General features: G+C 70.9%; 102 protein-coding genes and 2 pseudogenes (1 of these 104 only partly in view). 41 read left to right on the top strand and 63 right to left on the bottom strand.

All coding sequences use genetic code 11. From position 1 onward, the window contains the following. The 5 genes from AERO9AM_RS00515 to AERO9AM_RS00495 form a co-directional block, all read right to left on the bottom strand. Window positions 1-1,117: the 5' portion of a YibE/F family protein gene (locus tag AERO9AM_RS00515; protein ID WP_159574399.1), read on the bottom strand. Its footprint begins 320 nt before the window's first position; the window shows 1,117 of its 1,437 coding nt (coding positions 1-1,117); its start codon is at window positions 1,115-1,117; the stop codon falls past the left edge of the window. 88 nt (window positions 1,118-1,205) lie between these two features. Continuing rightward, entirely contained in the window at window positions 1,206-2,078 is an 873-nt protein-coding gene (locus AERO9AM_RS00510; protein ID WP_159574398.1) for a metal ABC transporter permease, read from the bottom strand. Continuing rightward, on the bottom strand, window positions 2,075-2,920 hold the full coding sequence (locus tag AERO9AM_RS00505; protein WP_159574397.1) for a metal ABC transporter ATP-binding protein: 846 nt from the start codon (window positions 2,918-2,920) through the stop codon (window positions 2,075-2,077). The genes AERO9AM_RS00510 and AERO9AM_RS00505 overlap by 4 nt, the downstream gene beginning before the upstream one ends. Beyond that, on the bottom strand, window positions 2,917-3,843 hold the full coding sequence (locus AERO9AM_RS00500; RefSeq protein ID WP_159574396.1) for a metal ABC transporter solute-binding protein, Zn/Mn family: 927 nt from the start codon (window positions 3,841-3,843) through the stop codon (window positions 2,917-2,919). Before AERO9AM_RS00500 ends, AERO9AM_RS00505 begins: the two co-directional genes overlap by 4 nt. A 56-nt stretch (window positions 3,844-3,899) precedes the next feature. Further along, complete coding sequence (locus AERO9AM_RS00495) at window positions 3,900-5,840, bottom strand: heavy metal translocating P-type ATPase (protein ID WP_442923243.1); 1,941 nt, start codon at window positions 5,838-5,840, stop codon at window positions 3,900-3,902. 48 nt (window positions 5,841-5,888) lie between these two features. Here AERO9AM_RS00495 and AERO9AM_RS17655 point away from each other — a divergent pair, with 48 nt between their 5' ends. The 3 genes from AERO9AM_RS17655 (at window position 5,889) to AERO9AM_RS00485 (ending at window position 7,401) form a co-directional block, all read left to right on the top strand. After that, complete coding sequence (locus AERO9AM_RS17655; RefSeq protein ID WP_442923242.1) at window positions 5,889-6,143, top strand: hypothetical protein; 255 nt, start codon at window positions 5,889-5,891, stop codon at window positions 6,141-6,143. 113 nt (window positions 6,144-6,256) lie between these two features. Next, window positions 6,257-6,709: a DUF6153 family protein gene (locus tag AERO9AM_RS00490; RefSeq protein ID WP_159574395.1), complete on the top strand. Its 453-nt coding sequence runs from the start codon at window positions 6,257-6,259 to the stop codon at window positions 6,707-6,709. Window positions 6,710-6,807: 98 nt separating this feature from the next. Beyond that, complete coding sequence (locus AERO9AM_RS00485) at window positions 6,808-7,401, top strand: DUF305 domain-containing protein (protein ID WP_159574394.1); 594 nt, start codon at window positions 6,808-6,810, stop codon at window positions 7,399-7,401. 147 nt (window positions 7,402-7,548) lie between these two features. Here AERO9AM_RS00485 and AERO9AM_RS00480 read toward each other — a convergent pair whose 3' ends face one another. From AERO9AM_RS00480 to AERO9AM_RS00465, 4 genes are all read right to left on the bottom strand, one after another. Further along, window positions 7,549-9,225 (bottom strand): glycoside hydrolase family 13 protein, encoded by a 1,677-nt coding sequence (locus AERO9AM_RS00480; RefSeq protein ID WP_159574393.1) that lies wholly within the window; start codon window positions 9,223-9,225, stop codon window positions 7,549-7,551. Between the two features lie 85 nt (window positions 9,226-9,310). Continuing rightward, entirely contained in the window at window positions 9,311-10,198 is an 888-nt protein-coding gene (locus AERO9AM_RS00475) for a carbohydrate ABC transporter permease (protein WP_159574392.1), read from the bottom strand. Next, a complete protein-coding gene (locus tag AERO9AM_RS00470; protein ID WP_159574391.1) occupies window positions 10,198-11,109 on the bottom strand; it encodes a carbohydrate ABC transporter permease in 912 nt (303 codons plus the stop codon). Before AERO9AM_RS00470 ends, AERO9AM_RS00475 begins: the two co-directional genes overlap by 1 nt. Beyond that, window positions 11,106-12,416 (bottom strand): ABC transporter substrate-binding protein, encoded by a 1,311-nt coding sequence (locus AERO9AM_RS00465; protein ID WP_236602432.1) that lies wholly within the window; start codon window positions 12,414-12,416, stop codon window positions 11,106-11,108. The genes AERO9AM_RS00470 and AERO9AM_RS00465 overlap by 4 nt, the downstream gene beginning before the upstream one ends. 147 nt (window positions 12,417-12,563) lie before the next feature. Between AERO9AM_RS00465 and AERO9AM_RS00460 the strand changes: the two genes are divergently transcribed. Beyond that, on the top strand, window positions 12,564-13,853 hold the full coding sequence (locus AERO9AM_RS00460) for an ROK family protein (protein WP_159574390.1): 1,290 nt from the start codon (window positions 12,564-12,566) through the stop codon (window positions 13,851-13,853). 144 nt (window positions 13,854-13,997) lie between these two features. Here AERO9AM_RS00460 and AERO9AM_RS00455 read toward each other — a convergent pair whose 3' ends face one another. From AERO9AM_RS00455 to AERO9AM_RS00435, 5 genes are all read right to left on the bottom strand, one after another. Then, a complete protein-coding gene (locus AERO9AM_RS00455) occupies window positions 13,998-15,344 on the bottom strand; it encodes a dihydrolipoamide acetyltransferase family protein (protein WP_159574389.1) in 1,347 nt (448 codons plus the stop codon). 126 nt (window positions 15,345-15,470) lie between these two features. After that, on the bottom strand, window positions 15,471-16,478 hold the full coding sequence (locus AERO9AM_RS00450; protein WP_159574388.1) for an alpha-ketoacid dehydrogenase subunit beta: 1,008 nt from the start codon (window positions 16,476-16,478) through the stop codon (window positions 15,471-15,473). Next, on the bottom strand, window positions 16,475-17,626 hold the full coding sequence (locus AERO9AM_RS00445) for a thiamine pyrophosphate-dependent dehydrogenase E1 component subunit alpha (protein WP_159574387.1): 1,152 nt from the start codon (window positions 17,624-17,626) through the stop codon (window positions 16,475-16,477). The genes AERO9AM_RS00450 and AERO9AM_RS00445 overlap by 4 nt, the downstream gene beginning before the upstream one ends. A gap of 230 nt (window positions 17,627-17,856) precedes the next feature. Then, window positions 17,857-19,713, bottom strand: a complete 1,857-nt coding sequence (ggt, locus tag AERO9AM_RS00440) for a gamma-glutamyltransferase (protein ID WP_159574386.1) — start codon at window positions 19,711-19,713, stop codon at window positions 17,857-17,859. Between the two features lie 319 nt (window positions 19,714-20,032). Continuing rightward, the gene (locus AERO9AM_RS00435) at window positions 20,033-21,103 is read right to left on the bottom strand and encodes a histidinol-phosphate transaminase (protein WP_159574385.1); all 1,071 of its coding nucleotides are present in this window, start codon (window positions 21,101-21,103) and stop codon (window positions 20,033-20,035) included. 208 nt (window positions 21,104-21,311) lie between these two features. Here AERO9AM_RS00435 and AERO9AM_RS00430 point away from each other — a divergent pair, with 208 nt between their 5' ends. Next, window positions 21,312-21,716 (top strand): phage holin family protein, encoded by a 405-nt coding sequence (locus AERO9AM_RS00430; RefSeq protein WP_159574384.1) that lies wholly within the window; start codon window positions 21,312-21,314, stop codon window positions 21,714-21,716. Between the two features lie 29 nt (window positions 21,717-21,745). Here the strand turns inward: AERO9AM_RS00430 and AERO9AM_RS00425 are convergent, their stop codons facing one another. Both AERO9AM_RS00425 and AERO9AM_RS00420 read right to left on the bottom strand, forming a co-directional pair. Further along, window positions 21,746-23,233, bottom strand: a complete 1,488-nt coding sequence (locus tag AERO9AM_RS00425; RefSeq protein ID WP_159574383.1) for a hypothetical protein — start codon at window positions 23,231-23,233, stop codon at window positions 21,746-21,748. A 4-nt stretch (window positions 23,234-23,237) separates the two neighbouring features. Beyond that, entirely contained in the window at window positions 23,238-23,483 is a 246-nt protein-coding gene (locus AERO9AM_RS00420; RefSeq protein WP_159574382.1) for a hypothetical protein, read from the bottom strand. Between the two features lie 167 nt (window positions 23,484-23,650). Here AERO9AM_RS00420 and AERO9AM_RS00415 point away from each other — a divergent pair, with 167 nt between their 5' ends. Continuing rightward, entirely contained in the window at window positions 23,651-24,172 is a 522-nt protein-coding gene (locus tag AERO9AM_RS00415) for a low molecular weight protein-tyrosine-phosphatase (protein WP_201298539.1), read from the top strand. A gap of 11 nt (window positions 24,173-24,183) precedes the next feature. Next, complete coding sequence (gene purB / locus AERO9AM_RS00410) at window positions 24,184-25,605, top strand: adenylosuccinate lyase (RefSeq protein ID WP_159574381.1); 1,422 nt, start codon at window positions 24,184-24,186, stop codon at window positions 25,603-25,605. A gap of 373 nt (window positions 25,606-25,978) precedes the next feature. Here purB and AERO9AM_RS00405 read toward each other — a convergent pair whose 3' ends face one another. From AERO9AM_RS00405 to manA, 5 genes are all read right to left on the bottom strand, one after another. Next, window positions 25,979-27,421, bottom strand: coding sequence for an MFS transporter (locus tag AERO9AM_RS00405; RefSeq protein WP_159574380.1), 1,443 nt, complete (start codon window positions 27,419-27,421; stop codon window positions 25,979-25,981). A 47-nt stretch (window positions 27,422-27,468) separates the two neighbouring features. Further along, window positions 27,469-27,891, bottom strand: a complete 423-nt coding sequence (locus AERO9AM_RS00400) for a hypothetical protein (RefSeq protein ID WP_201298538.1) — start codon at window positions 27,889-27,891, stop codon at window positions 27,469-27,471. Next, window positions 27,888-28,565 carry an acyl-CoA synthetase gene (locus tag AERO9AM_RS00395; RefSeq protein WP_159574379.1) on the bottom strand — a complete coding sequence of 226 codons (678 nt, stop codon included), beginning with the start codon at window positions 28,563-28,565 and terminating at the stop codon, window positions 27,888-27,890. Before AERO9AM_RS00395 ends, AERO9AM_RS00400 begins: the two co-directional genes overlap by 4 nt. An 89-nt stretch (window positions 28,566-28,654) precedes the next feature. Beyond that, window positions 28,655-29,632, bottom strand: a complete 978-nt coding sequence (locus AERO9AM_RS00390) for a DMT family transporter (RefSeq protein WP_236602430.1) — start codon at window positions 29,630-29,632, stop codon at window positions 28,655-28,657. Then, on the bottom strand, window positions 29,629-30,795 hold the full coding sequence (gene manA, locus AERO9AM_RS00385) for a mannose-6-phosphate isomerase, class I (RefSeq protein WP_236602429.1): 1,167 nt from the start codon (window positions 30,793-30,795) through the stop codon (window positions 29,629-29,631). Before manA ends, AERO9AM_RS00390 begins: the two co-directional genes overlap by 4 nt. A 179-nt stretch (window positions 30,796-30,974) precedes the next feature. Between manA and AERO9AM_RS00380 the strand changes: the two genes are divergently transcribed. Then, window positions 30,975-32,720 carry an AMP-binding protein gene (locus AERO9AM_RS00380; RefSeq protein WP_159574378.1) on the top strand — a complete coding sequence of 582 codons (1,746 nt, stop codon included), beginning with the start codon at window positions 30,975-30,977 and terminating at the stop codon, window positions 32,718-32,720. Between the two features lie 177 nt (window positions 32,721-32,897). Here AERO9AM_RS00380 and AERO9AM_RS00375 read toward each other — a convergent pair whose 3' ends face one another. After that, entirely contained in the window at window positions 32,898-33,308 is a 411-nt protein-coding gene (locus tag AERO9AM_RS00375) for a winged helix-turn-helix transcriptional regulator (RefSeq protein WP_159574377.1), read from the bottom strand. Between the two features lie 88 nt (window positions 33,309-33,396). On the opposite strand from AERO9AM_RS00375, the gene AERO9AM_RS00370 reads away from it, so the two are divergent. Continuing rightward, complete coding sequence (locus tag AERO9AM_RS00370; protein ID WP_328821137.1) at window positions 33,397-33,789, top strand: DoxX family protein; 393 nt, start codon at window positions 33,397-33,399, stop codon at window positions 33,787-33,789. Window positions 33,790-33,955: 166 nt separating this feature from the next. On the opposite strand, the gene AERO9AM_RS00365 is transcribed toward AERO9AM_RS00370, so the two are convergent. The 10 genes and pseudogenes from AERO9AM_RS00365 to AERO9AM_RS00320 all read right to left on the bottom strand — a co-directional run bounded on the left by AERO9AM_RS00365 (window position 33,956) and on the right by AERO9AM_RS00320 (window position 45,404). Then, entirely contained in the window at window positions 33,956-34,858 is a 903-nt protein-coding gene (locus tag AERO9AM_RS00365) for a VOC family protein (protein WP_159574376.1), read from the bottom strand. A gap of 129 nt (window positions 34,859-34,987) precedes the next feature. Next, a complete protein-coding gene (locus AERO9AM_RS00360; RefSeq protein WP_159574375.1) occupies window positions 34,988-36,460 on the bottom strand; it encodes an MATE family efflux transporter in 1,473 nt (490 codons plus the stop codon). A gap of 156 nt (window positions 36,461-36,616) precedes the next feature. Then, window positions 36,617-38,998, bottom strand: coding sequence for a heavy metal translocating P-type ATPase (locus AERO9AM_RS00355; RefSeq protein WP_201298537.1), 2,382 nt, complete (start codon window positions 38,996-38,998; stop codon window positions 36,617-36,619). 58 nt (window positions 38,999-39,056) lie between these two features. Continuing rightward, window positions 39,057-40,001, bottom strand: coding sequence for a heavy-metal-associated domain-containing protein (locus AERO9AM_RS00350; RefSeq protein WP_159574374.1), 945 nt, complete (start codon window positions 39,999-40,001; stop codon window positions 39,057-39,059). Next, on the bottom strand, window positions 40,001-40,210 hold the full coding sequence (locus tag AERO9AM_RS00345) for a heavy-metal-associated domain-containing protein (RefSeq protein WP_159574373.1): 210 nt from the start codon (window positions 40,208-40,210) through the stop codon (window positions 40,001-40,003). Before AERO9AM_RS00345 ends, AERO9AM_RS00350 begins: the two co-directional genes overlap by 1 nt. A gap of 182 nt (window positions 40,211-40,392) precedes the next feature. Then, entirely contained in the window at window positions 40,393-40,971 is a 579-nt protein-coding gene (locus tag AERO9AM_RS00340) for a DUF1349 domain-containing protein (protein WP_159574372.1), read from the bottom strand. A gap of 176 nt (window positions 40,972-41,147) precedes the next feature. After that, window positions 41,148-42,299: a cystathionine gamma-synthase gene (locus tag AERO9AM_RS00335; RefSeq protein ID WP_159577274.1), complete on the bottom strand. Its 1,152-nt coding sequence runs from the start codon at window positions 42,297-42,299 to the stop codon at window positions 41,148-41,150. A gap of 195 nt (window positions 42,300-42,494) precedes the next feature. Continuing rightward, window positions 42,495-43,388 (bottom strand): annotated as a pseudogene (locus AERO9AM_RS00330) (PLP-dependent cysteine synthase family protein); the annotation flags it as partial. 247 nt (window positions 43,389-43,635) lie between these two features. Further along, window positions 43,636-44,103: a Fe-S cluster assembly sulfur transfer protein SufU gene (gene sufU, locus AERO9AM_RS00325; protein ID WP_159574371.1), complete on the bottom strand. Its 468-nt coding sequence runs from the start codon at window positions 44,101-44,103 to the stop codon at window positions 43,636-43,638. Beyond that, window positions 44,100-45,404: a SufS family cysteine desulfurase gene (locus tag AERO9AM_RS00320; RefSeq protein WP_159574370.1), complete on the bottom strand. Its 1,305-nt coding sequence runs from the start codon at window positions 45,402-45,404 to the stop codon at window positions 44,100-44,102. The genes sufU and AERO9AM_RS00320 overlap by 4 nt, the downstream gene beginning before the upstream one ends. A 143-nt stretch (window positions 45,405-45,547) precedes the next feature. On the opposite strand from AERO9AM_RS00320, the gene AERO9AM_RS00315 reads away from it, so the two are divergent. The 7 genes from AERO9AM_RS00315 (at window position 45,548) to AERO9AM_RS00285 (ending at window position 55,611) form a co-directional block, all read left to right on the top strand. Then, window positions 45,548-46,588, top strand: coding sequence for a hypothetical protein (locus AERO9AM_RS00315; protein ID WP_159574369.1), 1,041 nt, complete (start codon window positions 45,548-45,550; stop codon window positions 46,586-46,588). Between the two features lie 77 nt (window positions 46,589-46,665). Further along, window positions 46,666-49,845: a beta strand repeat-containing protein gene (locus tag AERO9AM_RS00310; RefSeq protein ID WP_159574368.1), complete on the top strand. Its 3,180-nt coding sequence runs from the start codon at window positions 46,666-46,668 to the stop codon at window positions 49,843-49,845. 162 nt (window positions 49,846-50,007) lie between these two features. Continuing rightward, window positions 50,008-51,714, top strand: coding sequence for a radical SAM protein (locus AERO9AM_RS00305; RefSeq protein WP_159574367.1), 1,707 nt, complete (start codon window positions 50,008-50,010; stop codon window positions 51,712-51,714). A 4-nt stretch (window positions 51,715-51,718) separates the two neighbouring features. Continuing rightward, a complete protein-coding gene (locus AERO9AM_RS17420) occupies window positions 51,719-52,183 on the top strand; it encodes a hypothetical protein (RefSeq protein WP_236602428.1) in 465 nt (154 codons plus the stop codon). Continuing rightward, window positions 52,183-52,989: a prolipoprotein diacylglyceryl transferase gene (locus AERO9AM_RS00295; protein ID WP_159574366.1), complete on the top strand. Its 807-nt coding sequence runs from the start codon at window positions 52,183-52,185 to the stop codon at window positions 52,987-52,989. Before AERO9AM_RS17420 ends, AERO9AM_RS00295 begins: the two co-directional genes overlap by 1 nt. Window positions 52,990-53,206: 217 nt before the next feature. Next, entirely contained in the window at window positions 53,207-54,955 is a 1,749-nt protein-coding gene (locus AERO9AM_RS00290; protein WP_159574365.1) for a sensor histidine kinase, read from the top strand. Beyond that, window positions 54,946-55,611 carry a response regulator transcription factor gene (locus AERO9AM_RS00285; RefSeq protein WP_159574364.1) on the top strand — a complete coding sequence of 222 codons (666 nt, stop codon included), beginning with the start codon at window positions 54,946-54,948 and terminating at the stop codon, window positions 55,609-55,611. The genes AERO9AM_RS00290 and AERO9AM_RS00285 overlap by 10 nt, the downstream gene beginning before the upstream one ends. 51 nt (window positions 55,612-55,662) lie before the next feature. Here the strand turns inward: AERO9AM_RS00285 and AERO9AM_RS00280 are convergent, their stop codons facing one another. Beyond that, window positions 55,663-56,880, bottom strand: a complete 1,218-nt coding sequence (locus tag AERO9AM_RS00280) for a serine hydrolase domain-containing protein (protein WP_159574363.1) — start codon at window positions 56,878-56,880, stop codon at window positions 55,663-55,665. 188 nt (window positions 56,881-57,068) lie between these two features. On the opposite strand from AERO9AM_RS00280, the gene AERO9AM_RS00275 reads away from it, so the two are divergent. Continuing rightward, entirely contained in the window at window positions 57,069-58,382 is a 1,314-nt protein-coding gene (locus tag AERO9AM_RS00275; RefSeq protein ID WP_159574362.1) for a serine hydrolase domain-containing protein, read from the top strand. 123 nt (window positions 58,383-58,505) lie between these two features. On the opposite strand, the gene AERO9AM_RS00270 is transcribed toward AERO9AM_RS00275, so the two are convergent. The 9 genes from AERO9AM_RS00270 to AERO9AM_RS00230 all read right to left on the bottom strand — a co-directional run bounded on the left by AERO9AM_RS00270 (window position 58,506) and on the right by AERO9AM_RS00230 (window position 66,558). After that, window positions 58,506-59,087: a carboxymuconolactone decarboxylase family protein gene (locus AERO9AM_RS00270; RefSeq protein WP_201298536.1), complete on the bottom strand. Its 582-nt coding sequence runs from the start codon at window positions 59,085-59,087 to the stop codon at window positions 58,506-58,508. Beyond that, window positions 59,074-59,400, bottom strand: coding sequence for a hypothetical protein (locus AERO9AM_RS00265; RefSeq protein WP_159574361.1), 327 nt, complete (start codon window positions 59,398-59,400; stop codon window positions 59,074-59,076). The genes AERO9AM_RS00270 and AERO9AM_RS00265 overlap by 14 nt, the downstream gene beginning before the upstream one ends. Before the next feature lie 175 nt (window positions 59,401-59,575). Next, on the bottom strand, window positions 59,576-60,190 hold the full coding sequence (locus AERO9AM_RS00260; protein WP_159574360.1) for an alkylhydroperoxidase domain protein: 615 nt from the start codon (window positions 60,188-60,190) through the stop codon (window positions 59,576-59,578). 1 nt (window position 60,191) lies between these two features. Beyond that, entirely contained in the window at window positions 60,192-60,797 is a 606-nt protein-coding gene (locus AERO9AM_RS00255) for a CMD domain protein (protein WP_159574359.1), read from the bottom strand. Beyond that, a complete protein-coding gene (locus AERO9AM_RS00250; protein WP_159574358.1) occupies window positions 60,790-61,941 on the bottom strand; it encodes a putative FMN-dependent luciferase-like monooxygenase in 1,152 nt (383 codons plus the stop codon). Before AERO9AM_RS00250 ends, AERO9AM_RS00255 begins: the two co-directional genes overlap by 8 nt. Next, window positions 61,938-62,663, bottom strand: coding sequence for an ABC transporter ATP-binding protein (locus AERO9AM_RS00245; protein WP_201298535.1), 726 nt, complete (start codon window positions 62,661-62,663; stop codon window positions 61,938-61,940). Before AERO9AM_RS00245 ends, AERO9AM_RS00250 begins: the two co-directional genes overlap by 4 nt. Further along, a complete protein-coding gene (locus AERO9AM_RS00240; protein WP_201298534.1) occupies window positions 62,660-63,580 on the bottom strand; it encodes an ABC transporter ATP-binding protein in 921 nt (306 codons plus the stop codon). Before AERO9AM_RS00240 ends, AERO9AM_RS00245 begins: the two co-directional genes overlap by 4 nt. Next, window positions 63,577-65,379, bottom strand: coding sequence for an ABC transporter permease (locus AERO9AM_RS00235; protein WP_159574357.1), 1,803 nt, complete (start codon window positions 65,377-65,379; stop codon window positions 63,577-63,579). The genes AERO9AM_RS00240 and AERO9AM_RS00235 overlap by 4 nt, the downstream gene beginning before the upstream one ends. A gap of 9 nt (window positions 65,380-65,388) precedes the next feature. Next, window positions 65,389-66,558 (bottom strand): ABC transporter substrate-binding protein, encoded by a 1,170-nt coding sequence (locus AERO9AM_RS00230; protein WP_159574356.1) that lies wholly within the window; start codon window positions 66,556-66,558, stop codon window positions 65,389-65,391. A 295-nt stretch (window positions 66,559-66,853) separates the two neighbouring features. Between AERO9AM_RS00230 and AERO9AM_RS00225 the strand changes: the two genes are divergently transcribed. From AERO9AM_RS00225 to AERO9AM_RS00205, 5 genes and pseudogenes are all read left to right on the top strand, one after another. Continuing rightward, window positions 66,854-67,066, top strand: coding sequence for an RNA-binding S4 domain-containing protein (locus AERO9AM_RS00225; RefSeq protein ID WP_159574355.1), 213 nt, complete (start codon window positions 66,854-66,856; stop codon window positions 67,064-67,066). Window positions 67,067-67,303: 237 nt separating this feature from the next. Further along, window positions 67,304-67,741 (top strand): hypothetical protein, encoded by a 438-nt coding sequence (locus tag AERO9AM_RS00220; RefSeq protein WP_159574354.1) that lies wholly within the window; start codon window positions 67,304-67,306, stop codon window positions 67,739-67,741. 12 nt (window positions 67,742-67,753) lie between these two features. Continuing rightward, the gene (locus tag AERO9AM_RS00215; RefSeq protein ID WP_159577271.1) at window positions 67,754-68,863 is read left to right on the top strand and encodes a sensor histidine kinase; all 1,110 of its coding nucleotides are present in this window, start codon (window positions 67,754-67,756) and stop codon (window positions 68,861-68,863) included. Beyond that, window positions 68,860-69,495, top strand: a complete 636-nt coding sequence (locus AERO9AM_RS00210) for a response regulator (RefSeq protein ID WP_159574353.1) — start codon at window positions 68,860-68,862, stop codon at window positions 69,493-69,495. Before AERO9AM_RS00215 ends, AERO9AM_RS00210 begins: the two co-directional genes overlap by 4 nt. A 274-nt stretch (window positions 69,496-69,769) precedes the next feature. Beyond that, window positions 69,770-70,512: pseudogene (locus AERO9AM_RS00205) on the top strand (sulfite exporter TauE/SafE family protein). Window positions 70,513-70,639: 127 nt separating this feature from the next. Here AERO9AM_RS00205 and AERO9AM_RS00200 read toward each other — a convergent pair. The 3 genes from AERO9AM_RS00200 to AERO9AM_RS00190 form a co-directional block, all read right to left on the bottom strand. Further along, window positions 70,640-71,713 carry an RNA polymerase sigma factor gene (locus tag AERO9AM_RS00200; protein ID WP_159574352.1) on the bottom strand — a complete coding sequence of 358 codons (1,074 nt, stop codon included), beginning with the start codon at window positions 71,711-71,713 and terminating at the stop codon, window positions 70,640-70,642. Beyond that, window positions 71,713-72,105 carry a YciI family protein gene (locus AERO9AM_RS00195; RefSeq protein ID WP_159574351.1) on the bottom strand — a complete coding sequence of 131 codons (393 nt, stop codon included), beginning with the start codon at window positions 72,103-72,105 and terminating at the stop codon, window positions 71,713-71,715. Before AERO9AM_RS00195 ends, AERO9AM_RS00200 begins: the two co-directional genes overlap by 1 nt. 152 nt (window positions 72,106-72,257) lie before the next feature. Next, the gene (locus AERO9AM_RS00190) at window positions 72,258-72,725 is read right to left on the bottom strand and encodes a hemerythrin domain-containing protein (protein WP_159574350.1); all 468 of its coding nucleotides are present in this window, start codon (window positions 72,723-72,725) and stop codon (window positions 72,258-72,260) included. Between the two features lie 165 nt (window positions 72,726-72,890). Between AERO9AM_RS00190 and AERO9AM_RS00185 the strand changes: the two genes are divergently transcribed. Together AERO9AM_RS00185 and AERO9AM_RS00180 are read left to right on the top strand one after the other, a co-directional pair. Then, on the top strand, window positions 72,891-73,058 hold the full coding sequence (locus AERO9AM_RS00185) for a hypothetical protein (protein WP_201298532.1): 168 nt from the start codon (window positions 72,891-72,893) through the stop codon (window positions 73,056-73,058). Window positions 73,059-73,558: 500 nt separating this feature from the next. Further along, window positions 73,559-75,118 (top strand): HNH endonuclease, encoded by a 1,560-nt coding sequence (locus AERO9AM_RS00180; protein ID WP_159574349.1) that lies wholly within the window; start codon window positions 73,559-73,561, stop codon window positions 75,116-75,118. Between the two features lie 243 nt (window positions 75,119-75,361). On the opposite strand, the gene AERO9AM_RS00175 is transcribed toward AERO9AM_RS00180, so the two are convergent. Next, a complete protein-coding gene (locus AERO9AM_RS00175; protein ID WP_159574348.1) occupies window positions 75,362-76,162 on the bottom strand; it encodes a family 1 encapsulin nanocompartment shell protein in 801 nt (266 codons plus the stop codon). Between the two features lie 42 nt (window positions 76,163-76,204). Next, window positions 76,205-77,233 carry a Dyp-type peroxidase gene (locus AERO9AM_RS00170; protein WP_236602427.1) on the bottom strand — a complete coding sequence of 343 codons (1,029 nt, stop codon included), beginning with the start codon at window positions 77,231-77,233 and terminating at the stop codon, window positions 76,205-76,207. Between the two features lie 165 nt (window positions 77,234-77,398). Here AERO9AM_RS00170 and AERO9AM_RS00165 point away from each other — a divergent pair, with 165 nt between their 5' ends. Together AERO9AM_RS00165 and AERO9AM_RS00160 are read left to right on the top strand one after the other, a co-directional pair. Further along, window positions 77,399-78,307, top strand: coding sequence for a helix-turn-helix transcriptional regulator (locus tag AERO9AM_RS00165; RefSeq protein ID WP_159574347.1), 909 nt, complete (start codon window positions 77,399-77,401; stop codon window positions 78,305-78,307). Window positions 78,308-78,420: 113 nt separating this feature from the next. Then, on the top strand, window positions 78,421-79,242 hold the full coding sequence (locus tag AERO9AM_RS00160) for an alpha/beta fold hydrolase (protein WP_159574346.1): 822 nt from the start codon (window positions 78,421-78,423) through the stop codon (window positions 79,240-79,242). Window positions 79,243-79,294: 52 nt separating this feature from the next. On the opposite strand, the gene AERO9AM_RS00155 is transcribed toward AERO9AM_RS00160, so the two are convergent. Together AERO9AM_RS00155 and AERO9AM_RS00150 are read right to left on the bottom strand one after the other, a co-directional pair. Beyond that, window positions 79,295-80,335: an NADP-dependent oxidoreductase gene (locus AERO9AM_RS00155; protein ID WP_159574345.1), complete on the bottom strand. Its 1,041-nt coding sequence runs from the start codon at window positions 80,333-80,335 to the stop codon at window positions 79,295-79,297. Between the two features lie 61 nt (window positions 80,336-80,396). Continuing rightward, the gene (locus tag AERO9AM_RS00150; protein ID WP_159574344.1) at window positions 80,397-80,783 is read right to left on the bottom strand and encodes a DUF1304 domain-containing protein; all 387 of its coding nucleotides are present in this window, start codon (window positions 80,781-80,783) and stop codon (window positions 80,397-80,399) included. An 82-nt stretch (window positions 80,784-80,865) separates the two neighbouring features. Here AERO9AM_RS00150 and AERO9AM_RS00145 point away from each other — a divergent pair, with 82 nt between their 5' ends. Continuing rightward, on the top strand, window positions 80,866-81,477 hold the full coding sequence (locus AERO9AM_RS00145; RefSeq protein WP_159574343.1) for a TetR/AcrR family transcriptional regulator: 612 nt from the start codon (window positions 80,866-80,868) through the stop codon (window positions 81,475-81,477). 214 nt (window positions 81,478-81,691) lie between these two features. Then, window positions 81,692-82,132 (top strand): hypothetical protein, encoded by a 441-nt coding sequence (locus tag AERO9AM_RS00140; protein WP_159574342.1) that lies wholly within the window; start codon window positions 81,692-81,694, stop codon window positions 82,130-82,132. Between the two features lie 52 nt (window positions 82,133-82,184). Here the strand turns inward: AERO9AM_RS00140 and AERO9AM_RS00135 are convergent, their stop codons facing one another. Beyond that, window positions 82,185-82,751, bottom strand: a complete 567-nt coding sequence (locus AERO9AM_RS00135; RefSeq protein WP_159574341.1) for a dihydrofolate reductase family protein — start codon at window positions 82,749-82,751, stop codon at window positions 82,185-82,187. Window positions 82,752-82,891: 140 nt separating this feature from the next. After that, window positions 82,892-83,662, bottom strand: a complete 771-nt coding sequence (locus tag AERO9AM_RS00130) for an SDR family NAD(P)-dependent oxidoreductase (protein WP_159574340.1) — start codon at window positions 83,660-83,662, stop codon at window positions 82,892-82,894. 171 nt (window positions 83,663-83,833) lie between these two features. Between AERO9AM_RS00130 and AERO9AM_RS00125 the strand changes: the two genes are divergently transcribed. The 8 genes from AERO9AM_RS00125 to AERO9AM_RS00090 all read left to right on the top strand — a co-directional run bounded on the left by AERO9AM_RS00125 (window position 83,834) and on the right by AERO9AM_RS00090 (window position 93,308). After that, the gene (locus AERO9AM_RS00125; protein ID WP_159574339.1) at window positions 83,834-85,156 is read left to right on the top strand and encodes an ABC transporter substrate-binding protein; all 1,323 of its coding nucleotides are present in this window, start codon (window positions 83,834-83,836) and stop codon (window positions 85,154-85,156) included. Continuing rightward, window positions 85,153-86,067, top strand: a complete 915-nt coding sequence (locus AERO9AM_RS00120; protein ID WP_159574338.1) for a carbohydrate ABC transporter permease — start codon at window positions 85,153-85,155, stop codon at window positions 86,065-86,067. The genes AERO9AM_RS00125 and AERO9AM_RS00120 overlap by 4 nt, the downstream gene beginning before the upstream one ends. After that, window positions 86,064-86,930: a carbohydrate ABC transporter permease gene (locus AERO9AM_RS00115; protein WP_159574337.1), complete on the top strand. Its 867-nt coding sequence runs from the start codon at window positions 86,064-86,066 to the stop codon at window positions 86,928-86,930. The genes AERO9AM_RS00120 and AERO9AM_RS00115 overlap by 4 nt, the downstream gene beginning before the upstream one ends. A 315-nt stretch (window positions 86,931-87,245) precedes the next feature. Then, entirely contained in the window at window positions 87,246-89,939 is a 2,694-nt protein-coding gene (locus tag AERO9AM_RS00110) for a hypothetical protein (RefSeq protein ID WP_159574336.1), read from the top strand. Then, on the top strand, window positions 89,939-91,021 hold the full coding sequence (locus AERO9AM_RS00105) for a glycoside hydrolase family 88 protein (protein ID WP_159574335.1): 1,083 nt from the start codon (window positions 89,939-89,941) through the stop codon (window positions 91,019-91,021). Before AERO9AM_RS00110 ends, AERO9AM_RS00105 begins: the two co-directional genes overlap by 1 nt. Next, a complete protein-coding gene (kduI, locus tag AERO9AM_RS00100) occupies window positions 91,018-91,854 on the top strand; it encodes a 5-dehydro-4-deoxy-D-glucuronate isomerase (protein WP_159574334.1) in 837 nt (278 codons plus the stop codon). The genes AERO9AM_RS00105 and kduI overlap by 4 nt, the downstream gene beginning before the upstream one ends. Window positions 91,855-91,867: 13 nt before the next feature. Beyond that, the gene (locus tag AERO9AM_RS00095) at window positions 91,868-92,638 is read left to right on the top strand and encodes an IclR family transcriptional regulator (protein WP_159574333.1); all 771 of its coding nucleotides are present in this window, start codon (window positions 91,868-91,870) and stop codon (window positions 92,636-92,638) included. Between the two features lie 127 nt (window positions 92,639-92,765). Next, window positions 92,766-93,308: a Dps family protein gene (locus AERO9AM_RS00090; protein ID WP_159574332.1), complete on the top strand. Its 543-nt coding sequence runs from the start codon at window positions 92,766-92,768 to the stop codon at window positions 93,306-93,308. A gap of 44 nt (window positions 93,309-93,352) precedes the next feature. Here the strand turns inward: AERO9AM_RS00090 and AERO9AM_RS00085 are convergent, their stop codons facing one another. After that, window positions 93,353-94,564, bottom strand: coding sequence for an MFS transporter (locus tag AERO9AM_RS00085; protein ID WP_236602426.1), 1,212 nt, complete (start codon window positions 94,562-94,564; stop codon window positions 93,353-93,355). A gap of 88 nt (window positions 94,565-94,652) precedes the next feature. On the opposite strand from AERO9AM_RS00085, the gene AERO9AM_RS00080 reads away from it, so the two are divergent. After that, complete coding sequence (locus AERO9AM_RS00080; RefSeq protein ID WP_159574331.1) at window positions 94,653-95,525, top strand: LysR family transcriptional regulator; 873 nt, start codon at window positions 94,653-94,655, stop codon at window positions 95,523-95,525. A gap of 250 nt (window positions 95,526-95,775) precedes the next feature. Here the strand turns inward: AERO9AM_RS00080 and AERO9AM_RS00075 are convergent, their stop codons facing one another. The 5 genes from AERO9AM_RS00075 to AERO9AM_RS00055 form a co-directional block, all read right to left on the bottom strand. Next, entirely contained in the window at window positions 95,776-96,975 is a 1,200-nt protein-coding gene (locus AERO9AM_RS00075) for an ADP-dependent glucokinase/phosphofructokinase (protein WP_159574330.1), read from the bottom strand. 44 nt (window positions 96,976-97,019) lie between these two features. Next, window positions 97,020-97,883, bottom strand: coding sequence for a ketose-bisphosphate aldolase (locus AERO9AM_RS00070; RefSeq protein ID WP_159574329.1), 864 nt, complete (start codon window positions 97,881-97,883; stop codon window positions 97,020-97,022). Window positions 97,884-97,945: 62 nt separating this feature from the next. Further along, window positions 97,946-98,800: a carbohydrate ABC transporter permease gene (locus AERO9AM_RS00065; RefSeq protein WP_159574328.1), complete on the bottom strand. Its 855-nt coding sequence runs from the start codon at window positions 98,798-98,800 to the stop codon at window positions 97,946-97,948. 1 nt (window position 98,801) lies between these two features. Further along, a complete protein-coding gene (locus tag AERO9AM_RS00060; RefSeq protein ID WP_159574327.1) occupies window positions 98,802-99,734 on the bottom strand; it encodes a carbohydrate ABC transporter permease in 933 nt (310 codons plus the stop codon). A gap of 79 nt (window positions 99,735-99,813) precedes the next feature. After that, window positions 99,814-101,106, bottom strand: coding sequence for an ABC transporter substrate-binding protein (locus AERO9AM_RS00055; RefSeq protein ID WP_159574326.1), 1,293 nt, complete (start codon window positions 101,104-101,106; stop codon window positions 99,814-99,816). A 143-nt stretch (window positions 101,107-101,249) separates the two neighbouring features. Here AERO9AM_RS00055 and AERO9AM_RS00050 point away from each other — a divergent pair, with 143 nt between their 5' ends. Further along, on the top strand, window positions 101,250-102,056 hold the full coding sequence (locus tag AERO9AM_RS00050; RefSeq protein WP_159574325.1) for a DeoR/GlpR family DNA-binding transcription regulator: 807 nt from the start codon (window positions 101,250-101,252) through the stop codon (window positions 102,054-102,056). A gap of 137 nt (window positions 102,057-102,193) precedes the next feature. Here the strand turns inward: AERO9AM_RS00050 and AERO9AM_RS00045 are convergent, their stop codons facing one another. The 5 genes from AERO9AM_RS00045 to AERO9AM_RS00025 are packed head-to-tail and all read right to left on the bottom strand — an operon-like array spanning window position 102,194 to window position 107,525. Further along, a complete protein-coding gene (locus tag AERO9AM_RS00045; protein ID WP_159574324.1) occupies window positions 102,194-103,348 on the bottom strand; it encodes a serine hydrolase domain-containing protein in 1,155 nt (384 codons plus the stop codon). Beyond that, on the bottom strand, window positions 103,345-104,343 hold the full coding sequence (locus tag AERO9AM_RS00040) for a family 43 glycosylhydrolase (RefSeq protein ID WP_159574323.1): 999 nt from the start codon (window positions 104,341-104,343) through the stop codon (window positions 103,345-103,347). Before AERO9AM_RS00040 ends, AERO9AM_RS00045 begins: the two co-directional genes overlap by 4 nt. A gap of 4 nt (window positions 104,344-104,347) precedes the next feature. After that, window positions 104,348-105,172, bottom strand: a complete 825-nt coding sequence (locus AERO9AM_RS00035) for a carbohydrate ABC transporter permease (protein ID WP_159574322.1) — start codon at window positions 105,170-105,172, stop codon at window positions 104,348-104,350. Next, a complete protein-coding gene (locus AERO9AM_RS00030) occupies window positions 105,169-106,170 on the bottom strand; it encodes a carbohydrate ABC transporter permease (RefSeq protein ID WP_236602425.1) in 1,002 nt (333 codons plus the stop codon). Before AERO9AM_RS00030 ends, AERO9AM_RS00035 begins: the two co-directional genes overlap by 4 nt. A 2-nt stretch (window positions 106,171-106,172) precedes the next feature. Next, on the bottom strand, window positions 106,173-107,525 hold the full coding sequence (locus AERO9AM_RS00025; RefSeq protein WP_236602424.1) for an ABC transporter substrate-binding protein: 1,353 nt from the start codon (window positions 107,523-107,525) through the stop codon (window positions 106,173-106,175). Between the two features lie 157 nt (window positions 107,526-107,682). On the opposite strand from AERO9AM_RS00025, the gene AERO9AM_RS00020 reads away from it, so the two are divergent. Then, on the top strand, window positions 107,683-108,696 hold the full coding sequence (locus tag AERO9AM_RS00020) for a LacI family DNA-binding transcriptional regulator (RefSeq protein WP_159574321.1): 1,014 nt from the start codon (window positions 107,683-107,685) through the stop codon (window positions 108,694-108,696). 72 nt (window positions 108,697-108,768) lie between these two features. Here AERO9AM_RS00020 and dnaB read toward each other — a convergent pair whose 3' ends face one another. Beyond that, on the bottom strand, window positions 108,769-110,154 hold the full coding sequence (gene dnaB, locus AERO9AM_RS00015; protein WP_159574320.1) for a replicative DNA helicase: 1,386 nt from the start codon (window positions 110,152-110,154) through the stop codon (window positions 108,769-108,771). Between the two features lie 589 nt (window positions 110,155-110,743). On the opposite strand from dnaB, the gene AERO9AM_RS00010 reads away from it, so the two are divergent. Both AERO9AM_RS00010 and AERO9AM_RS00005 read left to right on the top strand, forming a co-directional pair. Next, window positions 110,744-111,760, top strand: a complete 1,017-nt coding sequence (locus tag AERO9AM_RS00010) for a hypothetical protein (protein ID WP_159574319.1) — start codon at window positions 110,744-110,746, stop codon at window positions 111,758-111,760. Between the two features lie 90 nt (window positions 111,761-111,850). Further along, the coding region (locus AERO9AM_RS00005; RefSeq protein WP_159574318.1) for a chaplin family protein at window positions 111,851-112,914 on the top strand (1,064 nt) is incomplete at its 3' end.

Below are 112,914 nucleotides of genomic sequence, written 5' to 3'. Positions count from 1 at the left end.
TGTAGATCGTGGAGGCGATGTGGTCCCGCCCGATGCGCATCGCGCGGCCGAACAGCTGCCGCCGCGAGAGCTCGGGGGCGAGCGCGCGCAGCTCCCACACGGCCGAGCTCTGCGTGATCGTCACGTCGTTGAGCACGCCCAGGCCGGCGATGATGATCGCGCAGGTGAGCAGACCCTGGAAATCGACCTGCGGCACCATCGGCGCCAGGAAGCCGGCGCTCTCGTCGAGGCCGCTGAGCCGGGTCGTGCCGACCGCCACCTGGGCCAGGATCGCCGTGATCGCGACCCCCGCCAGCGTTCCCGCCAGGGCGGCGCTCGTGCGCATCGAGAGCCCGTGCGCGAGGTAGAGCACGACGTAGAGGATCGCGGACGCGCCGACGAGGGCTATCCCCATGGCCGGACCCGCCTGCAGCAGGGCGGGCAGCATGAACAGGACGATCATCGCCCCGCTGAACACCAGCCCGACGAGGGCGAGCAGACCGCGGAGCAGCCCGACGACGATCACGACCAGCGCGAACAGACCCGCCCACACGGCGAGCGGGACGGTCCTGACCACGCCGAACGCCGAGATCCCCGGGTCCACGCCGCCCGGCTGTGCGACGTTGGACCGTCCGGGCAGCGCGGTCACCATCAGCTCGAGACGGTCGCCGGGGCGCAGGCCCGCGCGGGCGAAAGGGCCGTTCAGCATGATCGTGGCCTTGTCACCCGCACGCTCGCCGCTCTCGATCCTGACCTGCGCGATCGAGCAGGGCGCGGGGGATGCGCCGCCCGCGGCAGGGCCCGCCGCTCCGTCGGAGCCCGATGTCCCGCCGGAGCCGCCACTGCCGCCGGTCCCGCCGGAGCCGCCACTGCCGCCGGTCCCGCCTCCGGCGGACGGTCGCATGTCCGCGCAGTCGGTCAGCTTCAGGATCTCGCCGGTCGGATAGGTCGTGCCCCGGCTCGACGAGGGTGCCGACGCCGGACCGCCCAGGCGCCCCGCCACAGGCCAGAGCAGCATCAGCCCGACGATCGTCGCCACGGCGACGACGATCAGCGCGATCAGCAGGATCCGCCGCGGCGTCCGCGCGACCCGCACGCGCCGGATCGCCGCCGCGTCATGCCCGTGCCCATGCCCCATACCGGCCTCCTCCGCTGGATTCAGGGTGATTCTCTCCCCGCTCGTGCCGTTCGCCCGGTACGCCGCGAAGCGTGGCGGCGCGCAGCGATCAGGCGCCGCGGGGCGCCGCGCGCACGACGCGGTCGCGGCGGGATCCGATCGCGCGGCACACGAGGTAGATCGCGAACGACACGGTCGTGATGTACGGGCTCACCGGAAGGGTGCCCATCACGGCCAGCAGGATGCCGCCGACCGCGGACACGACGCCGAACACGGCGGCCAGCAGCGGCACGGCGAGCGGTCCGGAGCGCACCCGCATGGCGGCGGCCGCCGGGGTGACCACGAGCGCCATCACGAGCAGCGCGCCGATGATGTGCACGGCCACGGCCACCACGAGGCCGAGCAGCAGCATGAAGGCGAACGAGACGCCCACGGTGGGCACGCCCCGGGCGGCCGCCGACTGAGGGTCGAGCGAGTCGAAGCGCAGCGGACGCCAGATCACCAGCAGCCCCAGCAGCACGAGCGCGCAGATCCCGGCGAGCCACCCCAGCTGCTCCGACTGCACCGACACGATCTGCCCGGTCAGCAGGCTGAACCGACCCGCCGCGCGCCCGTTGTAGAGCGACAGGCAGAGGATCCCGACGCCCAGGCCGAACGGCATCAGCACGCCGATGATCGAGTTCCGGTCACGCGCCCGGGCGCCGAGCCAGCCGATGATGGCGGCGGCGATGAGCGAGCCGACGATGGATCCGGTCACGACGTCGACGCCGATCAGCAGCGCCACGGCGGCGCCGGCGAACGACAGCTCGCTGATGCCGTGCACCGCGAAGGCCATGTCGCGCTGCATCACGAAGACGCCGATGAGTCCGCCGACCAGGCCGAGCACGGCCCCGGCCCACACCGAGTTCGAGACGAGGGCGAGGATCTCGCCGTACTGCGGCAGGCCGCCGAACATGGCCTGGAGGATGTCCGTGAGGTTCACGCCACCGCCTCCGCGCCCGGTCCGTCGTGGTCGTGGTGGTGCGCGGCGCTCTCCGCATCGGGCGCGCCGACCACGACGAGGCGGCCGCCGACCTGCGACACGAACACGGGCACGCCGTAGAGGTCGGAGAGCACCCGCGTGGTGAGCACCTCGTGCGGGGTGCCCAGCGTGAACCGGCCGTTGGCGAGGTACAGGATCCGGTCGACCACGTCGAGCACGGGGTTGATGTCGTGGGTGACCAGCAGCACGGCGGCGCCGGTGCGGCGATGCCGGTCGATGAGCTCGACCACCGCCTGCTGGTTCGCCAGGTCGAGGCTGGTCAGCGGCTCGTCGCAGAGCAGCAGCCGCGGGTCGTCGGCGAGCGCCTGGCCCACGCGCAGGCGCTGCTGCTCGCCGCCGGAGAGGGTGCCCGCCGGGCGGTCCGCGAAGGCCGTGGCCCCCACCGCCGCGACCAGCGCGTCGATCCGGGCGCGGTCGCCGCGCCGCGGGATCGGGAAGCCGAACCGGTGCCCGTCGACGCCGAGTGCGACGAGGTCGCGCCCCCGCAGCGACGTCTCAGCCGGCAGCGGGCGCGCTTGCGGGAGGTAGCCGATGCGGCGGTTCCCCCGTCGGCGCACCGGCTCGCCGATCGCCTCGATGGTGCCCTCGGAGAGCTCCTGCAGCCCGAGGATCGCGCGCAGCAGCGTGGTCTTGCCGGTGCCGCTGGGCCCCAGCACAGCCACGAGCTCGCCCGGCGCGACGTCGAGGTCGAGGCCGCTCCACAGTTCGCGATCGTCGCGGCGTATGCCGGCGCCGCGGATCCGCAGAAGAGGGGCGGCCGGGGCGGCGACGGGAGAGGTCACTTGTCGAGATTACGGGACAGCGTGGCGATGTTGTCCGTCATCCAGGTCAGGTAGGTCTTGCCGTCCGGCACCAGCTCGGTGACCTCCTGCACCGGCACGCCCTTCTCCTTCGCGACGCCGATGACCTTCGTGGTCTCGGCACCGCCGGCCTGCGCGTTGGCGAACAGCGCCTTGACCTCGCCGGATCCCACGAGGTTCGTCGCCTCGAGCAGCGTCGCCGGCGGCACGTCCTGCCCCTCCTCCACCGCGTGGCTGAACTCCTCAGGGGTGACGTTGACAAGACCCGCCGCCGCGGTCAGGTACAGCGGCACGGGCTCGGTGACGAAGATCTTCTCGCCCTGGTGGGCGGACTTGATCGTCGCGAGCGAGGAGTCGAGCTCGGCGATCCCCTTCTCGAAGGTCGCGAGGTTCTTCTCGAAGTCGGCCTTGTGCGCGGGGGCGATGCCGCTCAGCTCGTCGGCGACCTTCTTCGCGACGTCCTCGACGACCGAGGTGTCGTACCAGACGTGCTCATTGAACCCCTCGACCGTCTTCATGGCGTCCTCGCCCTTCGGCCAGGTCGGCGCGAACGTGACCGCGGACACCACGGGGGCCTTGCTCCCCGACTTCGCGACGAGATCGCCGAAGAAGGCGTCGTAGCCGCCGCCGTTCTCGAGGATCAGCTTGGCGCCGCGCACCTTCAGCTGATCCGCCGCAGTGACCTCGTACTCGTGCGGATCCTGCGACAGCGAGGCGATCACCGAGCTGACTTTCACGTGCTCCCCGCCGATCTCCTTCGCGATGTCCCCCCACACGTTGGTCGACGCCGTCACGGCGATCGTCCCGTCGTCGCCCGACGTCGCGGGATCGGCCGAGGCGGAGCAGCCGGCGAGGGTCAGGATCGAGGCGGCAGCGAGGGCGAGGGCGGCGAACGGCTTGGTCATGTCTCGAGCGTACGTTAAATGAGAATCATTATCAAAACGGATCCGGAGCCGCTCATTCACCGGTGCAGGATCGCGCGCGTGGTGACCTCCGGGCGCAGGTCGAGGCGGCGGAGCAGCTGGGCGTTCAGGGCGACGACGATCGTGGACAGGGACATCAGGATCGCGCCGACGGACATCGGCAGCACGAATCCGATGGGCGCGAGCACGCCCGCGGCGAGCGGGACCGAGAGCAGGTTGTAGCCGGCCGCCCACCAGAGGTTCTGCTTCATCTTCCGATACGCCGCTCGGGAGAGCTCGATCACTGAGAGGACCGAGCGGGGATCGTCGCCGGCGAGGATCACCCCGGCGGAGGCGATCGCGACATCGGTACCGGCGCCGATGGCGAGGCCGACGTCCGCCTGGGCGAGAGCGGGTGCATCGTTCACGCCGTCGCCGACCATGGCGACTTTGCGCCCCTCCTGCTGGAGCTGCTGCACGGTGGCGGCTTTGTCCTCGGGGCGCACGCCGGCGAAGTACCGGTCGATGCCGAGGTCCTGGGCGACGGTGCGGGCGACGGCTTCCGCGTCACCGGTGATCATCACGACCTGGACGCCGAGGGCCTGCAGGGCGTCGACGGCATCGCGCGACTCGGCCCGGACCTCGTCCGTGAGCTCGAGCGCACCGATGACGCGACCGTTCTCCACGACGTGCAGGATGATCGCCCCATCCGCCTGCCACTGCTCAGCCACGGGGAGCTCGGGCTGAGCCTCCTCCGCGAGCAGATGCGGCCCGCCCACGCGGATGGCGGCGCCGTTGACTGTGGCGGTGACGCCGACGGCCGGGGACGAGGTGAAGTCACGTCCGCGGGGGACGGTGAGGTTCCTCGACGCCGCGGCGCGCACGATCGCTTTCGCGAGGGGATGCTCGCTGTCCGCCTCGGCGGCGGCCGCGGCCGCGAGAACCCGGTCCGCGTCTTCGCCGTCGATCACCGAGATGTCGGAGACGACGGGCTCGCCCTTGGTGAGCGTGCCGGTCTTGTCGAAGAGGACGGTGTCGACGGTGCGCATGCTCTCCAGCGCGAGGCGATCCTTGACGAGCACACCGCCCCGCGCGGCGCGCTCGGTCGCGATGGACACCACCAGCGGGATCGCAAGGCCGAGGGCATGCGGGCACGCGATCACGAGGACCGTGATGGTCCGCACGACGGCCTCATCCGGCATGCCGACGAGGGTCCAGACGATCGCGGTGAGCACGGCGGCGCCGAGAGCGAACCAGAACAGCCAGCCTGCCGCGGTGTCCGCGAGACGCTGGGCGCGGGATGACGAGTTCTGCGCCTCGGCGACGAGACGCTGGATTCCGGCCAGTGCCGTGTCATCGCCCGTCGCGGTGACCTCGACCCGCAGGCCGGAGTCGGTGGCGACGGTGCCGGCTGTGACGCTGTCGCCGACGGTGCGCGAGACCGTGCGGGACTCGCCGGTCACCATCGACTCGTCCATCGACGCGCGGCCTTCGACGATGCGGCCGTCGGCGGGGATGCTGCCGCCGGGGCGGATCACGACGGTGTCGCCGACGACGAGGTCGGCCGGCGCCACCGTGACGACCTCCCCGCCCTCCAGGCGCTCAGCCTCATCGGGCAGGAGCGCGGCGAGGGAGTCGAGCGCGGACGTCGTCTGCGCGAGGGAGCGCATCTCGATCCAGTGCCCCAGCAGCATGATCACGATCAGGAGCGCCAGCTCCCACCAGAAGTCCAGGTCGTGATGCAGCAGGCCCAGGGTCGCTCCCCAGGACGCGAAGAACGCGACGGTGATCGCCAGTGCGATGAGGAGCATCATCCCGGGGCGACGGGAGCGGATCTCGGACGCCCCTCCGACGAGGAACGGCCTCCCGCCCCACGCATACATCACCGTGCCGAGCACGGGAGACACCCAGGACAACCCGGGCGCATCCGGCACCTGGTAGCCGAGGATCATCGCGAACATCCCCGACAGCGCGACCGTGGGGACGGCGAGGATCAGCATGATCCAGAACAGCCGCCGGAACTGCGCGACGTGATCACCGTGACCCGCATGCCCGCCGTGACCCGCGTGCCCACCGTGACCCGCATGCCCGCCATGGCCGGCGTCGCCACCGTGTCCGGCGTGAGCGCCGTGCGCGTCGTGGGCATCGCCGTGTTCCGCGCGATGCGCGTCATCGTGATGGTCAGACCCGGGCTGGGACGGCGTGGTCCCGGGGTGGACGTGGTGGTGCCCCGCCATCGCGCCGGCGTGCTGGTCGTGCGGATCGTTCATCATTCCCGTCCCTTCGCGGCCCGTCCTCGATAGCGCCCTGCCCGCTTGCGGATCCCGTCCACGGTGTCAGGGCAAAGGATGCAACCACATACCCCCTAGGGGTATTCCGGGGTTTGATGTTAGCCTGTGCGCCGAGGAGGTCGAGCATGAACATCGCGCACCGCGTGCCCACGTCCGCGTCGCCGCACGCGCTGCTGCTCCTCCTGGCGTTGGCGGTCTTGCTGATCGCCGGCCTCCTGGGCATGCACACCTTCACCGGTGACGCGATGGGGCACGGCACCCCGGCGACCATGAGTGCTGCGCACACCGTCGTCAGTGACGGATCGCCCGATTCGAGGCATGCGATGACGGCGGATGCCACCGCGGCGTCCCACGACTGCGATGACTCGTGCGCCACAGGCCACGGAGGGAATCACCCTTCCATGGGCGCCGCGTGCGTGCTCGCACTGCTCGCCGGCTTCCTCCTGATCCTGCCCCCGCTGCTCCTCGGACGACGGGGCCTGCACCAGCTGCTGCGCGTCCCGGCCAGCGACCCGCCAGCCGGGCTCCGTCCGCCCAGACCGCCGTCCCTCCTGCTCCTCTCGATCAGTCGCACCTGAGAAACACCCGCCGGTCCGCACCGCACCGCACCGGCACGCAGCCCCACAGGCGGCGCTGCGCACGTGACTCTCAACCGAACCGATCGAAGGAAACAGACATGAAGAAGCTCCCTCTCGCCGTGGGCACCGGCGTGCTCGCCCTCGCCCTCGGCCTCACCGGCTGCTCGACCGCGAACGCCCCCACCACGACCGAGACGTCCGCCTCGGCATCGACGTCCACGAAGGCGAACGACGACGACGCGATGTTCGTCACGATGATGATCCCGCACCACGAGCAGGCCATCGAGATGTCCGACATCGTGCTCGCCAAGAGCGGGCTGGATCCCGACGTCGCGAACCTTGCTCAGCAGATCAAGGCCGCACAGGGGCCCGAGGTCTCGCGGATGAAAGGCTGGCTGACCGCCTGGGGCGTCACGGAGACCGCCCCCGGCATGGGCGGCATGGATCACGGCTCGATGGGCGACGGGATGATGTCGGACGGCGACATGGCGGCCCTGAACGCCGCGAACGGGAAGGACGCGAGCCGCCTCTTCCTGACGCAGATGATCGCGCACCACCAGGGAGCCGTCGACATGGCCCAGCAGGAGGTCCGCGGCGGGCAGAACCCCGACGCGGTCGCTCTCGCGAAGTCGGTGATCGCAGCGCAGACGGCGGAGATCGCCGCGATGCAGAAGCTGCTCGGCCGGTTGTGAGCGTGTCCGGGTGGGTCGGCGGCCGTCGGCCCACCCGGCGCCTCTCGGTCGTCGGCACCGCCCGACGACGACGCCTCGGGGGTGCGCGCTGATGCGGCACACCCCCGAGGCGTCTTCCACGCGGTGCCTCCCCCGCGCCGGCGGGCTTCAGGCCTTGAGCCAGACCGTGGTCTCGCCCGGCACAGCGCCGCCGGTCAGCTCGCCGAGCACCACCTGCGTGCCCGACTCGAGGGCGAACGGCTCGGTGCCGAAGTTCGTCACGACCTGCCACCCGTTCGGACGGGTGAAGCGCAGCACGTCGTCACGGCCGGTCTCGATCCACTCCAGGGTCTCGCCGGTCTGCAGCTCGTGCCGCAGCGCCAGCGCGCGACGGTAGGTGTTCAGCGACGACGTCGGATCGGCGTCCTCCGCCTCCACGGCGTAGTCCGCGAACCACGCCGGCTGCGGGATGTGCGCGCCGTCGGCGCCGAAGCCGAACGACGACCCGGTGCTCGACCACGGCAGCGGCACCCGGCAGCCGTCGCGGCCGAGCCCGTCGCGATCGGGGTCGGCGCCGCGGAAGAACGCCGGATCCTGCCGGTCCTCGGGCTTGATGTCCGCCACCTCGTGCAGGCCGAGCTCCTCCCCCTGGTACAGGTAGGCGCTGCCCGGCAGGCCGAGCAGGAACAGCGACGCCGCGAGCGCCCTGCGGCTTCCCCGCGCGAGGTCGATCTGATCGGCGGGACCGCCGGCCAGGATCCACGCGGACCCCTGCTTGACCTTCCGGCCGTTCAGCGGCGCCAGCCCGTAGCGGGTGGCGTGCCGGACGACGTCGTGGTTGGAGAGCACCCACGTGGAGCTGGACCCGGTCGCCTCGCTCTGCGCGAGGTTGTCCGTCACGATGTGGCGGAACTGCGCCGCGTCGAAGTCGGCCTCGAGCAGGTCGAAGTTGAACGCCTGGCCCAGCCCCTCGGGGCGGGCGTACTTCGCCCGGCGCTCGGCGTTCGCGACCCACGCCTCCGCCACGGCGATGCGCGGCGGGTCGTACTCGTCGAACACCTGGCGCCACTCGCGGTAGATGTCGTGCACGGCGTCACGGTCCCACAGCGGGTGCAGACCGGTGGTGCGGTCCAGCGCATCGAGCTCGAGCTGGCTCGGCAGCACCTCGGGCAGATCCTTGCTGAGGCCGTGCGCCACGTCGATGCGGAAGCCGTCGACCCCGCGGTCCGACCAGAACCGCAGCGTGTGCAGGAACTCCGAGCGCACGTCCGGGTTGTCCCAGTTGAAGTCGGGCTGCTCCCGGGCGAAGAAGTGGAAGTACCACTGGCCGTCGCCGACCGGCTCCCACGCGGGGCCGCCGAACACGCTGGTCCAGTCGGCGGGCGGCAGCTCGCCGTTCTCGCCGAGGCCGTCGCGGAAGATGTAGCGATCGCGCTCCGGCGAGCCCTTGCCCGCGGCGAGCGCGGCCTGGAACATCTCGTGCCGGTCGGACGAGTGGTTCGGCACGATGTCGACGATCACCTTGATGCCGCGGGCGTGGAGCGCCGCGACCATCTCGTCGAAGTCGGCGAGGGTGCCGAGGCGCGGATCCACGTTCCGGTAGTCGTCGACGTCGTAGCCGCCGTCGGCGAGCGCGGAGGGGTAGAACGGGCTGAGCCACACGGCGTCCACGCCGAGCCCGGCGAGATAGTCGGCCTTCTGCGTGACGCCGCGGATGTCGCCGAGCCCGTCCGCGTTCGAGTCGGCGAAGCTGCGCGGATAGACCTGGTAGACGACGGCCTGACGCCACCAGGTGGCATCGGCGGTGATCGAGGACGTCTCGGCAGCGGGTGCGGCGACGGTCATAGGAGTTCCCTTCTGGATCTCGGATTTCTGCGGTTGATGGATTCGGTGTGCGAGCGCGACGCTCTCACGGGACGCCTGATCGGGCTCAGCCCTTGACAGCGCCCTGGGTCACGCCCTCCATCACCCAGCGCTGCGTGAACAGGTAGGCGACGATCGCGGGCGCCATGGCCATGAGGTACGAGGCGAAGGCCACGTTGTAGTTGCTGCTGAACTGATTCTGGAACAGGTTCTGCCGCACCGGCAGGGTCTGCAGGGCCGGATCCGAGATGATCAGCGACGGCATCATGAAGTCGTTCCAGGCGTACAGGAAGGCGAAGATGCCGACCGTGGCGCTCATCGGCCCGAGCAGCGGGAAGATGATCCGCCAGAACGTCTGCCAGGTGCTCGCGCCGTCGATGCGCGCGCTCTCCTCCAGCTCGAGCGGGATCGAGCGCAGGAACGCGGTGAACAGCAGCACGCTGAAGCTGAGCTGGAACATCGTGGCGAGCAGGATCACCCCGAACGGGTTGTCCAGATGGGCGAGCCCGGTGAGCTGGATCTGCGGCAGCGCCACCACCGGGAACGGGATGAACATCGCCGCGAGCAGGTAGAAGAACGAATAGCGGAACAGCTTGTGGTCCCAGTTGCGCACGATCGCGTAGGACGCGAACGCGGCCAGCACCACGGTGAGGAACACCGTCCCCGCAGTGACGAGCAGCGAGACGCCGGCGCCGACCGGGAACTTGGTGAGGTTCCACGCCTGCACGAACCCGTCGAACGTGAACGGCGCCGGGAACGAGAAGGCGTTGCCGTCGACCGACTGCTTCGACGTCTTGAACGACATGGCGATCGTCACGTACAGCGGGAGCAGGACGGTGACGGTGCACAGGATCAGGATGATCGTGCCCGACCAGTTCACCCGCTCCATGCGGATCCGCGGCTTGCGCCCGCCGGTGGCCAGCGCCTGAGTGGTGAGGAGAGTCTGCGTCGACATCAGAGTGCGTTCCTTCCGCGGGTCACGGACAGCTGCAGCAGGGAGATGAGGATCGCGACGACGAAGAAGATCGTCGCGTTCGCCATCTGGTAGGCGTAGTCGCCTCCGTTGAAGCCGGCGATGATGGTCATCGCCACGCTGCGGGTGGACGTGCCGGGGCCGCCGTCGGTGAGGCCCTTGATGATGTCGTACGCGTTCAGGAAGCCCTTGAAGCCGAGCACGACGTTGATCACGAAGTAGCCGGCCACGAGCGGCACCGTGATGCGGGTGAGCTGCTGGAACTTGCTCGCCCCGTCGATGTCCGCCGCCTCGTAGACGTCGCCCGGGATCGACAGCAGGCCGGCGATGTAGATGAGCAGCGTGCCCGGGATCGCCTGCCAGGCGGTCACGATCACGATGCCGAGCCAGGCCAGGTCCGGGTTGGCGAGGATGCTCGTGGACAGCCACGGGATCCCCGTCGCGGTCCCGAGCGCCGGGAGGGAGTTCGAGAACAGGAAGTTGAACACGTACGCGATGATGATTCCGGAGATGACCATCGGGATCACGAAGATCGCACGGAGGCCGGTCTTGAACCGGATCCGCGAGACGAGCCCGACGGCCAGCAGGAAGGCGAGCACGTTCACGACGATCACGGTCACGATCGAGAACCCGAACGTGAACAGGTAGCTCTGCAGGATGGCCGGGTCGCTGAACGCCGCGATGTAGTTGGTCAGCCCGTTGAAGCTCCAGGTGCCGATCCCGATCGAGTCGGTGAAGCTGAAGAAGATGCCCATCACGGCGGGCACCGTGATCGCCAGCGTGAAGAGCACGAGCGTCGGCAGCAGGAACAGGTAGTAGATCGGCTCGACGCGCTTGCTGCTGCGACGGATCGTGCGGTCGCCGCCGGTGACGATGGTGGTCGTGGTGGTCATTTCGCGCTGCCCTTCGTGTCACTCGGGAGCTTCGGGGCGAGGAAGGCGGCGCGCGCCCAGTCCGCGTCCATCGTGCTCAGGGTGCTCTTGACGTCGCCGCCGAGCGCGATCGCCTGAACGTAGTTGAAGACGGGGATCGTCTTCGGCACGAGCACCGACGCCCCCTGGTAGACCGCGCCGTCGGTGTAGTACGGGATCATCCCTTCGATCCGCGGGTCCGTCGGCATCTTGGCGTCGGTCGTCGGCGCGAAGCCGAGCTGTGACGCGTTGTAGGCCTCGATCACCTCGGGCTGGTAGAGGTACGCGAGGAAGTCGCGAGCTGCTTTCTGGTGATGCGACCCCGTCGGGATCATCGCCGCGAGGTCCATGTTCACGCGGACCTTGAGATCCTTCGGGTCGTCGGTCATCGGCAGGGGGAAGCTGCCGAGCTGCAGGTCGGGAGACGTCTTGGCGATCTCGCCGAACGCCCACGGCCCCTGCAGGTACATCGCGCCCTTGCCCTGGGCGAACGCGAGGTTGCCGTCGACGTACGCCTGGCTCGCGGCGTTCGGCTGGGTGTAGTTCTTGATGAGCTGCGTCATCTGCTCGACCGGCTTGGCGAAGTCCTTCGAGAAGGAGGTCTCCGAGCTCGGACCGACGTTGGTGCCCTCGGCGTTCATCCTCTTGAAGAAGTCCACGACCGGCACCTCGCCGCCGACGGCGTAGTCGTACCAGCCCTGGCCGATCGTCCAGTTGTCCTTCAGCGTCGCGTAGAACGGCGACACCCCCGCGGCCTTGAGCGTGTCGCACGCCGCGATCAGCTCATCCCAGGTCTTCGGCACCTCGATGCCGTACTTCGCGAAGATCTCCTTGTTGTAGATCACGGAGGCGGCCATCACCGAGTAGGGCAGCACCGTGGTCTTTCCCGGGCAGACCCCGTACTGATCCAGCAGCGGCTTCAGGTCCTTGCGGATCCGTCCCGCCGCCTCCGTGTCGGACAGGTCGGTCAGCGCGCAGCGCTGCACGAACCGGGCGACCTCGAAGTTGTAGTTCGCGAGCATCAGATCCGGCGGGTTGCCCCGCACGAAGCTGGCGGAGACGACGTCCACACCGGAGGTGTCGATCTCCACCCGCACCTTGTCCTGCGAGGCGTTGTAGTCGTCCACGACCTTGGTCATGAAGTCGATCGCCTCGCGTTTGCTGAACGTGAAGCGGACCGTCTCGCGGCCGTCGGCGGGCGCGCAGCCGGCGAGAGCCGTTCCTGCGATCGCGAGCGCCGTGGCGACCGCGAGCATCCGCGCCGTCCGCGTCCTCTTCCCAGACACCATCGTCCTCATCTCTTCCGGCGGGATCCGCCACCCGGTCCTGCCCCACAGCACGACCCGGATCCTTGTTCCGGCGATTAGATTTTGTTCCCGAATCAACTCGGGCAAGGGATACTCTGGCAGAGGTCCACCCGAGAGGTCAAGCAGAGAATGCCCAGAACGCCCGAGCCCGGGCTCCGCGCCGCGGACGGCGAAGACGCCGTCGCGCCGGCCGGCGCGGATGCCGTCACCCCGGGCGCCGCGTTCGCCGTCGGGCGCCCGAGCCTCGGCCAGGTGCTGGACTTCGCCTGGGGGCGCGGGCCGTTCACCGCGACCGAGGCGATGGCCGGCGCCTCGCTCACCCGCTCCACCACGATCGACGCGATCGACACCCTCGTGGAAGCCGGCGTCGTCCGCGAGCTCCCCAACGCCCGCGACGCCGGCCAGTACTCGGGCGGGAGGCCGGCGCGCCGCTTCGAGCTGCCCACCGACCTCGGCGCCGTGATCGCACTGGACGCCGGCGACACCCACCTCGGCGTGACCGTCACCGACCTGGCGCGCACGCCCCTCGCGCATCTGCGCACCGACCTGGATCCGCGGCACACCGTGGGTCAGCGGCGCACGGCGATCCTGAAGCACCTGGAGGCGGCGCTGGCCGACAGCGGCGTGCCCCGCGACCGCATCCTCGCGCTGTGCGCGGGCGTCGCCGCGCCGGTGACGCGCAACGGCTCATCCCCGCCGCACCCCGACGGCTTCTGGGAGCGCACCAACCCCGGCCTCGCCGAGGTGCTCGCGGGATGGGCGCCCGTGGTCGAGGTGAAGAACGACGCCGTGCTCGCCGCCGCGGCGGAGGCCGACCTGGGCGAAGCCGTGGGGTGCCGCGACTACATCGCCCTCATCGCGGGCGAACGGTTCGGCGCCGGCGCCGTCGTGGACGGGCACATGCTGCACGGCGCGCACGGCGGCGTGGGCGAGATGGTGCTGCTGGACCACGTGCGCGGCGTCGGATCCGCCGACGGCCTCGGCCCCACGATCACCCGCATCGCCCGGGAGCTGCTGGCGTCGGGCGCGGCCGCGGCCGACGGGGCGCTGGCGCGGCTCGCCACGGAGGGCCTCCGCGCCGAGGGGATCCTCGCACTCGCGGCCGACGGGGATCCGGCCGCCGCGGAGGTCGTGCGCGGCACCGGCGCCCACCTGGCGCGCGTGGTCGCCGTGCTCGGGAGCACCTACGACCCGGAGCGCGTGATCGTCTGCGGCGCGATCGCCGACGCCATCGAGCCCGTGCTCGACGCCGCGCGCACGGCGCTGCGTCCGATGCTGCACCTGCCGGCGCCGAAGATCCTGCGCTCGCAGCTCGGCGCCGACATCGTGCTCGCCGGCGCGGTCTCCACGGCCCTGGCCGCCGCACGGACGATCGGCCTGCCGCGGCTCGCGGCCCGGCGCCTGCACGGCGCGGACTGACGCCGCCCCCGGGGTCCGTGACCGCCGGAAAACGGAGGAGCACTCGGCGTGTCGGGCGCGGATCCGGGCGCGACACGCCTCAGGCGGGCTGGAGCTCCGCCGTTTTCCGACCTCACGGAGGTCGGGGGCTGCGGCGTCCGACCGTCAGTCGACGAGGAGGGCGGGCTCCTCGAGCACGGCGGCGACGTCGGCGATGAAGCGGCTCATGCCGTCGCCGTCGACGACGCGGTGGTCGAAGGATCCGGCCACGGTCGTCACCCAGCGCGGGCGCACCTCGCCGTCGACGACCCACGGCTTCTGGCTGATCGTGCCCATGGCCACGATGCCCGCCTCGCCGGGGTTGATGATCGGGGTGCCCGCGTCCATCCCGAACACGCCGATGTTGGTGATCGTGATGGTGCCCCCCTGCTGGTCGGCGGGCGTCGTCTTGCCCTCGCGCGCGGTGGCGGTGAGGCGGTTCAGGGCGCGGGCCAGGTCGCGCATGCCCAGATCCTGCGCATCCTTGATGTTCGGCACCAGCAGGCCGCGCGGCGTGGCGGCGGCGATGCCGAGGTTCACGTAGTGGCGCACGGCGATCTCGGCGCCGTCCGGAGTGTCGATCCAGGCCGCGTTGACCATCGGGGTCCGCCGGACGGCCCAGATCACGGCGCGCGCCATGATCAGCAGCGGCGACACCTTGATGTCTGCGAAGTCGGGCGAGGCCTTGAGCCGCTTCACGAGCTCCATGGTGCGCGAGGCGTCGACCTCCTTCCACACGGTCACGTGCGGGGCGGAGTAGGCGCTCTGCACCATGGCCGAGGACGTGGCCTTGCGCACGCCCTTGACCGGGATGGACTCGGTGCGGCTCTCGTCCGCTCCGGCACGCGCCGGCGAGGGCGAGATGCCGCGGGCCAGACCGACCGGTGCGGGCTGCGGCGCTGGGACGGTCTCCTCGCGCACGTCGCCCCACTCGGGCGTCTGGATGTTGCGGAACACGCTGGCCTGCTCGGCGTGCTTCATGACGTCGTCCCGGGTGACCTCGCCGTCGGCTCCCGTCGGGCTGACCTGGGTGAGGTCGACGCCGAGGTCGCGCGCGAGCTTGCGGATCGGCGGCTTCGCGATCACGCCCACGCTGGAGCGGACCGGACGCGGGGCCGGACGACGGCGGCGCGACGTGGCCTCCGCGCCGGAGCCGTAGCCGACGAGCACGGATCCGGATCCCTCCGCCGGCGCGGGGGCGGACGGCGCAGTCGGGGCGGCGGGCTCGGGGGCGCCGGTGACGAACGTGATGATCGGGGTGCCGACGTCGACGGTCTTCCCCTCCGGCACGAGCAGCTCGCCGACCGTGCCGGCGTGCGGTGACGGCAGCTCGACGAGCGACTTGGCCGTCTCGATCTCGCAGATCACGTCGTTCACGGCGACCGCGTCACCGGGCGCCACCTTCCAGGTGACGATCTCGGCCTCGGTGAGGCCCTCGCCGACGTCCGGCAGGGTGAAGGTCTGAGTGCTCATGGTCGGGATCCTTTCACACGGGTCGTTGAGCGAGGACGCCGAAGGCGACCGAGACGAAACGGGGTGGCCTCGCAGGAGACCGCGTTTCGTCTCGCTTCGCTCGCTCAACGACCCCTGGATGAGACATCAATAGGCGAGGGAGCGGTCCACGGCCTCGAGGATCCGGTCCGGATCCGGCAGGTAGACGCCCTCGAGCTTGGCGGGCGGGAACGGGGTGTCGTAGCCCGACACCCGGAGCACCGGCGCCTCGAGGGCGTAGAACGCGCGCTCCATCACGGTCGCCGCGATCTCGCTGCCGAGGCTGACGAACCCGGGCGCCTCCTGCGCGTAGACCATCCGGCCCGTCGAGCGCACCGAGTCGAGGATGGGCCCGTAGTCCACCGGCGACAGCGAGCGCAGGTCGACGACCTCGCAACTCGTGCCCTCCGCCTCGGCGAGCGCGGCGGCCTGCAGCAGGGTGGACACCATGGCACCGTGTCCGACGAGCGTGACGTCGGATCCGCGGCGCACGATGCGCGAGGCGTGCAGCGGCAGCGCGGGGGCGGCGAGATCGACCTCGCCCTTGGGCCAGTACCGGCTCTTCGGCTCGAGGAAGATCACCGGGTCGTTCGAGGCGATGGCCTCCTGGATCATCCAGTACGCGTCGTTCGGGGTCGAGGGCGACACGACGCGCAGACCCGGGGTGTGCGCGAAGTAGGTCTCGGGGCTCTCCTGGTGGTGCTCGACCGCGCCGATGTGCCCGCCGTAGGGGATGCGGATCACGACCGGCATCGACACCGCGCCCTGATGCCGGGCGGTGAGCTTCGCGAGCTGCGTGGTGATCTGGTCGAACGCGGGGAACACGAAGCCGTCGAACTGGATCTCGACGACCGGGCGGAACCCGCCCATCGCGAGGCCGATCGCGGTGCCGACGATGCCCGACTCCGCGAGCGGCGTGTCCAGCACGCGCTGCGGGCCGAAGTCGCGCTGCAGGTGCTCGGTGACCCGGAACACGCCGCCGAGCGCGCCGATGTCCTCGCCCATGAGGAGCACGCGCGGGTCGTCCTCCATGGCCTTGCGCAGGCCCGCGTTCAGAGCCTTGCTGAACGGCATCGTCTCGATGCGGGTGCCCGCGGCGGTGTCGACGGTGGTCATCGCTTGCCACTCTGCCCTTCTGCCGCTCCGCTGGAGGGGAACGACGCCTCGTACTGCGCCTGCCAGGCCTTCTGCTCGGCCATGAGCGGGTGCGGATCGCTGTAGACGTGGTCGAAGATGACCTCGGGCCCGGGCGAGACGAGCTCGAGGGTGCGCACGCGCAGGTCCTCCGCGGCGTCGGCCGCCTCGGCGTCCGCGTCGGCGAAGAACGACTCCGCCGCGCCGCGGTGCTCGAGGTACGCGCGCATGCGGGCGATCGGATCGCGCAGCGCCCACTCCTGCTCCTCGGCGCTGCCGCGGTACTTCGTGGGGTCGTCGCTCGTGGTGTGCGCGCCCATGCGGTAGGTGACGGCCTCGATCGCGCGCGGGCCGTCGCCGCCACGCGCCTCATCGAGGGCCCGACGGGTGACCGCGTAGCTGGCGAGCACGTCGTTGCCGTCGACCCGGATCGACTCGATGCCGTAGCCGATGCCGCGCTGCACGAGAGGCACCCGCGACTGCGTGCTCACCGGCACCGAGATCGCCCAGTGGTTGTTCTGCAGGAAGAACACCTCGGGGGTGCGGTAGCTCGCGGCGAACACCATGGCCTCGTGCACGTCGCCCTGGCTCGATGCGCCGTCGCCGTAGTAGACCATGACGGCCTCGTCGCGGTCGGGGTCGCCGGTGCCGCACTTGCCGTCGAAGACGAGTCCCATCGCGAGGCCGGTGGCGTGCAGGGTCTGCGAGCCGAGCACCAGCGTGTAGATGCGGGTGTTGCCGTTGCGGGGATCGGTCGGATCCCATCCGCCGTTGGACGTACCGCGCATCAGCGTGATGATGTCGACCGGATCCACCCCGCGGATCCGGGTGACGACGTGCTCCCGGTAGGAGGGGAAGATCGTGTCCTGCGGGCGGGCGGCGCGGGCGGATCCGACCTGGGCGGCCTCCTGCCCTCGGCTCGGCGGCCACAGGGCGAGCTGGCCCTGGCGCTGCAGGTTGGTGGCCTGGCTGTCGATGGCGCGGATCGCGACCATGTCGCGGTAGAACTGCTCCAGCTCGCTGTCCGGGAGCGCGTCGATGAGGGGCAGATACTCCTCGGCCGCGGCGTTCGGGGCGTAGCTGCCGTCGGCGTCGAGGACGCGGACGACAGGGATATCGGCGTCTGTCACCTTGTCTACGCTAACCGAGGATTCCGGTTGTGCAGTGGAGGGTCGCCACAAACGATCACCGGGGTCCTGTCACGATCCCCACGGACGCATGCGGGCTCGCGGATATCCAGGTGTCCCACGTATTTTTGCCAGGTCCCCCTAGCTTTTTACCTGGGACGCCTTGCATCCGTTTTCAGAGAAAGTGGCCGTCGTCGCCGGCGCTCACACGCCCCTTGCCCGGGCATCCTCCCTCAGGGCGCCGTGGACACGACCATCGCCGAGCCGCCGCCCCGTCGCACCGGTTCCGCCGCCGCGACCGTGCTGCCGTCGGGCCGGAACTCGATGGCCGTGGCCGCGCCGATCTCGGACGCCGAGGTGAACGAGTCGCCCGAAGGCACGAGCGTGTGCCCCAGCGCCGTCAGGCCCGCGCCGTACTGCTCGATGAACGCCGGCTCCGCCACCACGCTCGTGCCGTTGCGCGGCGCCGCCCGGGGTGCCGCGATCGCCTGCGACACGTCCATGCCCAGGTCGACCCGGTTCAGGATCGTCTGCAGCACCGTGGTGATGATCGTGGATCCGCCGGGCGATCCCAGGGCGAGGAACGGCTTGCCGTCCTGCAGGATGATCGTCGGCGACATCGACGACCGGGGCCGCTTGCCCGGCTCGATGCGGTTCGGATCCGAGGCGTTCCAGACCGTGGAGAAGTCGGTCAGCTCGTTGTTCAGCAGGAACCCGCGCCCCGGCACCACCATGCCGGATCCGCCGGTCTGCTCGATGGTCAGCGTGTACTCGGCCACGTTCCCCCAGCGGTCGGACACGGTGAGGTTGGTCGTCGAGATGTTCTCCGTGTCCTTCTCGGAGGCCGGCGACGCCGCGGCACCCGGGCAGACGCCGTCGTACGAGGTGACGTCTCCCGGTGCGACGGGCTTCGGCAGCGCGTGCGCGGGGTCGATCAGGCAGGCGCGTTCGGCTCCGTACAGCGGATCCGTCAGCGCCGCGGTCGGGACGTCCACGAACGCCGGGTCGCCGACATACTTGCCGCGGTCGGCGAAGGCGAGCGAGCTCGCCTCGACGTAGTGGTGCAGCGCCTGCGTGCTGTCCATGCCGGAGAGCTGGTAGTTCTGCAGGATGTTGAGCGCCTCGCCCACCGTAGTGCCGCCGCTGCTGGACGGCGCCATGCCGTAGACGTCCAGCCCGCGATAGTTCACATGGGTCGGATCCTGATCCACCACGGAATAGCCGGCGAGGTCCGCGGCCGTCATCGAACCGACCGGCACCGGGAGGGTGGTGTCGGGCGACTTCGGGGGCGCCTGCACCGTCTGCGCGATCTCCTGCGCCAGCGGCCCGGTGTAGAACGCGGAGATGCCATCCTTCGCGAGGAGCCGATAGGTGGCCGCCAGGTCGTGGTTCTGGAACACGCTGCCCACCGCGGGAGCGTCGCCGCCTGGCAGGTACAGCGCGCTGGTGGAGGTGAATGCGGCGAAGCGCGTCTTGTTGTCCAGCGTCTGCTGCCGGAAGGTGTCGTCCACCACGAAGCCGCGATCCGCCACCTTGATGGCGGGCTTCAGCGCTTCGCCCAGGCTCAGCGTGCCCCAGCGCTCCAGGGCCCGTTGCCAGGTGGCCGCCGTCCCCGGCACGCCCACGGAGACGCCGCTGGTCACCAGCTCCGGGGTGAACCGGTAGGGGCTGCCCGTGGCCGGGTCGATGAACGCGTCGTGCGTGATGCCCGCCGGTGCGGTCTCGCGGCCGTCGATCGTGCCGACCGTGCCGGACTTCGCGTCGTAGTAGACGAAGTACCCGCCGCCGCCGATTCCGGCGCTGTACGGCTCCGTGACCCCGAGCGTCGCCGCTGCGGCGACCGCCGCATCCGCCGCCGTGCCGCCCTTGCGCAGCACCTCGATCGCGGCAGCCGAGGCCTCCGGGTCCACGGTGCTGACCGCGCCCCCGTAGCCCGTGGCGGTGGGCGTCTTCTCGGTGGATCGGGGATCCGCCTGAGCCGAGGGGGCGGCGATCGCCCCGGCCGTCAGCGACAGGCCCACTGCCGCGATCAGCGCTGCGGCGCGCGTGCGCGGCCGCCGTCCGTGAATTCTCTCCGTCGAGCCGTCCATGCCTTCGGTCGTATCACGGGGCGTGCGCTCGGGCAACGGGGTCGACCGTTCGTCCAGCGCGTTCGAGGTCCGTGGTTCCTCACTCGCACCCCGCATGTCGCGGATGCAGGACGCGGCCGTGGATGCAGGACGCGGCCACGGATGCGCGACGGATGCAGGACGCGGCTACGGATGCAGGACGGATGCGGCGGTTCGGCCCTGCATCCGTCGCACGATCCTGCAGGCGTCGCCGGGTGCAGCAGGCGTGCGCCCGGGACGGCGCCGGGCCTGCGCCGGGGACGGCGCCGGGCCTGCCGGCGCCCGAGATCGATCGCCCGCGTCAGGGGCGCTGTGCGGCGGCGACGGCCAGGACGCGGGGCAGCGACTCCGCCTCACCGACCGAGATCCGGATCCCGTCTCCGGGGAAGGCGCGCACGATCAGGCCCGCGTCCTCGAACGCCGCTGCGACGTCGGCCGTCGCCTCGCCCGTGGGCAGCCAGACGAAGTTGCCCTGCGCGTCGGGCACGTCCCAGCCTGCTTCGCGCAGGCCCGCGACGAGCTCGGTGCGGCGCTCGACGATGACGGCGACGCGGGCGCGCAGCTCGTCCTCGGCGTCCAGGCTCGCGATTGCGGCGCGCTCGGCGGCGGCGGTGACCGACAGCGGGATCGCCGTGGTGCGGGCCGCGTCCAGGACGCGCGGGTGCCCGATCGCGTAGCCCACCCGCAGTCCGGCGAGGCCGTACGCCTTGGAGAACGTGCGCAGCACGACCACGTTGGGGTGGGTCTCGAAGATGCGCTCCGCGAGGCCGTCGACGGCATCGGGGGCCGTGACGAACTCGGCGTACGCCTCGTCGAGCACGATCAGCACGTCCCGCGGAACCCGGGCGACGAACGCCGCGAACTCGGCGCTCGTCACGATCGGCCCCGTCGGGTTGTTCGGGGTGCACACGATCACCACACGAGTGCGGTCGGTGATCGCGGCGGCCATGGCGTCGAGGTCGTGCCGGGAGTCCGCGGTGAGCGGCACCTGCACGCCCGTCGCTCCCGCCACCAGGGGAAGGCCGGGGTACGCCTCGAAAGAGCGCCACGCGTACACCACCTCGTCCCCCACCGTCGCGGCGGCCTGCACGAGCTGGTACAGGATCGCGACGCTGCCGGAGGCGACGTGCACCGCATCCGGCGCGACGCCGTAGCGCTCGCCCAGCCGCGCACGCAGCGCGCCGGCGGTGGCATCCGGGTAGCGGTTGATCGGCGTGCCCGCGGTCAGCGCCGCGACGACAGACGGCAGCGGCTCGAACGGGTTCTCGTTGCTGGACAGCTTGAACGCGTCTGCACCGGCCTGCTTGCCCTGGCGGTACGGCGGGAGGGCCGCGATCTCTTCGCGGATGCGGGGCAGGATCTCTTCGCTCACGCGTCGAGTCTAGATGCGCGGCCCGCACCCGCACCCGGCCGCCGCAGACCCGCCCTCGGGCGCCGCTGACCCGCCCCCGGGCGCCGCTGACCCGCTCCCGGGCGCCGCAACCCTGCCGTCGGGCCGTGATGACCGGGAGCCCATCCACATGATCGGCTCGCACGCAACTCCCCTGCGGATCGGGGATCCGAGTGCCAGAATCGGCATCATGAGGTTCCTCATCCGCGTCATCGTGAACGCCTTCGCCATCTGGGTCGTGAGCCTGATCACCGTCCTCCAGGTCACGGTCACCCCGTACCCGCCGGGCGGGATGGTGCCGCTGCTCGTCACGCTGCTCGCGATCGGCGCGGTGTTCGCGGTGGTGAACACGATCGTCGGCGCGGTGGTGAAGATCGTGGCGTTCCCGCTGTACATCCTGACGCTGGGGCTGATCTCCCTCGTCATCAACGGGTTCCTGCTCTGGCTGACCGCGTGGATCACCGGCTTCTGGGGGTGGGGCCTGGCGCTCGGCGGCTTCGGCTGGACGATCGTCGCCGCCTTCCTCATCGCCGTGATCAACGCGATCTTCAACGCGATCCTGCGCCCGCAGCGCCAGCGCAGCCGCGACCGCTGACACGACGGGACTGACGCGCAGGTGCACCGTCACTTCTCCTCCGCGACGCGCGCGGCGGTGAAGTCCGTGGAGTCGACCAGGGTCGCGCCGTCGTAGGCGGCGAACCGCTCGCGGAGCGCATCCATCCGCGGATCACCGGACTGCTCGGCCAGCCGAACGGTCTCCTGATACGCGGCGAGCTGGTGCGCAGGGACGCCCACATCGATGCCGTGCCCGGGTGCGGCCGTCCGCGTGATGACCAGGCTCTGCGTGGATCCCAGCCCGTCCGTCCGCCCGCCTCCGGTGAGGCCGGCGACCGGGTCGTCGGTGTGCCGCACCGCGACGTGCACCACTTCGGAGGGCAGCGACGGCTCCGTGGGCGACCCGACCGTGTAGACGCCTCGGACGTCGAACGCGCCCGACTGGGCCACGAGGTCGACGTCCATCCCGCCCTGCGAGTAGCCCACCAGATCGACCGGCGTCCTCTCGTCCGCACCGGCGGCGCGCAACGCGGCGACCGTCGCCTTGTAGGAGTCGGACTCCTTCCGTTCGAGGTAGGCCCGCAGGTTCGACTCCATGTCCCAGGGCTCGGTCTCCGGTCCACCGGGACGCGTGCCATCGACGTATGCCATGAAGCGGGTCGACCCATCCGCCAACGTGTACTTCTCCACGCGCACCTGCGGTGTCTCGCCGTACGGGATCCGGGCGACCACCTCGCTCAGGAATCCCGGCGGCCGCGGCACGGGGAGCGCACCACCCGGGGTCGCGGGCGGCGTGGAGACGCGGGCGGGCGTGCGCGCCCGGGTGAGGAGCAGATCGCCGGGGCGGGGGCCCACGGCGCCACGGCCCGGCGCACCCGGGCCCGCGGCGCCGTCGACGAGGACCGCGCCGGGCGTCGGCGTGAGCGGCCCGCGCGGCGTCTGACCGAACCCGGGCGCGAAGAGCCGCAGCAGCATCAGGGCGCCCCGAGCGACGCCCGCCTCGGCGAACCCCGCGCTCATGAGCGCCAGCTGCAGACCGGGGCTCAGCGTCGAGAGCACGCCCCAGCCCGCGCCCTGCGCCTCCGAGAGCGGAGCGCCCGGGGCGGGCACGAACCCGTCGTACGCGCCGAGCGCCCACTTCTGCAGCAGGTCGCGCTCCGTCGCGCGCAGCCCCGGGTTACGTCGCAGGATCTCCTCGACGCGATGCAGGGACTGCTTCACGAGCTCCGGATCCGTCACGCTCGAGACCGCCCGCTGCGCCCGGAGCTCGGCGATCTCGAAGATGTCGGCCATGGTCTCGGTGCCGCTCGCGATCTCGTCCAGCGCCGCGTTCACGGCGTCGAGCCGGTTCACCGCCGGCCACACCGGCATGACCGCACCCGACCGCGACCCCGGCGGCAGGCACGACGACTCCACGAGCCCCGGGATCTCGAGCAGCTCGTCCCGGGCGATCTGCACGGCCGCCGCGTCGGCACGCAGCCGCCCCGCCATCGCCCGCAGACCATCCGGATCCACGGCCAGGATCCCGCCGTGGGAGATCTCCACCTCGCTGCCCACGCGGTCACCCCACCCGCAGCCCGGACTCGATCCAGCCCAGCTCGTCGAGCACGCCCGCGAGCTCGTGCTGCTGCTCGGCGCAACGATCGAGCATCGCCTCGACCGCGCGCGCCTTCCAGGCGCAGTCGACGGAGAGCGCCACCAGGTCGGCGAGGGCCCGGTCGAGCCGTTCGCGCACGCTGCTGCAGCGCAGCAGCGCCTCGGCGAGCATCCAGGATCCTTCGGCGGCAGCGGGAGCGATCGTGAACATGTCGCCCAGCCTGCGCCAGAACACAGGGTTGGGGAGCGGGGTTCGTGGAAGCCGTGGGATCCGGGCGCTCCCTCCGTGCTGTGGAGGACGCGTCCGGACGGCGGGCGGGACGGTCGGCGCCACCATCGCGCTCTCGGACGATCGCCCCGGTGCGGCACAATGGAGCCATGACCGAGTCGGACCCGTTCCGCGTGATCTTCGTGTGCACGGGCAACATCTGCCGGTCACCCATGGCGGAGGTCGTCTTCCGCGACATCGCGACGCGGCAGGGCCTCGGCGACCGCATCGTGTCCACGAGCGCCGGCACCGGCGACTGGCACGTCGGCGAGCAGGCGGACCGCCGCACGATCGAGGCGCTCGACCGCCGCGGCTATGACGGATCCGGGCATCGCGCCCGGCAGTTCACCTACGACGACTTCGCCACCAATGACCTCGTCGTCGCCCTCGACCGCACGCACGAGCGGATCCTGAAGCAGTGGGCGCGCGACGAGTCCGAGGAGGGCAAGGTCACCCTGCTGCTGTCGTTCGAGCACCCCGACACCGCTTTCGAGCACCACGGCGCCCTGGACGTGCCCGACCCCTACTACGCCGACGCCCCGGTGTTCGACGAGGTGCTCGGTATGATCGAGAGCGCGAGCCACGGCCTCTTCCGCCAGCTCGAACCCGCCATCCGACCGCCGCGCCCCTGACGAAATCGCTCATGACGGCAGCGCGTGCCGGATCCACGACTTCCGGAGGACACCCCGTGACCGCCACGCTCCCCGTCCAGCCCCTCAGCCCGCTCGACGGACGCTACCGCGCCGCGGTCGCCCCGCTCGCCGACTACCTCTCCGAGGCCGGCCTCAACCGCGCCCGCGTCGAGGTAGAGGTGGAGTGGCTGATCGCGCTGACCGACCGCTCGCTGTTCGGCACCTCGCCGCTGTCCGATGAGGACAAGGAGCGCCTGCGCGGCCTGTACCGCGACTTCGGTCAGGCCGAGATCGACTGGCTGGCCGAGAAGGAGGCGGTGACCCGCCACGACGTGAAGGCCGTCGAGTACCTCGTGCGCGACCGGCTCTCCGCACTGGGCCTGAACGCGATCGCCGAGCTCACCCACTTCGCCTGCACGAGCGAGGACATCAACTCCGCCTCCTACGCGCTCACCGTCAAGCGCGCCGTGGAGCGCGTGTGGCTGCCGGCCCTGCAGGACGTCATCGCGAAGCTCCGCGAGCTGGCGGTCGAGCACGCCGACGCCGCGATGCTGTCCCGCACCCACGGGCAGCCCGCCACTCCGTCGACGATGGGCAAGGAGCTCGCGGTGTTCGCGTGGCGCCTGGAGCGGGTCGTCAAGCGGATCCAGGGATCCGAGTACCTCGCGAAGTTCTCCGGCGCGACCGGCACCTGGTCCGCGCACCTCGCGGCCGAGCCGTCCGTGGACTGGCCCGCGCTCGCCCGCGAGTACATCGAGGGCCTCGGGATCGACTTCAACATCCTCACCACGCAGATCGAGTCGCACGACTGGCAGGTCGAGCTGTACGACCACGTGCGGCACGCGGGCGGGATCCTGCACAACCTCGCCACCGACATCTGGACCTACATCTCGCTCGGCTACTTCGCGCAGATCCCCGTCGCCGGCGCGACCGGATCCTCGACCATGCCGCACAAGATCAACCCGATCCGGTTCGAGAACGCCGAGGCGAACCTCGAGCTGTCCGGCGCGCTGCTGAACTCGCTCTCGCAGACGCTCGTCACGAGCCGCCTGCAGCGCGACCTCACCGACTCCACCACGCAGCGCAACATCGGCGTCGCGTTCGGGCACTCGCTGCTGGCCCTGGACAACCTGCGGCGTGGCCTGAACGAGATCTCGCTCTCCCGCGACGTGCTGCTCGCCGACCTCGACAGGAACTGGGAGGTGCTCGGCGAGGCGATCCAGACGGTGATCCGCGCCGAGGTCGTCGCCGGCCGCTCCACGATCCAGGATCCGTACGCGCTGCTGAAGGAGCTCACCCGCGGTCACCGCGTCGGAGCTGCGGAGCTCGCCGAGTTCGTGCAGGGCCTGGAGATCGGCGACGAGGCCAAGCAGCGCCTGCTGGCACTGACCCCTGCGACGTACGTGGGCCTCGCGGAGACCCTGGCGAAGTAGCCCGGCCCAGGCCTCGGATCCCGTGCGCCGGGATGCGGTGGCGTCCTGCTCGAGATGGAAGACGTCGCCGCCACGCGGCCGCGGGCAGCGTTTTCCATCTCGCTGCGGGGCCGAGCGGCCGGTGGAGATGGAAAACGTCGCCGCCGCAGGCTTGAGGGCAGCGTTTTCCATCTCCTGACACCGGCGAGAGGACACCCGCGCGCTCACGCACCCACAGGCTCCCGGGCGACGGCGGGGCTCAGGCGCCCACTCGGCGAACCGCCGGGCTCAGGCCTGGGTCTCAGGCCGCCGGTCTCAGGCCGCCCGACTCAGACCCGCCTCAGGCCGCCGGGCCCAGGCCTGGGACTCAGGCCCCCGGCTCGGGCCGCCGGGCTCAGGCCTCGGCGGGAACCGCCGCCGGGGCGCCGGAGTACTCGCCGGCGCGGTCCTTCGGCATCGCGAGGATCGCCAGCAGCATGAGCGCCGCCGTCACGGCCGCGGCGACGAACACCCAGGTCGAGGCGTGCACCACCGTCGCGGGGTCGTGCTCACCACCGCCGGCGGCCAGCACGGCGTTGGAGATCGCGCCGTAGACGGCGACCCCGACCGCGGCACCCGCCGACCGCGCGAAGGTGTTCATCCCGGTCACGGCGCCGCGCTCGCCCCAGCCGACCGAGGCCTGCGCCACGATCAGGGTCGGCGACGCGGTCCAGCCCAGGCCGAAGCCGATCACGAAGGCGATCCCGGCGAGCGACAGCGCGTTCGGGTACGGTCCGATCAGCGCGAGCCCGAGCGCGCCGAGGGTGGCGATCGCCGCCCCGACGAGCGCGGTGACGCGGAATCCGAACCGCAGGTACAGCCGACCGGCGTTGGCGGCCGACAGCGGCCAGCCCAGGGTCATCGCGGCCACGGCGAGGCCGGAGAGCAGCGGCAGCACGCCGATCGAGCCCTCGAGGTATGCGGGGGCGAAGCTCGTCACGCCGGTCAGCAGCGCGCCGACCGCGAACGACGCCAGGGTCGTGGTGAGGATCAGCCGGCTCGAGATCAGGCGCAGGTCGATGATGGGCTCGGCCGCCCGGCGCTCAACGAGCGCGAACACGGCGAGCGCCACGGCGCCGACGACGAAGCAGAGCACGCTCGGCACCGACAGCCAGGCCCAGGCGTTGCCGCCTTCGAGCACGCCGAGGATGAGGCCGGTCAGGCCCACGGTGAGCAGCGCGGCGCCGAGGTAGTCGATGCGGTGGCGGCGGCGTTCCGTCTGCTCGTGGAAATGCCGCAGCAGCATCCAAGCCGCGACGAGGCAGAGCGGCACGTTGATGAGGAAGATCAGCCGCCACACGTCGAGCTGCGAGAACACGCCGCCCAGGGCCGGACCCACGACGGAGGAGACCGCCCAGACGCTGGCTATGTAGCCCTGCACCACCGCGCGCTCCGACACGGAGTAGATGTCGCCGACGATCGTCATCGCCATCGGCGCGACGGCTCCGGCGCCCAGGCCCTGCACGAGCCGGAAGACGATCAGCGACGGCATGCTCCACGCGACGCCGCAGAGGATCGATCCGAGCAGGAACAGCCCGATGCCGATCAGGATGATCGGCTTGCGTCCCACGGTGTCGGCGAGCTTCGAGTAGATCGGCACGCTCACCGCCTGCGCGAGCAGGTAGATCGAGAACAGCCATGGGAACTGCTGGTAGCTGCCCAGGTCGTGCACCACGCTGGGGACGGCGGTCGCCAGAATCGTGGCGTCCATGGCGATGAGGCCGGTGGCCAGCATCAGTGAGAGCAGCACGGGCCCACGCTCGGAACGGAGACCCACGGAGGCGCGATCGATCGTCATGCTCACCTTGGGGTCAAGGCGGGACAGACGCCCGATATTCCCGGCGACTACGCCTTCGGCGCGTCACCCTCCGCATCACCGGTGGCGTCGGCGGCCGGTGCGGACGGGTCGGATCCGGATGCGTCGGACGCGGATCCCGCAGCCTCGGTCGTGCCGGCCGCGTCGTCGTCGACCTTGTCGTAGAGAACCGGACCGTCGTGCGGCGTGGTGAAATCGGCGGGATCGACCGCGAGGATCAGGATCGACAGGATCAGCAGGGCGGCGATGAAGATGCCGCCGGTGACGATGAAGGCGAGGTTCCACGGCGGGATCCCCGCGTAGGTGCCCTTGTCGACCATGCGCATCACCTTGTCGGTGAAGGCGCCGGTCGCGATCAGGGTCACCACCCCGGCGAAGACGCCGCACAGCAGCGACAGCCCGATCAGCTGCACGGGCCGGAACAGATCCCGGCGCCTGGTCTTCTCGGTCATGCGGATCCTTCGTTCTCGGCCGGCGCCGTCCCGGCGGCGGCGGTGTCTGCACCCTCGTCGGCGGAGGCGCGGGAGCGCGGGCTGAGCCCCGCGATGCCCAGGAACACCGCGACGATCGCGGCGTACGCGCCGAAGATCCCGACGCCCAGGGTGATGCCGGTCAGGGTGAACGACCCTGCCCCGGTGATGGTGTAGCGCAGCGCGTAGGTCGTGGGCACGCACAGCAGGCCGACCGCGAGCGCGAGGCCCAGCGCGCCGACCAGGATCGCATCGCGGGCGCCGTCTGCGGCGACCGCCGGTGCGGATCCGGTGCGGGCGAGGCGACGCGCGCGGATCCCCGCGAGGAGCTCGACGACGCCGGTCAGCGCACCCCAGGCGATGACCACCACGAAGAACAGCGGCGTGGAGCGCCATGCGGGCACTCCCCCGGCCATGCCGGTCAGGATCGAGAACGCGGCCAGCAGGATGAACGGCCAGCGCCAGCCTGCCGGGGCGACCAGCCAGGCGGCCACGATGTGGATGAGCGCGGTGACCAGGGCGAAGCCGCTGAACACGGAGAGCCCGACGATCGCCGAGTGGTCCGCGGAGAAGGTGATCATCAGCGCCGCGACCGCGGCGAGGGCCGCGCGCGCGAGCTGCACGTGTCGCAGCGTGAGCGTGCGGGGGGCTGACATGACGGATCCTCGGGTCCTGAGCTTCGAGAGCCCGGGCAACAGCATCGCGGGCTCGCCGCCGCCTCGACGGGCGGGCGGACCCTCCCAGTCTACGCGGGCGATCCTAGGCGCCCGCTCGGGGCCGGATCCTCCGGACGCGCCTCGTCCTCGGGGTCCTCGGGATCGGGATCCTCCGCCGTCCCGCCGTCGGCGCGCCGGGGCTGCAGTTCGCTGAGCAGGGTGCCCGCGATGATGAGCCCGGCGCCGAGGATCGCCAGCGGCGGGATCCGCTCCCCTGCGATCCGGCCGACCACACCCGCCCACACCGGCTCGCCGGTGTAGATGATCGTGGCGCGGGTGGCGGACACCGAGCGCTGCGCCCAGTTCATGGTGAGCTGGATGAGGCCGCTCGCCAGGCCCATGCCCAGGCCCGCGAACAGCCAGACGGGGTCGAAGGCGGGGATCTGCTCGCCCGCGACGGGCATGGTCGCGAAGCCCAGGACCGACGCGGTCAGCAGCTGGACGACGGTGAGCCGTCCCACGTCGAACCGGCCGCCGAAGAGGCTGATCAGGATGATCTCACCGGCGATCGGCAGCGTGCTGATGAGCGTGAGGATCTCGCCTGTGCCGAGCTGGATCCCCTTGGATCCGATGCCGGCGACGAGCAGCAGGCCGACGAACGCGAGACCTGCGCCGACCAGGGTGAGCGCGCGCGGCGGCTTGCGCAGCACGAGCCACTGCAGCAGCGGGACGAGCGGCACGTAGAACGCCGTCATGAACGCGCTGGTGGAGGAGTCGATCGTCTGCAGGCCGGCGGTCTGCAGCCCGTAGCCGCCGTAGATCGCAGCGCCGATCGCGGCACCGGCTCCGAACTCGCGCCAGGTCATGCCGCGCAGCGACCGCCAGAAGATCGCGGCGGCGAAGATCCCGGCGGCGAGGAAGCGGAAGCCGACGAAGAACCACGGCCCCGAGTGCTGCATCGCGGTGTGCACCACGAGGAACGTGGCACCCCAGATCATCGTGATGCCGACGAGCGCCCACTCCTGCACGGACAGCCCGAGCACACGGCGGGAGACGGAGCGGTTCACAGTGACACGGCGGTGGCGATCCAGAGGCGGCCCGATCCGGTCGCCTGCACCACGGCGGCACGGCTGACGAAGACCGCGGCGCCGCGCGGCACCTGCGCGGTCGCGCCGTCGGCGGCGAGCGTGAAGGATCCGTCCGTGGCGATCGCGATCGAGGGCCCGGCCAGCTCGAGCGAGGCGTCGCCGGTGACGGCGAGCAGCTCGAACGGCACATCGGCGCCGGACGCGTGGATCCGGGGCCGGTAGCTGCGCACGTTCTCGGCGAGCTCGACGGGCACGAGCCGGTCGTCGTCCGACGCGGAGAACGTCAGCACCCGCTGCAGCTCGGCGACGTCGACGTGCTTGGGCGTGAGTCCGCCGCGCAGCACGTTGTCGCTCGGCCCCATGAGCTCCACGCCCGCGCCGCGCAGGTAGGCGTGGATGTTGCCGGCGGGCAGCCACAGCGACTCCCCCGCGGAGAGCGTGATGTGGTGCAGCATCAGGGCCACCGCGATTCCGGGGTCGCCGGGGTACGCCTCGGCGAGACGCGTGACGAGCTCGAAGCGGTCGTCCCCCGCGGCCGCGGCCACGAGCGCCGCCACCGCGAGGTCGACCTCGGCACCTCCGCCCAGCAGCCAGGCGAAGCCCGCGCGCAGGCCGTCGGGCCCGGCCAGCTCCGCGCGCCAGGGGGCGAGGGCGTCGGATCCGGCGCGCGCCGCGAGGACGTCGACGTCGGCGAGGGTCTCGGTGACCGGGCGGAAGCCGCACAGCGCCTCGAAGCCGTCCTCCAGAGCGACGATGAGCTCGGGCTTGGCATACGGGTCCTTGTAGTTGCGGTGCGCCGCCTCGAGCGGGATGCCTCGCGCGTTCTCGTCGGCGAACCCGGCCTGCGCCTGCGCGGTGGTGGGGTGGGCCTGCAGCGACAGCGGCCCGCCGGAGACGAGGATCTTCAGGAGGAACGGCAGGCGGGCGCCGTTCTCGCGTTCCCAGTCGAGGAGGGTCGCCCACGGTGCATCACCGGTCGCTCGGGCCGGGGATCCCGGGTGCGCGCCGAGCCACAACTCCGCCTCGGGGCCGCCGCTGCCCGCCGTGCCCAGCACGCCGGCCACGCCGTCGATCCGTCCCCAGGCGTAGTCCCGGGGCACGTTGCCGATCTCGACGAACAGCGGGGTCTCGGGCGCGCTCATGCGGGTCTCCGTTCGGGAAGGATGCGGGGGACGGATCCAGCGTATCGAGCACGCCCCCACGCCTGCGGGCCACCCGGCTCCGCGAGACTACCTTCCGGCGTGAGACTCCACGACACGCGTGTGTCCCCAGGAGGAAACCGATTCTCGCGGATCCGCGGGATCGGCGCGAGGATGGCTCCATGACCGAGCCTCGTTCCGCCACCGCGGCGACCGCCGCGATCCGCTCCGCCCGCGACCTGCTGCTCGCCCACGCCACCGACTACGCCGGTGCCCGCGCCACGTTCCGCTGGCCTGAGCTGCGCGAGTTCAACTTCGCGCTGGAGTGGTTCGACGTGGTGGCCGGCGAGACCCCGAACCGGCCCGCGGTGCAGATCGTGTCCGCCGACCTGTCCAGCCGCAGCTGGACCTACGGCGAGCTGGCGCGCCGCTCGAACCAGGTGGCGAACTGGCTGCAGGAGCTCGGGATCCGCCGCAGCGACCACGTGATCGTGATGCTCGGCAACACGATCGACCTGTGGGAGACGATGCTCGGCCTCACCAAGATCGGCGCGGTCGCCATCCCGACCTCGACGCTGCTCTCCCCCGCGGACCTGGCGTACCGGGCCGAGAAGGGCGAGGCGCGCGGGATCGTGACCCTCGGATCCCTCTCCGACCGCGTCGCCGAGCTGCCGCCGGACCTCGTGCGCATCGCGGTGCCCGATGTCCCGGGCGGAGCGGCGCCCGATGGCTGGCACGACTTCTCCGCGGCGAACGGCGCCGCCGATGCCTTCGAGCCCGACGGTCCCACGCCGGCCGGCGACACCAGCCTGCTGTATTTCACCTCTGGCACCACGAGCCGCCCGAAGCTCGTGCAGCACACGCATGTGTCGTACCCCGTCGGGCACCTGTCCACGATGTGGTGGCTCGGGGTGCGCGAGGGCGACGTACACCTGAATATCTCCTCACCGGGGTGGGCGAAGCACGCCTGGTCGAGCTTCTACTCGCCGTTCCTCGCCGAGGCCACGGTGTTCGTGTACAACTACGACCGGTTCGATGCGAACGCGCTCATGGAGGTCATGGAGCGGCACCACGTCACCACCTTCTGCGCGCCGCCGACCGTGTGGCGCATGCTCATCCAGGCCGACCTCGGCCGGCTCGCGCACCCTCCGCGCGAGCTCGTGGGCGCCGGGGAGCCGCTCAACCCCGAGGTGATCGGCCGGGTGCGCGAGGCCTGGGGCGGCACGATCCGCGACGGCTTCGGCCAGACCGAGATGACGGCCTGCGTCGGCAACTCCCCGGGGCAGGTCGTGAAGGACGGATCCATGGGCCGCCCTCTGCCGGGCTACCCGGTCGTGCTGGTGGATCCCGTCACGGGCGCACCGGTCGAGGGGGATGCCGACGGCGTGGGCGAGGGCGAGATCTGCCTCGACCTGGCCGAGCGCCCGCTGGGACTCATGGCCGGCTACTACGCGGATCCGGAGGCGACCGCGCGCTCCCGCGAGGGCGGCTTCCACCACACCGGCGACATCGCGACCCGCGACGCCGAGGGGTACCTGACGTACGTGGGCCGCGCCGACGACGTGTTCAAGGCCTCCGACTACAAGATCTCGCCGTTCGAGCTCGAGTCGGTGCTGCTCGAGCACCCGGACGTGATGGAGGCGGCCGTCGTGCCGAGCCCGGATCCCACCCGCCTCGCGGTGCCGAAGGCGTACGTCTGCCTCACCGCGTCGGCGCACGAGGACCTCGTCGCCACGGCGGGCTCGATCTTCGCCTACGCGCGCGGCCAGCTCTCCCCGCACCTGTGGGTGCGGATCATCGAGTTCGTGCCTGAGCTGCCGAAGACGATCTCGGGCAAGATCCGGCGGGTCGACCTGCGCGCCCGCGAGGCCGAGCGCGTCGCGACCGGCGACGAGACCGGCCAGCACCACGACCGCGACCACCGCTGACGCCGCCACCGTCCTCGTCGTCTCAGAGCACGCGCTCGGCGATTCCCCATCCGTTCAGGTCGCAATTTCTGCGGTTCCGGGAGCCGGGAAGCGCAGTTTCTGCGACCTGAGCGGAGGTGGATCCGGCGAGGGCGGCTCCCACGTCGGAGAAACGAGCCGCGGGAGCGAGGTCGCGGCTCAGCGGGCGTCGTAGTCGGCGCGGGACTGCTCGATCGTGGCGTGGTTGGCGATCGCCCACTGCGCGATCGTGTGCGCGATCTCGACAAAGGTGCCGCCGAGCGCGGTGAGCCGATACTCCACCCGCGGCGGGACCTCCGCGTAGGCGGTGCGGATCACGAGCCCGTCACGCTCCAGCTGGCGCAGCGTCAGGGTCAGCATGCGCTGGGAGATGCCGGGGATGTGGCGGAGCAGGTCGCTGAACCGCATCACGTCGTCGCCCAGGGTGGCGACCACGAGCAGCGACCACTTGTCGCCGACACGGTCGAGGACGTCGCGGATCATGCGCCCGACCTCGGGGCCGCCGGGTTGCCCCTCGCACGAGCGCTCGTACTCGGAGAGATCGGCGGTACCGGCCGCCGGCTCGGTCATGGTTCCGCCGCTGTGCGCCGGTGACACCGATGTGCCTTTTGTACGCGTCTCCACGATGCTCCATCCTTTACTTACTGATCGTAACAAGGTGACGATCGATAACAAGGAGAACCTCATGCTGATCGCCCTCTGGATCATCAACGCGTTGCTCACCCTCGCCCTGCTGGGCGCCGGTGGGATGAAGCTGTTCACGCCGAAGCCGGTGCTCGCTGAGCGCGGGATGGCGTGGACCGACGACTTCTCGGCAGGCTCGATCAAGGCGATCGCCGCCCTCGAGGTCCTCGGCGCGATCGGCCTCATCCTGCCGCTCGCGACCGGGATCGCCCCGATCCTCACCCCGCTGGCCGGCACCGGCCTCGCGATCATCATGATCGGCGCCGTCGTGGTGCACCTGCGTCGCAAGGAGCCGGCGGCCCCGGCGATCGTCCTCGCCGTGCTGGCCGTCGCGAGCGCGGTGCTGGGCTTCCTCGCCGTGCGCTGACCCCGTCGAGCTGGATCCATTCAGGTCGCGATTTCTGCTGTTCCCGGGCGCCGGGAAGCGCAGTTATCGCGACCTGGACGGATGAATCACTGCGATCTGGACGGATGAGTCACTGCGACATGAGCAGATTCAGGATCCGGGTCGGCAACAGGCAACAGACACCCGGTCAGAGGTCGGCGATGACGATCTTCTTCATGCCCATGAGGTGCTCGTAGGCGTTCGGCCGCTGCATCAGCTCACCCAGATCCGCGGGGACGACCTGCCAGCTCACCCCGAAGCGGTCGACGAGCCAGCCGCACTGCTCGGCCGCCGGCACGGCGCTCAGCGCTGCCCAGATCCGGTCGATCTCCTCCTGTCCATCGCAGTCGATCTGCAGGGACAGCCCCGGGGTGAACGTGAAGTCCCTGTCGACAGGGGAATCGAAGGCCGCGAAGCGCTGGCCGGCGAGCAGGAACTCCGAGTACACGATCGGCTCCGTGACGTGCGGGGGCTCCGTCACCGGGTACTGCACCTGGCGGGTGATCCCCGACGGCGGCAGCAGCTCGCCGTACAGCGCGATCGCCTCCTCCGACCTGTTCCGCACGGGTCCGCCGAACACCAGCATGGGAGTGATCAGGGGCGCCGGCTCGGCGTCGCGGTCCATCAGCTTGAGCTGCCAGCTCACCCCGTACCGATCCTCGACCCAGCCGTACAGACCGCTGAACATGTACTCGCCGATGTCCATCACCACGAGGCCGTCCTCGCCGAGCGCGGTCCAGGTGCGGTTGATCCAGGCGCGCGCGGCATCCGCGTCGCCGAAGCGGCGCGGATCCACGCTCACCAGGAAGGAGAGCGCCGGATTGGGGGCGAACTCGGGCCCGGCGTTGATGAGCGTGATCCGGAAGCCGTCGATCGACACCTCCACGGTGAGCGGCTGACCGGCGAGAGGACGCTGGAACTCGAGCAGCCCGTCCTGCGGATACCGCGCCACCACCCGGGAGCTGGCGCGCTCGAACACCGAGGCGTAGAACACGCCCGCCTCCTCGGCGTCGCCGTCGCACCAGATGTTCGGGACGATCCGCTGGGTCATAAGGGAGAGCTCCTCGCGCGTCGATGATCCCCCCGGACTCCTCCAGGGTGGAGGCCGCGGGGTCTCCCCCGCAAGCGCCGGGGGAAGATCCGCCCTTCGGGGCGGCTCCCTCCGCGGCCCCGCACGGGGTCAGCGGCGCCCGACCTTCAGCCGCAGCCGGCTCTTCACCACCGGCACGGGGGCGGTGATGACGGCATCGACCACCATGGAGCCGTCGGTCGGGCCGACGACGGGGATCGCGGTCGTCGGGGTGACCTCGAGCGGATCCACCGGCATGCGCCCGAGTTCGCGATGCGCCTTCACGTACGCGGGGATGAGCAGGGCAGCGGCGCCCAGCCACGCCAGCGGGTTGCTGAGCACCACGCCGGGGAAGCCGATGAGGGCGCCCAGCACGACCGCTGCGGCGACGCGCATGACGAGCTCGATGACGCCGGTGATGGTCGGGATGAGGGTGTGCCCGAGGCCCTGCAGCACGCCGCGCAGCACGAACAGCACGCCGAGCGCCGTGTAGCTGAGCCCGTTGATGAGCAGCATGAGGGCGGCGAGGGCGACCACCTCGTCGGATCCGGATCCGATGAAGACGCGCACCATGGCGGATCCGAACAGCACCAGCAGCGCGCCGAGCACGACCGCGGTGATCACGGCCATCCAGATCGCCTCGGAGACGCCGCGGCGGATCCGGTCGGGCCGGCGTCCGCCGAGGTTCTGCGCCGCGTACATGGACGCGGCCAGCCCGAGCGAGGAGAGGAACGCCACCGCGATGCTGTCCACGCGCGACGCGGTGGTGTAGGCGGCGACGGCGTCGGGACCGAGCACGTTCAGGGCGACCTGCACGGTGATCGTGCCGATCGCGATGATCGAGGCCTGGAAGCCCATCGGCAGCCCGAGGCGGAGATGCTCGGCGAGGTCGGCGCGGCTCACCCGCCAGTCGGCGCGGTGCACGTGCAGCACGGGGAGCCTGCGCCACACGTACACGAGGCACAGCACCACCGAGATGCCCTGCGCGACGACGGTGGCCCACGCGGCACCCGCGACGCCCCACTCGAACGTGCCGACCATGAGGATGACGAGGACGATGTTCAGCGCGCAGGAGACCGTGAGGAACACCAGCGGCGTGCGCGAGTCGCCGATCGCGCGGATCACCGCAGACAGGTAGTTGAAGAACATGACCGTGCTGCCGCCGATGAAGGTGACCTGCGTGAACACCGTCGCCTGCGGCATGAGCACCTCGGGCGTCTGAAGCAGCGCGAGCAGCGGCGCGGTGACGAGCGGCGCGCCGATCGAGATGATGATGCTGGTCACAGCGGTCAGCAGGGTGCCTGTGGCGACCGAGCGGCGCACGGCCGCGTGGTCGCCGGCGCCGAAGGCCTGCGCGGTCGGGATCGCGAAACCGCTGCTGAGGCCCCAGGCGAAGCCGATGAGCAGGAAGATGAGGCTGCCGGTCGCGCCGACGGCGGCGAGGGATTCCACGCCGAGGTGGCGGCCGACCACGATCGCATCGGCGAACTGGTACAGCTGCTGCACGACGTTGCCGATCAGCAGGGGGACGGCGAACGCGAGGATGACGCGCCAGGGGCGGCCAGTGGTGAGGGGGACGGCCATGCGGGGACTCTTCGGCGGGGGATGGCGGAGACGGAACAAGGCCCCCGTGATCGGTCACGGCGGGCCTTGTTCCATGGTATCGAATCGATTCGGAGAAGCGATAGGGGATCCGGGATTCCCGCCATGAGATCCGCCTGCGGATCCTCTTCCGCGGCCTCAGCGGAACCGGCGCAGGCGCAGGCTGTTGCCGACCACGAACACGCTCGAGAACGCCATCGCCGCGCCGGCGAGCATGGGGTTCAGCAGCCCCAGGGCGGCGACCGGGATCGCCGCGACGTTGTAGGCGAAGGCCCAGAACAGATTGCCCTTGATCGTGCCGAGCGTGCGGCGGGAGAGGCGGATCGCATCGGCCGCGGTGCGCAGGTCGCCACGCACCAGGGTGATGTCGCTCGCCTCGATCGCGACGTCGGTGCCGGTGCCCATGGCCATGCCCAGGTCGGCCGCGGCGAGCGCCGGGGCGTCGTTGACGCCGTCGCCCACCATCGCGACGACGCGCCCTTCGCCCTGCAGCCGCGCCACCACGTCGGCCTTGTCCTGCGGCAGCACCTCCGCGTAGACCTCGTCGATCCCGACCTCGGCGGCGATCCGGCGGGCGACGGCCTCGTTGTCGCCGGTGAGCAGGATGGGCGTGAGCCCGAGCCGCTTCAGCTCGGCGACCGCCTCGGCACTCGTCGGCTTGACGGTGTCGGCGATCACGACGATGCCGCGTGCGGATCCGTCCCATCCCACGGCGACGACGGTCTTGCCGCCCGTCTCCGCGTCGGCCTTCGCCGCCGCGACCCGCGGGCTCAGGTGCTGCGCCCAGTCTGCGAGCAGCGCCTCGCGGCCCACGAGCACCGCGTGTCCCTCGACCACGCCCTGGACGCCGCGGCCGGGGATGCTCTGGAACGACTCGACCGGAGGCCCTTCGTCTCGCTTCGCTCGCTCAGGAACCGGGGCCGCCAGGATCGCCGCACGGGCCACGGCCTGGGCGATCGGGTGCTCCGAGGCGGCCTCGACGGCGCCGGCGAGGCGGAGCACATCGGCCGGATCCGTGCCGTCCTCGGCCACGACGTCGGTGACCTCCATGCGGCCGCTCGTCACGGTGCCGGTCTTGTCGAGCACGATCGTGTCGACCTTGCGGGTGGACTCCAGCACCTCGGGGCCCTTGATGAGGATGCCCTTCTGCGCGCCCCGCCCTGTGCCGACGAGCAGCGCGGTCGGCGTGGCCAGGCCGAGCGCGCACGGGCACGCGATCACGAGCACGGCGACGGCGGCGGTGAACGCAGCGGTCGCGGGGAACCCGGCGCCCAGCCAGGCCCCGAGGGTCGCCACGGCGATCGCGATCACGATCGGCACGAAGACGCCGGAGATGCGGTCGGCGAGGCGCTGCACCTCGGCCTTGCCGGTCTGGGCATCCTCGACGAGCCGCGCCATCTGCGCGAGCTGCGTGTCGGCGCCCACCCGCGAGGCACGGACGATGAGCCGCCCGCCCGCGTTCACGGTCGCCCCCGCGACGGCGTCGCCGGGACCGACCTCCACGGGCACCGACTCGCCGGTGAGCATGGACGCGTCGACTGCCGACGTCCCGAAGACGACCACGCCGTCCGTGGCGATCTTCTCGCCGGGCCGCACCACGAACTCGTCGCCGACGGCGAGCTGCGAGATCGGGATCCGGACCTCGTCGGTCCAGGATCCGGGTCCGGTGGCCGCCGATCCGGTGGCCGCCGATCCGGTGGCCGCGGGTCCGGATCCGTCCGTCGTGGATCCGTCGCCAGCCGGTCCGTGGCCTTCCCGGCCGGGCGCGGGACGCAGCACCGCGACGTCCTTCGCGCCGAGCTCGAGCAGTGCGCGCAGCGCTGCTCCGGCCCGTCGCTTGGAGCGCCTCTCGAAGTAGCGGCCGGCGAGGATGAAAACGGTCACGCCGGCGCCCACCTCGAGATAGATGTTGCCCGTTCCGTCGCCCGCCTGCAGCGCCCAGCTCTCCGGCAGCAGCGTGAACTCGTGCCGCATGCCGGGCACGCCGGCGGCACCCAGGAACAACGCGTACAGCGACCACCCGAACGCGGCCAGGGTGCCCATCGAGATGAGGGTGTCCATCGTGGCCGCACCGTGGCGCAGGTTCAGCCATGCGGCACGGTGGAACGGCCACGCGCCCCACACGATCACAGGTGCGGCGAGGGCGAGCGACGCCCACTGCCAGTACGTGAACTGCAGCGCGGGGATCATCGCCATCGCGACGACCGGGACGGTCAGGATCGCGCTGACGAGGAGCCGCGTGCGCAGGGCGCGCAGTTCGGGGTCATCCCCCTCCTCCGCGGCGTCAGCCGCGGCGGGCTCCGCGGGTGCCGGCAGCGCGGCGGTGTACCCGATGTCCTCGACCTGGGCGATGAGCACCGCCGGGTCGAGGCCGTCCGGGAGATCGACGCGGGCCTTCTCCGTCGCGTAGTTCACGGTCGCCGTCACGCCGGCGATCCGGTTGAGCGTCTTCTCGATGCGGTTCGCGCAGGAGGCGCAGGTCATCCCGCCGATCTCGAGCTCCACGCTGTTCGCGTTCATGGGTGCGTCTCCTTCCTCATCGATCTTCTCTCCGCGGGTGCGGCCCCGAGCCGCCCCATCAGTGCGCGTGCGGCGCCTTCGCGTCCAGGACGAAGGCCGCGGTGTGCACGGATCCATCGACCTGGAAGTCGAAGTAGAGCAGGTAGCGGCCGGCCGTGGGCACGTGCGCGGCGAAGCGGACATCCGGCCCCGAGAGCGCACCCGGGGCAGGCTCCGCGCCTTCGGGGTGCACGTGCAGGTAGGCCAGGTCGCCCTCGCGCAGCGCGACGAGGTGCCCGAACGCGCCGAGGTACGGCTGCAGCGTCGTGACGGGCGCGCCATCGCGGCTGATCGTGACGGTGAGCTCCGAGCTGGAGCCCGGCACGAGGTCGCCGCTGATCCGGGCGTCGAACCCGTCCACGGTGGTCTGGGCGGTCGTCGCCGGGGCCGCCGGTGTGAACGACCCCGCCACGTCGACCGTGCGGGTGAGGGTCACCGGATCCGCGCCCGAGGCCGCGAAGTCGGCGAACACCCGGTACGAGCCGGCCGCATCCCAGGTCCACGGCAGGCTCCACGTCCCCGTGGCCCGGTCGAGGACCGGGTGCACGTGCCGGAACTCCGCGCCGTCGCCGCGGACCACGATGAGGTGCAGTTCCTTCTCGTGCTGCGGCGTGTAGGCCGTCACCGGGGATCCGGCGAGGTCCAGGATCCGGAAGCTCAGTTCGCCGGCCTCTCCCGCCGCGGCGGGCGCCGACACCGGCGTCAAGGTGAACCCGCCCGCGGAGAGCGAGACCCCGGAGATCGCCTCGGTCGCGCCGTCGCCGTGCCCGCCGTGGCCTGTGGGCTGCGGCGCCATCGTGCTGTGCGCGTGTGTGTCGTGCCCGTTCATGCCCTTCTCCTCCTGCTGCTGCGCGGACTGCGGCTCCGCGCCGTGCGGGGCGACGAGCGCCGCGACGCCGAACGCCACGGCGAACGCCGCCGCGAGCCCGGCGCCGTACAGACCCAGTCGTCCCGCCGTGTTCATCAGGCCCGGACCGCCCGGTAGCCCGCCTCGTCCACGGCGGCGATGACGCTGGCGTCGTCGATCGGAGCGCTCGCCGTGATGACGAGCGAGCCGTCGGCGGCGCTCACCTCGATGTTCTCGACGCCGGCGACCCTGCCGACCTCGCGGCGCACGGCCATCTCGCAGTGCCCGCAGCTCATCCCGGTGACCTGGTACTCGGTGGTGCTCATGTCGTCTCCTTCGTCCGATACCCCGTCCGGGTATCTGATATCGACAACCCTATACCCCAGGGGGGTATTCCCGCACGCGTGCATCGGATCCGAAGCACGGGAGACGCGGATCCGGCGGGGCGGACCCTTCCCGGCGGGATGCGCGCTCGAGGGCACATCCGGGCGGAGCGGGCCCGGGCGGTTCAGTGCAGGGCGCTGTCCGCGGCCACCGACCGCCAGGCATGGATGCGCACGGCCAGGCCGGCACGCGTGGGGGCGCACACGAACGGCCCGGCCTCCGCGGCGATCCCGGCGGGGAACGGCAGCACCCGCACGAGCTGCAGGGGCGTCCCGACGACCCCGGCGCGCACGGTGAGCGCGTCGTCGCCGCGGCTCACCCGCACCTGGATCCGGCGGTCCGCCCACTCGGGCACCGGCGCGAGCGACCAATCCGACATGCCGTCGGTGACGACCGCGCCGACCTGCGGGCGCCCGTCGGCGAACTCGACGCCGGCCTTGACCCAGCGCTCGGCGGACGCGCGCACGAAGACGCCGGCCTGATCGAACTGCTCCGAGAACGCCGCCGTGAACTCGACCTCCACGGCGGTGCCGACGGCGAACGGCGCGAGCAGCGCATGCTCGCTGTCGTGCACGAAGCCGTACGACGTGGTCCGCCATGCGTCGCTGCCCTCGACCGCGGTGACGACGAGGTCGCCGTTCTCCTCGGCGAGCGCCGCGGGGGCGTGGGTCCAGTGTCCGTCCGACCAGGCGATGTCCGTCATGACGCCCAGGCTACGGCCTCCCCGGGAGACGACCGGGGCCGGCACCTGCCGCTCCTCCGCCTCGACCGGTGAGAAATCAGATCCAGCATGAGACCGGCCTGCAGAAGGTGGGTCTCATGCTGAATATGGTTTCTCGGCGAGCGCGTGCCGGATCCGGCAGCGCCCGCCGCATCGGATCAGGCCCGCAGTGCCTGCTCGAGGTCGGCGAGCAGATCCGCCGGGTCCTCGAGTCCCACGGAGAGCCGCACGACCTCGACGGGCACGGCCGCCTCGGTGCCGCGGACGGACGCGTGGGTCATCGCGTCGGGGTAGTTCACCAGCGACTCCACGCCGCCGAGCGACTCGGCGAGCTGGAACACGCGGGTCGACTCGGCGAAGCGGCGGGCCGCCTCCCCCGACTCCAGGGCGACCGAGACGATGCCGCCGAAGCCGGACATCTGCCGGGCGGCCAGGTCGTGCCCCGGGTGCTCCGGCAGGCCCGGGTAGTAGACGCGCGCCACGCGCGGGTGGGTGACCAGGAACTCCGCGACGGCCTCGGCGTTCGCGTTGTGCTGGCGCATCCGCAGGGGGAGCGTCTTGATGCCGCGGGTGGTGAGCCAGGCGTCGAACGGGCCGGAGACGGCGCCCACGGCGAACTGCAGGAAGCCGACCTTCTCGGCGAGCTCCGCGTCCTTCAGCACCACCGCGCCGCCGACGACGTCGGAGTGGCCGCCGAGGTACTTGGTGGTGGAGTGCACGACAACATCGGCACCGAGCGACAGCGGGCGCTGCAGCGCGGGCGTGGCGAACGTGTTGTCGACCACGACGACGGAGCCCGCCGCGTGGCCGATCTCGGTGAGCGCCGCGATGTCGGAAATCCGCAGCAGCGGGTTCGACGGCGTCTCGACCCAGAGCACCCGCGGCGCCTTGGCCGCGACCGCCGCGCGCACGGCGTCGGTGTCGCTCATGTCGACCACCTGCACCGTCACGCCCCACCCGCCGAGCACGCGGGAGATGAGCCGGAACGTGCCTCCGTACACGTCGTTGCCGAGCAGCACGTGGTCGCCGGGCTGCAGAATCGCGCGCAGCAGGGTGTCCTCCGCGGCGAGACCCGAGGCGAACGAGTACGCGTGCGTGCCGCCCTCGAGCGCGGCGAGCTGCTGCTGCAGCGCATCCCGCGTCGGGTTGCCGCTGCGGCCGTACTCGTAACCCTGGCGGAGACCGCCGATGCCGTCCTGCACGAAGGTGGTGGAGAGGTGCAGCGGCGGGATCACCGCCCCCGTGTACGGGTCTGCGGCCTGGCCGGCGTGGATGGCGGCGGTGGCGGTCTTGTCGGTCTCGATGGTCATCTCGGATCCTTCTTCATGGCTCGGGTCGTTTCCGGTACGTGTGTCGTCCGCGTCCACGGCGGACGCGTCGATGGCGGTCGTGCGGGCGTCAGGCCCTTCGACGGGCTCAGGGACCGTCACGGCGAATCCGTGCCCGGTCATCCATTCGTCGTCGTAGAGCTTGTCCAGGTAGCCGCGTCCGTGGTCGGGCAGCAGCACGACGACCACGTCGTGCTCGCCCAGACCCTCCGCGATCCGGAGGGCCGCGACGACGGCCATGCCGCTGGATCCGCCGACCAGCAGACCTTCCTCGCGCGCCAGCCGGCGGGTCATCGCGAACGACTCCGCGTCCGAGACCCGCTCGTAACCGTCCACGACGGATCCATCGAACGTGTCCGGCAGGAAGTCCTCCCCCACCCCCTCGACCAGGTAGGAGTGCACCGGACCGCCGGAGTAGAGGGATCCCTCGGGATCCGCGCCGATCACGCGCACGCGTCCCTTGCTGACCTCCTTGAGATAGCGCCCGGTGCCGCTGATGGTGCCGCCCGTGCCGATGCCGGCGACGAAGTGCGTGACGCGCCCGTCCGTGTCGGCCCAGATCTCGGGACCCGTGGACTCGTAGTGTCCGAGGGGGCCGTTCTGGTTCGCGAACTGGTTCGGGTTGAATGCGCCGGGGATCTCGCGGGCGAGGCGCGCGGCGACCGAGTAGTACGACTCGGGGTGCTCGGGCGGCACCGCCGTGGGCGTGACGACGACCTCCGCCCCGAAGGCGCGCAGCGTCGCGACCTTCGGGCCGTCGAACTTGTCGGGCACGACGAACACCATGCGGTAGCCCCGCTGCAGGGCGATCAGCGCAAGGCCGACGCCCGTGTTGCCGCTCGTGGCCTCCACGATCGTCCCGCCCGGTTGGAGCAGGCCGTCGCGCTCGGCGGCATCGATGATCGACCGGGCGATGCGGTCCTTCGCGGATCCGCCGGGGTTGAAGTACTCCACCTTGGCGAGCACGGTCGCGCGGATCGCGGGCCGGTCGGCGGTCGCGCCGGTGACGGAGGAGAGACGGACGAGGGGCGTCGCGCCGACGAGATCGGCGACGTGGCTGGCATAGCGCACGGGAGAGGTCCTGAACGGTGATCGCGCGGAAGCGCGGGGCTGTCTGTGGTGGTCGGAGATGCGCAGAACGCGCTCAGAGACAACAACGACAGGTCAGGGTCACGCTGTCAAGATACCCCATCACGATCCGGATCCGGAATCCGGGGTCACGCTCCTGGCCTTTCAAAGCGCGCAATCGGCTCCATCCAAGGCCGGAATCCGGCCATGTGCGCGCTTCGAAACCCGGAGGGGGCGGGCGGGGCCCGAGTCAGGCGCGCAGCAGCGCATCCTCCAAAGCGACCCACGCGAGCATCGCGCACTTCACGCGGGCGACATAGCGGCTGACACCGGTCAGGGCCGCAGCGTCGCCGTACACGTCCTCGTCCAGCTCCATCGCGCCGCGTGAGCGCAGCGCCTCGCGGAAGCCGTCGATGAGCTCGCCAGCCTCGGTGCGGCTCTTGCCGACCACCAGCTCGGTGAGCATCGACGCCGAGGCCTGCGAGATCGAGCAGCCGGATCCCTCCCAGCTCACCTCGGCGATCCGGTCACCGTCGTCGGAGACGTGCGCACGGAGCGTGATCTCGTCGCCGCAGATCGGGTTGCGCTGGTGGGACTCCGCGGTGTGCAGGCCGGTCCCTGAGCCCGTCGAAGGGTCGGCGCCGAGCAGGCCCTTGCCGTGCGGGCGCTTGGAGTGATCCAGGATGAGCTCCTGGTAGAGGTCCTCGAGGCCGCTCATGCGCGCACCTCCTGTGCGGCCGGGGTTCCGGAGACCCCGAAGAACGCGCGCACGCCGGCGACGGCGTCGAGCATGCGATCGACCTCGTCAGCGGTGTTGTAGAGCGCCGCAGACGCGCGCACCGATGCGGTCACGCCGAGGCGGGCGTGCACCGGCTCGGCGCAGTGGTGCCCCACCCGCACGGCGACACCGCGGGAATCGAGGAACTGCCCGACGTCGTGCGCGTGCACCCCGTCGACGACGAAGGACTGCAACGCCACGCGCTCAGCCCCGCCCGCGGCGCCGAGCAGGCGCACTCCGTCGATCGCGCCGAGACCCTCGTGGATCCGGCGTTCGAGCTCCTTCTCGTGCGCGTGCACGGCATCCATGCCGAGTCCGTCGAGGTAGCGCACCGCGGCGGCGAGCGCGATCGCCTGGGACACCGGCTGGGTGCCCGCCTCGAAGCGCTGCGGCGGCGGCAGGAACTCGGTGCGCTGGAACGTGACGCGCGTGATCATCGAACCACCGGTGAGGAACGGCGGCAGTGCGGCGAGCACCTCGCGTCGCCCGTAGAGACCGCCGATGCCGTAGGGCCCCTGCATCTTGTGGCCGGAGAACACGGCGAGGTCGACGCCGAGGGCGGGCAGGTCGAGCGGCAGGTGCGGGGCCGACTGGCACGCGTCGAGCACGGTGAGCGCGCCGACTTCGCGTGCGAGCGCGACGATCTCGGCGACCGGGTTGACGATGCCGAGCACGTTGGAGACGTGCGTGAAGGCGACGACGCGCGTGCGGGATCCGATGACCTCGGCCGCGTGATCGAGATCGAGGGTGCCGTCATCGCGGATCCGGATCACGCGCAGGACGGCGCCTGTGCGGGCCGCGAGCTCCTGCCAGGGGACGATGTTCGCGTGGTGCTCGGCCTCGGTCACGACGAGCTCGTCGCCGGGCTGCAGGGCGAAGCGGGCGCTCTCCGGAGCTCCGCGGCCGGCGGTGGCGTTGCCGATCGCGTATGCGACGAGGTTGAGGCCCTCGGTCGCGCCGTGGGTCCAGACCAGGTCGTCCTGGTGCGCGCCGACGAAGCGGGCGACGGCGGCGCGGGCGTCTTCGTAGAGCTCGGTCGCCTCGGCGGCGAGGGTGTGCGCCCCGCGGTGCACGGCCGCATTCGAGCGCTCCAGGAAGTCGCGTTCGGCATCCAGCACGACGCGCGGCTTCTGGCTCGTCGCCGCGGAGTCGAGATACGCCAGCGGCGACCCGTTCACGGACTCGGCGAGCAGGGGGAAGTCCGCACGGACGGCGGCCACATCGAGGACGGGAGAACTCACGTATCAACGCTACGTCAGTACGGGCCACTCAGGGCCGGCAGGCGGCAAGCGAACCCCGCGATGACACACCAGAAAATATGTCTGGACACAGCGGCCCCATAGGAATACCTTGTGCGGTAACAGCGATATATCGGGGGGTATCCATGCGGGGTCGCGCGCGGTCGCTACGGGGATTCGTCCCCGCTGCGGTCGCGGGCGGATTCCTCGCCCTCGGCTGGGTGGCGCTGTCGATCGCTTTCGGATCCGGATCCGCGCAGGCCGCTGAGACTCCGCCGCCGCCGAGCCTCCTCGGCACACTGCAGAGCACGGTCGGTGCGGTCCAGCCCACGGTCGCCGAAGCCCCGGCCACGGTGCAGAGCACCCTTTCCGCGGTGCAGGACACCGTCACTCAGGTGCTTCCCGCGCCCGTGGCGGACGTGGTCACGGCAGCGCCCGTCGCGGACGCGAGCCCGGCGCCCGCTGAGGTCGCACTGCCCGCGGCGCCGCTCGTGGCTCCCGTCGTGGAGTCGGCCGTCCCCGTCCTGCAGGGCGTCGGACAGACGGCGGATGCGGCGATCGATGCCGTGACCACGACCACCAGCACGCTCGCCCCGGCGCTCACCCCGGTGCTCGCACCGGTCGACACCGTGCTGCACGAGGTGCCGGCGACGCTCGACGCGGTGACCGGCGCGCTGCCCCCACTGGCCGTGTCGCTCGACGGCACTGTGAGCACGGTGACCGACACTGCGCGCGATGTGACCGGGCTCGTGCCCGCGGTGCCCACGGCTCCGTCCGGGTCGACGATCTCCGCCTCGTCCGGCGGCCTGCCTGGCGCCGTCCTTCCCGTTTCGCCGCCCGTTCCGGCAGCCACACCGTCGGCCGCAGGCGCAGCTCTGCGCGAGGTGCCCGTGCTCGACGGGTTCGCCGACACCGCGCAGCTCTCCCCGCCTGTCGCGTCGCCATCTCCCGCTGGGTCTCCGTCGCCCGCCGCGCCCGGACAACAGCCGGGCGGATCCCCGGGTCTCGAACCGGCTGCGCCCGGCACCGGCTCCGCCACCGGCGGCAGCGGTGCCGACCTGCGACTGCTCGGCACCATCGCCTCCCTGTCGGCGGACGACCGTCTGCGGACCGTCCGCACCGGAGCCGCAGGCGACGACCGCCTGCCGGCATCCCCGGTCGCGGACCACGACTCCTCTCCCGACTGATCGGGGCACGGCCGTCCTCGTCGACGGCACGTGTCATCGCGCATGCGCGCATTCCCCAGATCAGAAGGAAAGAGAACATGAATCGCATCGTCAAGCGTGCTCTCTGGGGCACGCTCATCGCGGGCGGGATCACTCTCGCCGGCGCGACGGCGGCGAATGCCGCGGAGGCGCCACCCAATGGCGCCGACTGCGGCTGCAGCGTCGTCAGCAGCACCCTCAACACCGTCACGAACCTCGTAGCCGGCGCCTGCGATCCGTCGCAGGGCGGCGGAGGAACCGGCGGTCTTCCCGCCGTCACCCAGGACGTCTCCGACCTCGTCAGCGACACCGTGTCCACCGTCACCGAAAGCGTTCCGCCGAACGGCGGCACGGGTCCGGGACTGCCGCCGGTGCCGTCCGTCCCTGACGTCACGACGTCGGTGGTCGACGCCGCCGAGGCCGCGACCGATGGAGCGGTAGACACCGTCAGCGGCGTCACGGAGGCGGCCACGACCGGTGCGACGAACACGGTGGACGACGTCACGCACGCTGCCGCCAGCGGCGCTGCGGACACGGTCGGCGCGGTCGCCCATGCGGCCGGCAACGGCGCCAGCGACACGGTCGACGGCGTCACGAACGCCGCCGCTTCCGGCATTGGCGAGACCCTCGGCGGGGTCACGGGCAGCCTGCCCGGCGTCCCGTCCGTCCCGGGTCTTCCGGGCAACGGCGGTCTGCCGGGTCTTCCCGGCGTCCCGTCCCTGCCGGGCGTTCCGTCCCTGCCGGGTCTGCCGAACCTCGGCAACACCGTCGGCGACGTGACCGACACCGTCGGCGGTCTCACCGGACACCTGCCCGGCCTGCCCACCGTCCCCGGTGTCCCGTCCGTCCCGGGTCTTCCGGGCAACGGCGGTCTGCCGGGTCTCCCCGGCGTCCCGTCCCTGCCGGGCGTTCCGTCCCTGCCGGGTCTGCCGAACCTCGGCAACACCGTCGGCGACGTGACCGACACCGTCGGCGGACTCACCGGACACCTGCCCGGCCTGCCCACCGTCCCCGGTGTCCCGGGCCTCCCGTCCATCCCGGGTCTTCCCGGTGACGGCGGCCTCCCGTCCATCCCGGGCCTGCCCGGCACCGGCGGCACGCCTGGCGTGATCACCGTCCCCGTACCCGGGGTCGGCACGATTCACGCGGGCACCACACCCGACGGGCTCAACGTCGGAAAGAACCTGAACGTCCTCGGCATCAAGGACGTCTGGGAGCTCACCGCGGGCCCGCACGGAATCGCCACCACCGACCGCATCGGCACCGACGCCACCAACGTCTACGTCGACGGGGCCCTGCCCACGACCGGCACCACGCCGGGACACGCCTCCGTCACGCTGCCGACCATCGGCAACCTGACCGGCGGACTCCCCACCGTCCCGGGCCTGCCCGGCGACGGCTCTCTGCCCGGCCTGCCTGGCACCGGCGGCACCCCCGGAGGTAATGGAGGAGGAACCATTCCGGGGCTGCCCTCGCTGCCGATCGGTGACCTCGGCGGGATCTTGGGAGACATCACCGGCGGCCTCCCCGGGCTGCCTTCCGTTCCCGGCCTGCCGTCCGTTCCGGGTCTCCCCGGCGACGGCGGCCTGCCGGGCCTCCCGTCGCTGCCGGGCCTGCCCGGCACCGGCGGCACCCCCGGCGTGATCACGGTTCCCGTTCCTGGAGTAGGCACCGTTCACGCCGGCACCACACCTGACGGGCTGAACGTCGGTAAGAACCTGAACGTCCTCGGCATCAAGGACGTCTGGGAGCTCACCGCGGGCCCGAACGGGGTTGCCACCACCGACCGCATCGGCACCGACACCACCAACGTCTACGTCGACGCGGCCCTGCCCACCACCGGCACCACGCCCGGACACGCCGCCATCACGCTGCCGACCATCGGCAACCTGACCGGCGGACTCCCCACCGTCCCGGGGCTTCCCGGCAACGGCGGCACTCCGGGTCTTCCCGGCCTGCCCTCGGTTCCGGGCCTGCCGAGCCTCGGCGGGATCCTCGGCGGTGTCACCGGTAACCTGCCGGGCCTGCCGTCGGTGCCGGGTCTGCCCTCCGTCCCGGGTCTCCCGGGTAACGGCGGAACGCCCGGCCTCCCGGGCCTGCCGAGCCTCGGCGGGATCCTCGGCGGTGTCACCGGTAACCTGCCGGGCCTGCCGTCAGTGCCGGGTCTGCCCTCCGTCCCGGGACTGCCCGGTAACGGTGGCACCCCGGGTCTCCCGAGCACGGGTGTCATCACGGTTCCGATCCCCGGTGTCGGCACCGTTCACGCGGGCACCACACCTGACGGGCTCAACGTCGGTAAGAACCTGAACGTCCTCGGTATCAAGGACGTCTGGGAGCTCACCGCGGGCCCGAACGGGGTCGCCACCACCGACCGCATCGGCACCGACAACACCAACGTCTACGTCGACGCGGCCGTTCCCACGACCGGCACCACTGCACCGCACGCCGCGGTGACCCTGCCGAACCTCGGCGGAGTCACCGGCGGACTCCCCGGCCTGCCGTCCGTCCCCGGCCTCGCGGGCGACGGCGGCACGCTCCCCGCAATCCCGTCCCTTCCGGGCCTGCCGAATCTCGGCGGGGTCCTGGGCGGGGTCACCGGCGGGCTCCCGGGCCTGCCCACCGTGCCCGGCCTGCCGTTCCTCCCGGGCCTCCCGGGAACCGGCGACCCCGGCACCCCGGGCAACGGCGGCGCCCTCCCGGGCCTGCCGTCCCTGCCCGGTCTGCCGAACCTCGGCGGCCTGACGGGCGCGCTCACGGGGGTGCTCCCCGGTGAGCCGCACCCCGGCGGCGGTCTGCCGACCCTGCCCGTCGGTGACCTCACCGGCGTCGTCGGCGGCATCACCGGATCCCTCCCGGCAGCGCTCTCCGGCGTCGTCGCGGGAGTCGCGGGCACGCTGTCCGGCGCGATCGGCGGGATCACCGGCTCGCTGCCGGGCCTGCCGACCGTCCCCGGCGCCGGCACCCCGGGCACGCCGGGCACCGGCACCGGATCGGGCACCCCGGGCACCGGCACCCCCGGCGCCGGCATCGGGGGAACCCTCCCGGGCATCGGCAACGGAACGGTGCACGTCCTGTCCCCCGTGACGCACGGGCTGACCGGGCTCGCGCACAGCCTGCGCGCGGCGACCACGAGGAACGGCGCTCTCGCGCAGACCGGGTTCTACGACCCGTTCCTGCTCGTCGCCGGACTGGCCCTGCTCGCCGCGGGCGCGGTCGCGAAGGCCGTCGAGCGTCGCTGATCCCCACCACACGGAGGGCCGCTTCCCACGGAGGCGGCCCTCCACTCCGTCTTCGCACCGGCACCACACGACCGCCGCGTCATGCGAGGGCCTCCGGCGCGCGGTTTCCCACACGCCCCGCCGACCCTCTGCCGGCCCGCCGCGGGCCGCTAGGGTGAGCCCATGACACCCCGCTCCGGCTCCGACGTCGCCGCCGGCCCCGTGCCCGCACGCCCCGCCGGCTCGGGCCAGCCCCTGCGCGACTACCGCATCCATCGCTACGTCAACGCCTTCTGCCCGACCTGCCACGAAGAGGATCCGGATCGCCCGCTCGCCGACGTCCGCCGGCTCAGCGGCTGGCTGGCCGTGCGCGACGACCGGGTGTGGCTGGAGCGCGGCTGTCCCGACCACGGTCTGCAGCGGACGATGTACGACGAGTCGGCGGAGATCCTCACCTACCTGGAGCAGTGGACGGCGCCGACGAAGGTGCACGAGCCCGACCTCGCCGGCAACTTCAAGCCCGTGCCCTCGGCCTACGAGGACGGCCTGCCGGAGATGCAGACCCAGCACACCTGCATCCTGCTCGAAGACCTCACCGACCACTGCAACCTGCGCTGCCCCACGTGCTTCGCCGAGTCCAGCCCGGCGGCGAGCGCGATCGCCCCGCTCGCCGAGGTGCTCGCGTCGGTCGACGCACGCCTCGCGCGGGAGAACGACCGCATCGACGTGCTCATGCTCTCCGGCGGCGAGCCCACCCTGTACCCGTGGCTGGAGCAGCTGCTCGAGCACCTGGTGGCCCGGCCGGTCGTGCGCATCCTGCTGAACTCCAACGGCCTGCGCATCGCCCAGGACGACGCGCTCGTCGAGACGCTCAAGAAGCACCGCGAGCGGGTCGAGGTGTACCTGCAGTACGACGGCGAGAGCGCCGAGGCGTCGGCCTACCACCGCGGCGCCGACATCCGGCGCTTCAAGGAGCGCGCGCTCGCCCGCCTCAGCGAGGCCGGCGTGTTCACCACGCTGACCATGACCGCAGCCCTGGGCGTCAACGACGGCGAGATCGGCGCGGTGATCCGCCGCGCCATGGAGACGCCCTACGTCGGCGGCGTCACCATCCAGCCGGTGTTCGGATCCGGCCGGTCGGCGGGCATCGATCCGCACGATCGGCTCACGCACACCGGCGTGCTGGCCCGGCTCGCACCGCAGACGGACGGCGAGGTCACCTGGAAGGACCTCACGGCCCTGCCCTGCAGCCACCCGCACTGCTGCTCGGTCGGCTATCTGCTCAAGGACGACTCCGGATCCTGGAACTCCCTCACCAAGCTCGTCGGGCACGACAAGCTGAAGGAGTTCCTCGACCTCAACCCGGATCTGATCGCCAACCGGATCGCCGACAGCGGTATCAACCAGAAGCTCAAGGAGTCGGTGAAGCAGTCGCTGCTCGACCTGCTCAGCGAGCAGTCGTCGCTGTCGCATCCGTCGATCGGATCCCTCTGGAAGGACATCTGCACGGGCTGCGACCTCGGCATCGGCACGCTCACGAAGCTCGCCACGGCGGCCCTGCCCGGGCAGCACAAGCGACTGCGCGCGTTCCTCGGCGAGCGCGTCAAGCGCATCACGGTCAAGCCGTTCATGGACATCAACACGATGATCGAGGAGCGCCTCACGCAGTGCTGCGTGCACGTCGCGACCGTCAACGAGGAGACTGCCGCGCACCAGTGCGCCCCGTTCTGCGCCGTGCAGGCGTGGGCGCCCCTGTCGCGCACCCGCATCTCGACCGCGACCGGATCCGCAGCCCTTCGCGCCGCCGGCGAGCCCGGTGAGGGCGCCGCCGCCGCGACGGGCGTCGACGTCGGCGGCCGCACCCGGCTGCCGCTCACGGTGGGGCGCTGAGCCGATGGTCGCGGGGGGCGATGGTCGGGGACAGCGGCCCGAGACTGCGTCGATCCGGTCCACCGCGGCCGGTTCCCCGGGCGGAACGCGCGGATCGAGTGAGTTTCACACCGCGGCGAGCGGACTCCAGACCAGCGAAACACTCGGCGCCGGCATCGCCCCGCTCGACCTCGCCGGCCTGAACCGCTACGACGAGACCGTCGGATCCCCCGCTCCCCCGTTCGACCCGCTGCGGCTGTGCGTCTTCACGACCGTGGCGCTCATCGCGTGCCTGCTCGGACCGATCGCGGTGCTGGGCTTCGCGCTCATCGCGATCGCCGGATACACGCGCGCCCGCCGCCAGGGGCTGCTGCGCTCGAAGTGCAAGCTCGGCGACACCCGGCTCGTGCTCGCGTACCTGAGCGTGCTCGCGGTGCTCGCGGCCGTCGCGACACCGTTCTGGGTGATGTTCTGGATCGGGCGGTTCTGATGTTCCCGACACTGCAGGATCTGCTCGGGCCCTGGGCGCCGCCGCTCGAGACCCACGGCTTCTTCGTGGCGCTGGGGCTGGGCGCGGCGGGCATCGTCTTCCTCATCGAGCGGCGTCGGCGCGGCGTCACAGATCCTCGCGTCGCGTATCTCGTGCTCGGCGCGCTGCTGGGCGCCGCGATCCTGAGCCGCCTGGGCACCTGGGCACAGCACATCGACCTGACGAAGAACCGGGATCTCGTCTCGCAGCTCACCCACGGCAACGCCTCGATCCTGAGCGCGCTGGTGGGTGCCTGGCTGGGCGTGCATGTGGCGAAGAAGATCGTCGGATACCGAGAGCGCAGCGGCGACCTGTTCGCGCCGGCCGTGGCGATCGCGATGGCGATCGGTCGCTTCGGCTGCCTGTTCACCGAGCGCCCCGGAGCGCCCACCGGCACCGGCTGGGGCATCGTCCTCGACCCGGCCGCGGCCGCCCGCGTGGGCTCGCCCGCCAGCGTGCCACTGCACCCGAGCTTCGTGTACGAGATCGTCTTCCACGCCGTCGCGTTCTGCCTGCTCTGGTTCTGGCTGCGGCATCGCGACATCGCCGCCGGCGAGACCCTCACCCTCTACATCGCCGCGTACGGGGTCTTCCGCTTCTTCGTCGAGTTCGTCCGCGGCAACGACGTCGCCTGGCTCGGGCTGACCCGCCCGCAGCTGTTCCTGATCGTCACCATCCCGCTTCTCATCGCCCGCATCGTCTGGAAGGCCCGCCGCGGCGCCTTCCCGGTCACCGCAAGGAGGACTCCGAGTGAACAGCACGCCTGATCTCCCGGCCGAGCCCGATCCGCAGCAGCCGGACAACCCGGATCCTTCCGCGCCGCCGCCGGCGCCCGCCCCTGCGCCTGCGCCTGCGCCGGACCCTGCGCCTGGGCCGGACCCCTCGGAGCCACCGCAGCCGCCCGCCGGGCCGCCCGCACCGCCCCCGGGGCCGCCCGCACCGGCGGCGAGTCCGCCCGCGCCTCCCGCGCCCCCTGCCCCGCCGGTGTCGCCCGAACCGTCCGCACCGCCCCTCGCTCCGCCGCTGGGCGGGGGTGCGCACCCCGGCCACCCCCTCCCGGCCGCGCTCATCGTGATCGCCGTGCTCGCGCTGTTGCTGGGCCTGGTGGAGCTCGCCGTGGGGATGCGCAGCCCCGACACGCTCTGGGCGGTGGGGCTGTTCGCCGGGGTGTTCTGGATCTGGGTGGCCGCGGGGCTGCTGGCGTGGTGGCGCCGGCCGCACAACGCCATCGGCGTGCTGCTCGTGATCGGCGGCGTCGCACTGTTCCTGTCCGGTCTCGGCAACCTCGACGTCGAAGGGCTGGCGCTGCCGAGCGCGGTGTTCGCGACGAGCCCGCTGGCGATGACCGTGCACCTGCTGCACGCGTTCCCCTCGGGGCGCCTGCGCGGACGCCTCTCGGTCACCACGGTGGTGCTGGGCTGGATCGTCTGCCCGGTGTTCCAGCTGGCGCTCGTGCTCCTGTCCCTCACCGCACCCGCCGCGATGCCGGCGGTCGCGCTGGTGCAGACGGTCCTCGGGGTCACCGTCATGGTGCTCACGGCGGTCGTGCTGGCCCGGCGCCTCGCCGTCGCCGACCGGGACCACCGCCGGGTGCTGCTGCCCCTGTTCGGCTACGGCATCGTGGCGGTGCTGCTGCTGGCGTTCGCGCCCACGATCGTCGGCGCGCTGGGGTGGGATCCGGCGATCGGCGGGGTCGCGCAGCTGATCATCTCCGCCGCGATCCCCGTCGCGTTCCTGCTGGGAGTGCTGCTCGGCGGCTTCCGCCGCACCGGCGACCTGGAGCCGTTGAGCGCCTGGCTCGGGGCCACCGGGGCCGGAGGGCCCGCGGTCACCCGCGCCCTGGCCGCGACCCTCGGCGACGACTCGCTGCGCGTCGTGTACTGGTCCGAGGAGCGCGAGGAGTACGTCGACGAGACGGGCGTCCCGGTCGATCCTGCGCAGCAGGGAGCCGACCGCGGCTGGTGCGAGATCCGCGTCGGCCCGCGTCTGGTCGGGGCGATCGTCTACGACACCCGGCTGACCGCGGATCCGGCTCCGGTGCGGCGCGCGGGAGAGGTGCTCGCCCTCGCGATCGACCGGGAACGGCTCACGGCAGAGCTGCGCGCGAGCAACGAGGCGCTCAGCCAGTCCCGGATCCGGCTGGTTGAGACCGCGGACCGCGAGCGCTCCCGCATCGCGCAGGATCTGCACGACGGGATCCAGGTTCAGCTCGTCCTGCTCGCACTCGGCGCGCAGACCATCGCGAACGCACCCGACGCGAGCCCGGCCACGAGCGAGGCGTCGGCGCGGCTGCGGCAGGGCATCGATCAGGCCGCGGCGGATCTGCGCCGGCTCGTGCACAACGTGCTGCCGGTCACGCTCACCGAACGAGGGCTCACCGCCGCCGCCGAGGACCTCGTCGACCGGCTCTCGATCCCCGCGACGCTGGAGGCCGAGCTCGACGACACGGCGATCTCGTCGACGACTGCGCACACGGCGTACTTCATCGTCGCGGAGACGCTGACCAACACGGTCAAGCACTCGAAGGCGTCGCGGGTGCGCGTCACCCTGCGCGGGGACGCGGGCCGCCTGCACATCGACGTCCGCGACAACGGCATCGGCGGGGCGAGCCTGGATCGCGGCGCCGGCCTGCGCGGCCTGCTGGATCGGGTGGACGCGCTGGGCGGCCGGCTGGAGCTGCGATCGGATCCCGGACACGGCACCGAGGTGAGGGTGGAGCTGCCATGCGCGTGATCATCGGCGAGGACGAGGTGCTGCTGCGGGAGGGCCTGCGGCATCTGCTCGCGCAGGACGGGTTCGACGTGGTCGCCGCCGTCGGCGACGCGGAGGAGCTGCAGGAGCAGGTGGAGCGGCTGCAGCCCGAGCTCGTGATCACCGACATCCGGATGCCCCCGACGCACACCGACGAGGGTCTGCTCGCCGCACTGCGGATCCGCGAGGCGCATCCGGGCATCGCCGTCGTCGTGCTCTCGCAGTATGTGCAGCGGCGCTACGCGACCGAGCTGCTCGACCAGAACCGCGGCGGGTTCGGCTACCTGCTGAAGCAGCGCATCGCCGACGTGACCACCTTCACCGCCGACCTGCGCCGCGTCGCCGCCGGCGGCACCGCACTGGATCCGGAGGTCGTCGCCGTGCTCGTCACCCGGGCGAGCCGCGCGAGCGGCGCCGTCGGATCCCTGACCCCGCGCCAGCTCGAGGTGCTCTCGCTCATGGCGCAGGGGCGCAGCAACGCGCGGATCGCGAGCGACCTGTTCCTCTCCGAGAAGGCGGTCGTGCAGCACACCTCGCACATCTACACGGCCTTGGGCCTGCCCGTCGACGGCGACGACCACCGGCGCGTGCTCGCGGTGCTGCGGTTCCTCGCGTCGATCGCCGAGGAGTACCGCTGAGCGGGCACGGCTCCCGCGCGACAGCCCGTGGACGACCTCGACCTCGGATCGTCAGGATCCGTAGATGCTCTTCATGAGCGCCGTGGCGATCGTGGCGGCGGGCGGACGTCCGTCGGCGGCGGGAGCGAGGTTCGTCCAGACCACGATCGTCACCTTCTGCACGGGGTCGTACCCCATGAAGGAGTTGTAGCCGGGCAGCTCCCCGGTGTGGCCGTAGAGCGGCCCGATCTTCGCGATGCCCCAGCCGTACTGCGGGTCGGGCAGAGGAGGCAGCGGGATGGGCACCGGCTGCACGCTCGCCAGGCGCTCCTTCTGCAGCGAGGGGCCGAGCACGCCTCCCCCGCCGAGCGCCTCGACCCAGTGCGCGAGGTCGCGGATGGTCGAGATGCCCGCGCCGGCGGCGCCCGCCCACGACGGGTTGAGGTTCGTGGTGTCGCTCGGCAGCAGCGTGCCGGCCTTCGCCTGGGCGAGCTGATCGGGCGGCAGCTCGCTCGTCTGCATGGTGGCGACGTTGGTGGAGTACATGTAGCCGTGCGAGTACGGCTCGGGAAGGGAGGCGTCGTCCGCGGCCGGATACGAGGTCTCGCGCAGCCCGAGGGGCGTGAACAGCCGCTCCTGGAAGATCTCGGCGAGCGGTTTGCGCTCGAGCTGCTCCGCGATGAGGCCCAGCAGCACCGTGTTCGTGTTGGAGTACATCCAGTCGTCGCCGGGCGGGAACGCGGGAGGCTCGGCCAGCCCCATGGCCACGAGCTCCTCGGGGTTCCACGCCCGCTGCGGCTGCTCGTCGAGCGCCGTGTTGAGAGCGAGCGTGGTCGTGTAGTTCGCCAGCCCGCTGCGCATCGTCAGCAGCTGCTCGATCGTGATCCGGTTGCCGTTCGGCACGTCGGGGCGGTACTTCGCGACCTTGTCCGAGAGCGCGATCCGGCCCTCCTGCACGAGCTGCAGGATCACGGTTGCGGTCATCGTCTTCGTGTTGGATCCGATCCGGATGTGGTCGTCGAGGGAGACCGGCGTGGATCCGTGCAGCTGCGTCACGCCGAACACGGCCGTGACCTCGCCCTGCGGAGTGCGCACGAGCATCGCCGCACCGGGCACGCCCAGCTCGGTCGCGAGCTCGTCGAACTGCGCCTGCAGTGCGCCGGCGTCGGCGGTGATCGAGGCGGAGGGGGACGGCGGCCCCGCAGCGCCGCCGTCCGCGCAACCTGCGACGAGTGCCGCGATCGCGAGCAGTGCGGTGGACGCCGCACCTCGCCTGGTCCCTGCCCTCATCGCGACCCTCCTGAACGGTTGCACCGCACCGCTCGCGCGGTGCGGCCCCCCGGCTCTCGAGCATCCCCATGCGTGCTCCAGTCTCCCGGGGCCGGGTCGACGCCGGAATGGGTCTACGTCTATTCCTCGCGGCCGGAGCGCGTGCCAGAGTCTGAGTGGGAGAGGCCGATCGCCGGAGGGACACCGTCATGGTCACCGCACGTCTCGCGAAGCCGCTGGCGCTCGCGGCCACCCTGCTCCTGCTCGCGGGCTGCTCCGGGCAGCCGTCGACCGGGCCTACCGCGACCGGCAGCAGCACCCCGACCTCCACGGTGCCGGCCGTGTCGACCTGCGTCGCGGATCCGTCCGCCGTGGTCGCGCGCACCGCCGACCTGCCGACGTCCGAGCCGCCCGCGGACCTCGCGGCCGCGCTCGACACCACGGCGCAGGCCGCCTGGGCGCAGACCTCGGCGAAGGGCGCAGTCGTCGCGGTGCAGTCCCCAAAAGGGCTGTTCCTGAAGGCCTACGGCGTGGCGGACCCGGCCACCGGCGCTCCGATGACGACCGACATCTACCAGCGCGTCGGATCCATCACCAAGCCGTTCACGGGCACCCTGACGATGCAGCTCGCGGCCGAGGGGAAGCTCAGCCTCGACGACAAGATCTCGAAGTACGTCGACGGCGTGCCCCGCGGCGACGAGGTCACGATCCGGGAGCTCGCGGACATGTCCAGTTCCGTGACGAGCTACACGAAGGATCCGGCGTGGCAGAAGATCTTCTTCTCCGAGACGGAGCGCGTGTGGACGCCCGAGGAGCTGCTCAAGGTCGGCATCTCGCTCCCGCCGCAGGATTTCGCGCCGGGCACCGCGTTCGACTACTCCAACACCAACACGATCCTGCTCGGCTTCGTCATCCAGAAGGTGACCGGCAAGAGCTACCAGGACGTGCTGGCGGAGAAGATCCTCACCCCGCTCGGGCTCACGCACACGATCTTCCCGGCCGGATCCGGCACGTTCCCGGATCCGCACGCGCAGGGCTTCACCCTGCAGGGCGGGCACGGCACACCGGACGCCCCGGCGAACACGACCAACTGGAACCCGTCGTGGGGCTGGACCGCGGGCGAGCTGATCTCGAGCGCGCAGGATCTGCTGCGATTCGGCCGGGCGGAGGCCACCGGGGCGGGTCTCGTGCCGGCGAAGGCGCAGATCGAGCGTCTCACGTCGTTCCGCGAGTTCAACGGCCCCGGCAACGGCGGCTACGGCATCGGCTGGGGGTGCCAGAACGGCTGGGTCGGGCACAGCGGAGAGCTGCCCGGGTACAACACGGCGATGTTCTACAGCACCAAGGACGACACCACGATCATCACCATGGTGAACAGCGACATCCCCTCGGGCGGCTGCCCGAGCGATGCCCGCACCCTCACCGACAACCCGACGGATCTGCCCTGCAGCTCGCCCGCGACCCGCATCTTCCAGGCGCTGGCGCAGCAGCTGGGCACCCCGTTCGCCCCGCAGAAGAAGTAGGCGGCGCCCTCTCGGATCCGCGAGACATCACTTTCGGCATGAGACCTCACGTCTGCGGGCAGGTCTCATGCTGGATCTGGTTTCTCGCGGCTCCGGAAGCGGCAGGGGCCCTCCGGGCGAGCGTCAGGAGTAGCCGCGCCGCAGCAGCATGCCGGCGGCCCGATCGAACTCGTCCGCCGTCGGGATCTCGAAGTCGAGCGCGTTGGCGTTGCGGGTGATCACCGCGAACACCGCGGCGACCGCCGCCGCGTCCTCCAGCTGGGCGGCCGTGACGCCGGCGTTCAGCGCGGCGCGCGCATCCGAGGCCGACAGCCCGTCCGGATCCTTCGTCATCCTCTCGAGGAAGGCGAGGGTCGCCCGCAGCCGCTCGTCGATCGGCGCCGTGCGGTAGTCGGCGAGCACCGCGTCCGCGACCGCGGGGTCCATCCCGCGCACCGAGATCGCGCGGTGCGCGCCGACGCAGAACGGGCACGTGTTCCAGGACGCGACCACGGCGGCCATGAGCTCGCGCTCGGACACCGACCACGCGCTCGGCCCGCGCATCGCCCGCTGCGTCCAGCGCCCCAGCGCGGGGCCGGCGAACCGCCGGTCGTAGAACGCGACGCGGGCCGCGTCCGGGAGACGGTACCCGGCGACGCGGGAGATCGCCCGGATCAGCAGCCGGCGCGCGAGGGTGTCGCCGCGCTCGACCTCAGCGAGCCGCATCGCCGGCCTCGTCGATCGCGCGGATCGCGGCGTCCCAGCGGCGCAGCGCCGCGCCGATGCCCGCCGACATGACGACCTCGAACGCGCCGCGGTCCGACCCGGCCCGCTGGCGCGCCGCGGCGACCTGCTCGTCGGTGACCCGGTAGGAGGCGGCGCCGATCGTGCGGGCCAGCTCGGCGTACGGCGGCGCGAGGTCCGCCTCCCCGCCGGCGCCGATCCGCATCGCGTCGGCGGTCGCGCCGGGGTCGAGGCCCCGCGATACCGCGGTGCGCAGCTCCTCGGCCAGCTCCCGGTGATCCGCTGCCGTGCTCATGCCCTGAAGCTACTCCGGCACGGCGACACCGCAACCCGCCGCTGGGCGATTCGCCGACGCCCCCTCGGACCGCCCACGCCCCCTCGCATCGACGCCACCACGAGGGGGCGCCGACGCGGGGAGGGGGCGCCGACGCGGGTCAGCTCCCGGGATCCGGCCAACTCCCGGATCCGGCTCAGCCCTTGGGCGCGGGCGGCGTGGGCTCGCCGAGCGACAGCATGAGCCGGTTGGCCCAGTTGAAGAACGCCGCGCTCTGCACCACATCGACGATCGCCTGGTCGTCCAGGCCCGCCGCGCGCAGCGCCTCCACATGCGCGGCGCCGAACCGCGACGGGGTGGCCGTCAGCGCCGCGGCGGCCTCGATGATCGCGGTCCAGCGCTCGTCCTGCTCGCCGTCGATGCCCTCGTCCAGCAGCCGCTGCACGTCGTCGCGGCGCGAGGGCGCCTGGATCGTGGCGAACCGGGAGTGCACCGAGGCGCAGAACAGGCAGCCGTTGACGCGCGACGCGGCGGCGGCGGAGACCTCCCGCTCGGCCCGGCCGAGGCCGGCATCGGTGTTGTAGAAGATGTCGTTGTCGGCGCGGGTGCGCGCCCCCAGCACGACGGGATCGCGCACGAGCAGGCGGAAGTACGGGCTGGCGGCACGGGAGCGCTCGACGAGGGCGGTGTAGTCGTCCTCGGTGAGCTCGGCCTCGGGCTTCGGCTCGAGCCACGGCACCCAGCCGAGCTCCTCCTGCGTGAAGACGTGCGGCGGGGTCACCTCGGGGTGACGCAGAACCTGCTCGGCCATGTCAGATCGCCTCCTTGCCGACGATGAGATCCTTGAGCACGCTGAGCCCCGCTATCACGCGGAGCTGGAAGTGGGTGAACGCGACGAGCTGCGACACGGTGACGACGCCGTCGGTGCTCCAGCCTGCGTCGAGCAGGTTCTGCAGGGCGTCCGGGCTCGCGTCGCGCGGCCGGTAGGTGAGCAGGTGCGCGTGCTCGAGCGCCGCGGCGAGCCGCTCCCCCACGCCGTGGCGCAGCTCCGGGCGGGCGACCCAGTGCAGGCCGTCCTCGTCCTCGACGCTCAGCGGCCCCTCCGGGTACGAGCCGTACGGCCCGGTCGTGAGCGCGCCGGGCAGCGCGTCGTCGATCGCCGACCGCACCGCCGGGTCGACCGCATCCAGCAGCGCGCGGTAATGGTCGGCGAGGCGGTCGGCACGACTCAGGGACGCCACCCAGTAGCCGATGGCCGCCCGTTCCGCCGCCGTCGCCCTGGTCAGGTCGGCAGGTGCCGTGATGAGCCCGTCATAGGTGGCCTGGGCGTCGCTGCGGGCGACCGGGCGCTTGGCGCGCAGCGCATCGAGCGGGTCGCCCGGCGCGATGCCGACGAGGTCGTCGATGAGATCAGACATGGCTCTCCTCTGCGATGGTCAGGGTGTCGTCACCGGTTGCTGAGCCCGTCGAAGCACTCGAAGCGACGTCCGGACCCTTCGACGAGCTCAGGGTCCGGCCTTCGGATCCTGCCGGGCTCCAGCCGAGCGCCGGGGCGACCTCGGCGGCGATGAGCTCGAGGGAGCGCAGCAGCACTTCGTGTGGCGGGTCGACCGGGTGCGACTGGAACACGATGTCGGTGGCCGAGGTGAGCACGTGGTCCTGCGAGAGCTCCTCGATGATCCGCGCCGGCGTCCCCACGTGCAGGTCGAACAGGATCCGCAGCTCCTCGTCGCTCGCGTCGTCGGGCACGTGGATGCCGAGCGCCCGGGCGGAGGGCAGCGACCGCTCGATACCGCGCCGCACGAGCCGGGCGGCGTCGGCCTCGTCGTCCACCACGACCAGGCCGCGCGAGGCGAACGTGCGCGGTGCGACGCCGGACGGCAGGGCCGCCGTGTACGCGTCGATCACGAGCCGCTGAGTGTCGGCGAGCGCGGTGACGCCGGATCCGACGGTGTGCGGCTGCGACTTCGACAGCATGAGCCCGGATCCTGTCGCGCCGATGCGCGCCGCCCCCTCGGGCGAGAAGGTGGCCTGCCAGAGGGTGTCGAGCACCTCGGGCGCCGCGGGATACAGGCTGCCGCCATCCGCGGTGAGCTCGTCGCCGCGCAGGGCTTCGCGCAGGCGCTCGAGGTGGCGGGCGTAGATCGCGCCGCGCTCCTTGGGGTCGTGCCCGAACGGCGGGAACGAGCTCGGGGTGCCGCCGCTGCCCACGCCGAGCTCGAAGCGTCCGCCCGCGAGCAGCGACAGCACGGCCGCATCCTCCGCCACCCGCAACGGCTCCTCGAGCGGCAGCGTCACGATGCTCGTACCGAGCACCAGGCGCGTGGTCCGGGCCGCGGCGTGCGCGAGGAACACGAACGGCGAGGGCAGACCGCCCTCGCCGGCGTGGAAGTGGTGCTGCGCCACCCACGCGGAGTCGAAGCCGAGCCGCTCCGCGGTGCGGATCTGCTCGAGCGCCAGCCGGTAGCGCTCGGCGGGCGGGGCGTCATCGAGCACCCGCGTGAAGAACCCGAGCCGGGGTCGTGCCGAAGACGCGCGTTCCGCGCCGGTTGCTGCGGTCATGAGCCGCTCCTTCCGAGATAGGCCTCCTGGATGCGGGGATCGTGCAGGAGCTCCTGCGCGGATCCCTCGGCGACGATCTCGCCCGTCGCCAGCACGTAGCCGCGCGACGCGATCGACAGCGCGAGCTCGGCCTGCTGCTCCACCAGCAGCACGGCCACCCCGAGCTCGCGGTTGAGCCGTGCGATCTCGTCGAGCACCTGGTCGACGAGCTTGGGCGAGAGTCCCATGGTCGGCTCGTCCATGCAGATCAGCCGCGGCCGGCTCATCAGCGCGCGGGCGAACGCGAGCATCTGCTGCTCGCCGCCGGAGAGCGTGCCCGCCTCCTGGCGGCGCCGCTCGGCCAGGCGCGGGAAGTGCTCCCGCATCCGCTCGATGTCCTCCGCGATGCCCGCGCGGTCGCGGCGGGTGTACGCACCCGCGTACAGGTTCTCGTCCACGGTCATCTGCGGGAAGACGCGTCGCGCCTCGGGCACGCTCGCGATGCCGGCCCGCACCCGCTTGGCCGTGGACCGATGCGTGATGTCGGCGCCCGCGAACGAGATCCGCCCGTCCTTGACCCGGTTCAGGCCGAGGATCGACTTCATCGTGGTGGACTTGCCCGAGGCGTTGCCGCCGAGCAGCGACACGATCTCGCCCTCGCCGACCTCGATCGACACCCCGCGCAGCGCGTGGAAGGGTCCGTAGTAGACGTTCAGGGCGTCCAGGCTCAGCAGCGCCGTCATGCGGATCCCTCCTCGGCGGAGTCCGCGAGATCGCCGCGTTTCGTCTCGGTCTCGCTGCGCTCGTCCTCGCTCAACGAACCCGGGGCTTCCCGGCGCCGGCCGAGGTAGGCCTCGATCACCGCCGGGTCGTTGCGCACGCTCTCCGGATCCCCGGACGCGATGATCCGGCCGCCGTCCATGACGATGACCCGGTCGGAGACCGTCATCACGAGATCCAGCTTGTGCTCGACGAGCAGGATCGCCTGCCCCGCGGCCTTCAGCTCTAGCAGCTGCGCGAGCACCTCGGCGGTCTCGGACTGGTTCATGCCGGCCGTCGGCTCGTCCAGCACGAGCAGCTTCGGCTGCAGTGCGAGCGCCCGCGCGATCTCGGTGCGGCGGCGGTTGGCGTAACTGAGCGTGTACGCCGGGTCGTTGCGCCGCGGCCCGAGCCGCGCCTCGAACCGGTCGACCTCGAGGTCGACGACCGCGTCGATCTCGCCCCGCTCCCTGCGCGCCGCCGGGGTTCCGAAGATCGCCACGAACAGCTCGGCGAGGAGGGGGATCCAGCGCAGCAGGAACACATGCGAGAGCCGGCGGAACGGCCGGTGGGCCCGCAGCTGCGAGTGGATCCCGACCTCGATGTTGTCGGCGACCGAGAGCGTCGCGAACACGCGCCCGTTCTGGAAGGTGCGCGCGATGCCGTGCTCGGCGATGTCCACGGTCTTCGCGTGGTCGATCCGGGTGCCGTCGAGGGCGATCGTGCCGCCGTGCGACGGGATCGTGCCGGTGACGAGGTTGAGCGTGGTGGTCTTGCCGGATCCGTTCGGGCCGATGATCGAGACCACCTCGTGCGGCTGCACCTGGAACGAGACGCCGTCCACGGCGCGCACGCCCTCGAAGTGGCGCTGCAGATCCTTCACGTCGAGCAGGGCGGTCATGAGTTCCTCACCAGGACGCCGCCGGGCCGGAAGCGCACGACGAGGATGAGCACGAGGCCGTAGACGATGATCCGCCACTCCGGCGTGAACCGGAGCAGCTCCATCGCCCCGATGAGCACGACCGATCCCACGACCGCGCCGTAGGGCAGGCCCACGCCGCCGAGGATCACGATCGTGACGACGAGCAGCGACATCAGCATCGTGAACATCGTGGTGTCGATGTACGTGTACTGATGGGCCAGGAGGGATCCGCCGATGCCGGCGAAGAAGGCCGAGATCGCGAAGGCCAGCGCCTTGTAGTCGCGCACCCGCACGCCGGAGGCGAGCGCGGCCACCTCGTCGGATCCGACCGAGGCGATCACCGTGCCCAGGTGCGATCGGCGGATCCGCCACATCACCAGCAGCGTGAGCACGAGCACCACGAAGTCGATGAGGTAGTACGCGAGCGGCGTGTTCAGGTCGATCCCCGCGATCGACGGCACGGGGATGCCGTACACGCCCTGGGGCACGAGCAGCTGGATCACGGCGACGATCGCGATGCCGAGCCCGAGCGTGGCGATCGAGATGTAGTGGCCCTTCACTCCCCAGATCGGCGAGGCGAGGACCGAGGCGATCACGGCCGCCCCGATGCCGGCGATGGGCAGCGCGAGCCAGAACGGCAGGTGCAGGTGCACGCTCAGCAGCGCCGAGAGGTAGGCGCCGATCGCGATGGGCCCGGCCTGGCCGAGCGCGAGCACGCCGGCCTGCCCCGCGGTGACCGTGAACCCGGCGGCGATGATGGCGTAGATGAGCACCTGGGTCCCCGTGGTGAGCACGTAGGTGTCGGCGAGCACCGGCACCAGCACGCCCAGCACCACGAAGCCGGCGATCCACACCCAGCGCGGGATGCGCAGCGGGCGCCCCTTGCCGAGGAACGTGCCGGTGAGCGGCTCGGTCGAGATGAGCGGCACCTTGCCGAGCAGGCCGCCAGGGCGCACCACGAGCACGACCAGCAGCACGACGAAGACGATGATCTGGCGCGTGGCGTCGCCGAACCAGTAGATGCCGAACGCCTCGAGGATCCCCAGCACGAAGCCGCCGATGACGGCGCCGACGAGGGATCCGAGTCCGCCGAGGGCCGCGGCGACGAACGCCGTCATGCCGATGTTGAGCCCGGAGACGGGGTTGACGACCCCGATGTACAGCGAGAAGAAGATGCCGGCGAGGCCGCCCAGGGCCGAGGCGATCACGAAGGAGATGTTCTGCACGGATCCGACCGGGATGCCCATCTGCAGGGCCGCCTCCTGGTCCTGCGCGGTGGCGCGGATCGCGCGACCGGTGCGGCCGTACTTGAGGAACAGCGACATCGCGATCATGACGACGGCGGTGACGCCCAGCATCACCAGATCCGAGGTGCCGAACCGCATGTTCCCGATGTGCAGGTTCGCGGTGGGCAGCACCTGCGGGAACGAGCGGAACTGCGCGGAGAAGGCGAGCTGGGATCCGTTGTCCAGGATCTGCGCGACCGCGTAGGTGGACAGCATCGCGGCGAGCGGCAGGTACTTGGCGAGCGGACGCACCACGGCGAGGTTGATCACCAGGCCCAGCACCGCGCAGATCGCGAGCACCAGCGGCAGGGCGATCCAGAACGGCTGGTGCAGCTGCGCCACGAAGAACCACGCCAGCATCGCGCCGAGCCCGAAGAAGGAGAACTGCGCGAAGTTGACGACGTTCATGACGCCGAAGACGAGAGAGATGCCGACCGCTCCGAGGGCGTAGACGTTCCCCCGGAGCAGGCCGGCGATCAGAGTATCGAGCATGGAGGCGGATCAGTCCTCGATCGCGACCCAGGCACCGTTCTTCAGCACGGTGGGGGTCAGCTGCGGCGAGGCCGGGCGACGGGTGTCCTTGTCGAAGGAGAGCTTGCCGTAGACGACGCTCGGGACGTCCTGGATCTCCTGGAAGCCCTTGAGGATGCCGGCGCGGTCGGTGCCGCCCTTCTTCGCGGCGGCCACGGCGACGTGCAGCGCGTCGTAGGCGCCGGCCTCGAAGAGGGTGACCTCCTTCTCCTCCGGGTACTTCTTCTTGAACGCCTTGACGAACGCCTGCACCTCGGGCGCCTTGCTGCTGGCCACGAACTCGGTGCCGATGATCGAGCCCTCGGCGTCGGGCGTCGCGTCGAAGGACTGCTCGTCCTGGCCGCCGTAGAACGTGCCGGTGAAGCCGATCGCACGCAGCTGGGTCACGAGCTTCGCGGCGTCCGGTCCGTAGCCGACGTGCGCGAACGCCTTCGGGTTGCCCGCGACGGCCTTGGTGAGCGACGGACGGTAGTCGTCGGACGTGGGGTCGATGGCTTCCGCGTCGGTGATCTTCAGCCCGATCTTGTCGGCCTCGGCCTTGAACGCCTGGAAGGCGGGGATGCCCCAGTCAGCGGTGTTCAGGTAGGTGACGCCGATCGAGTCGACGCCCTGCTTCTTGATGTAGTCGGCCGTCCAGGTGTAGCTGGCGCTGGTGGTGATGGCGCTGGACCACTGGTACTGCGTGCCCTTGGCGGTGAAGTCCGGGTTGGAGTTGTTGAAGCCGTACTGCAGCAGCTTGCCGGCGGTGTAGATCGGGGAGGCCGGGATGGACGCCGCCGAGGAGTAGTCGCCGAACACGAGCGAGATCTGCGGGTCGTTGACGAACTTCTGCGCCACGGTCACCGACTGCTTGGGGTCGGACTGCGAGTCCTCGTACTTGAGTGCGACCGGGTGGCCGTTGATGCCGCCGTCCTTGTTGACCTCTTCGACGGCGAGGTCGAACGCCTTCTTGAACTGCTCGCCGTACTGCGCGTACTGGCCGGTGGTCGCGGACGAGACGCCGAAGTAGACGGTGCTGCCCGCGGAGGCGCCCGCCGACGGTCCGTTCGCCGAAGCGGACAGGCTGCATCCGGCGAGCGCGAGGGCTGCGGTCGCCGCCGAGAGCGCGGCGACCGCGATGCGTCGAGTGTTCTTTGCCATGGGGTGCCTCCTTCGGTCGTCGCACCGCGGGTCGGTGCCGTCCGGACGCCGCGCTGTGTACGACGCCGGGACGCGCCGCGGAACGGGTAGCCGCGGCATGTGCCCACGTTCGCACGACCGCCGGATCCGCTGTCGCTGTGTGTCGGTTTTCGACATCCTGTGACGACGCCGACCGCTTCTGTGACGTCGCGCGACACCGGATCCGGGCCGAATGGATCCCTGCCTCTCCGGCAGGAGTAGGCTCCGCGGTCACCTCCGTGTCCCGGCGCCGGGATCCTCGGATACCGTGGACCGCATGAGTGACGACGTCTCCATCGGCGGCGAGAGCATCCGGCTCGGCCAGTTCCTGAAGTTCGCGGGGCTGCTCGACTCCGGCGGCGACGCCAAGGAGGCGATCATCGACGGATACGTGCGCGTGAACGGCGAGGTGGAGCGCCGCCGCGGACGACAGCTCGTCGACGGCGACCTCGTCTCCTACGAGGATCGGACGGTGCGGGTCCGGCCCTGACCGCCACCCGGTCCCTGAGCCCGTCCCGACCCCCGCTCGGCCCCTGAGCTCGTCCCGGCCCCTGAGCCCGTCCCGGCCCCCGCTCGGTCCCTGAGCCCGTCGAAGGGCGCGGTCTCCCCGAAGGTCCCTGAGCCCGTCGAAGGGCCCGGGTGAGCGGCCGCTCGCCTCCACCGATCGGTGCCCGGCCATGACCGAACGGTGGATCCCGCGGCGTGCGCCGCTGGCGACGCTGGAGTCATGAACACCGCACGCTCCGCTTCCCCCGCTGTCTCTTCCGCCGCCCTCGCCCGTCGCGCCGCGTTCCGGCCCGTCATCCTGCTGTCCTGGGCGTTCGTCGGCGTCAGCGCCGCGATGGTCGGATTCCTCGGCATCGCGAGCGCCATCGGCGTCCGCTTCGAGAGCGCGATCTGGATCCGCTGCTCGCTCGTGCTCGCCAGTGGCGTCGTGGTCCTGGCGATCGCGGCCACCGCCGCCCGCGGCTCCCGGGGCGCCTGGGTGCGCCTGAGGATCGTGTGTCCGATCATCGTCGCGGCGGTCGTCGTGATCGTGTCGCTGCCGGGATTCCTTCCCGACTGGGTGCGCATCGAGCAGGCGCTCTGCGGCCTCCTGCTGCTGCCCGTCGCCGTCCTGGTGAACCTGCCGCGCATGCGGGCGCTGTTCGCGCGGAAGGCGTAGGGTCGCCCCGTGATGGACTCGCGCTGGCGGAGCGTGCTCACGGTCGCTCCGTACCTCGTACTCGCGCTGCTCGTCGCGTTCCTCGTCCTCACCCAGTGGGCGCGGCCGGAACGCCTCGCGCCGATGCTGGTCCTGTGCGCGGCCTACGGACTCTGGGTGCTCGTGATGCGGACCCTTCCGTTCCGCTGGCACGACCGGCCGGCCGCAGTCGCGGTCTTCCTCGCCGGCGCCATCGTCCTGAACCTGCTGCTGGTGCTGCGAGACGGCACGTTCGGATTCCTCGCCATCGCGACCTTCTCCTTCGCCTATTCGCTCGCCGACTGGCCCTGGGAGCTGCTCCCCGTCGCCGGCACCGCCGTGGTCGCCGGGCTCGCGCAGAGCTCGGGGTTCCGAGGGGATCCGGCCGGCACGATCGGCACGGCCGCCGTGATCCTGCTGAACATCGCGGTCATGTGCGGTATGTCCTTCGGACTGCACCGCGCCGAGAAGAGCCTGCATCGCGCGGCCGTGCAGGACGAGCGCGCCCGGCTCGCCCGCGAGATCCACGACACCCTCGCGCAGGGGTTCACCGGCATCATCACGCAGCTGCAGGCCGCCGAGCAGGCGCCCGACGAGGATGCCCGCCGTCGTCACACCGACGCGGCGCTGGCCCTCGCCCGCGACGGCCTCGCCGAGGCGCGCCGCTCCGTGCAGGCGCTGCGACCCACCGCCCTGGAGCAGACCTCGCTCGCCGATGCGCTCTCCGGCGTCGCCCTGTCGTGGTCCGCACGCACGGGCATCCCGGCCGCGGTGTCCGTCTCCGGCACGGCGCGGCCGCTGCCCACCGAGACCGAAGTGGCCCTGCTTCGCACGGCCCAGGAGGCGCTCGCCAACGTGGAGCGCCACGCCGCCGCCCGGCGCGTGACGGTGGCCCTGGGTATGGACGACGGCCGGGTGCGCCTCGAGGTGCGCGACGACGGGCGCGGTTTCGACGTGGTCGACCGGGTGCAGCGCGAGCCCGGACGCTCAGGCGGGTACGGCCTCATCGCGATGCGGGAGCGCCTGGAGGCGGCGGCGGGTGCGCTGCAGGTCGACTCCCGGCCGGGGCGCGGCACCGTGGTGCGCGCGGAGGTGCCGGCATGACCGCGATCACACTGCTCGTCGTCGACGACCACCCCGTGGTGCGCGACGGCATCGTCGGCATGGTCGGATCCGCCGAGGACATCACGGTGATGGGAGAGGCGGCGGACGGTGCCGAGGCCGTCGCCCTCGCCCAGGTGCACGCGCCCGACGTCGTGCTCATGGACCTGCGTATGCCGCGGATGGACGGGGTCACGGCGCTGCGCGAGTTCGCGCGGCACGGGATCGCCAGCCGGGTGGTGGTGCTGACGACGTTCGATGCGGATGCGGACGTGCTGCCGGCCATCGCCGCCGGCGCGACCGGCTACCTGCTCAAGGACGCCTCCCGCGACGAGCTGCTGCACGCCATCCGGGCAGCGGCGGCCGGGCGGACGGTGCTCGCCCCCGAGGTCGCATCCCGGCTCGTCGGCCGGGTCCGCACGCCGGAGGCGAGCCTGCTCACGCCCCGCGAGCTCGAGATCCTCGGTCTCATCGCGGACGGCGCCACCAACCGCGCGGCCGGTGACCGGCTGCACCTCAGCGAGGCGACGGTCAAGACCCACCTGCTCAGCATCTACGGCAAGCTCGGCGTCGGCGACCGCGCCGCGGCGGTCGCCGAGGGCTTCCGGCGGGGGCTCCTGGACACCGCGGGCTGACCTGCCCGACACCTGAGCCCGTCGAAGGACCCGGACCGCCCCACCCGGTCCCTGAGCCCGTCGAAGGGCCCGGACCGCGACACCCCGTCCCTGAGCCGTCGAAGGACCTTGACGGCCCCACCCGGTCCCTGAGCCCATCGAAGGATCCGGACTGCCCCACCCCGGTCCCTGAGCCCGTCGAAGGGCCCGGACTGCCCCAGATCCCCTGATACGTTTCGAGGATGCCCCTGCATCGCCCCGCGACCGTTCACCTGCCGCTCCGGAGCGTGCGCCCGTGATCGATCTCGCGCCGTGGGCGTGGATCCTGCTGGCCGTGGCCGGCACGGTCGTCGGGCTCTCGAAGACCGCGCTGCGGGCGCGAACACCGTCTCGATAGCGATCTTCGCGGCACTGCTGCCCGCGCGCACGTCGACCGGCGCGCTGCTGCTCCTGCTCATCGTCGGCGACGTGTTCGCCCTGCTCACCTGGCGGCGGCACGCGCACTGGCCGACGCTGCTGCGGCTCGCCCCGGCCGTCGTCGGAGGGCTCGCGCTCGGCGCCCTGTTCCTGGCTTTCGCCGGCAACACCGTCGTGCGGCCCGTGATCGGCGTGATCCTGCTCGCGATGGTGGCGATCACGCTCTGGCGGCGGAGGCGCGCGGGCGAAGCTCCCGAGGGCGCCTCCCCTCTCGGCACCACACTCGGCTACGGCGCGCTGGGCGGGTTCACGACCATGGTGGCCAACGCCGGCGGGCCCGTCATGTCGATGTACTTCCTCGCCATGCGCACGCCCGTGAAGGTGTTCCTCGGCACCGCCGCGTGGTTCTTCGCCATCGTGAACATCGTCAAGGTGCCGGTGCTCGCGAGTCTCGGGCTCATCACTGTGCCCGTGCTCCTGATGGACGCCGTGCTCGTGCCGATGGTGGTGATCGGCGCGCTGCTCGGCCGCTGGCTCATCCCGCGGATCGACCAGGCGCTGTTCGACCGGATCGTGCTGATCCTGACCGTGCTCGGGGCGCTCTATCTGCTGATCCCGTAGAGCTGCCGGTCCCGTAGAGCGCCGGTCCCGTGGAACGCCGGGTCAGAGCGCGGGAGGCTCGGATGCGGCCGGATCGGATCCCGCACGTCAGACTGCACCGGATCCGGAACGGGCGGGCTGCTCGCGCCTACTCCCCCGCCTCCACGGCGGCGAGCGCCTCGACCGCTCCGCGGGTGGGCGCGATGCGCACCAGTCCGCGGTACAGCCGCCGCAGCGCTTCGCGGTCGGTCACCCCGGTGCGCGCGCGGTCGCAGTGCACCGACTGGATCGCGGCCTCGAGCTGGAACCGCCCCGGCGCGCCGCCCTCGGCGATGCCGCTGAGCCGCGCCGCGCGATGCAGGAGCGCCTCGCCCTCCGCGATGAGGGCGCGATCCCAGAGCGCAGGGTCCTGCTCGGCGAGGGAGGGCCAGCGCTCCCCCGGCGCCGGTGGCACGCGCGCGGGAGCCCGCGACTGCGCGAGGGTGAGCAGCGCCGCCAGGCCCCACGCCTCGGGATCCGTCTCCAGCAGGGTCGCCGTGAGCACCGCGAGCCAGCGGGCCTCGTCGGCGAGCGAGGTGCGCACGTCGTCGTGCTCGCCCAGCCAGTCCAGGGCGTAGGCGCCGTAGATCGCCTCGAGCACGGCGGCGGTGCGGGCGGGCATGTCGGCGCGGGTGGGCAGCACGAAGCGGATGCCCGCGTCGCGGATCTTCCGCTTCGCGCGGACCAGGCGCTGCGCCATCGCCGCCGGCTCGATGTCGAACGCCCGGGCCACCTGCGCCGCGTCGAAGCCGAGCACGGTCTGCAGCATGAGCGGCGTGCGGATGCCCGCATCGATCGCGGGGTGCGCACAGGCGAACAGCAGTTCCAGCCGTCGATCCGGGATCCCTTCGCCGCGCTCGACGAGGGCGGCGATGTCGATGCCGGCGTCGGGGTCGACGCCGTCCGAGAAGGCCTCGTCGTCGAGCGGTGCGCTGGTGCGGTGCGCTGCCGATCCCCACACGTCGCGGAGTCTGTTGCGGGCCACGGTGAGCAGCCATCCTTCCGGGTTGTCCGGCACGCCCGCCTCGGGCCAGGCGCGCAGGGCGCGTTCCAGGGCGTCGGCGAGGCAGTCCTCGGCGAGTGCGAGGTCGCCGGTGGCCCGGGCGAGCAGCGCCACCAGGCGGCCGTACGAGGCGCGCACCGCGCGTTCGGCGGCGGTGCGCGCCTCCTCGGCCGCGCTCATCAGGGCAGCTGCACCGGCGATGCGCCCTGCCAGGCGCCGTCGGCGAAGCGCGTCGCGACCGGCCGCACCTCGACGGCGCCCCAGCCGACCGACGGAGCCTGCTGGGCCCAGGCGATCGCCGCGTCGAGGTCGTCCACCTCGATGACGAAGGTTCCGCCGAGCTGCTCCCTGGTGTCGGCGAAGGGGCCGTCCTGGACCACGAGCTGACCGTCTCGCACGCGCACCGTGGTGGTCGCGGTCGAGGGATGCAGCACCTCGGCGCTGCGGAGCACTCCGGCCTCGTCCAGTGCCTTCGCGTAGACGTCGAAGGCGCGCATCCCCTCCGCGAGAGCCTCCGGGCCGAGCTCCTCGGCACTCATCTCGGGGTACTGCAGCAGAAGCGTGTAACGCATGATCCGTCCTTTCGTGAGGATGTCGACATCATGGTGACGATCGAAGGACCCGCCGATCGACATCCTCCTCCGGCGGATCCGGATCCGCACCCGCACGGGCCGGATCCGGATCGCCGTCAGAGGCTGATGACCGCGGCCGATCGTCGGGGTGCTCAGAGGCTGCCGAGCACATCGTGCGGATCCGCGTCGAGGGCGAGCGTCTCGAGCACCCGCAGCAGCTGCCGTTCCTCGAAGGCGAAGTGGTTCTCCATGATCGCGCCGATGCCGTCGAGGTGCCGGTCGAGGTCCGCCGGCGCGCGGCCGTGGTCCATCGCCGCGCTGAGTGCGGTGAGCAGCACGTCGATCATGGCGTGATCCTCCGAGAGAGTGCGGAGCACGGGAGCGAGCTCCGGATGCGCGGCCTCGATGGCGGGGAACAGCGCGCGGTCCTCGCCGCGATGGTGCTGGTCCAGTGCCGTGCAGAAGCCCCGGCAATGCAGCAGCAGATCGCGCCCGGGACTCTGCGGGCCGGATTCGGCCCCGCTCGCGCGTACGACCTTCAGCGCCTCCCGCAGTCGTCCGTGCGCCTGCCGCAGTTCGTTGCTCCAGGCGATGAGCCTGGCCGTCTCGCGCTCAGTCACGCGAGAGCGAAGGGTGGGACGAGGACATCGTCTCTCCTTCCGTCCGGCGCCTCCATGCCTGACACGGTCTGCCACCGGCACGCGACGCTCGGCCCAGCATATCGGCGGCGACGCAGCGGGCGTAGGGTTGCCGCGAGGTCACCGCGGATGAGCAGAGGAGATGCCATGTTCGGAGAGAAGCGCGAAGAGAAGCGCGAGGAGGCGGCGCTCGCGGAAGCGCGGGCGCAGGCCGAGGCCGCCGTCGAGGACAGCGAGACCGACGACGCCTCCTTCGAGCCGGACGAACGGGTCGAGGAGGGGTTCGAGCCGGACAGCGGCGACGTGCGTCGGTAGCGTCTCCGGATGGCGGGCCGCCGGTGCGCCGGCCGCAGATCGCGGCTGAACGGATCGCGCCTCCGGCCCCGGGTTGGTCGCGTCAAGTCCCTGAGCTTGTCGAGGGGCCCGGTCCCTGAGCGAGGCAAGCATCCGGTCCCTGAGCTTGTCGAAGGGCCCGGTTCCTGAGCGAGGCAAACCCGGTCCCTGAGCTTGTCGAAGGGCCCGGATCCGTGGTCGGACGCTTCGACAGGCTCAGCGACCGACGGCTGGCACCTGAGCTCGTCGAACACGGGCTCTCCTCCGGCCCCTGAGCGGGGCATGCGCCCGGTCCCTGAGCTTGTCGAAGGGCCCGGATCCGCGCCCCTTTCGGTCCCTGAGCGAGCCGAAGGCGAGACGAAGGGCGCCGCGCGCGCTCTAGATCTGTGGCGCGGATCTTGTGATCTGGTTGTGATCTTTTCCGGATCCGATCAGGCCCTTTCCGGCCTGGGAATGTCGGTGGTCCCGGGTTGAATAGGGGTATGACGAACACGGTCGGCGCGGTTCAGGATCCCGGGGTGGACCCGGTGGATCCGGTCGCTGTGCTGGCCATGGTCACATCCGGGGTGGCGGCGACGGAAGCGTCGATCATCCGGTTGCAGGCGGTGCGGGACGCACACCTGGCCGTCGCCCAGCGCCTCGCCGAACACCTCGCTGCGGCCGGCGGCACTTCCGCGGTACGGGGTGAAGCAGTGGACCTGGCCGCACGCAGCGTGGCGGCGGAACTGGCGGCGGTGCTGCACATGTCGGACCGGGTCGTGCAAGGCCGGATGGCCCGGGCGGCGGAGTTGATGACCCGGTACCCGACCACCATGCAGGCATTCAGTGACGCGCGGATCAACACCGCCCACGTGCGTCTGATCCAGGACACCGCGGCACGCCTCGACGACGAGGTGCGGGCGGAGTTCGAACACGCCGCGGTCGCGGCGTGCGAGGGTGAGACGCCGCATCGGGCGCAACGGATCGTGGAACGCATCGCGGAACGGTTGGCCCCGCGGTCGTTGACGGAGCGGCACCGCACCGCGCAGGAGAAGCGGACCGTGTGGCGGGAAGAACTCCCCGACGGGCAGAAACAGCTCGGGCTCATCCACTCCGCGGCGGTGATCGACGGGATCTTCGACCGCCTCACCCAACAAGCCCACCTGGTGAAGACCGCGAACGCGAAAGCGGCGAAGAACTCCGCCTTGGGAGTCACCCCGGCCCCGGACGAACTCGGCGACTCCGAAGAGCTCGGCAACCCGGATGGGCCCGGCGACTCGGACGGGCCCGGCGACTCCGAAGGACTCGGCGACCCTGCCGATGACCGCTCCCTCGACCAACTCCGTGCGGACCTGTGCGCGGACACGCTCCTCACCGGTTCTCCGTCCGGACACGACACCGCGGTCGGGCTGCTGTCCGCGATTCAGGCGCGGGTGGAGGTGACGGTGCCCGCGTTCACGGCCATGGCACCCGACCAGGCTCCGCACCGCGGATCCCCCACGCGCCCGGTATCTGCGTTCGAGATCCGCACCGCGCAGCGGACCGAGCAGCCAGGTGAGCACGCCGACCTGTGGGCCGCCTTCCGCGTCCGTACCGAGCTGCCCGCGGAGCTCGCGGGCGGGCAGCCCATCGACACGCACACCGCCCGGATCCTCGCCGGCGGAGCCACCGCATGGGAACGGGTACTCACCCACCCGGTCACCGGGGCGATCCTCGCCGTCGACCACTACCGACCCAACGCCGACCTCCGCCGGCTCCTCCACGCCCGCGACTCACGGTGCCGGTTCCTCACCTGCGGACTCCCACCCCGAACCCAAGACCTCGACCACACAGTGGACGCCGCCCACGGCGGGCCCACCGAAGAAGGAAACCTCGGCGGACTCTGCCGACGCCACCACGTCCTCAAACACCAGACCGCGTGGAAGGTGAAACAACTCGGCGCCGGGATCCTGGAATGGACCAGCCCCACCGGCGCGAGCTACATCGACAAACCACCCCCACCCGTCACCTTCACCATCCACCAACCAGACCCACCACCCGACGACGAATCGGCACCGTTCTGACCGCGACTCCGACCGGGAGACCGGATCCGGACACGTCACCCGACCAGCCGCCGTTCTGACCGTGACTCCGACGGCGTCAGCGACCGACGACCTCAGCGTTCGACGGCGTCAGCGTCCACCGGCCTCCGCGCCCGACAGCGTCAGCGACTGACGGCGTCAGCGTCCGCTGGCCCCGCGACCGACGGCCTCCGCGCCCGACGACCTCAGCGACCGACGGCGTATGCCGCGACGGAGGCCGCCCTGTCAGCGGAGGACGACGCTGGCTTCGGAGGTGTAGGCCGAGAACGTCACGGACTCCTGCGCGTACAGCCGGATCCCGTCCGCGTCATGCGAGAGGTAGCCGATCGACACGTCCTGGCCGAGGGTGAGCGCGTAGTCCCCGCCGCGCATCGAGAGCACGATCGCGCCGTCGAGTGCCGGGGCGAAAACGATCTTCCCCTCGTCGCCGAGCAGGCGTCGAAGGTGCTCGTGCACGGGATAGCCGTGGTCGACCGTCTCGGACGCCGCGGTGTACAGCTCGGCCGAGAGCAGCAGCGCGTACGGGCCCTGAACGCCGACGGTTCGAAGCACGGTGAGCGCCCGAGCGACCGCTGCCGGCAGCTCGCGCGGATCCGATGGCAGCGGGATCGCCGCATTCGAGCTGCTCGCGACGATGCCCTGGACCCCGGCGGCCTCGGACCCGGCGAACACGAGCGTGTCCTCGGCGGTGGCCAGCGCCTCGACGGCGTCCTTCACGGGCTGCCAGTCGGAGTCCTGCGCCCCGCGCTCGACGTCGTCGACGGCCGCACGCGTCACGGTGAACGGCGCACGCAGTTCGACGAGGGGCTGCACCTGACGTCGTCGCGCCTCGACCGACGGCCCGGGAGCGGCGATCGTCTCGACGTGCCCGGTGCCGATGGCGGACAGACCGGATCCGCCCGCCTCCGGCACATCGACGACGCGCCGGCCGGCGATCCGGGTGATGAAGGTGCGTCGCGCCTCGTCATCGATCTGTTCCCACGCGGCCGAGGAGATCGGTGCGAGCCTGCGGTGGAGGTTGTCCATGTCATCGACCTTTCACTGTCAGAGGCTTTCGTCGTCCGGGCGTCAGCGCACGTCGGAGGTGCGCAGACCCCCGATGCCCAGATCCGTTGCTGCGGCATCGGCCACGGGGGTCTCCCCCACGGCCGCCGTGTCGGCGATCTCCGCGCCGCGGCCGGGTGGCACGTCGTCGAGGAAGTCGAGGGCGGGCGCGAAGAACAGGGTGCCGGTGTGCGCCGTGGAGAAGTCCAGGATCCGGTCTGTGTTGCCGGGCGGGCTGCCCAGGAACATGTTGCGCAGCATCTGCTCGATCACGCCCGGATCCGCCGCGTAGCCGATGAAGTAGGTGCCGAACTCGTCCGTCCCGAGCTCGCCGAACGGCATGTTGTCGCGGAGGATCTGCCGCTGGACACCGTCGGCGTCGACGATCGTGTTGAGATGGACGTGCGAGTTGATCGGCTTGACCGCATCCGGCATCTCGACGTCCTCGAGCTTGCTGCGCCCGATCACGCGCTCCTGCTCCTCGACCGATAGGGCGCCCCAGGACGCCAGGTCATGACGGTACTTCTGCACGATGATGTAGCTGCCGCCCGCGTAGGCCGGATCCTCGTCCGCGATGAGGACGGCGGCGGGAGCCGCAGCGCCCTCCGGGTTCTCGGTGCCGTCCACGAAGCCGAGCAGATCCCGCTCGTCGAAGTACTTGAAGCCGTGGGTCTCGTCGACGACCTGGGCGTGGCCGCGCAACCGGTCCATCACCTGCCGGGACAGCTCGAAGCACACATCCATGTGATGGGCGCGCACGTGCAGCAGCAGGTCGCCCGGAGTGCTCGGCGCGCTGTGCCGCGGCCCGTCCAACGGCACGAACGGATGCAGGCCCTGCGGACGCGGCAGCGAGAACATCCGGTCCCAGAACTCCGCACCGATGCCGAGGACGCAGTTCAGCTGGTCGTCGGGTACGCGGAACGAGACCGACCGCGTGATGCTCGAGAGGTCAGCGAGGACATCGCGCACGACCTCTTCGCTGCCCTCGTTCACCGTCAGCACGAGGAACAGCGCGGCGCGCGCCGGCGGTGCGACGAACTGCTGTGTGACCAATGGATCCCGTCCCCTCCGCGCGCGTTCGCGATGCAGGGTCAGCCTGTCACGGGGACCGTGCGCCTTCAACTCGCCGACGGCGATCCGGCCCGACATGCCCGGGCGGGGGGACGCCGTGGCGGAGAATCGAGGCATCCCCTTTTCCGCCCCCGACCGAGGATCTGCGTGAGCGACTCTCTCAACGCCCTGGGACGCTACGTGCGCGCACGACGCGGAGTGCTGCAGCCCGAGGACGTCGGGCTCACCCGGCAGCCGGGGAGGCGGGTCGCGGGGCTCCGTCGCGAGGAGGTGGCCGAGCTCGCCGGCATCAGCGCCGAGTACTACCTGCGCATCGAGCAGGGGCGGGTCGGACGGCCGTCGGAGCAGGTCCTGGAGGCGCTCGCGCGCGCCCTCCGCCTCGACGACGAGTCGGTCGCGCACCTGCACCGTCTCGTCACGGCGCGGCCCTACCGACCGCAGCCCGCCGACGCGGAGACCGCCGAGCGCATCGCACGCACGCTCTCCCGCTGGTACCGCACCCCGGCCTACATCTCCGACCCGCACCGGGACATCGTCGCGGCCAACGCCCTCGCCACGGCGCTGGGACACGGAGGGCTCGCCGTGGGCTCCAACCAGATCGCCGGGCTCTTCAACGACCGGATGAAGAGCACCCTGCGGGAATGGGAGGAGATGACCCGATCCGCCGTGGCGACGCTCCGCCGCGATGCGCATCCCGATTCGCCCCGGTTGGCCGAGCTGATCGGCGAGCTCTCGGCGGATCCGGATTTCGTGCGCATCTGGGACCGCCATGACGTGTCCGGCCCCGAGGACACGACGTTCCACATCGCGATCGAGGGCTTCGGCGACGTCGCGATCGATGCGCACAACTTCGCCGTGCGCAGCCTCCCGGGCTATCAGCTCACCGTGCTGTCCGCCGGGCCGGGCGGGAAGGCCGAGACGCTCTTCGCCGGCCTCGCCGCATCCGTGCCGCTCTCCACCGGAACGGTCCCCACGGGCCCTCCGGCGCCTTCGCCCACCGCCGGCCCGGCCGCGGCGCCGACCGCCCCTCCGGCCGCCAGGCCGACCGGAGGGTAGTACTCCGCGGGCCTCCCTCCCGCGTCCGTTCCCGGCCTAGCGTGTGTCTCGCGACGGCGCGGCGATCCGTCGCCGTCTCGCGTCGCACTCCCCTCCCCAGGAAAGGACACACGATGCCCTACATCACCACGCCCGACGGCACCGAGATCTACTACACCGAGCTCGGCGAGGGTCGCCCCGTGATCTTCAGCCACGGCTGGCCGCTGAACTCGGACGCGTGGCAGAAGGAGCTCAAGCTCTTCGCCGACGCCGGCTACCGCGCCATCGCCCACGACCGCCGGGGTCACGGCCGCTCCTCGCGCACGTACCACGGCAACGACATGGACACGTATGTGGCCGACCTGGCCTCGCTGGCCGAACAGCTGGACCTGCAGGACATCCTGCTCGTCGGGCACTCCACGGGCGGCGGCGAGGTGTTCCGCTACGCGGCGACCCGCGGAGCCGGCCGGGTCTCCAAGGTCGCGACGGCGGGCGCGGTCCCGCCGCTCATGCTGCAGACCGAGACCAACCCCGAGGGCACGCCGCTCGAGGTCTTCGACGGCATCCGTGCCGGAGTGCTCAACGACCGGTCGCAGTTCTACAAGGATCTCGCCGAGACCTTCTTCGGCTTCAACCACCAGCCGGACAAGCGCTCGCAGGGCCTCGTCGACGACTTCCAGCGCCAGGGCATGATGGCCGGCCTCAACGCCGCCTACGACTGCGTGAAGGTCTTCTCCGAGACCGACTTCACCGAGGATCTCAAGGCCCTCGATGTCCCGATCCTCATCGCGCACGGCGACGATGACCAGATCGTCCCCATCGCCGCGGCGGCGGAGAAAGCGATCACCCTCGTCTCGCAGGGCACCCTGAAGGTCTACCCGGGCGCGTCCCACGGCATCTGGGGCGACTACCAGGTCGCGCTGGACGACGACATCCTCGCGTTCTTCGCGGAGTGACGCCGAAGCGGCGGGGGCCACGGCACCCCGCCGCTTCGTCCGCCCCGTGGGCTCAGGCGCGCTCGGCCGTGCCTTCCGCGGGGGCGATGCGCACGAGCATCTTGCCCGTGTTCGCGCCGCGCATCATGTCGAGGAACGCGTCCACCGTGTTCTCGATGCCGTCGACGATCGTCTCGTCGTAGGCGATCCGCCCCTCGGCGAACCAGGCCGTCATCTTCTCCTGGAACTCCGGCGCAAGGCCGAGGTACGCCGCGAGCGTGAAGCCCTTCAGGGTGAGGCCGCGGGTGATGATGTTGGCCATGTTGTCCGGTCCCGGGGTGCGGTCCGTCGTGTTGTATCCCGCGATCGCACCGCACAGCGCAGCGCGGCCGCCGTCGTTGAACGCGTCGAGCGCCGCCTCCAGGTGGTCGCCGCCGACGTTGTCGAAGAACACGTCGACGCCCTCCGGCGCGGCGGCCGCGAGCTGGCCGCGCACGTCGCCGTCCTTGTAGTTGAAGGCGACGTCGTATCCGTACTTCTCGGTCAGGAGCGCGACCTTCTCGGCGGAGCCCGCAGAGCCGATCACGCGCCCCGCGCCCAGGAGCTTCGCGATCTGACCGACCGCGGTGCCGACCGCGCCGGCCGCACCGGAGACGAACACGGTGTCGCCGGGCTTCATCCCCGCGATCGCGGTGAGGCCGACGTACGCGGTGAGCCCGGTCATCCCGAGGATGTGCAGACGCAGCGACGACGGGAGCCCGGGGATATCCGGCACGGGGCGGAACGTCGCCGCCTGGGCCTGGACCACGTCGGCCCAGCCGTGCTGGTGCAGCACGAGCGTGCCGACCGGCAGCTCCGGGGCGTCCGAGGCGACGACCCGGCCGATCGCGCCGCCGGTGATGGTCTCGCCGAGGGCGTACGGCGGCACGTAGCTGCGGACATCGTTCATACGTCCCCGCATGTACGGGTCGACGGAGACGAACTCGTTGCGCACGCGCACCTCGCCGGCAGCGGGGTCCTCGTAGACGACCTCGGCGGTCTGGAAGTCGCCCGGCGTCGGCCAGCCGACCGGACGCTTCGCGAGCTGGATCTGGGTGCTCAGGGCACGGGACATGGAACTCCTTCGTGAGGGGTTTCGTGAGGGATAGGGGGTGAGGATGAAGCGGACGGACCGGTCAGAGCGCGAGGCCGACCGCCAGGACGATCGTCGCCACGGCCGGGATCACGCCCTGCTTGAGCGCAGCGCCCCGCTTGTCGGGGCTCGACAGCAGCAGCACGAGCGCGGCGGCGGCCATGGATCCGGCTCCGGTGAGCACGAGCGTCGCTCCGACGACGGGAGCCCCGACGGCGAAGAAGACGATCCCCGCGAAGACCGCGATCGCGAGGAAGAGGTTGTAGAACCCCTGATTGAACGCCATCGACTTCGTCGCGAGCGCCTCGTCCTCGGTCATGCCGAAGGTCGCGCGCACCCGGGGCGTGGTCCACGCCAGCGACTCCATGACGAAGATGTAGACGTGCACGAGCGCGGCGACCGCGGCGAAGATCAGACCTGCGACGACCATGATGGGACTCCTCTGCGTGAAACCTTTTCTGTAACGACCTGTCCAATATATACTGGATCGGTCATTACAGAAAAGAGCGACCATGGCACGCACCCAGAGCTTCGACCACGACACCGTGGTCCGCGCGGCCCGCACGCTGTTCTGGAGCGTCGGCTACGAGAGCGCCTCGATCCCCGAGCTGGAGTCGGCGACCGGGCTCAGCCGCTCCAGCATCTACAACGCGTTCGGCTCCAAGCGGGGCCTGTTCGACGCCGCGGTGCAGAGCTATCTCGATGAGGTCGTCCGCCCCCGGCTGCAGCCGCTGTCCGCAGAGCCCGTCCAACCCGACGCGATCATCGCCTATCTGCAGGGCCTGCACGACGCGTTCGGCACCCTGAGCTCGATGCCGGCGTCGCACGGCTGCCTGCTCGTGAACGCCGCCGGCGCACCGATCGCGCAGGATCCGAAGGTCGCCCGGGTGATCGCCGACTACCGCGCAGAGCTCCGCGACGCGTTCGCGCGCGGCGTGCAGGCGCACGCCCCTCATCTCGACGCAGCCGACCGCGGCCGCCTGGTCGACGCGATCACGAGCAGCGTCGTCGCCGCGTTCGCTCTGGCCCGCATCGACCCGGCCGAGGCGGCCCGCGGTCTCGCCTCGGCGATCGAACTCCTCGCCCGGGAGGCGGGCCGGGCGCAGGTGCGGCACACCGTCTGACCCCTTAGGGTCGTGCCGGACCCGCGTGACACGGCCGGACGCCTCGCGGCTCCGCGCACCCGAGGATCGGCTCCGCGCACCCGAGGATCGGCTCCGCGCACCCGAGGATCGGTGTCACGCAAGGGGGTCGCCGGGAGCGGCAAGCCGACGTACTCTCCTCCCCAAGCGATGCGCGCGAGCGCGACGCCCGCGCATCGGAGCGAAGGGAGTGGACATGACCGACCACACGGACATCCGAGCGGAGAACGAGCAGCGCCTTCTCGTCGTCACCATCGATGACGAGCGGGCCCGGATCCTCGACTTCGACCTGCACAGCCGCACGGTCTCCGACTCGGAGCGGCGCGTGCGCAACGACGATCCGTGGGCGCGCAACCTCCGCACCGTCGAGCGACGCCTCGGGCATGACGATGTGCAGGACCTGGTGCCGTTCTTCGAGGAGACGGCGCGGGTGCTGCAGGACGAGTACCTCGGCCGCCGGTTCGTGCTGTTCGGGCACGGCGACGGCAAGTCGAACGCTGCGGCGATGTTCCTCGAGCGCCTGCGCGACCACCACCCGCTGGTCGCCGACGCCGTGATCGCTCAGCGCCGGATCGACCTGAGCGCCGCGACCGATGCCGACCTCGTCGAGGCCGCCGTTTCCGCGACCGAGGGCTGAGCAGTCGACCGGCTCCCCGTCCCGACGGAGACCCCGCGCGTGGGGCGCCGGATCAACGACCGGGCGGGCCGTCGAGCACGGTCGGCACGTACTCGAGCAGCTGGAGCCGTCCGTCGAAGGTGCGCGACGTGACGAGGTCCAGGCGCACGTCCGGGTAGCCGTCGAAGATCCGGTCCTCGCCCGTGGCTCCGGTGATCACGGGGAAGAGCACGACGCGGTAGCGGTCGACGAGGCCGGCGTTCAGCAGCGACCGGCACAAGGAGACGCTGCCGAGGGTGCGCAGCGGCCGATCCGACTCCTCCTTCAGCCTGCGCAGGAACGTGACCGCGTCCTCGCGGACCAGGATCGAGTTCGCCCAGGCCAGAGGGTCGGGGAGCGTGGCGGAGAAGACGTACTTCGGGATCCGGTCGAGCACGTCGACACCCTCCTCGCCGGCGGCGGCGAAGGCGGACATGAGCCGGTACGTCGTCGCACCCATGAGAATCGGATAGTCCTTGTCCGGGGCCGTGCCGAGCCATTCGAAGTACTCAGGGCCACCCATCCCCCACAGGCCGGGCCATCCCTCCGCGGCGCCGTAACCGTCGAGAGAGCAGATGAAGTCGATCGTCAGGGTCTGCATGTCGCCTCCTCGGTGCACCGCCGTGCTCCGGAATCCGATGCGATCAGCGGCTTCGCGCAGGAGTCTAGGCGCGTTCTCCGCACTGCGGAACCCGCGCCGTGGGCGGCCGGAGAAGTCGTGGCCGGCGAGAGAAGCAGGGGTCAGCGCGCGAGCCAGCCTCCGTCCACGACGAGCGTGTGCCCGTTGACGTATCCGGCATCGGGCCCCACGAGGAAGGCGGCGGCGCGGGCGACGTCGTCCGGAGTGCCCCAGCGTCCCGCCGGGATCCGGGAACGGATCTCCGCTTCGCGCGCCTCGTCCTCGCGCAGGGCCGTGGTGTTGTTCGTCGCGATGTAGCCCGGCGCGATGCAGTTGACCGTCACTCCGCGCGACGCCCATTCGTTGGCGAGCGTCTTGGTCATGCCGACAACGGCATGTTTCGTCGTCGCATAGGAGACGACGTTGATCCCGCCCTGGAACGAGAGCAGCGAGGCGATCGTGACGATCCTTCCGAAGCCCCGCTCCACCATCGCCGCGCCCAGCGGCTGGGTGAGCGCCCAGACCGCCCGGAGGTTGACGTCGAGCACTCGTTCCCATTCCCGTGGATCGTGCGTCTCGGCCGGCTCGCGATAGATGATGCCCGCGTTGTTCACGAGGATGTCGATCTTCTCCTCGCTCGCCAGTCGCTCGGCGAGCTCCCGCGTCGCGGCGACGTCGGAGAGATCGCACTCGACCGCGTCCACATCCAGCCCTTCCGCGCGCAGGTCCGCGGCGGCGGCGACGGCGCTGGCCCGACCGAGGATCGTGGTTCGCGCCCCGTCCTCCGCGAGTCGCCGGGCGCAGGCCAGGCCAATCCCCGATCCACCACCGGTCACCAGCGCGTGACGGCCCTCCAGCGCTCGCGATCTCCCACTGCGATCCTCGTGCTCCATCGCATCTCCCGATCCTCCGACCCCGGCCGGATAAATTCCGTTGAACAGAAAAGGCTTTCCTTTCAGGGAAACTATTGTCCAAAATGGGGGCGAGGTCAATACATCTGATTGACCCGAAGACCACACAGCCCGGACGAGCATGGACGCTCGCCCCGCACCATAGGAGGACCCGTGGCACGTCTACGTTCGCGTCTGCTTCCCCTGATCGTCGGAATCAGCTCCATCGCACTGCTCGCTACGGCGTGCGCGCCCGGTCCGTCGGAGAGCGACGATGCCCCCACGCCCGCGCACTCGGTCGACCCGAAGGACTTCGCGGGCAAGACCCTGAACTACGTCTACTTCACCGACGGCCCCGACGAGAAGGGCACGCGCGACCTCATCGCCAAGTTCGAGAAGAAGTACGACGTCAAGGTCAACCTCGAGATCCTCGCCTTCGGCGACCTGATCAAGTCGGTCCAGGCCCGCCTCACCGGCGGCAACGCCCCCGACGTCGTGCGGCTCTCCTCCCTCAGCGAGTTCCACGACGACCTCCTCCCCCTGGACGACTACACCGGCGCCGACTTCAAGAAGGACTTCCTGGCCGGTCCTCGCGCGGCGGCGACCAACGCGAAGGGGCAGCTCATCGCCGTCCCGTCCGATCTCACGATCAACGCGCCCTTCATCAACGTCGACCTGTTCAAGAAGGCCGGCGTCGCCCTGCCCGACGAGAAGAAGCCGTGGACGTGGGAGGAGCTGCTCACCGCGGCGAAGAAGGTCCAGTCCGCGACCGGCGTCCCCTACGCCTTCGCGATGGACAAGTCCGGCCACCGGCTCTCCACGGTGCTCAGCGAGTACGGCACGACCCTGGTCGGCCCCAAGGGGAACACGCTCGACACGGGCAAGGCGGAGAAGGCGCTCAGCCCGCTCGTCGACCTGATGAAGGACGACAAGATGCCCAAGGACTTCTGGCTCGGCTCGGGCTCGAAGTACAAGGGCGCGAACGAGATCTTCCTGACCGGCGACACCCCCGTGTACCTGTCCGGCAACTGGCAGGTCAGCCAGTTCGTGCAGAACGCGAAGTTCGACTGGGCGGTCGCTCCGAACCCCTGCGCGAAGGAGTGCGGCGGATTCCCCGGCGGCAAGTTCATGGCCGCGTTCAAGGAGTCGAAGAACCCGGCTCTCGCGGCGGAGTTCGTGAAGTTCATGAACTCCCCGGAGAACCAGACCACGTTCGTCACCGCCGCCGGCTCCCTGCCGACCCGTGCCGATCTCGCCAAGTCGGGTGTGAAGTACGCCGACGCCAAGACGCAGACCGCGATGGACGTGTTCAACGCCGAGCTCAAGCGCACCCCCGAGGACACCTTCGCCACGGTCGGCAACCCCGCGTTCAGCGGATCGGCCACGGAGCTGGTGAACCAGATCTCGGCGGTCGTGGCGGAGCAGAAGGACCTGGCCACGGCGATGAAGGATCTGTCCACGAAGATCGATCAGTTGGTGGCGGAGACGAAGCAATGACGACCGTCACCATCCCGCTTGCGCTGAACCGGCGCAAGCGGGCCCCTTGGGGGCTCCGTCTCGCCCCTTATTTCTTCCTCTTCCCGAACATGCTCATCTTCGGCATGTTCACCGTCTGGCCGGCGCTCAACGGCTTCAACATGTCGATGTACGCCTCCAGCAACGGCCGCACGTTCAAGGCGGTGGGTCTGGCGAACTACTCGACGATCCTCACGGACGCGCAGTTCTGGATGGTCGCCCGCAACACGGTGATCTACGCGGTCGCGTTCGTGGTGCTGTCGACGGTCGTCGGCATCGGCCTCGCCGTCCTGGTCGAGGCCCAGAGGCGCTTCAAGGTGTTCTTCCGCAGCGTCTTCTTCATCCCGGTGCTGATCTCGCCCGTGGTGGTCGGCCTGGTCTGGGGCTGGATGCTCGAGCGCAAGAACGGCGCGGTCAACACCTGGTTGAGCTGGATCGGGATCGGTGAGATCCCGTGGCTGGTCAACAACACCTGGGCGATGGTCTCGATCGTCGCCGTGGGGATCTGGATGCAGGTCGGCTTCTACATGCTGATCCTGCTGGCAGGGCTCCAGGCGATCGACCCGACGCTGTACGAGGCCGCCCGCATGGACGGCGCGTCGTCATGGGTCCAGTTCCGCTCGATCACGCTCCCGATGCTGCAGCCGAGCATCGTGGTGGTGGTCGTGCTGGCGACGATCCACGGGTTCCAGTCCTTCGACTTCATCTACACCCTGACCGGCGGCGGGCCCGTCGGCGCGACGATGCTGATCGTCCAGTACATCTACGAGAACGGCTTCCAGTCGCCGATCCGCTACGGCATCGCTTCGGCCGGCGGCGTGCTGCTGTTCCTCGTCGTGTTCGTCATCACGATCATCAACTGGCTGATCAGCAGGAAGAGGGAAGCGGTATGAGCACGCAGACCGCCGGATCCCCCCGGCGCACCTGGACCTCGCTCGGCAAGACCCGGCTCTCGGACGCGCTCCGTGTGGTCGTCCTCACCGCCGGCGCCCTCGTCGCCTTGGTCCCGGTGCTGTGGACCCTGCTCGGCGCCTTCAAGTCGCCGACCGAGCTCGCGGCGCGGCCGCCGAGCTTCCTGCCGGACTCCTGGGCCCCGACGAACTTCACCGAGGCGCTCACCCGGTTCGACTTCACGACCTACCTGCGCAACAGCGTCGTGGTCACGATCGCGGCGACCGCCATCACGCTGGCGATCAACGCGATGGCGGCCTATGCCCTCGCGAAGTACAACTTCCGCGGCAAGACGTTCCTGTTCGTCTTGACGCTCGCGACCATCATGATCCCGCTGCAGGTGATCCTGATCCCCGTGTATCAGGTCGTCGCCGGCCTCGGGCTGGTGAACACGCTGTGGGGCATGATCATCCCCGCGGCGGCGACGCCGACGGGCGTGTTCCTGCTCCGGCAGTACATGCTGAGCATCCCCGACGAGCTGATCGAGGCCGCACGCGTCGACGGATCCGGTGAGTTCCGCACGTTCCTGCGGATCGTGCTTCCGCTGTGCACCCCGGCGCTCGCGGTCGTCGCGATCTTCTCGGTGATGTGGCGATGGAACGACTTCCTCTGGCCGTTGATCGTGGCGCAGAGCTCGGACGTGTACACGCTTCCGGTCGCGCTGGCGCGTTTCAACGCCGAGGAGACCGTGCCGTTCAACCTCATCCTCGCGATGAGCGTCGTCTCGATCGTCCCCGTCGTGATCATCTTCCTGTTCTTCCAGCGGCAGATCGCCACCGGTATCGCCAACACCGGCGGCAAATAGGCCCGTTCGCATCCTGCGAACGATCCGTCCATCGCGTCCCCGTGTTTCTGACCTTTCCCGGGGACGCGATGGACAGGTGGTGGCGGGCGGGTACCCGCCACCACCCTAAAGCCCCTTCGACTTTCGACAACACACCTGCGAGAGGTTCCGAGATGGACAGTTACGTCAGCACCCGAGAGCCGGAGTCCTGTCCGCACTGCGGCGGACGGCTCGGAGCGGACGGCCGCGCACATCGACCGGGAGACTACGTCACGACCTCCGCCGCGAAGACCTCCCTCACCCACGAAACCCCGTCACCCCAGGAGACCTCCTTCCATGACTGACACGGACGCGACCGGTCGCACCGTCCACCTCACCGACGCACAGGGCACCGTGCGGGACTGGCTCGTCTCGCCGGCATGGGCCGTGCCGTGCACCGACCTCGACGCCTTCCTCGCCTCCACCGGGGAACCCTGGGGCGACGGCCGGTGGGTCCTCACCAACGGACCCGATGTCGGCGCCTTCAAGGAGCGCCTGCTCGCCGCGCATCCGATCGACGACAGCCAGGCGCTGCCGGCGCCCGCGGAAGGCGGCGCCGTCGCCTGGGACGCCTTCGGGGCGCGCCACGAGGCCCGCTGGAATCGGGTGCACACCGGCTGGGACGGATTCCTGGACTGGTCGGCCTTCTGCTTCACGCCCGAGTACCGCGCGTCGCTCGCGACCACCGTGGTCGAGGTGGATCAGTCCGAGTGGCGCACGCTCGAGGTGCACACGACCGGCCCGTTCGTGCTCTGGCTGGACGGCGAGGTGGTGCTTCGCGGTGGCACCGTGTCGTACATGGAGCCGGAGGTGCACAGCGTGCGCGTGCGGATCCCCTCGCGCACCACCACGGTGCATCTGGCGACCTGGCAGGTCGCGTTCCGGGAGTGCCGTCACATCGCACGACTGCGAGTGGTCGGGCTTCCGGTGCGGATCGTGATCCCCTCGCCCGGTGCGGACGAGTCGGCCGCTCGCCTCGCGGAGACGGTGCTCACTCGGATCGGCTCGACCTCCTGGGCGCTGACGGACGACCGCGCACGACTGACGGGCCCCGCAGGGGTGGCGCTGCGCGTGCGCGTGGGCGATCAGGGCTGGCAGCGGATCCGCACCGATGACACCGGGATCGCAGAGTACTCGCTGTCCGGTGCGGGCGAGGAGCAGGACGAGGGCGCGGATGTGGCGCGCTCCGCCGGCGCCTCGATGCTGAGCTCGGGAGAGTCGGTGGTCGAGGTGGGCGTGGACGACCCGCGCTGCCCGCAGACCGTGAAGCTCCGGGTCGCGCGGCTGCCGGAGGCGAGCACCGAGCACGCGGAAGGATCCCCCGCCGACTGGCGGCGGGACATCCTGTCCCACATCGGCGGCAGCGGTCGGGAGACCGGCGTCGCGGGCGTGCTCTCCCGCTACTGCCTCGACTCCGCGACCCGCGTGACGGCCGAGGACCTCACCTCGGCGCTGCACCGCGTGCTCACACGCGGGGACTGCGCCGACTTCGAGGTCGTGGCCCTGCTCTTCGCCTGGCACTGGATCCCCGCCGAGAACTGGGATGCGGGTCTGCGCGACACCGTGGAGGACGCGCTGACCGGCATGAAGTACTGGATCACGCAGCCCGGCCTCGACGCCATGTGCTACTTCACGGAGAACCACCAGCTGGTCTGGCACGTCGCGGAGACCCTCGCCGGCGAGACGTTCGCCGACGACGTCTTCACCGTCGACGGCCGCACCGGCGCCGAGCACGCGAAGGAGGGCCGGGCGCGCGCCGCCGCCTGGATCACCCGCAAGCTGCAGGGCGGCTTCAGCGAGTTCGACTCCAACGCCTACCTCGCGATCGACTCCTACGCGCTCGCCGCCCTCGTCGAGCTGTGCGGAGACGAGAACCTCGTGCGCGCGGCCCGGACGCTGCTCGACAAGATCCTGGTCACTCTCGCCGCCAACTCCTGGCGCGGCATTCACGGCGCTGCGCACGGCCGGTCGTACGTGCACACCCTGCGCAGCAGCCGCTTCGAGGAGACCTCGCCGATCCTCCGGCTCATCGGCGGCGTCGGCACGCTCAACGACGCGGTGCTGCCGGTGACCGCGCTGGCGCTCGCCCGGCGCTACGAGATCCCGGACGTGGTCCGCGCGCTCGTGACCGAGATCCCGGAGGAGTGGGAGGGCCGCCAGGTCTACCGCGGAAAGCTCGCCTTCGAGCGCGACCTGCTGGAGCGGCCGTACCGCTCCGATCTGCGGATCCACCGCACGCCCGACGCGATGGTGGCGAGCGTGCAGGACTACCGCGCGGGTCTGCCGGGTCTGCAGGAGCACCTGTGGGGCGTCACGCTCGGGCGCGAGGTGCAGATCTTCGTCACCCATCCGGCCAACGCCGACACGGGATCCAGCGCCCGCCCCAACGGCTGGGTCGGCCACCGGGTGCTCGGCCGCGTGCACCAGCACCGCAACGCCGTCGTGCACCTGCAGCGCTTCACGCCGACGGACCCCGCGCAGTACACGCACCTCTGGTTCCCGGTCGCGCAGTTCGACGAGGTCGTCGTGCAGGGCGACTGGATCCTGGGCCGCCGCGGAGACGGCTACGTCGCCGTCGCGACCCCGGGCGGGGTGCGTCCGGCGACGACCGGAGACACGGCGCAGCAGGAGTGGCTGCCCACCCGCGGCGGCGCGGCCTGGGTCGCCCTCTCCGGACGCCGGGCGGTGGACGGCGCATTCGCCGACTGGGTGGACCGGGTCACCGCCGCGACGCCCGAGTGGGGCGACGGCGACAGCGTCGACTGGCGGCGCGAGGGCGCCGAGCGCCTGGAGCTGTCGTTCGACGGCCCGTTCCTCGTCGACGGCGCGCCCGCGGGCTTCCAGGACGGCCGGCCGGAAGAGGATCCGCATCTGGCGAACCCCGCGGTGACGCTCGGGTTCGGACAGGATCGCGCCACCGTGTCGTGGGGCGGGGCCGAGCTCGTCCTCGACATCGCCGGCGCGCTCACCGCTGCCGAGGAGGTGCGCTGATGGCCGGCGAAGACCTGTCCTCGTCCGAGCTCGCCGAGCCTGCACGCGCCCCGCTGACGCGGGAGGGGTTCGCCGCGGCGCAGCGTGAGCTCGAAGACGCCGTGCGCGATGCCACGCGCCGTCAGGGGATGACGCGCTGGTTCTGGGGCGAGGGGGTGTGCCTGCTCGCCCTGGTGCGGCTGACGCGCGCCCGCGGGGAGCAGGATCCCGCCGAGGTCGCGGACTTCATGGCCGCATACCGCGACACCCCGCCGGTGCTGGAGCACGTGAACAACCTCGCGCCCGGGGCCGCCCTCGCCGAGCTGTACCGCCGCGACCCCCGTCCCGAGTACCGCGGCCTGCTGGAGGCGTGCCTCGCCTGGTACGAGACGGCCCCCGAGGCGACCCGCGACGCCGGCGGCGCCCTCGAGCACTGGCCCGGCGGCGTCTGGGCGGACACCGTGTACATGGCCGGGCAGTTCCTGCTGCGCGCCGGGCAGGTCCTGGAGCGCGACGACCTCGTCGCCGAGGCCGAGCGCCAGTGGCTCGCACACGCGGTGCTGCTGCAGGACGAGACGACGGGCCTGCTGGCCCACGGCACCAATCAGGGCGTCCGGATCCCGTGCCACTGGGGCCGCGCGAACGCCTGGTTCGCCCTTTCCGGCGCCGACATCCTCGCCGCGACCGGATCCCCGGAGGTGCGTGAGCGCCTGGTCCGGCTGCTCGAGAGCGCGGTGCGGGCGCAGCCCGGGCACGGAGTATGGGACGTGCTCCTCGACGACGCGCCGGAGACCCGCGGGATCCTGGAGACCTCCGCCGCCGCCGGCCTGGGCGCGGCCCTGCTGCGCACCGCGGCGCTCAGCGACGGCGCCGTCCGCGACCGGCTCGCGGCGGCCGGCGAGCGGGCCGTGCTCGGCTCGCTCGCCTACGTGGACGACGGTCTGCTCACCCGGGTCAGCGCGGGGACGGTCCTGCAGCTGATCCCGTTCGGCTACTCCGTCATCCGCGACGACCGTCCCCAGCCGTGGGGACAGGGCTTGACCATGGAAGCGCTCGCCGCCTGGCGAGAGACCGCAGATATCAGGAAGGGAACCTCCGCATGACCGTTCGCACCCGTTACGCGCACAGCCCCGAGGCCGTCGCAGCGATGGACACCGCACAGCTGCGCAGCGCATTCCTCGAGGGCGACCTCTTCCGGCCGGGAGAGGCGCGCGGCACCTACCTGCACAACGACCGGATCCTGGCTTTCGGCGTCGTGCCGCTCGCCGACGCCGTCGTGCTGCCGACCCCGGACGAGGTGCGCGCCGAGTTCGTGCTGCAGCGCCGCGAGGCCGGGATCCTCAACATCGGCGGCCCGGGGGCGGTCAGCGCCGACGGCGTCGCCTATCCGCTCGCGCACACCGAGGCGCTCTACCTCGGCCGCGGAACCCGCGACGTCTCGTTCACCTCGGACGACCCGGAGAACCCGGCGGCGTTCTACGTGTTCACGGCCGTCGTGCACCAGACGTACCCGAACACGCGCATCACCAAGGACGAGATGAACATCGTCGAGCTCGGATCCCCCGAGACGGCGAACAGCCGCACCCTCAATCAGTGCATCATCGAGGGTCGCACGGCGAGCGCGAGCATCGCGTTCGGCTTCACGACCGTGCACCGGGGCAGCACCTGGAACACCATGCCGCCGCACACCCACGACCGCCGCACCGAGTGTTATCTGTACTTCGACATGGATCCGGGCGACCGGGTCTTCCACGTGATGGGCGAGGTCGATGAGAGCCGGCACCTCGTCGTGGCCGACCGCGACTTCGTGGTCTCGCCGAGCTGGTCGATGCACTTCGGCGCCGGGACCGGCCCGTACAGCTTCGTGTGGGCGACGGCCGGCGAGAACGCTGCGTACGACGACATGGATCACGTCAACGTGGTGGACATCAAGTGACAGACTTCTGATCATGGCCGCCTCCGACAAATCCGCATCTGATCCGCCCCTGTCCGCGCTGCTCAAGGGTCTCTCCGTGCTGGAAGCGGTCATGTCGAACGAGCGCCTATCGGACCTCTCCCGGGCGACCGGCCTGTCCTACAGCACCGTGCACCGGATCCTCTCCGACCTCGGCGAGGGCGGATGGGTGTATCAGGACGAGGAGCGGCACTATCACCCCGGTCCGAAGATGCACGCCATCGCGGGCCTGCTGCGCGACGACGCGAAGATCGTGCTGCAGGCCCGGCCCCACTTGGAACGTCTGCGCGAGGCGACGGGGATGACGGTGCACCTCGGCGTGGTCCACGCCGACGAGGTCGTCTACGCGGCGAAGCTCGACGGGCACGGCTCGTACCGCATGCTCTCGCGGGTCGGCGGCAGCGTGCCGCTGCACTCCACGTCGATCGGCAAGTCGGTGCTCGCCCGGCTCGGCGACGACGAGGTGAAGCAGATCATCCAGCGAACCGGGCTTCGGGCGATCACCCCGGGGACGCACCGGACCCTGGGATCCCTTCTCGCCGATCTCGATGCGACCCGCAGGCGCGGGTGGGCCATCGACGAGGGCGAGAACGAGGTCGGGCTGCGCTGCGTCGGGGCGTGCATCCTCGACGCCGGTGGCCGGCCCATCGGCGGCGTCAGCGTCTCCGCCCTCGAGTTCGAGATGCCCGTCTCCCGGATCAGCTCCTTCGCCGCGCACGTGACCGAAGCCGCCCGCGGGATCAGCGCCAGCCTCGGCGCCGCCTGAACGGCGGCACTAGTCGGCGTTCCCCCGAAGCGCAAGCCCGTGTGGCTCCGTCCGGCGAGCGCGTAGCCTGCGCAGGTCGGATCAGGCGGATCCCCCAGTCGGCGGATCCACGCGAAGAAGGAGTTCCATGAGCACCCAGACGACGGCCACCACGAAGAACCGCCGCAAGGCCGGCCGAGGAGCCGCCCGCACCTCGGAGGAGAACGCGGAGAAGGGCTTCGCCGCCTCCGAGAAACTGAGCGAGAACATGCAGCGGGTGCTCGTGGATCTCATCGAGCTCTCGCTGCAGGGGAAGCAGGTGCATTGGAACGTGGTCGGCACGAACTTCCGCGACACGCACCTCCAGTTGGATGAGATCATCGAGGCCAGCCGCCTCTTCGCCGACACGGTCGCGGAGCGGATGCGCGCCCTGCACGCGCTGCCCGACGGACGCAGCGACGTCGTCGCCGAGACCACGACGCTGCCCGAGTGCCCGCACGGCGAGATCGCGACCCACGACGCGATCGACCTCATGACCGAGCGGCTCGACGGCGTCGCCGCGACCTGCCGAGAAGTGCACGACCAGGTCGACGAGGAGGATCCCACCTCGGCCGACATCCTGCACACGATCCTGGAGCGGATCGAGCAGCTCTCCTGGATGGTCAGCGCGGAGAACCGCACCCCCAAGTGAGACGGGCGGCGCCGGGATCACCGGCCCCGCGACACCGCGAGCGCTCAGCGAAGGGCCATCCTCCACCCCGCCGCGACCACGAGTGTGCCGGCGAAGGCACTGAGTCCGATGAGCACCGCGACAGCCGGCCACAGGCTCAGGGCGGCGGCAGCGAGCAGCGGAGGAAGCGTCATGCCGGCGTAGGCGATGAGGAAGATGGCGGCGAGGGCCTCGCCGCGGCGTTCCGGGATGGCGGCGGTCGCCGCGGTGGTGAGGGCGTTGCGGAACAGGATCCCGATCCCGGCGCCGGCGCCCCCGCTGCCGATGAGGAAGAGCGCCAGCGACATGATCACGGCGCCGACCGCCACCCCGGTCAGTCCCAAAACGGCCAGCAGCATCGCGCCCGCCAGCTGAACGCGCGCGGGCACCGCCGTGGTCGCCATCTGCGCGGCGGCCGCAGTCATGAAGAGGATGAACGGAGCGACGCCGACGAGCAGTGGCGAGTGCACGCCGAGCACACCGCTGAGGAACGTCGACGAGAGGCCCATGAAGGTGCCGAAGACGGCGAACGCGCCGAAGGCGGCCGCCGCAGCGGACCAGAAGGCGGCACGCCCGGCAGCGGGCACGGCCACGCGCTGCGGGCGATAGGCGGGGCGCTCCTCACGACGCTCCACGGTCTCCGGCACGAAGGCGACGACGACGGCTTCGACGGCGAGGATGACGGCGAACACGGCGTAGGGCGCCACCAGCGGCTGGTCGGACGAGGTCGCGATGAGCGCGGACAGGAGCGGACCGAGTGCGATGCCGCCGAGGTTCGCGAACGTGGAAACCAGCGCCGACCGCCCGGCCGAGCGACCCGACGCGGTGCCGAGCTCGGAGAGGTGCGCCGTCGCGGTCGCGGTCAGAATGCCGATCCCGAGTCCGCAGACGAACCGCGCGACGATCAGTCCGGCCACGTCGGTCCAGACGAGGAAGAGCACCGCGGCGAGCAGGTTGATGAGCAAAGACGCGAGGATCACCCGGCGTCGGCCGAGCCAGTCGGAGACGTGCCCTGCGAGGTACAGGCTCAGCATCACCCCGACCGCGTATGCGACGAAGATCACGGTGAGCACGATCGTCGGGAAGCCGTCCTGCCGCTGGTAGATCGCGTACAGCGGGGTCGGCACGGCGCAGAAGGCCATCTCGGTCAGGAAGGCGACGGCGATGATCCAGAACCCGGCGTGATGCGGGAGCCGCCGGGCGGGGACGAGGGGAAGGGATGCTGTCGTGGTGGTCACGGCTCCATGGTCGCCCTGCGGGTGTCATCGAGTCCAACGGTTATCATCAATCATTGCCATCGCCATCATCGATGACCGGGGAGGTCGCGTGGACACCCGTCAGGCCGAGTACGCCATCGCCGTCGCGGAGGAATTGAGCTTCACCCGAGCCGCGCAGCGTGTGTACGCCACGCAGTCGACCGTCTCGGCGGGGGTGCGCGCCCTGGAGAAGGAACTGGGCGCAGCACTGTTCGAGCGCGACCAGCGCGGCGTGCGCATCACCGCCGCCGGGGAGGCGGTCCTTCCCGTTCTCCGCGAGCTCGCCGACGCCGAAGCGCGGGCGAGGGCGGCGGCGGATCCGCGGGGAGAGCTGCGGGGACTGCTGCGCATGGGGATGTTCACGAGCATCAGTTCCATGGCGATCCCCCGCGTCATCGGAGCCTTTCACCGCGCGCACCCGCTGGTGGAACTCCGTCTGCGCGGGAACTCGGGCGGATCCGGCGAGCTGGTCGAATCCGTCCGGCGGGGCCGGGTGGATCTCAGCCTCTTCGGACTTCCCGCCGCGGCCGCTCCCGGCCTGGCCGTGCATCGGCTCGCCACGACGCCGTACCGGGTCGTCCTCGCCGAGGAGCACCCCCTCGCGCAACGGGAGGAGATCGGCCTGGCCGAGATCGCCACGGAGCACTTCCTGGACACGCCGGTCGGCTTCGGCAACCGCGATGTCCTCGACTCCGCCCTGGCCGCGCGGGGCATCGTCCGGGACATCCGCGCCGAGGTGACGGAGACAAGCGCCATCCCGGTGTTCGTCGCCACGGGCCTCGGCATCGCCCTTCTTCCGGAGCTGCTCATCCCGCCCATCGACGGCGTCGTGTCCGTGCCGCTCGCCGAGCAGCTCGACTGGGATCTCAGCGTCATCAGCCCCCGCACGCCCAGCGCCCCGGCTGCCGCCCTGATCGAGGATCTCATCGCCGCATACCGCTGAGCGGCAACGCAAGGTGGGCGCGACGTGGATGGCCGGGCACGCGCGGCATGGATGCTCATCCGCGACAGGAGGAGCCGGCCGGTGGCGAGCCGGCCGGGCTCCTCGGCGTTCCACGGCTTGGCGAGTGGCCGGAAGCCTGGGGACCCCCGCATGCGCCGTGGAACCTTCCCGACGCCCAGGTTAGGCGAGAGCCGCAGCGCCCTGCAGGGGCTTGACGACGACGGCGGGAACGGCTAGGCAGCGTCTCGGATCATCCGATCGCCGACCGCTCCCGGGCGAGCGCCGCGAGGAAGCCGCCCACGAAGGTGTCGCCCAGGCCGATGGTCGTGGGCGTCGGGGTGTCGAGGTCGAACGCGGCCACACCCACCGAGTCCGGGAGGGCGGACGCCACTGCCTCGACCACGCCCGCGCCGCCCGCATGGCGCGGCAGGGCGGAGGTGGCGGCGAGATCCGCCGCGTCGTAGCGGTCGCCGAGCCGATAGCGGGTCGCTGCGGCCTCGACCGCGCCGCGCAGCGCCCCGGCAAAGCGCCCCGCGTCGCGTCCCAGGGCGATCGCCCAGAAGCGGGTGTGCACGACGAGCGTGGTGGCGGGGATCAGCCGCTGCGCCTCGCGCAGAGCCGCGACGACCTGCTCGGGCGCGCGCAGTTCGACGCGTCGGCCCAGATACTCCTGCAGTTCGTCCTCGTTCAGGCTGTAGACGTCGATGCGGTCGAGCAGCCCCTCCCGCACCGAGTCCGAGAAGGACCGCTCGTAGAAGCCGGCGTCCTCGTAGAAGACCAGCGCATCGGGCGGGAGCTCCTCCATCGCCGCCCGCAGCTCACTCACCCGGGAGCGGAGCAGCGCGGGATCCTGCATCGTGTTGAACCCGGAGACCAGGAGGATCTGCGCCTCGGCGAGCGCCGTCCGCAGCCCCGGCGCGAGCGCCATCAGACGGTTGGGCGGGTCGTTCGCCAGGATGAGGCGGTTCGCGGCCGGACTGACGAGGTCACGGTCGAGCAGGGTGACCCTCGCTCCCGCGGGGAACTGCACGATGAGGTGCGGATCGAGCGTCTCCTCCGTCGCGGAGGACACGACCGACATCGAGGCGGGCAGCAGCCGGCGCACCGTCTCATCGATGCTGACGAGGTGCTGCACGCTCCCGATCCCCAGACGGTCCAGGACCAGCCCGGCCCGGACACCCGTGCCGCCGAGCGTCGTCTCGTACTCGAAGTGCGCGGCGAACTCCTCGACGAGCGCCGAGGAGGAGACGAACCGCTCCCCGCCCTCCCCCGCCTCGAGGAACGCGAGGATCACGGAGAGCAGGGAGCGCTCGTCGACGATCGGCGCCGTGAGGGACAGGTCGGCGCTCGTCAGCCTGTGCTGCCCGGCCAGACGGGACATGACCTGCGCGTCCCACGCGAGCTCGTAGTCGACGGTTCCGCCGAGCCCCAGCACGATCTGTCCACCCACGACGTCGATCCTCGTCCCTGCCTCGTCCTCGCTGCGATCCAGGCTCAGTACAGCGCTGCCTTGCCGGCCGCGCCGAACAGGTCGATCTTCTCGGCCGCGGTGACCTGCATCGCCGCGATGCAGGCGGGCTGGATCGCGTTCGGCTCGCGGAGGCGCTCGTCCGTCCCGAGGATCTCACGCATCCGGTTGTGATACGAGACCTTGATGTCGCTGGAGATGTTGATCTTGTTCACCCCGAGCTCCACCGCCCGGCGCAGCTCGGCATCCGGGTTGCTGGAGCCGCCGTGCAGCACGAGCGGGATCCCCACCGCCGCCTTGATCTCCTGGAGCAGATCGTGCCGCAGTTCCGGCTTCTTGTCCGCCGGATACAGGCCGTGCGAGGTGCCGATCGCCACAGCCAGGCTGTCGACCCCCGTCGCCTCGACGAACCGGACGGCGTCCTCCGGGTTGGTGTAGATGATCTCCGCGGCCCCGGACTCGCCGTAGCTGTCGTTCGCCCCGATCGTGCCGAGTTCCCCCTCGACCTGGATGCCCGCGGCGTGCGCCGCTTCGACCACCTTGCGGGTGAGGGCGACGTTCTCGTCGAAGGGCTTCATGGAGGCGTCGATCATCACCGAGGTGAAACCCGCCCTGATGGCGACCATCATCTGCTCGAACGTGCCGCCGTGATCCCAATGGATCGCCACCGGCACGGAGGAGCGGTGCGCCCTGGCGTGCATCGCGGGGATGAGATCGGTCGTGACGTGCGCGACCTCGTCGGGGTGGATGGCGATGATGACCGGGGCGTTCTTGGCCTCGCTGATGTCCATGACGCCGTTGAACATCGCCCAGTCGCTGATGTTGAACGCCGGGATGGCGAAGTTCTCGGCGTTGGCGATGTCGAGGATGGACTTGCGGGTGTAGAGCACGGTGCTTCTCCTGTGTCGATGGGATGGATGGGGCGGTGGGCCAGGCGCCGACGGACGCGGGGTCAGTCCTTCACGGCGCCGGAGGCGAGTCCGCCGATGAAGCTGCGCTGGAAGATGAGGAAGAGGATCAGAACCGGGATCGAGCCGAGGATGCTCATCGCCATCATCTGGTTCCACTCGTAGGAGTGCTGCCCCATCAGGAGCTGGATCCCGATGGGCACGGTGCGCATCTCGTCGGTCCTGGTGAGCGTCAGGGCGAAGAGGTACTCGTTCCACGAGATCATGAACGTGTAGACGCCGACGGCGACGATGCCCGGCACCGAGATCGGCACGAGAACCCGCCACAGAGCCGTCCAGGCGGATGCGCCGTCCACCTTCACGGCTTCGTCGAGCTCCTTGGGCAGGGTGTCGAAGTAGGCGGTCATCATGATGATCGCGTAGGGCAGCGTGAACACCATGTGCGTGAGGATCAGTCCGGGATACGTGTTGTACAGGCCGAGGAGCACCATCAGCCCGAAGTACGGGATCACCAGCGTGATCGGCGGAACGGCCTGCACGGCGACGATCACGACGTTGATGATGCGCTTGCCCGGGAAGTCGTAGCGGCTGAATCCGTACGATGCCAGGATCGCGACGAACAGCGTGAGCAGCGTGACCGCGATGGCGACGATGTAACTGTTCATGAAGAACCGCAGCTTGGTCGGATCCGTGAGGATGGCGACGTAGGCGTCGAACGAGAACCCGGACGTGATCAGCTTCGGCGGCTGGGCGAACACCTCGCCGTTCTTCTTGAACGACGTCGAGAGCATCCAGATCACGGGCAGCGCGGCGTACAGCGCGCCCGCGATCAGAGCCGCCCATGCTCCGGTCTTCAGAAGGAGATACCGCGGACCGCGGTGACCGACGACCTTGCTCATCTCAGGCCCTCCTCGTCTGGGAGCGGACATAGAACGCCGCGAGGACCATGGTCAGCAGGAGCACGATGACCGCACTCGCCGCCGCCGCCGAGAAGTCGTAGTTGCTGAACGCCTGCTTGTACGTATAGGTGCTGAGCATCTCGGTGGCGCCGAGGGGGCCGCCGCCCGTGGTCATCCAGATGAGCGCGAACTGCTGCGACGTCCAGATGAGGTCCAGCACGGCCATGCTGACGAGCACGGGCCGCAGCTGCGGCAGGATCACGTACCGGAACCGCTGGCCCCAGTTCGCGCCGTCGACGCGTGCGGCCTCGAACAGCGATTCCGGCACGCCCTGCAGGGCGGCGAGCAGGCTGATCATGAAGAACGGGTACCCGCTCCAGACGTTGATGAAGGTGATCGCACCGAGCGCGGTCGAGGGGTCGGCGAGCCATTGCGTCCCGTGCATCCCGATGCCGAGCGCCGACATCACGGCGTTGGCGACCCCGTAGGGATCCAGGATCAGGCGCCAGACCACCGCGATGACCGCGATCGTGAACAGCCAGGGCAGCACGTAGATCACCCGGAAGACCGCCTTGGTCACGGGACTGAACATCTTGGTGTTCAGGAGCATCGCGAACGCCAGGCCGAGCACCAGATGCACCAGCGTGCTGAGCCCGATGAACCACGCCGTGTTGCCGAGCGCGCCGAGGAACGCCGGATCGGTGATCACCGCCACGTAGTTCGCGAGCCCCACGAAGGCTGAGTCGGGCGTGGTGATGACGTTGTCGAACAGGGAGTAGCCGATGACCATCCCGATCGGGACGACCGCCAGCACCGCGATGAACAGGAGCGTGGGGCCGACGAAGCCGTACGGCGCGAGCCACGCGCCCCTCCGGCTGCTGCGGGCGGCGCCCGGGGGGCGCACCGCGGGGATCAGAGACGTCGAACTGCTCATCGCGGCGTCTCTCCTTTCTGAGGGGGGATGGGGCGGAGCCGTGCCGGCCGATGGGCACGGCTCCGCTGCTCAGCTCGGGTCAGAAGACCGTCGTCCACTGCTGCTGCGTGGCCTTCAGTGCGTCCTCGACGCTCTGTCCGCCGGTGAGCGCCTTCTGCAGCTGCTCGTCGAAGGCGCGCATGAGCTGCTCCGACTTCGGCAGGCCGACGAACTCGTTCGCGGGCGTGCCCTGCTTGTAGATGTCGAAGGCGGTCTTGATGAGCGGATCGCTGTTGCTGAAGTCGGGCGTCGCGTCCTTGTTGCCCGGGAAGCCGTTCGCGAGCGTGCTGACCTTCGCGTTGACGTCCTTGCTCATCAGGAACTTCACGAGCTTGGCCGCCTCCTCCTTGTGCGCGGACTTGTTCGAGACGCCGATGCCCCAGGAGGCATAGGGGATCCCGCGCTTGCCGTCGAATCCGTCCTTCGCGGGGATCGCGGCCACGGTGAACTTCAGGTTCGGGTTGTTCTTCTTGATCAGGTTGACGTGCGCGAGGGAGTCGATCATCATCCCGACCTGACCGTTGGCGAAGTTCTCGACCTTGTCCTGCTCCTTCATCGTGAGCGCGCCCGGGAGCACGGCGTCGGCGTCGTAGACGCTCTTGACGAAGTCCACACCGCTCTTCACGTCGGCGTTCGTGACGGCGGGCTTGCCGTCTTCGAGCATCGAGCCGCCCGAGGCCCACACCCACGACATGACGTCGTTCTGCACGCCGTTCGGCACGGCGGTGTCCAGCGGCAGCACCCAGCCCTTGACGTTCCCGCCCGTGCCGGAGATCTTCTTGGCCGCGTCGAGGAACTCCGAGCGCGTCTGGGGAACGCCGTCGACGCCGGCCTTGGCCAGAAGGTCCTGGTTGACGAACATCGGGTACACGAAGTTGACCACGGGGATCATGTAGGTCTTGCCGTTCAGCGCGACGGTGCTCGCGAGCTCCGACTCCGGCAGCCCGACCTTCTTCATCAGCGGCGCGAGGTCAGCGATGGCGCCCTGCTTCGCGAAGTCGCTGACCCAGGCGCCGTCGAGTCCGACTACGTCGGGCAGCTGTCCGGAGGCCGCCGCGGAGACGAGCTGCTGCTGGGTCGAGGCGTACGGGGCGCTCAGCAGCTTGACGGAGATGTTCGGGTTCTCCTTCTCGAACTGCTTCATCAGGGCGGCCAGCTCGCCGGAGGGCAGCTCGGGCTCCCACCACTGCGCGAACTCGAGCGTGACCTTGCCGCCGCTCTCCGCGTTCGACGTGCTCGGGGCGCAGCCGGCCGTCGCAAGAAGGGTCAGGGCCGCGGCTGCGGCAACGAGGGCCTTCGGGCCGAATCCTCGCCCTCGCCTCTCAGGGTTCATGTCCAACTCCTCATCGAGATTGATACCGCCGGGTTCGCAATGTTTTGCGACTTTTTGCGGCTTTTCGCCAGATTATGCTGTTACGGTCGGAGAGTCAAGCCGTTATGTGCTTGATTGGCCTCGACGATGCCTAGGATGGATACATGGACGCAGGCTCAGAACCGAAGCGCCGCCTCCCGGCCGGCCGCAAGGCCGACCTGGCCACCTACGTGGAGCAGGCGGGGCAGGTCACGGTCCTCGATCTCGCCGCGCACTTCGGGGTGTCGATCGACACCATCCGGCGGGACCTGGACCAGCTCGACCGCGAGGGGATCCTGATCCGCACGCACGGCGGGGCGATCAGCGCCACCGACCGGCACACGCGGGATCGCGCGCTCGACGAGCGACTGCGGATGCAGGTGGCCGAGAAGGAGCAGATCGCGGCCATCGCCGCCGGCCTGGTGGAGGACGGCAGCGTCATCATGCTCAACGCGGGCACGACCACGCTGGCGGTCGCCCGCGCCCTGCGCAACCACCGCGACCTCACCATCGCGACCAATAACCTCCGCATCCCGGCCGAGATCTCCCCCACGGCCTTCCGCGACCTGTACGTGTTCGGCGGAGCCGTGCGCTCGATCACGCAGGCGACCACCGGCCCGGTCTCGTTCGCCGTCAACGCGGGCGCCGCCGACGTCGACATCCGCTGCGATCTGGCCCTGATCGCCGTCGGAGCCATGGACGAGAACGGCTTCTCGACGACCAACCTGGGCGATGCGGCGATGATGACGGAGATGATCGGCAAGGCCGAGCGGACCGCGATCCTCGCCGACTCGTCGAAGATCGGCCGACGCCTGTTCGCGCAGATCGCGACCCTCGATCGCGTGGACTACCTGATCACGGACGCTCCGCTCGCGAGCGAGTACGCCGCAGCCCTCGCCCAGGCAGGCGTCAGGGTGCTCACTCCGGCCTGAGGCGCGCCCGGCCACGCTGAGCGCGCGGGGCGTGCCTTCGCTCGGCGCGCCCGGACGAACGGCCTGGATGAAATCAGCGCCGGGACCTGCACCCTGTATCGGCTGCGGCGATCAGAAGCTGCTCCGGAGGGCGTCGATCAGAAGCTGCGCCGGAGGGCGTCGACGAGGGTCGTGGCACGGTCGTCCGCGCCCGCCTCCATCCAGTTGGTCACGAACGCGAAGCCCACCCGGGCGTCGCGGTCGGCGAAGGAGACCTGACCGCCGGCGCCGTCGTGACCGAAGCTCGATCCGCCGAGGTAGCGTCGCGCCTCCGAGTCGAGCTGGAAGCCACGGGCCCATCGGGGCCAGGGCCCGTCGGTCGGAAACACCGGAGCACCGCCGCTCATCGGGATCAGCGCCCGGTCGAGCACCGCGTCGTCGAGCAGGCGCACGCCGTCGGTCTCCGCGACGGTCGCCGACCAGAATGCGCTCAGCGCATCGGCCGTGGCGATGCCGCCGGCCCCGGGGATCTGCGCCGCCTGCACCCGTGGATCGTTGAACCCGCCGTGCGGGGTCACCAGCGCCGCGGGAAAGGCGCCGCCCAGCGTCATCGCCCGCGGCGTCCACGGGGATTCCGCCGCTTCGAGCTGCCGCCCGGCCTCCTGCTGGCTCTCCGAGGCCTGCAGATGGGCGACGCGGGAGCGCTGGGCGTCGGGCAGACCGATCCAGATCCCGTCCGACCAGGGCTCCGCGAGACGGGCGAGGTACTCGCCGGGCAGCTGCCCCGTCACCCGACGCACGAGCTCGCCGGCGAGCCAGCCGTGGGTGATCGCGTGGTAGGCGTAGCCGGTGCCGGGCTGCCACAGCGGCTCCTGCGCGGCGAGCGCGGCCGTGACGAACGACCAGTCGAGCGCCTGTTCCAAGGCGAGCGGGTTGCGGAAGGCGGAGAGTCCGGCGCGATGGGCGAGCAGATCGGCGACCGTCACCTGGGCCTTGCCCGCTGTAGCGAACTCCGGCCAGTACCGCGCGACCGGCTGCTCGTAGTCCAGGAGACCGTCCTGCACCAGCCGGGCGATCAGCACCGAGCTCACGCCCTTGGTGCACGAGAAGATCACGGAGGCGGTGTCCTCGCGCCACGGGGTCGCGCGCTGCTTGTCGGCGACGCCGCCCCACAGGTGCACCACCCGACGGCCGTCGACGCGGATCGTCAGACCGGCGCCCATCGTAGGCCGGCCGGCGAAGGCGGCCGCGAACGCGTCGGCGACCTGCTCGTACCCGGTCTCCGTGGAGCCCCGGATCTCGGTCTGCGTCATGACGTCTCCTGTTCCTGGTAGGTCTGGTGCTCAGTCGGCCGCGCATCGGCGAGGCGGGGGGTGGGGCCCGTCTGCTCCAGCGCGAGCGGATCCGTGAGGCGCCCGGCGAAGCTGCCGCCCGATCCGGCGTTCTCGAAGGCGAGCAGCCAGGGGGTGCCGGCGCGATCCGTGACCACGCGGCCCGCGTAGTGGCGTTCGTCCGCGAGCAGTTCTGCCCGGTCGAGGTCGTACGGCCCCGTGGGCGAGGCTGCGGGGGCGATCCAGATGCCGCCTCGTCCGCCGTGGCGTTCACCGGCGAGATGGGCCGCGTCGCAGGAGAACAGCAGCCAGTCGCGCCCGCCCAGGCGCACCGGCTGCGGCACCTCCAGGTGCGCGAACCCGGCACCGGGCTCGGTGAGCGGCGGACCGATGCGCCACTCGGAGAGGTCGTCCGATCGGGCGTGTCCGACGACACCGCGGTCGCGCCTGGTGGCACCCGTGCGCGACCGCGCGGTCACGAGCATGTGCCACCCGTCGCCGTCGGGATCTCGGAACACCCACGGGTCGCGCCACGCCTCCTCGTGCCACGTCTCGTCGGACAGGAGCTCGTACCACCGCGGATCGGCCGAGAGCCGCACCTCGGGCAGCTTGTGCCAGCTGAACAGGTCGTCCGATCGGGCGACCCCCACGGTCTCGACGTTCGCGATCTCGTTCGGCGCGAGGAACCTCGAGCCCGTGTAGAACATCCGCCAGGATCCGTCGTCGGCGCGGATCACGCTCCCGGTCCAGGTCGCCGAGGCGTCCATCTCCCCCGGCTCGCCGGGGATCAACGCGACGCCGTGGTCGGTCCACTCGACGAGGTCGCGGGAGGTGGCGTGCCCGATGCGGGCGTTGCGATGCCGGAGATCCGGGTCGCCGAGCGACATCGGGGCGTGCAGATAGAAGAGGTGGAAGAGCGCGCCGTCGTCGGCGACCCAGAAGTCCCAGACCCAGTGATCCCGTGTGCTGAACCCCATCCCGTCAGCCCTTGACCGCGCCCTGGATCAGCGCCTTGATGAACTGGCGCTGGAAGATCACGAAGATCAGGACGGTGGGAAGGATGATGATCAGCGCGCCCGCGTTCAGCAGCGGGATGCTCAGGCTGTATTGCCCCTGGAAGAACGTGAGCGCCCCCGCGACGGTGCGCTGCAGCGGGTCGGAGACGAGCACGACCGGCAGCAGGAACTGGTTCCACGTCCACAGGAAGAGCAGGATCGCCAGCGCCGACATCGCCGGCCGCGCGAGCGGCAGCTGGATGTGCCTCAGCTCCTGCCACATGCCGGCGCCGTCCATGCGGGCGGCCTCGGCGAGCTCCTCGGGCACGCCGACGAAGTGCGCCCGCATCCAGAACACGCTGAACGGCATGAACAGCCCGATGAGGGGGAGGATGATCGCCCACTGGGTGTTGAGCACGTTGAGCGACTGCATCTCGTAGTACAGCGGGATGATGATCGCCTCGAACGGGATCGTCAGCCCGAGCACGAAGAGGATGAGCAGGGCCCGCGAGCCGCGCATCCTGATGCCGCCGAGCGCGTAGCCGGCGAGCGACGCGACGATCAGGCTGATCGGCACCACGCCCAGCACGACGAGCGCGCTCGAGCCGAGGAGCTCCCAGACGTGCCCGGTGTTGAACGCCTCGACGAAGTTCCCCCACTGGGGATCCGACGGCCAGGCGAGCCCGGTCGGGTTCACGTCGGCCGGCTGCAGAGCGGCCGACACCATGTTCAGCAGAGGGATGACGGTGAGCACGAGGACCAGGACGAGGAGCACTCGCCCCGTCCACTTCTCGATCGGGTTGACGATCATTTGTCGCGGACTTTCGAGAGACGCTGGATCGGGAGGACCACCGCGAGCACGAGGATCATCAGGACGATCCCGAAGGCGGAGGCGAGGCCCACCTCGCTCTGGGTGAAGCCGATCCGGTAGATGGAGATGCCCGGCACGAGAGTGGCCCGTCCGGGGCCGCCGAGGGTGGTGGTGTAGATGATGTCGAAGCTGCTCAGCGCGGCGATGATCGTGATGGTCACGAGCACGGCGAGCTCCTGGCGCAGCCCCGGGATGGTGATGGTGAAGAACTCGCGCCACCATCCCGCGCCGTCCAGGCGGGCCGCCTCGTACAGCGAGACGTCGATCTTGCCGATGCCGGTCAGCAGCAGCACGGTGCACAGCCCCGTGAGGGTCCACGAGCCGATCAGGCCCACCGCCGGCAGCGCCGTCTGATAGTCGCCGAGCCAGGGGCGCGCGAGCCCGCCCAGCCCGATCCAGCCGAGGATCTGGTTGACCGCGCCCGTCTGGGCGTACATCCACGACCACGCGATGCCGGCGGCGGCGAGCGGGATGATCTGCGGCAGGAACAGGATCGTCTGCGATGCGCTCGAGAAGAAGCCGGCGCGCACCGAGCGGATCAGCGTGGCGAGGACGAGCCCCGCCGTCACCGGGATGACGGTGAAGAACGCGATCAGGACGAAGGCGTTGCGGATCGCCCCGAGCAGATCCGGATCCGTGAAGACCGTGAGGTAGTTCGCCAGACCGACCCAGGTCGAGGGGCCGATGCCGTTCCAGTCGTAGAACGAGTACTGGACGCCCTGGACCAGGGGCCAGAGCACGAACGCCGCGTAGAAGAACAGCGCCGGGGCGACGAGCACCCAGCCGATCCGGCCGGACCGCCCACCCGTCCCACGACGGACGGGCGGGCGGCCGGTCGGCTCCGCGGCGGCCTCGCGGGCGAGGTCGCGAGCCACCCGTCGTGCCGACAGGGCGGGGTAGGTCGTGTCCCCGCCCGAGCGAGACCGCGTGGAGGTCATGGCTACTTCTTCACTTCCTGGGCGTAGAACGCCTGCACCTTGTCGACGTACTCCTGACCCGAGATCTGGGAGGTCACGAGCAGCTGCGATTCGGGGATGATCGCTCCGGCGTAGATGCCGGCCGTGGTGTTCGCCATGAAGTCGACCTGGCCGTCCTCCTTGGCGACCTGCGCGGCCGCCGCGAGGACCTGCTCGGTGATCGATCCCTTCTCCACCTTCGGCTGCGCCTGCGACGGGTCGCCGCCGGGGGCCGCCCCGGTGACGTCGACGACGATCTGACGCGCCTTGTCGTTCGTGTGCACCCAGTTGAGGAAGTACGCCACCTCGTTGAGGTGCGTGGACTTGGCCGCGGCGGAGAACGAGTTCGCGGCGCCCATCGCGACGTGCGTGCCGCCCTTCTCGGCCGGCGGGACGAGGAAGAAGGTCAGATCCTTGCCGAGCTTCTTCGCGTAGTTCGTCGCCTCCCAGTTGCCGTTGAACGTGAACACGCCGCCGTCGTCCTGGAAGCGGCTGACGAAGGAGAAGTAGTCGAGGGCGTTGATGTCCGACGGGAAGTAGCCCGCATCTGCCCAGCTGCGGATCAGCTCAGCGCCCTTGACGTTGCCGGGCGTGCTGAAGCTGGCCCCCGGCTTGTTGAACATCCAGTCGAGGAACTGCTGCTTGTCGGCGTACTGGTTCATCGCGGCCTGCACGGCGAAGTTGACGACGCCGTCCTTGTCGCCCTCGACCAGAGGCGCGATGCCGGCGGCCTTGGCCTTCGCGAAGTCCTCCTCGAGCTCGGCGAGCGTCTCGGGCGGCGCGCTGATGCCGGCCTGCTGCGCGAGCTTCGTGTTCATGAAGATCCCGGTCACGCTGTAGCCGAGGCCGAGCTGGTACAGCGATCCGCTCCCGCGGACCCCCTCGGCCGTCATCCGCAGCGGGGCGAGCTGCGCCGGCGACCACTTGTCCCAGCCGTAGGCGGTGAAGTACGGATCGAGGTTCGCGACGAGGCCGTCCTTTACCGTGTCGCCCAGGGTGGGGAGCCGGATGAGGTCGGGCGGCGTGGAGCTCGCGAGCAGCTTCGGCGCGTTCGCGGTGAGGTTCTGGAACGTGTCGCGGGTGATCTTGAACGTGATGTTCGGGTGCTGCTTGGTGAACTCCTTGGTGAGCTCGTCCGTCAGCGGGAAGCCGGTCTCATCGGCGATCGTGAGCTGGACCTTGTCCTTCGTCAGCTCGGTGCTGACCTCGGTCGCAGCGGTCGCGCCGCCGGTCGACGAACCGGGCGCGCACGCCGTGAGGGCGATGGCGGCGAGCGAGGCGATCACGGCGACGCTCGTTGCGCCGCGCACCCGTCTTCCCCGTGCAGATGCGGACATGCAGAGACTCCTTTGTCGTGGGAGCAACACTCCCGATTCCCTTTGCTGAAAGCTTTCAGCGGGCCAATCCTGAACCAACTCGCGTACGTTTGTCAACTGCAGGCCGACGAGCCGGGTCGGGCACGGCCACCGCACGCAGACAAGGAGGAGGTTCTCGATGCTGAGCAGGCGCGTGACCCTGACCGATGTCGCCAAGAAGGCCGGCCTGTCCGTCTCCGCGGCCTCCATGATCCTGAACGGCAGGCCCGACACCCGCCTCTCCCAGGAGGCGCACGACCGCGTGCACGCCGCGGCCGCCGAGCTCGGATACCGTCCCAACGTCGCCGCCCGCGGACTCAAGACCAACAAGACGCAGACGATCGCCTTCATCTCGGATGTCGTCGCGACCACCCGATTCGCATCAGGGCTCATCAAGGGCGCCCTGTCGGCGGCAGAGGCGGCCGGGCACGTCATGATGGTGCTCGAGACCGGCGGCGAGCCCAAGCGCGAGACCGAGGCGATCGGCGCCGCACTCGACCGGCAGGTGGACGGCATCGTCTTCGCAGCCATGCGCGCGCGGGAGCTCTTCCTCCCCGACATGCGCATCGAGACGCCCGCAGTGATGCTGAACGCCACCAACAGCCGCTTCCCCCACTCCGTGCTCCCCGACGAGTACCGCGGAGGGCGCGCCGCGATCCAGGTGCTCATGGACGCGGGGTTCCGCGACGGCATCGCCCTGCTCGGCCAGAGCGAGGCGAAGGAGAGGGAACTGTTCCGCTCGGCCACGGTCGCCCAGCGCGTCGCCGGGATCCGCGAGGCGATGGCCGACCAAGATCTGGAGTTCGTGGCGGAAGTCTCGGTGTGGCTGTGGGAGCCGGACGAGGGCTACCAGGCCACGAAACGCCTGCTGAGGCAGAAGAACCCGCCCCGTGCGATCGTCGCCATGAACGACAGGCTCGCGTTCGGCGCCTACCAGGCGGCCGGTGAGCTCGGGGTGCGCATCCCGGAGGATCTGTCGATCGTGTCCTTCGACAACGACGAGATCGCCGCCTATCTCCGGCCGGGCCTGACCACGGTAGCTCTCCCCCACGAGGCGATGGGCTCCCGCGCGGTGGACCTTATCCTGCACCCCGAGCCCGCGACCGAGTCGTTGATCCCGATGCCGGTCGTCATGCGCGACTCGGTTCGCTGAACCGGGATGACGCGCTCTGGCAGCGCCTGCCCATCCTGCGGTGGCTCCCGATCCTGCGCTGACTTTGCTGCGTCAGTGGAAGTCGCCGCCGCCCTGGAAGTCGCTGGCCATGTCGGCGAAGCGGGAGAAGTGGCCCTGGAAGGCGACCTGGATGGTGGCGGTGGGGCCGTTACGGTGCTTGGCGACGATGAGGTCGGCCTCGCCCGGGCGCACGTCCTTGTCGTAGACCGAATCGCGGTGCAGCAGGATCACCATGTCGGCGTCCTGCTCGATGGATCCCGATTCACGCAGGTCGCTGATGGCGGGCTTCTTGTCCTGTCGCTGCTCGGGGCCACGGTTCAGCTGCGAAAGCGCGATCACCGGCACCTGCAGCTCCTTCGCCAGCAGCTTCAGGGCGCGGGAGAACTCCGAGACCTCCTGCTGACGCGACTCGACGCGCTTGCCGCTCGTCATCAGCTGCAGGTAGTCGATGATGACCATCTTCAGCCCGGCGCGCTGCTTGAGCCGACGGCACTTGGCGCGGATCTCGACGAGCGTCATGTTCGGGCTGTCGTCGATGTACAGCGGGGCGTCGTTGATGCGCCCGCGCGTCGCGGCGACCGTGGTCCAGTCGCGCTGGTCGAGGGTTCCCTTGCGCAGGTTCTGCAAAGGCACGGCGCCCTCGGCGCTGAGCAGACGCATGGCGATCTCCGCCTTGCCCATCTCGAGCGAGAAGAAGATCGACGGCTGGTTGTGGCCGATCGATGCCGCACGCGCGAAGTCGAGCGCGAGCGTGGACTTTCCCATCGCGGGTCGCGCGGCGACGACGATCATCTGTCCGCCGTGCAGGCCGTTGGTCAGCTCGTCGAGCTCGCGGAAGCCGGTGGGCACACCGGTCATGGATCCGTCCCGGCCGCTGGCCGCCTCGATCTCCTCGACGGCCGCGTCGACGGCGACGGTGAGCGGCACGTAGTCCTCGGCCTGCTCGGTGCCGGTGACGGAGTAGATCTCGGCCTGCGCGCTGTTGACCAGGTCGACCGCATCGCCCTGGCCGTCGTAGCCCATCTGCACGATGCGGGTACCGGCGTCGACGAGCTTGCGCAGGATCGCGCGCTCCGACACGATTCCGGCGTAGAACCCGGCGTTCGCCGCGGTCGGCACGATCGAGGTGAGCGAGTGCAGGTAGTCGGCACCGCCGGCCCGAGACAGGTTGCCGTTCTTGATGAGCTCGTCGGTGACGGCGATGACGTCGGTGGGCTCGCCGTGCGAGTACAGCGAGAGGATCGCGTCGAAGATCAGCTCGTGCTTGGGGATGTAGAAGTCGGATCCGCGCAAGGACTCGATGACATCGGCGACCGCGTCCTTCGAGAGCAGCATGCCGCCGAGCGTGGACTGCTCAGCCATGAGATCGTGCGGAGGCGTCCGCTCCGGACCCCGCTCGCCACCGAGCCGCTCTTCCGCGATATCCGCGATCGACACATGCGCCCCCTTCTCCTACCCCGCCGGCGTCGCCATCCCGGTCGGCACCCGGTCTCGCGGAGCTCATCTCCCCGCGCGCACATCGCATCACGGACCACCGACATCGGGTTGCTGGACAACGCTACCCGTACGCGCGAGAGGCCTGTGGATAACTATGTGGAGGGATTGCGAGAAAGTCCGGAGAGTCTGTGCAGAACGCCTGGGGATAACTGTGGGGACTGCGGAGCATCTGAACTTTTTTCTGTTCACTGATCAGGCAGTTCCTGTTTCCTCACCCTGTGGATGAGAATCTGTTTAAAGTCCCTCTTTAAGGTTCACGCAGCGTTGTGTGGATGTGTACAACTCAGTGGAGACAGCGCATGAGGGGACCCGTTTGTCAAGTCAGCCGTTCGGCGGGAGTGGCGCCGCTCAGATGAGCAGCAGGGGCCGCCGGAAGCGCTCACGCTCGCAGGTATCGAGAGCCCAGCAACGCGGTGGATCCACCGCCGAAGAAATCGAACAGGCCCTGGACGGGCGTCGCTGCAAGGCGTACAGTCTGCGCCAAGAAAACGTGGGGGGTCGGGACAGCGGCGTTCTGGGGGTGATGCACGTGGACGGGATCGTTTCCAGCGGTCGCCGGCTTCGTGCGAGCCTGCTCGGGGGCGCCTGCCTCGCGCTCGGATGGGCGGCGCTCTCCGTGATCCTCGGATCGTCGTCGGCGCACGCGGATGACGGCAGCGGACTGCTCGACGGAGCCGCGGGGCTCCTCAGCGATACCGGCTCGTCCGCGGTGTCCGTGGTCGACAGCACGCTCCGTGCGGCCACCGGAATCGACCCTGCCGCACCAACCGCCGAGCCGGACGCGGTGCCGGTCGCGACCGATCTGGTCGGATCGGCGGCGTCCGCGATCGCGGAGACGGCGCAGCCCGTCGCCGACGTCGTCCCGCCGGATCCGGCCACGTCGCCGTCCGAGGGGGTGGCGGACACCGTCGGCATGGTCGCGCACGACGTCCCCGACGCGCTGGCCTCGGTGTCGACCGGACTCGGGTCCGGAGAGCTCGCCGCCGTCACCACGCCCGTGGTCGACGTCGTCACCGCATTGCCCGTCGTCGGCGACGTCATCGCACCGCTCGGCGTCGGGACCGCGATCGGCGGACTCGTCGGCACGATCGACGATCTCACCGGATCCCTCGCTCCGATCGTGGGCATCGATCCGGGCACCGGCCCCACGCGCTCCCCTGCCGCGACCCCTCCGTCCTCAGGGCCGGTGGCGGTCGCCGCCGACCCGTCCGTGGTCGGCTCGGCACCGCCGGGAGCAGCCTCGCGATGGCAGTCGGCCCGCGGGCCATCGATCATGACGCTCCCCCGCGCTGCGCTGCTCAGCACCGCGGACTCGCCGCCGGGCTCTCCGAAGGCGCCGGATCCGGTGCTGCCCGAGCCGTGGGCCGCACCGGTCGGCACGGGGTCCTCGCCATCGGCGGGCGCTGCTGCGGGTGCGCCGGCGTGGTTCGCCCCTTGCCCGGCCTCGTTCGTCTTCCCGTCGCCCGCCGACGCGCCGACCGGCGCCGCGGACGACGACGCACTGCCGCCCTCGCCGGTGTTCCCCACCGACGTCTCTCCTGACTGAGTCGATCAATGCTGCCCCGCTGTGGGCAGCGGAAGCCGCGCGCTCACGCGCGCCCTCAACCCATCGACTCTCGACGTCAGGAGCAACATCATGCGCACTTTCGTGAAGCATGCCCTCTGGGGCACGCTCATCGCCGGCGGGATCACCCTGCTCGGCGCGTCGGCAGCGAACGCCGCCGACAACACCTCCGGGGACGACGCGATCGGATCCGGCACCCAGATCGTCGCACCCGTATCGGTCCCGGTCACTGTGACCGGCGACGCGATCTCGGTGCTGGGCCTGTCCGCCTCCACCGGCTCGGCCACCGCCGCACCGGTGAGCGCTCCGGCACCGGCCGCCACCACGTCCGGCGACGACGGCATCGGATCCGGCACCCAGGTGGTGGCTCCGGTGACCGCGCCGATCACGGTCACGGACGACGCCATCGCCGTCCTCGGCGCCGCGGACAGCACCTCGACCGCACCTGCGGCTTCGACCGCACCGGCTACGGCTCCCGCGGCGAGCACGAGTGGCGACGACGCGATCCTCGGGGGCACGCAGATCGTGGCGCCCATCACCGCCCCGGTCACCGTCGGCGGCAACGCGATCTCCGTCCTCGGCGAAAGCACCGCCACCACCGGATCCGGCACCGCCAGCGGAGGCACCGGCAGCGGCACCACCGGCCCGTCCGGCCCGTCCACCAGCGGCGACGACGGCGTGCTCTCGGGCACCCAGATCGTGGCGCCCGTCACGGCCCCGATCACAGTCGGCGGCAACGCGATCTCCGTCCTCGGCGAAAGCACCACCACCGGATCCGGCACCGCCAGCGGTGGCACCAGCAGCGGCACCACCGGCCCGTCCACCAGCGGCGACGACGGCGTGCTCTCGGGCACCCAGATCGTGGCGCCCGTCACCGCCCCGATCACGGTCGGCGGCAACGCCATCTCCGTCCTCGGCGAAAGCACCGCCACCACCGGAGGCACCAGCGGCCCCGCGAGCGGCGGCAGCGCCGGGGCTCCCGGGGCGACGACCTCGGGGAACGGATCGGTCCTCGGCGGCACGCAGATCGTGCTGCCGGTGACCGCGCCGATCACGATCGGCGGCAACGCCATCAGCGTCAGCGGCACCAGCACCGTCACGCCTGGAACCCCGGGAACCCCTGGAACCCCCGGCAC

It is taken from the genome of Microbacterium sp. 8M (genome assembly GCF_902506375.1).
Classification (GTDB): Bacteria; Actinomycetota; Actinomycetes; order Actinomycetales; family Microbacteriaceae; genus Microbacterium.
The sequence above is the reverse complement of the archived record's forward strand: the minus strand, read 5'-3'. Positions and strand labels throughout refer to the sequence as shown.

Bases quoted from the DNA above. Each gene is read 5' to 3' on its own strand.
- AERO9AM_RS00500 (WP_159574396.1), bottom strand. From the start codon at position 3,843: ATGACCAAGCCGTTCGCCGCCCTCGCCCTCGCTGCCGCCTCGATCCTG.
- AERO9AM_RS00495 (WP_442923243.1), bottom strand. From the start codon at position 5,840: ATGCTGATCCTCGCCGTCCCCACGGTCGCGCTGTCGGGGATGTTCGCG.
- AERO9AM_RS17655 (WP_442923242.1), top strand. From the start codon at position 5,889: ATGCCCGCCGTGACCCGCGTGCCCACCGTGACCCGCATGCCCGCCATG.
- AERO9AM_RS00490 (WP_159574395.1), top strand. From the start codon at position 6,257: ATGAACATCGCGCACCGCGTGCCCACGTCCGCGTCGCCGCACGCGCTG.
- AERO9AM_RS00485 (WP_159574394.1), top strand. From the start codon at position 6,808: ATGAAGAAGCTCCCTCTCGCCGTGGGCACCGGCGTGCTCGCCCTCGCC.
- AERO9AM_RS00480 (WP_159574393.1), bottom strand. From the start codon at position 9,225: ATGACCGTCGCCGCACCCGCTGCCGAGACGTCCTCGATCACCGCCGAT.
- AERO9AM_RS00475 (WP_159574392.1), bottom strand. From the start codon at position 10,198: ATGTCGACGCAGACTCTCCTCACCACTCAGGCGCTGGCCACCGGCGGG.
- AERO9AM_RS00470 (WP_159574391.1), bottom strand. From the start codon at position 11,109: ATGACCACCACGACCACCATCGTCACCGGCGGCGACCGCACGATCCGT.
- AERO9AM_RS00465 (WP_236602432.1), bottom strand. From the start codon at position 12,416: ATGGTGTCTGGGAAGAGGACGCGGACGGCGCGGATGCTCGCGGTCGCC.
- AERO9AM_RS00460 (WP_159574390.1), top strand. From the start codon at position 12,564: ATGCCCAGAACGCCCGAGCCCGGGCTCCGCGCCGCGGACGGCGAAGAC.
- AERO9AM_RS00455 (WP_159574389.1), bottom strand. From the start codon at position 15,344: ATGAGCACTCAGACCTTCACCCTGCCGGACGTCGGCGAGGGCCTCACC.
- AERO9AM_RS00450 (WP_159574388.1), bottom strand. From the start codon at position 16,478: ATGACCACCGTCGACACCGCCGCGGGCACCCGCATCGAGACGATGCCG.
- ggt (WP_159574386.1), bottom strand. From the start codon at position 19,713: ATGGACGGCTCGACGGAGAGAATTCACGGACGGCGGCCGCGCACGCGC.
- AERO9AM_RS00430 (WP_159574384.1), top strand. From the start codon at position 21,312: ATGAGGTTCCTCATCCGCGTCATCGTGAACGCCTTCGCCATCTGGGTC.
- AERO9AM_RS00420 (WP_159574382.1), bottom strand. From the start codon at position 23,483: ATGTTCACGATCGCTCCCGCTGCCGCCGAAGGATCCTGGATGCTCGCC.
- AERO9AM_RS00415 (WP_201298539.1), top strand. From the start codon at position 23,651: ATGACCGAGTCGGACCCGTTCCGCGTGATCTTCGTGTGCACGGGCAAC.
- purB (WP_159574381.1), top strand. From the start codon at position 24,184: ATGACGGCAGCGCGTGCCGGATCCACGACTTCCGGAGGACACCCCGTG.
- AERO9AM_RS00405 (WP_159574380.1), bottom strand. From the start codon at position 27,421: ATGACGATCGATCGCGCCTCCGTGGGTCTCCGTTCCGAGCGTGGGCCC.
- AERO9AM_RS00400 (WP_201298538.1), bottom strand. From the start codon at position 27,891: ATGACCGAGAAGACCAGGCGCCGGGATCTGTTCCGGCCCGTGCAGCTG.
- AERO9AM_RS00395 (WP_159574379.1), bottom strand. From the start codon at position 28,565: ATGTCAGCCCCCCGCACGCTCACGCTGCGACACGTGCAGCTCGCGCGC.
- manA (WP_236602429.1), bottom strand. From the start codon at position 30,795: ATGAGCGCGCCCGAGACCCCGCTGTTCGTCGAGATCGGCAACGTGCCC.
- AERO9AM_RS00380 (WP_159574378.1), top strand. From the start codon at position 30,975: ATGACCGAGCCTCGTTCCGCCACCGCGGCGACCGCCGCGATCCGCTCC.
- AERO9AM_RS00375 (WP_159574377.1), bottom strand. From the start codon at position 33,308: ATGACCGAGCCGGCGGCCGGTACCGCCGATCTCTCCGAGTACGAGCGC.
- AERO9AM_RS00365 (WP_159574376.1), bottom strand. From the start codon at position 34,858: ATGACCCAGCGGATCGTCCCGAACATCTGGTGCGACGGCGACGCCGAG.
- AERO9AM_RS00360 (WP_159574375.1), bottom strand. From the start codon at position 36,460: ATGGCCGTCCCCCTCACCACTGGCCGCCCCTGGCGCGTCATCCTCGCG.
- AERO9AM_RS00355 (WP_201298537.1), bottom strand. From the start codon at position 38,998: ATGAACGCGAACAGCGTGGAGCTCGAGATCGGCGGGATGACCTGCGCC.
- AERO9AM_RS00350 (WP_159574374.1), bottom strand. From the start codon at position 40,001: ATGAACACGGCGGGACGACTGGGTCTGTACGGCGCCGGGCTCGCGGCG.
- AERO9AM_RS00345 (WP_159574373.1), bottom strand. From the start codon at position 40,210: ATGAGCACCACCGAGTACCAGGTCACCGGGATGAGCTGCGGGCACTGC.
- AERO9AM_RS00340 (WP_159574372.1), bottom strand. From the start codon at position 40,971: ATGACGGACATCGCCTGGTCGGACGGACACTGGACCCACGCCCCCGCG.
- AERO9AM_RS00335 (WP_159577274.1), bottom strand. From the start codon at position 42,299: ATGACCATCGAGACCGACAAGACCGCCACCGCCGCCATCCACGCCGGC.
- sufU (WP_159574371.1), bottom strand. From the start codon at position 44,103: ATGAGCGGCCTCGAGGACCTCTACCAGGAGCTCATCCTGGATCACTCC.
- AERO9AM_RS00315 (WP_159574369.1), top strand. From the start codon at position 45,548: ATGCGGGGTCGCGCGCGGTCGCTACGGGGATTCGTCCCCGCTGCGGTC.
- AERO9AM_RS00310 (WP_159574368.1), top strand. From the start codon at position 46,666: ATGAATCGCATCGTCAAGCGTGCTCTCTGGGGCACGCTCATCGCGGGC.
- AERO9AM_RS00305 (WP_159574367.1), top strand. From the start codon at position 50,008: ATGACACCCCGCTCCGGCTCCGACGTCGCCGCCGGCCCCGTGCCCGCA.
- AERO9AM_RS17420 (WP_236602428.1), top strand. From the start codon at position 51,719: ATGGTCGCGGGGGGCGATGGTCGGGGACAGCGGCCCGAGACTGCGTCG.
- AERO9AM_RS00295 (WP_159574366.1), top strand. From the start codon at position 52,183: ATGTTCCCGACACTGCAGGATCTGCTCGGGCCCTGGGCGCCGCCGCTC.
- AERO9AM_RS00285 (WP_159574364.1), top strand. From the start codon at position 54,946: ATGCGCGTGATCATCGGCGAGGACGAGGTGCTGCTGCGGGAGGGCCTG.
- AERO9AM_RS00280 (WP_159574363.1), bottom strand. From the start codon at position 56,880: ATGAGGGCAGGGACCAGGCGAGGTGCGGCGTCCACCGCACTGCTCGCG.
- AERO9AM_RS00275 (WP_159574362.1), top strand. From the start codon at position 57,069: ATGGTCACCGCACGTCTCGCGAAGCCGCTGGCGCTCGCGGCCACCCTG.
- AERO9AM_RS00270 (WP_201298536.1), bottom strand. From the start codon at position 59,087: ATGCGGCTCGCTGAGGTCGAGCGCGGCGACACCCTCGCGCGCCGGCTG.
- AERO9AM_RS00265 (WP_159574361.1), bottom strand. From the start codon at position 59,400: ATGAGCACGGCAGCGGATCACCGGGAGCTGGCCGAGGAGCTGCGCACC.
- AERO9AM_RS00260 (WP_159574360.1), bottom strand. From the start codon at position 60,190: ATGGCCGAGCAGGTTCTGCGTCACCCCGAGGTGACCCCGCCGCACGTC.
- AERO9AM_RS00255 (WP_159574359.1), bottom strand. From the start codon at position 60,797: ATGTCTGATCTCATCGACGACCTCGTCGGCATCGCGCCGGGCGACCCG.
- AERO9AM_RS00250 (WP_159574358.1), bottom strand. From the start codon at position 61,941: ATGACCGCAGCAACCGGCGCGGAACGCGCGTCTTCGGCACGACCCCGG.
- AERO9AM_RS00245 (WP_201298535.1), bottom strand. From the start codon at position 62,663: ATGACGGCGCTGCTGAGCCTGGACGCCCTGAACGTCTACTACGGACCC.
- AERO9AM_RS00240 (WP_201298534.1), bottom strand. From the start codon at position 63,580: ATGACCGCCCTGCTCGACGTGAAGGATCTGCAGCGCCACTTCGAGGGC.
- AERO9AM_RS00235 (WP_159574357.1), bottom strand. From the start codon at position 65,379: ATGCTCGATACTCTGATCGCCGGCCTGCTCCGGGGGAACGTCTACGCC.
- AERO9AM_RS00230 (WP_159574356.1), bottom strand. From the start codon at position 66,558: ATGGCAAAGAACACTCGACGCATCGCGGTCGCCGCGCTCTCGGCGGCG.
- AERO9AM_RS00225 (WP_159574355.1), top strand. From the start codon at position 66,854: ATGAGTGACGACGTCTCCATCGGCGGCGAGAGCATCCGGCTCGGCCAG.
- AERO9AM_RS00220 (WP_159574354.1), top strand. From the start codon at position 67,304: ATGAACACCGCACGCTCCGCTTCCCCCGCTGTCTCTTCCGCCGCCCTC.
- AERO9AM_RS00215 (WP_159577271.1), top strand. From the start codon at position 67,754: ATGGACTCGCGCTGGCGGAGCGTGCTCACGGTCGCTCCGTACCTCGTA.
- AERO9AM_RS00210 (WP_159574353.1), top strand. From the start codon at position 68,860: ATGACCGCGATCACACTGCTCGTCGTCGACGACCACCCCGTGGTGCGC.
- AERO9AM_RS00200 (WP_159574352.1), bottom strand. From the start codon at position 71,713: ATGAGCGCGGCCGAGGAGGCGCGCACCGCCGCCGAACGCGCGGTGCGC.
- AERO9AM_RS00195 (WP_159574351.1), bottom strand. From the start codon at position 72,105: ATGCGTTACACGCTTCTGCTGCAGTACCCCGAGATGAGTGCCGAGGAG.
- AERO9AM_RS00185 (WP_201298532.1), top strand. From the start codon at position 72,891: ATGTTCGGAGAGAAGCGCGAAGAGAAGCGCGAGGAGGCGGCGCTCGCG.
- AERO9AM_RS00180 (WP_159574349.1), top strand. From the start codon at position 73,559: ATGACGAACACGGTCGGCGCGGTTCAGGATCCCGGGGTGGACCCGGTG.
- AERO9AM_RS00175 (WP_159574348.1), bottom strand. From the start codon at position 76,162: ATGGACAACCTCCACCGCAGGCTCGCACCGATCTCCTCGGCCGCGTGG.
- AERO9AM_RS00160 (WP_159574346.1), top strand. From the start codon at position 78,421: ATGCCCTACATCACCACGCCCGACGGCACCGAGATCTACTACACCGAG.
- AERO9AM_RS00155 (WP_159574345.1), bottom strand. From the start codon at position 80,335: ATGTCCCGTGCCCTGAGCACCCAGATCCAGCTCGCGAAGCGTCCGGTC.
- AERO9AM_RS00150 (WP_159574344.1), bottom strand. From the start codon at position 80,783: ATGGTCGTCGCAGGTCTGATCTTCGCCGCGGTCGCCGCGCTCGTGCAC.
- AERO9AM_RS00145 (WP_159574343.1), top strand. From the start codon at position 80,866: ATGGCACGCACCCAGAGCTTCGACCACGACACCGTGGTCCGCGCGGCC.
- AERO9AM_RS00140 (WP_159574342.1), top strand. From the start codon at position 81,692: ATGACCGACCACACGGACATCCGAGCGGAGAACGAGCAGCGCCTTCTC.
- AERO9AM_RS00135 (WP_159574341.1), bottom strand. From the start codon at position 82,751: ATGCAGACCCTGACGATCGACTTCATCTGCTCTCTCGACGGTTACGGC.
- AERO9AM_RS00130 (WP_159574340.1), bottom strand. From the start codon at position 83,662: ATGGAGCACGAGGATCGCAGTGGGAGATCGCGAGCGCTGGAGGGCCGT.
- AERO9AM_RS00120 (WP_159574338.1), top strand. From the start codon at position 85,153: ATGACGACCGTCACCATCCCGCTTGCGCTGAACCGGCGCAAGCGGGCC.
- AERO9AM_RS00115 (WP_159574337.1), top strand. From the start codon at position 86,064: ATGAGCACGCAGACCGCCGGATCCCCCCGGCGCACCTGGACCTCGCTC.
- AERO9AM_RS00110 (WP_159574336.1), top strand. From the start codon at position 87,246: ATGACTGACACGGACGCGACCGGTCGCACCGTCCACCTCACCGACGCA.
- AERO9AM_RS00105 (WP_159574335.1), top strand. From the start codon at position 89,939: ATGGCCGGCGAAGACCTGTCCTCGTCCGAGCTCGCCGAGCCTGCACGC.
- kduI (WP_159574334.1), top strand. From the start codon at position 91,018: ATGACCGTTCGCACCCGTTACGCGCACAGCCCCGAGGCCGTCGCAGCG.
- AERO9AM_RS00095 (WP_159574333.1), top strand. From the start codon at position 91,868: ATGGCCGCCTCCGACAAATCCGCATCTGATCCGCCCCTGTCCGCGCTG.
- AERO9AM_RS00090 (WP_159574332.1), top strand. From the start codon at position 92,766: ATGAGCACCCAGACGACGGCCACCACGAAGAACCGCCGCAAGGCCGGC.
- AERO9AM_RS00065 (WP_159574328.1), bottom strand. From the start codon at position 98,800: ATGAGCAAGGTCGTCGGTCACCGCGGTCCGCGGTATCTCCTTCTGAAG.
- AERO9AM_RS00060 (WP_159574327.1), bottom strand. From the start codon at position 99,734: ATGAGCAGTTCGACGTCTCTGATCCCCGCGGTGCGCCCCCCGGGCGCC.
- AERO9AM_RS00055 (WP_159574326.1), bottom strand. From the start codon at position 101,106: ATGAACCCTGAGAGGCGAGGGCGAGGATTCGGCCCGAAGGCCCTCGTT.
- AERO9AM_RS00050 (WP_159574325.1), top strand. From the start codon at position 101,250: ATGGACGCAGGCTCAGAACCGAAGCGCCGCCTCCCGGCCGGCCGCAAG.
- AERO9AM_RS00045 (WP_159574324.1), bottom strand. From the start codon at position 103,348: ATGACGCAGACCGAGATCCGGGGCTCCACGGAGACCGGGTACGAGCAG.
- AERO9AM_RS00040 (WP_159574323.1), bottom strand. From the start codon at position 104,343: ATGGGGTTCAGCACACGGGATCACTGGGTCTGGGACTTCTGGGTCGCC.
- AERO9AM_RS00035 (WP_159574322.1), bottom strand. From the start codon at position 105,172: ATGATCGTCAACCCGATCGAGAAGTGGACGGGGCGAGTGCTCCTCGTC.
- AERO9AM_RS00030 (WP_236602425.1), bottom strand. From the start codon at position 106,170: ATGACCTCCACGCGGTCTCGCTCGGGCGGGGACACGACCTACCCCGCC.
- AERO9AM_RS00025 (WP_236602424.1), bottom strand. From the start codon at position 107,525: ATGTCCGCATCTGCACGGGGAAGACGGGTGCGCGGCGCAACGAGCGTC.
- AERO9AM_RS00020 (WP_159574321.1), top strand. From the start codon at position 107,683: ATGCTGAGCAGGCGCGTGACCCTGACCGATGTCGCCAAGAAGGCCGGC.